The sequence below is a fragment of the Aeromonas sp. QDB03 genome (genome assembly GCF_027707985.1).
Classification (GTDB): domain Bacteria; phylum Pseudomonadota; class Gammaproteobacteria; order Enterobacterales; family Aeromonadaceae; genus Aeromonas; species Aeromonas hydrophila.
Window position 1 is genome coordinate 286979 of sequence record NZ_JAPCJG010000005.1, and the last position, 93114, is coordinate 380092.

Sequence of the window (93114 nt, forward strand, 5' to 3'; positions counted from 1 at the left end):
GAGGTGTTTTTTCAGCTCAGCGGTCACCCAGCTGAAGGCACCGCGCGGGACGCTGGTGGCGATGGTGGGAATGCGCGCCTCGTGCCAGCCGATGCCGGTATTGATGAGGGTCACCCCCACCTGCTCCAGCGCCTTGCCAAGGGCGATCACTTCCTCCAGGGAGGAGCCCTGCTCCACCAGATCCAGCATGGAGAGGCGGAAGATGATGATGAAATCCGGCCCGACCCGCTCGCGGATGGCACGGACAATCTCCACCGGGAAGCGCATGCGGTTTTCGCTGCTGCCACCCCAGCCATCGGCGCGCTTGTTGGTGCGCTCGCAGATGAACTGGTTGATGAGATAGCCTTCCGAGCCCATCACCTCGACCCCGTCGTAGCCCGCGCTCCTGGCCAGTTGTGCGGTGGCGGCGAAGTCGCGGATGGTGCCGCGGATCTGCCGCTCGCTCATGGCGCGCGGCTTGAACGGAGAGATGGGGGCCTTGAGGGCGCTCGGCGCCAGGCTGAACGGATGATAGGCGTAGCGGCCGGCATGGAGGATCTGCAGCGCTATCTTGCCCCCCTCCTGATGCACCGCACTGGTCACCTTCTTGTGCTTGGCCACCTGCCAGGGAAAACTCAGCTGGGAGCCGTGGGGCACCAGCCGGCCACGCAGGTTGGGGGCGATGCCACCGGTCACGATGAGGCCGACCCCGCCCCGGGCCCGCTCACCATAGAAGGCGGCCAGCTTGTCAAAGCCCCCCTTCTCCTCTTCGAGGCCGGTGTGCATGGATCCCATCAACACGCGGTTGCGCAGCTGGGTAAAGCCGAGATCGAGGGGGGTCAGCAGGGTCGGGTAACGGCTCATCATGAACTCCTTGTCGGGGCCGGGCTGGATGGCACCACGCCCATTCCCCGCCGCCTGGACTCAAGCCCAAGACACGACGGCAGGATGGGTGGGCGGCTCACAGGGCCTCCAGTTAATTTTTTGTTATCAAACCGAGGCTAGAGTAAAGAATCGAAAATGCTTTTTCAAACAAATGTTTGGACAATTTTTCGGCGAACAGACGTGTTCCGAACAACCGGGCTCCGATCCTGTCCAAGCGGAAATGGCATTTCACCGGCCAACTGGTTAATAATGGCGCTTCCCTCCCCATTAACAGGGCGATAACGCGACTATGTCTATTTTCAAAGGTCTGGGTTGGCTGTTTCGCAGCCTGTGGCGCCTGCTCAATTTCACCCGGTTGATGCTGGTCAATCTGCTGTTTCTCGTCGTGGTCTTGATCATCGTCTTCAGCGTCAGCCAGAAAGAGGCGCCCAGCGCCCCCATCGAAGGGGCTCTCACCCTCAATCTCTCCGGCGTGCTGGTGGAACAGCGCTCGCAGACCGATCCCACGGTGCAGCTGCTGCGCCAGGTGGACAACAGCGACGAGCTGCCCAGCGAGATCGTCCTCTCCGATCTGCTGTGGGCCATCAAAAGCGCCAAGGATGACGATCGCATCAAGGCGCTGGTGATCAAGCCGCAGGGGCTGCAGGGCACCAGCTTCTCCAAACTGCAGGAGGTGGCGAGCACCATCGATGCATTCAAGGAGAGCGGCAAGCCGGTCATCGCCATGGCCGACTTCTACACCCAGGGCCAATATCTGCTGGCCGCCCACGCCGATCACGTGCTGCTCAACCAGAGCGGCGCCGTGGTGATCGAGGGGCTCGGCGTCTACCAGACCTACTACAAGTCGGCGCTGGAGAAGCTCAACATCACCCCGCACGTGTTCAAGGTCGGCACCTACAAATCCTTCGTCGAACCCTACACCCGTGACGAGATGTCCCCCGAGAGCAAGGAGGCGAACCAGCGCTGGCTGGATCAGCTGTGGCAATCCTATGTGGCCGACGTGGCCGAGCAGCGCGAAATCGAACCGGACGCCGTGGCACCGGGCAAGGATCGCTTCCTCGAGCTGCTGCGCAAGGCCGGCGGCAACGCCGCCAACTACGCCCTCGACAACGGTCTGGTGGACCAGCTGGCGACCCGCGACGAGATGACCCAGGCGGTGATCAAGGAAGTGGGCGAGAGCGATGACCACGGCTGGAAGGGGGTGGGCCTCAAGGAGTATCTGGCCGCCATTCCGAGCCAGTATCCCCAGAGCGGCAAGGATGAGGTGGGCCTCATCGTCGCCAGCGGCGCCATCATGGATGGCGTCCAGCCAGCCGGCACCATCGGTGGCGACAGCCTCGCCGACCTGCTGGCCGATGCCCGCCGCGACGACAAGGTGAAAGCCCTGGTGCTGCGGGTCGACAGCCCGGGCGGCAGCGCCTTCGCCGCCGAGCAGATCCGCGCCGAGCTGCTGGCCCTCAAACAGGCCGGCAAGCCGGTAGTGATCTCCATGGGCAGCTACGCCGCCTCCGGTGGCTACTGGATCTCCGCCGATGCGGACAAGATCTTCGCCTCCCCCACCACCCTTACCGGCTCCATCGGGGTGTTCGGCATGTTCGCCACCATCGACAAGGCGCTCTCCCAGTACGGGGTACACACCGACGGCGTCGGCACCACCGACTATGTCGGCGTCGGCCTGACCCGGGCCCTGCCGGAACACGTCGGCCAGGCGATCCAGCTGAGCGTGGAAGACACCTACCAGCGTTTCGTCGGTCTGGTGAGCAAGGGCCGTGGCCTGAGCCCAGAAGAGACCGAGAAAGCAGCCGAAGGCCGGGTCTGGACCGGTCAGGATGCCAAGGCGCTGGGACTGGTGGACGAGTTTGGCGATCAGGAGGCGGCCATCAAGGCGGCGGCCGAGCTGGCCAACCTCAAGGAGTGGCAGGTCACCCCCATCGAGCAGGAGGAGTCGGCCAAAGACAAGTTCCTGCGCCAGCTGTTCGACAGCAGCGCCCAAGTGCTGGCTTCCCACCTGCAGAGCTGGTTGCCGGCCGGGCTTGGCAAGGCGCTGGTGGAGGTAAACCGCAGCCTGGACCCGCTGACCCGCTTCAACGATCCGCAGGGCACCTACGCCCTCTGCCCGGTCTGTACGCCCTGATCGGCAGCAAACGCAAAAAAACCGCCTTGGGGCGGTTTTTTTACATCTTCCTCAAGGGGCCCGAGTCACGCCAGCAGGCCAGATTCGTGCCAGTGGTGCAGCTCAGCCAGCACCCGGGTCTCCCGCACCGTCCACTGGGGGCAAGGGCCCGCCAGCTGGGTCTTGTTGGTCTGCAGCGCCTCGGCCAGCTCGAACCAACCAGGAGTGAAACCGAGCCTTATCTCGTAGGGCTGGGGCTGCGGTTCGCACCACGCCTCCCCCACCTGACAGAGGTAGTAGAAAGAGCGGATGCAGTAGGCGTCGTAGTCGGCCTCGCGGGCCGGGCGGTACTCCCGCGTCTCGCCGAGCAGGGCACCGACCGCCACCAGCTCGGCGCCGCACTCTTCGCGCAGCTCGCGCGCCAGGGCCGTGCGGTGACACTCCCCGTGCTCGATGCCGCCACCGGGAAACATCAGATCGCCGTTGACCCGGGAGTGCACCAGCAGCAGCTGGTCACCGCGCAGCACGACGGCCCTGACTGTGACCCGCTCCAGCTGGCGGCCATCGGTGTTGACCCGGCCGTGGGTGAGCCGGATGTCGAAGGGGTGCGGCCAGTCGCTGGCCAGAGATTCAATGTGGTTCATCAGGGTTCAGGGACGATAGGTCCCGCTTTTCAGTTGTTCGACCAGGGTGGCGGCCTGGCTGTCCAGGCTCTCCTGCTCTTGCTTGCTCAGGGAGTGATAGAGGCTGAAACGGGTGGCCGACACCTCGGCGGCATTCTGGAACGACTCGCTCACCTTGCCCCACAGATAGGCCTGCCCGTACTGCTTCTGGCCCATGTAGAGGGTACTGAGGGAGGTGAGGATCCGGCCGTTGACCTGCTCCCCTTCCCGGTAGAGAGAGAGGGCGTGCTGCATCAGGGCGATGGCCTTTTGCGGCTCGCTCTTGGCATAGATGCCGCCGAGCGCCAGTTGCAGCTCGGGCTCCTCCAGCACGGGTTGCCCCTCCAGCGCCAGAAACTGCTGGCGAGCCAGCTCGTTGGTGTTGTTGGTCCAGTGCCACAGCAGCAGGTAGGGATCGTTGGCGTTGCGGGTGGCGGCATCGAGCTGGGCCAGCTGTTCACCGGCCGCCAGCATCCCCTCCACCCGCGGGCTCTTCTGCTCGCGGGCCCGCTTGTACTCGATGTTGGTGGAACGTTCGGCGCATTTGAGATAACGCTCCAGACTGCGCATCAACTCGTACTGGCGCCGCTGCGTCCCCTCCGCCTGCAGGTAGTAGCGGGCCCGGATGATGTCGCTGCGCTCGTAACGACACCAGCCGTCGTCCACCAGATCCTGACAGAGGGCCGGGTAATTGGCGCAGATGTTGTGGATCCTGTCATCGTCACAGGCGGTGAGCAGCAGGCCGCAACAGAGGCCGAACAATAGGGAACGAGCTGGAAAAGGGGTCATGGTTCATATCTTGTTGGTAACAATTGCAGCCTGCCATGGCCACCCTTGGCTAGCAAACAGATTACATATCCATTACAATGCGCGCGCCGTATAAGGCCGCGACTGCAGAATAATATAACGAAATATACACCCCTACACTGATCTGCATTCGACGAATTTCTATTTGCCCCAACAACGTGAAATAAAGGATCTGGTTAATGACCCACGAGCACTATCTGCAGGCGTGGCAGGAGAGCCAGGAGCTCGCCGAAGCCATGCAACCCTTGATCGGTCGCCTCTACCGCCAGCAGGGGATCGAGATCACCCTCTACGGCCGCCCGCTGCAAAACGCCTCCACCATCGATATCCTCAAGGCCCACCGGGTCGTTCGCCGCCACCAGGGAGCCCCCCTCCCGATCCAACAGAGCTTTCCCCTGCTGCAAGCCATTCTGGCCCTGAACCCGACCGCTGCCGAGATCGATCTGGGCAAGCTGGCCGTGGGTTACTGGCAGGATCACCAGGATGAAGCCGGCATCGACGACTACCTGCGTGCCAAACTGGCGCCGGCCCTGGGTCGCGGTGTGCCGGCCCCCACCGACGTGGTGCTGTACGGCTTTGGCCGCATCGGCCGCCTGCTGGCCCGGCTGCTGATCGAGCGCACCGGCGCCGCCAACTCCCTGCGGCTGCGCGCCATCGTGGTACGCGGTGGTCGTGATGGGGATCTGGAGAAGCGCGCCAGCCTGCTGCGCCGTGACTCGGTACACGGCCCCTTCAACGGCTCCATCGAGGTAGATGCGGAGCGCAGCGCCATCATCGCCAATGGCACCTTCATCCAGGTGATCTATGCAAACAGCCCGGCCGACATCGACTACACCGCCTACGGCATTCACGATGCGCTGATCGTCGACAACACCGGGGTCTGGCGCGACGAGGCGGGGCTGTCTGAACACCTCAAGGCGCGCGGCGCCGCCCGGGTGCTGCTGACCGCCCCTGGCAAGGGGGAGATGAAGAACGTGGTGTTCGGGGTCAACCACGAGGTGATAGGGCAAGATGACAAGATCATCTCCGCCGCCTCCTGCACCACCAACGCCATCACTCCGGTGCTCAAGGTGATGCAGGACAAGTACGGCATCCGTCACGGCCACGTGGAGACGGTCCACTCCTACACCAACGACCAGAACCTCATCGACAACTATCACAAGGGCGAGCGCCGCGGTCGCAGCGCGGCCCTCAACATGGTGATGACCAGCACCGGCGCCGCCAAGGCGGTGGCCAAGGCGCTGCCCGAGCTCAAGGGCAAGCTGACCGGCAACGCCATCCGGGTGCCCACCCCCAACGTATCGCTGGCCATCATCAACCTGTCGCTGGAACAGACCACCGATCGGGAGAGCCTCAACGCCTATCTGCAGCAGATGGCGCTGAGCTCGGCCCTGCATCGCCAGATCGACTTCAGCGCCAGCACCGAGCTGGTCTCCTCCGACATGGTAGGCTCCCGTTTTGCGGGCATCGTCGACTCTCAGGCCACCATCGCCGAAGGGGATCACTGCGTGCTCTACGTATGGTATGACAACGAGTTCGGGTACAGTTGTCAGGTAGTGCGGGTGATGGAGCAGATGGCTGGCGCGGTTCGCCAGGATCTGCCGGCCTGATCCCGATTCGTCATGGCTCAATGTGCAAGGAGAAGGCCGGATGTCGTTTCAACAAGGTGAGTTTCTACAAGCAATCAGGCAGATGCCCGCAGAGGTGTACGAGCGCCTCAAGACGGCGGTCGAGCTCGGCAAGTGGCCCGATGGCAAGCCGCTCACCGACGAGCAGAAGGCCACTTCCCTGCAGGCCGTGATGGCCTGGCAGGCGATGCACCTCGACAACCCCGAGCACATGAATATCGGCCGTGACGGCGAGATCGTGATGAAGAGCAAGAGCGAGCTCAAGCGTCAGTATCGCGACGAGGAAGAGATAGTGCGGGTCGACCTCAACCACTGAGTCTGACCCGCCAGGCCGCCCGCGGTGGCCACAGCAGAGAGGGGAGCCATGATGGCTCCCCTCTTTTTTCCTATCTATGCAGGATGACTCATCCCCTCATCCCCTCATCCCCGGCCCTTCTCCCGCCAGGGGAGAAGGGAGCAGGCTCGCACCTGCGAACAGTAAGCGGGCCACCTGCCGGCGATCTTCATGACAAACCTCGCCACCTCGATCTATCCCCTCTCCCGCCGGGAGAGGGTTAGGGTGAGGGGGAAACCAGTCAGGGGGTCAGCTCACCGCGCAGGGACTGCTGCATCAGCTCGCGGATGCGCGGTGCCGGCAAGTCCTGGCTCAGCAGGAAGTGCAGCTTGGTCAGCGCCGCCTCGGCGGTCATGTCGAAGCCCGAGATGACTCCGGCCCTCGACAGGGCGTTACCGGTGGCATAGCCCCCCATGTTGACCTTGCCGTGCAGGCACTGGCTCAGGTTGACGATGATGACGCCGCGGGCCGACGCCTCGGAGAGCAGCGCCAGCATGGCCGGATTCTGCGGCGCATTGCCCACCCCGAACGAGAGCAGGATCAGCGCCCGCACCGGCTGCTGCAGGATGTTGGCGATCACCTCGGCCGAGATGCCCGGATAGAGGGTCACCACGCCGATGGGCTGGGGGGTTATGTCGTGCAGCACCAGCGGCCGCTCGGACGGCACGCCCAGCTCGCCCGCTTCCAGCGAGATGGCGATGCCGGCATTGAGCAGCGGCGGGTAGTTGGGCGAATCGAAGGCGTGGAAGCCGTCGGCGTGCACCTTCTTGCTGCGGTTGCCGCGATAGAGCTGGTTGTTGAAGAACAGTGTCACCTCGTGGATCGGGTAGTTGGCCGCGATGTAGAGGGCGTTGAGCAGGTTCTGCTGCCCGTCGGAGCGCAGCTCCGCCAGCGGGATCTGGGAGCCGGTGATGATCACCGGCTTGTGCAGATCTTCGAGCATGAAGGAGAGCGCCGAGGCGGTGAACGACATGGTGTCGGTGCCGTGCAGAATGACGAAACCGTCGTACTTGTCGTAGTTGCCTTTAATATCCTCGGCGATGCGCTGCCAGTCCGCCGGCGTCATGTCGGAAGAGTCGATGAGGGGCGCATATTCGTGAATATGGTAATCCGGCATCTCGGGACGATGGAACTCGGGCATCCGCGCCAGACAGTCTTCCATGAAGCCCGCCATCGGCACATAACCGTGGTCGGAACGCTGCATCCCTATGGTGCCGCCTGTGTAGGCGATGTAGATGGACTTCTTCACACCCTCTCCTCTTTGATGGGCACAACACCCGCGAATCGTGGCTAAGCCGGGGCGAAACGGCGGCATCGACTGCCCGCCGCGTTCGCCATGGGCCAAAAGCCCGCTCATGATAGCGCGCCGGGCCGCCGGCTCACATCCCACCAGTGCCGTCCGGCGGGCCTAAAACCGCCGAATTATAGGGACTGGCTCCCCAAATAACAGCCAAACAATGGCCTGCGGCCGGTATTAAACGGCGACTAACCCAATAGTGTTAAATGTCACAAGATACATCAAGAGTGACCATTTATCTGACAAATGTGGATATAAGTGGTGCTTTTTGCTACTATCCGCTCGATTTTTCATAAATCTCATCTGGAAGCCTGATCCGTTCAGGCCCGCACTGGTCCCATTTTTACGTGGGGCGGGGGCATGTCGCCCCTTCTTTGTTGGCACCTGAGCCACACTGTTTTTATCCCGGCTGAATCTGTGAGTCTGCATCAACGAAAGACACAGCCAATCAACATGGGAGTACTGAATGCTACAACTTGATTCCTACGCCACCCTGGTCGCAGCCACCCTGGTGTTGCTGCTCGGTCGTTTGCTGGTGACCCGAGTCGGGCTGCTGCGAACCTTCAACATCCCCAAGCCGGTTGCCGGCGGCCTGGTGGTCGCCCTGGTGCTGCTGCTGCTGCGCTCCACCCTGCAGATGGAGCTGCAGTTCGATACCAGCCTGCAAACCCCGCTGATGCTGGCGTTCTTCGCCTCCATCGGTCTCTCCGCCGATCTCGCCAGCCTCAAGCGCGGCGGCAAGGCGGTGCTCACCTTCCTGCTGGTGGTCACCGGTCTGCTGCTGGTGCAGAACAGCCTGGGCGTGGGTTTGGCGACCCTGCTCGGCCTGGATCCCCACATGGGGCTGCTGGCCGGCTCCATCACCCTCTCCGGCGGCCACGGCACCGGGGCGGCCTGGGGCGCCACCTTCACCGAGAAGTACGGGGTGCAATCCGCTGCCGAACTGGCCATCGCCTGTGCCACCTTCGGCCTGGTGCTGGGCGGCCTCATCGGCGGTCCGGTCGCCCGCTATCTGGTGAAAAAGGTGAAAGTACCCGGCGAGGAGCACAACCGGGATGACGCGCCGCAAGGCTTCGAGATGCCGGATATGGAGCGCCCGCTCACCACCTTCAGCCTGATCGAGACCCTGGCGCTGATCGCCATCAGCCTGAAGGGGGGCGAGATGCTCTCCGCCTACCTCAAGGGCGGCGCTTTCGAGCTGCCGGTGTTCGTCTGCGTGCTGTTCGTCGGCGTGCTGCTGCGCAACGTGCTGACCCTGCTGAACTGGCACGAGGTGAGCGACCGCGAAGTCTCCCTGCTCGGCAACGTCAGCCTGTCGCTGTTCCTGGCGATGGCGCTGATGAGCCTGCGACTGTGGGATCTGGCCAACCTGGCGCTGCCCATCTTCGTGCTGCTGGCGGCCCAGACCGTGGCCATGGCGCTCTACGCCATCTTCGTCACCTTCCGGGTGATGGGCAGCAACTACGATGCAGCCGTGCTGGCGGCAGGCCACTGTGGTTTCGGTCTGGGGGCCACCCCCACCGCCATTGCCAACATGCAGGCCATCACCCAGCGCTTCGGCCCCTCCCACCTGGCGTTTCTGGTGGTGCCCATGGTGGGCGCCTTCTTCATCGACATCATCAACGCCATGGTGATCAAGCTGTTCCTGGCACTGCCCTTCCTGTAATTCCTTTTCCGTCAGACGTCTATGAACAGAGCCCACCCCTTGGTGGGCTCTGCCATTGCTGCTCGCCAGCGGCGCCCCCACCCTTCATGGCAGCCCGCTGCGAGACGCATAAACAAAAAGCCCCGCACTCGGCAGAGGGCGGGGCTTTGTCATGGCGGCCGTGCTCGCCGCGTTTCAGAACTTACAGGATAAAGGTCGAGACCTGCTGGTTCAGGTCGGTAGCCCGGCCCTTGAGGCTCTCGGCCTGATCCAGATCGCGCATGGCGGCGGCGGTGATCTCGTCGCTCACATCCTTGATGGCGGTGGTGTTCTGGGTGATCTCGCCGGTCACCTGGGTCTGCTCCTCGGCGGCGGTGGCGATCTGACCCGCCATGTCGGAGATGAGCGACACCGCCTGGGTGATCTCTTCGAGCGCAGCGGCAGCGGCATCGGCGTCTTTCACGCTGTTGTCAGCCAGCCCCTGGCTGGTCTGCATCAGGCTCACCGCACGGGCCGTGGTCTGCTGCAGGGTCTCGATGGTGGACTGGATCTCCTGGGTGGAGTCCTGGGTACGGCGCGACAGCACCCGCACCTCGTCCGCCACCACCGCGAAACCGCGACCCTGTTCACCAGCGCGGGCCGCTTCGATGGCGGCGTTCAGCGCCAGCAGGTTGGTCTGCTCGGCGATGCCCTGAATGGTGGAGAGGATGCCGGAGATGGCCTGGGCGTGGCGGCTCAGCTCGCCGATCACCTCGGTCGCCTGCCCCACTTCCTCGGCCAGACCGTTGATGGACTGACGGGTCTGGTTCACCAGCATCTTGCCCTGCTCACTGCTCTGGGCGGACTGCTGGGCGGCGGCGGCGGTGTTCTCGGCGTTGCCGGCGATCTCCATGGTGGCGCTCGCCATCTCGGTGACGGCGGTAGCGACCATGGTCACTTCCTGCTGCTGGCGCTGCAGCTCGTCCACGGCGGCCTGGTTGGTCACCAGACTGCGCTCGGCATCGGCGTTCAGCTCGTTGGCCAGCTTGCGGATATTGCCGATCAGCTGATGCTGGCTACCGACGAAGCGGTTGAAGCTGTTGGCCAGCTGACCCACTTCGTCGTTGGTGTCGATCTTGATGCGCTGGGTCAGATCGCCGTTACCGTCGGCGATGCGCGCCAGGGCCTGGGAGACCTTGCTGAGCGGGCCGAGCAGCATGCTGACCAGCCAGGAGATGGCGAGGATGCTGCCCACCAGCACCAGCAGGGCCAGGCCGAGCTGGGTCATCAGCAGGGAAGAGAGCGGCGCCTCCAGGGTCTCCTTGTCCAGCACCAGCACCAGCTCCCAGTCGGTATCGGGGATGTCTACCGCCCACAGCAGCTTGTCGCGCCCTTCGTTGTCGAAGTAGGCCGGCACCAGGCTGTTGCTGGTCTTGCTCTGCTCGATCAGGGCATTGGTCAGATCGTTGTCGATCTCGGTGGCCGGCTTCATCGCCTTGGCGGCGTCCTTGTAGGCGATGACGGTGCCATCCTTGTGCATCATGATGGCGAAACCATCTGCCGGCAGCTTCATCTTGGTGACGTCTTCCACCAGCGAGGCGATGGAGAGGTCGCCACCGACCACGCCGCCCTGAGCCGGCTGGGCCAGGGTCACTACCATGATGTTGTAGGCCACATCCAGATAGGGTTTGGTCACGATCAGGCCGCCCTTGCTCATGGCTTCCTGATACCAGCCACGGGAGCGGGGATCGTAACCGTCACGGTTGATGGAGGGGTCGGAGTCGTTCATCTTGCCGCTGCTCTCGCCAAAATAGGTGAGCTGGAAGCGACCGGAGACTTGCGCCTGTTGCAGGGCGTTGAGGGGTTCGGCACCGGCCTTGTTGCCGAGCGCCTGGATCACGTCGCGACGGGCCGCGAGCCAGTCACTGACACTGGCGGCCTGCTGGCTGCCGAGGCGTTGTACCTGTTCCTGACTGCCTTGCAGCAACAGGGACTTCTGGCTGGTATAGCTCTGCCAGGAGAGCAGCAGGATCACCAGCGACAGGGCGATCACCACCGACAACAGTATCTTCTGCTTGAGTGATAGGTTTTTCATCATGCGTTCTTCTTATGAGGTCAGGAACAGGATTTCCCAAAAAGTGCACAGCACTGCGTAGTTATTAACGACCCGTCGGCACAAAACTGAACCGGAAAATGGGCCGGCGGGCGATATTTTCCACCGAGTTGGGGAAAACTGCACCAGAAATTGACTACGAGGCACGCACAAGGACAGCCGACCCTGTTTATTCCTTCCACAATTGGCTAGAATATCCCGTTTTTAAATCACATCGACCCCGAGAGTTTTCACGATGTTTGAAGTCAATCCTGTATTAAACAAGCTTAAGGAGCTGTCTGAGAGGACCGAGCTGCTTAGGGGGTACCTTTGACTATGACGCCAAGAAAGAGCGTCTAGAAGAGGTCAACGCCGAGCTGGAACAGCCGGACGTCTGGAATGAACCCGAGCGCGCACAGGCGCTGGGCAAGGAGCGCGTGGCGCTGGAAAACGTGGTCGGCACCATCGATACCCTGACCCAGGGCGCCGACGACGTGGCCATGCTGGTCGAGCTGGCCGTGGAAGGTGAAGACGAAGACACCTTCAACGAAGCCGTGGCCGAAGCCGACGTGCTGGAAACCAAGCTGGTGGATCTCGAGTTCCGCCGCATGTTCTCCGGTCAGCACGATCCCTCCGACTGCTACATCGACATCCAGTCCGGCTCCGGTGGTACCGAAGCGCAAGATTGGGCCAACATGGTCCTGCGCATGTACCTGCGCTGGGGCGATGCCCACGGCTACAAGCCCGAGCTCATCGAATGCTCCGAAGGCGACGTGGCCGGCATCAAGTCCGCCACCATCAAGTTCACCGGTGAGTATGCGTTCGGCTGGCTGCGTACCGAGACCGGCGTGCACCGCCTGGTGCGCAAATCCCCGTTCGATTCCGGTGGCCGTCGCCACACCTCGTTCTGCTCGGTGTTCGTCTACCCCGAGATCGACGATGACATCGACATCGAGATCAACCCGGCCGACCTGCGTATCGACGTCTACCGTGCCTCCGGCGCCGGTGGTCAGCACGTCAACCGGACCGAATCCGCGGTACGTATTACCCACATTCCTACTGGGGTCGTGGTACAGTGCCAGAACGATCGTTCCCAGCACAAAAACAAAGATCAGTGTATGAAGCAGCTGAAGGCCAAGCTCTACGAGCTGGAAATTCAGAAGCAGAATGCCGAGAAGCAAGCCCTCGAAGAGACCAAGTCCGATATCGGCTGGGGCAGCCAGATCCGTTCCTATGTGCTGGATGATGCGCGCATCAAGGATCTACGTACCGGCGTCGAAACCCGCAACACCCAGGCGGTACTCGACGGCGACTTGGACAAGTTTATCGAAGCTAGCCTGAAATCAGGCCTGTAAAAAAACAGAACAGCAGGAATCACCATGTCTGAACAAACCACTACTCCGGAAGTCGACCAAACTCTCGATCTGAACAACGAGATGCAGGAGCGTCGTTCCAAGCTGGCCGCCTTGCGCGCCCAGGGCAACCCCTTCCCCAACGACTTCCGTCGTGACAGCCTCTCCGGCGATCTGCACGCCGAGTTTGGTGACAAGAGCGCCGACGAACTGGCCGCACTGGGTAAACGGGTGAAGATTGCCGGTCGCATCATGACCCGCCGGATCATGGGCAAGGCATCTTTCGCCACCCTGCAGGACATGGCTGGCAAGATCCAGGTCTACGTCACCCGTGACGACCTGCCGGAAGGCTTCTACAACGAGCAGTTCAAGAAGTGGGATCTGGGCGACATCGTGGGTGTCGAAGGTACCCTGTTCCGCACCAACACAGGCGAACTCTCCGTTCATGTCTCCGACATTCGCCTGCTGACCAAGGCCCTGCGCCCGCTGCCCGAGAAGCACAAAGGTCTGACCGACCAGGAAGCCCGCTGCCGTCAGCGTTACCTGGATCTGATCGCCAACGAAGAGTCCCGCAAGACCTTCGTGACCCGTACCAAGGTCGTGGCCGGTATCCGCAAGTTCCTGAACGACAAGCGCTTCATGGAAGTGGAAACCCCCATGATGCAGGTCATCCCGGGTGGCGCCTCTGCCCGTCCGTTCATCACCCACCACAATGCGCTGGACATCGACATGTACCTGCGTATCGCTCCGGAACTCTATCTGAAGCGCCTGGTGGTCGGTGGTTTCGAGCGTGTCTACGAGATCAACCGCAACTTCCGTAACGAAGGTATCTCCGTTCGCCATAACCCCGAGTTCACCATGCTCGAGTTCTATATGGCCTACGCCGACTACATCGATCTGATGGATCTCACCGAAGAGATGCTGCGCACCCTGGCGCAAGACATCCTGGGCGACACCAAGATCCGTTACGCCAAAGAGGGCGAAGAGGGTCTGACCATCGATTTCGGTCAGCCGTTCCAGCGTCTCTCCATGGTTGACTCCATCCTGAAGTACAACCCGGATGTGACCCGTGACGATCTGGCGACCCTGGAGAAGGCCACCGCCGTCGCCAAGCGCCTGCACATCGAGCTGATGAAGAGCTGGGAACTGGGCCACGTGATCACCGCGATCTTCGAAGAGACCGTGGAGCACATGCTGCTGCAGCCGACCTTCATCACCGAGTACCCGGCCGCCGTCTCTCCGCTGGCCCGTCGCAACGACCAGAACCCGGACGTTACCGACCGCTTCGAATTCTTCATCGGCGGCCGCGAGCTGGCCAACGGCTTCTCCGAGCTGAACGATGCGGAAGATCAGGCCGAGCGCTTCCAGGCTCAGGTTGACCAGAAAGCCGCAGGCGATGACGAAGCCATGTTCTACGACGCCGACTTCGTGACTGCGCTGGAACACGGTCTGCCGCCGACTGCCGGTCAGGGCATCGGTATCGACCGTCTGGTGATGCTGTTCACCAACAGCCACACCATCCGCGACGTCATCCTGTTCCCGGCCTTGCGTCCACAAAAGTAAGAGCCGCAGAAACAGGGCCGCAGCAGCACAGCTGCCGTCCATGACAATCAAAACGCCCCGCAACTGCGGGGCGTTTTTTATGGCAGGCACAAACCGCTGACGAACCTTCAATGCCGCCAGCTTGCCGCTTATGAGGCCACTGGCAGCAACCACTCCCCCTGCCACAAGGTGACGGCCTGACCGGCCATCAGCACCCTATTCTCCTGCAGTTCTAGCCGCAGCTCACCACCCCTTGCCGAGATCTGGCGAGCCCGCAGCTGCCGTTTGCCGAGCCGCTCGGCCCAGAAGGGCACCAGGGCGCAGTGGTTGGAGCCGGTCACCGGATCCTCATCCACCCCGACCCAGGGGGCGAAGTAGCGAGAGACAAAGTCATGGTCCGAGCCGCGCGAGGGCGCCGTCACCATCAGGCCGCGACCTGGCAGCGCGCGCAGGGCCTGAAAATCTGGGCTGAGCGCACGAACCTCCTCCTCGCTGGCCAGCGCCAGCAAGAACTTGGCGCCAGCCGCCAGGGTTTGCAGCGGCCGGCAACCGACCGCAGCCGCATAGGCCGGATCCAGAACGAGCGGCACCGGAGCAATGTGCGGGAAATCGAGCCAGATCCACGCCCCTTCGCGCCGGGCCAGCAGCTCGCCGCTGCGAGTCTCGAAGTAAATGGCCTCATCCCCTGCCACCGCCCCCGTCTGCCACAGTACGTGGGCCGCCGCCAGGGTGCCGTGGCCGCAGAGATCCACTTCCAGCTCGGGGGTAAACCAGCGCAGCTGATAGCGGGCATGGCCAAGGGGCACCAGAAAGGCGGTCTCCGACAGGTTGAACTCGGCCGCCATGGCCAGCAGGGTGGCATCCGGCTGACTCGGCCCCAGCGCCACCACCGCCGGGTTGCCGCCAAAGGGATGCTGGCTGAAGGCATTGACATGAAACAGGCTGATAGTCGACATTCACGTTTCCTGTGTGGGCAATACGGGTTCATTCATCGCCCTTTATACCATGAGAGCCCTGTCGACCTGAGTCGCCTTGCGACCCTCTCCATCGCCTTTTTAATGCATTAATAGAATAAAAAAGACATTTTTATTCTTTGTTGTTATCCATCGCACCCCTTAACCTGACCAAAAATCAGACCATGGAAGACGTGTGTGATGCAATTGAAGGACTCCCTGACCAACCTGACTCCCCTCTCCGACGAGCAGCAGCGACAGCTGAGCCAGGCGCTATCGACCCTCAATACCCAGCAACTGGCCTGGGTCAGCGGTTATCTCTACGGTCTCTCCCAGGCGGGCAGCCAGCCGGCCGTGACCGGCGCAGCCGCCACTGCCCCCAGCGGCAATCTGACCATTCTCTACGGCTCCCAGACCGGCAACGCCAAGGGCGTGGCCAGCGCCATCAAGGCGCAAGCCGAGGCCCGTGGCCTGCCGGTGACCCTCACCTCCATGGCGGACTACAAACCCAAGCAGCTCAAGAAAGAGACCCACCTGCTGGTGGTAGTGAGCACTTACGGGGAGGGTGAACCGCCGGAGAGCGCAGTCGATCTGTTCGAGCAGCTCAAGAAAGGCAAGGTCGGCAAGCTGGAAGGGCTCAAGTTCGCCGTGCTGGGGCTGGGTGACAGCTCCTATGAATTCTTCTGCCAGACCGGCAAGGACTTTGACAGCCTGCTGACCAAGGCTGGCGCCGATCGGGTGCATGAGCTCGCCAGCCTGGACGTGGATTATCAGGATGCCGCCAAGGCGTGGGGTGAACAGACGCTCAATGCCATCGCCGCCACCCTCTCCGCCGGTCCTGCCGGCAGCAGCGTGGCCAGCGCGGTACAACAGGCGGTCGGCCACAGCCAGTACAGCAAGGAGAACCCCTTCCCGGCCAGACTCTCGGTCAATCAGAAGATCACCGGTCGCGACTCGACCAAGGATATCCGCCACATCGAGATCAGCCTTGAAGAGTCCGGCATCCGCTACCAGCCGGGCGATGCCCTCGGCATCTGGTTTGACAACGACCCCGCACTGGTGAACGAGGTACTGGCGCTGGCCGGTCTCTCCGGCGACGAGGCCACCGCCCGCGGCAGCCTGCGCGAAGTGCTCAGCCGCGAGCTGGAGCTGACCCGCTTGCACGGCGGCTTCATCACAGGACTCGCTGATATATCGGGCAACGCGGCACTGAAAGATCTGGCTGGTGACAAGGCCCAGGTCAATGCTCTGGTGGCCTCTGCCCAGGTGGTGGATGTACTGAAACGCTTCCCGACCGTGCTCACAGCCGAACAGCTGCTGGGCCTGCTGCGCCCGCTCACCCCGCGCCTCTACTCCATCGCCTCCAGCCAGAGCGAGGTGGAAGAGGAGGTGCACCTGACCGTCGGCGTGGTGCGCTACCCGCAGGAAGACGGCACTGTGCGCAGTGGCGCCGCCTCCTCCTACCTGGCGGACAGGCTTGCCGAAGATGCCGAGGTGCGGGTATTCGTGGAACATAACGACAACTTCCGCCTGCCGCCAAACCCCGACACCCCCGTCATCATGGTGGGCCCGGGTACCGGCATCGCCCCGTTTCGCGCCTTCCTGCAGGAGCGCGAGGCCCAGGGGGCCGAGGGCAACAACTGGCTGTTCTTCGGCAACCCGCACTTCACCCAGGATTTCCTCTATCAGGTGGAATGGCAGCGTTATGTGAAGAGCGGGCTGCTCAGCAAGATCTCGCTGGCCTTCAGCCGGGATCAGGCCGAGAAAGTCTATGTACAGCACCGCCTGCGGGAAGCGGGCCAGGAGCTCTACCAGTGGCTGGAAGCAGGCGCTCACTTCTATGTGTGCGGCGATGCCAACCAGATGGCGAAAGATGTGCAGGAAGCCCTGCTGGATGTGATTGCGGAACATGGCCACAAGAGCCGTGAGGAAGCAGAAGAGTATTTGAGCGAATTGCGTCGTGCCAAACGTTATCAAAGGGATGTCTATTGATGAGCAAGCAACTTATTCCGGGACCGGTGGAAGGACCGCTGGCCGACAACGAACGTCTGAAACGCGAGAGCGATCACCTGCGCGGCACCATAGCACAGGATCTCACAGACCCGCTCACCGGCGGCTTCAACGGCGACAACTTCCAGCTGATCCGCTTTCACGGCATGTACCAGCAGGATGACCGCGACATCCGCCCGGAGCGCACAGCCCAGAAACTGGAGCCGCTGCACAACGTCATGCTGCGCGCCCGCCTGCCCGGCGGCATCATCACCCCGGCCCAGTGGCAGGTGATCGACAAGTTCGCCGAGGATCACAGCCTGTACGGCAGCATCCGCCTGACCACCCGCCAGACCTTCCAGTTCCACGGGGTGCTCAAGCGCGACATCAAGATGATGCACCAGACCCTCAACAGCACCGGCATCGACAGCATAGCCACCGCCGGCGACGTGAACCGCAACGTGCTCTGCACCAGCAACCCGGTGGAGTCCGAGCTGCACCAGGAGGCCTACGAGTGGGCCAAGAAGATCTCCGAGCACCTGCTGCCCAAGACCCGCGCCTACGTGGAGATCTGGCTGGACGGCGAGAAGCTGGGGGGTGACGAAGAGCCGATCCTGGGTTCCAACTACCTGCCGCGCAAGTTCAAGACCACTGTGGTGATCCCGCCCCACAACGACGTGGACATCCACGCCAACGATCTCAACTTCGTGGCCATCAGTGATCACGGCAAGCTGGTGGGCTTCAACGTGCTGGTGGGCGGGGGTCTGGCCATGACCCACGGCGACACCAGCACCTACCCGCGCAAGGCGAGCGATTTCGGCTTCGTGCCGCTCTCCCATGTGCTGGACGTGGCGGCCGCCGTGGTCAGCACCCAGCGCGACTGGGGCAACCGGGTCAACCGCAAGAACGCCAAGACCAAGTACACCCTCGAGCGCGTCGGCGTCGAGGCCTTCAAGGCCGAGGTGGAGAGCCGCGCCGGCATCCAGTTCGGGCCGGTACGCCCCTATGAGTTTACCAGCCGTGGCGATCGCTTCGGTTGGGTAGAGGGGATCGACGGCAAGCACCACCTGACCCTGTTTATCGAGAACGGCCGCCTGCTGGACTTCCCGGGCAAGCCCCTCAAGACCGGCATGCTGGAGATCGCCAAGGTGCATCAGGGGGATTTTCGCCTCACTGCCAACCAGAACCTGATCATCGCGGGCGTGCCTGCCGGCGAGAAGGCCCGCATCGAAGCGCTGGCGCGTCAGTACGGCCTGCTGGATGACGGCGTCAGCGAGCAGCGCAAGCAGTCCATGGCCTGTGTGGCCCTGCCCACCTGCCCGCTGGCAATGGCCGAGGCCGAGCGCATGCTGCCGGCGTTTGTCAGCGACATCGAGGGGCTGCTGGCCAAACACGGTCTGGCCGATGACGCCATCATCTTCCGGGTCACCGGCTGCCCCAACGGCTGCGGCCGCGCCATGCTGGCGGAGGTGGGTCTGGTGGGCAAGGCGCCGGGACGCTACAACCTGCATCTGGGTGGCAATCTCGAGGGGACCCGCATCCCGCGCCTGCACCTGGAGAACATCACCGAGCCGCAGATCCTGGCCGAGCTGGATGCCCTGATCGGCCGCTGGGCCAAGGATCGCAACGCGGGCGAGTGCTTCGGCGACTTCGTCATCCGCGCCGGCATCATAGCCCCGGTCATCGACTCCGCGAGGGACTTCTATGCAGCCTGATCAGACCGATACAGCCCGGCTGGCGCGCACCGCCGACGGCCGGCTCGACCTCGACGCCCTGCTGGCCTTGAGTCGCGAGGAGCAGGTCGAGGCGCTGGCCCCCCTCAACCGGCAGCTGGATGCCATCAGCGCCCCCGAGCGGGTGCGCTGGGCTCTGGCCAACCTGCCGGGGGAGCACGTGCTGTCATCGAGCTTCGGCATTCAGGCAGCGCTGATGCTGCACCTGGTAAGCCGCGAACGTGCCGACGTGCCGGTAGTGCTGACCGATACCGGTTATCTCTTCCCCGAGACCTACCGCTTCATCGACGAGCTGACCGAGCGCCTCGCCCTCAACCTCAAAATCTACCGGGCCGAGCTCAGTCCGGCCTGGCAGGAGGCCCGCTTCGGCCTCCTGTGGGAGCAGGGGGTAGAGGGGATCACCCGCTACAACCAGCTCAACAAGGTGGAGCCGATGGACCGCGCCCTAAGCGAGCTGGGTGCCCGCACCTGGTTCTCGGGCCTGCGCCGGGAGCAGTCCGGCAGCCGGGGCAAGCTGCCGGTGCTGGCCATCCAGCGCGGCCGCTTCAAGTTCCTGCCGGTGATCGACTGGAGCAACAAGGACGTCTTCTACTACTTCAAGGAGTTCGACCTGCCCTACCACCCGCTGTGGGAGCAGGGCTACCTGTCGGTGGGCGACGTGCACACCACCACCAAGTGGGAGCCCGGCATGAGCGAGGAGCAGACCCGCTTCTTCGGCCTCAAGCGCGAGTGCGGCCTGCACGAAGAGAACGGCGAGAACGACGGCTCCGGCATCTGAGCCAGAGGGCCCGCCCGCACGGCTTTCATAAAAAAACGCCCGGCAACTGCCGGGCGTTTTTATTTGCGCAAAGAGCGAGCTACCGCCCCTCATTACTTGGCGGCGGCGCGCGCCTGGGTCAGCCAGTCGTTCACCAGCGCCTCGTGGCCCTTGAGCCAGGCGTCGGCGTGACGCTCCACGTCCGCCGGCTTGTTCTGACCCTTGTTCATCAGGCCGTTCTGGACGTTGATGTCATTAAGCGGCAGCTTGACGATGGAGAACAGCCTGGCGGCTGCCGGGTTGGCCTCGGCGAACTGCTTGTTGGCGACGATGTGCATGGTGTTGACCGGGAAGCCGTAGTTCTTGCCGTTCGGCAGCCGGGTCTTGGCCGCATCAGGGCCGTCGGCGGGCACCTCCAGCCACACCACGTCCTTGCCCGGCACCAGCTCGCTGCTGAGCCAGTAGGGAGTCCAGGTGTAGTAGAGCACCGGCTTGCCGGCCTGGTAACGGGCACGGGTATCGGCGATCAGCGCCGCGTAGTTGCCCTGCTTGTGGGTGACGGTCGGGGTCAGGCCAAACCCGGCCAGATGACGGTTGATCGCCTCTTCGCAGCCCCAGCCCGGGTTGCAGCCCACCAGATCGGCCTTGCCGTCGCCATCGCCGTCAAACAGCGCCGCCAGTTTGGGATCCTTGAGCTGACCCAGGTTGGTGATGCCGTAGCGGGTCGCGGTCTGCTTGTCGATGAGATAGCCCTGGGCGGCCCCGGCCACATAGGTGCCCTCACGGAAGAACACCTTGTCCCCCCCCGCCTGCTCATACTTGTTGTTTTGCAGCGGTATCCAGTTGAAGGCGAGGAAGGTGCCATCCCCCTGCGCCACCGAGGCGTAGGCCACGTTGTAATCCACCTCCTGGGCTGGCTGGACGTCATAGCCCAGGCGCGCCATCAGCTTGCTGACCAGCAGGGTCTGAAAGCTCTCCTCCGGCAACGAGCTCTGCAGGGGTTGGACGCGCACGCCCTCCCCCGGCAGCTCGGTGCTGGCCATGGCGAGCGGGCCGAGCAGTTGGGAGCTCAACAGCAGGGACCCCAGGGTCAGCGTCTTGGTGATGAGTCTCATGCATTTACTCCTTTGTAATCGATAGACTTGTCGCGGCCGAGCAGGCGCAGCAGCAGGGCGGCGGGGCCGCGTTGATACCAGCGGCCGGTACGGCTGCGATCCGGCTGTCCCATCGCCTGGGTCAGGCGGTCGAGCACGATGGCCAGCAGCACGATGCCGAGGCCGCCGATGGAGGCGAGCCCCATGTCGAGCCGGCCGATGCCGCGCAGCACCATCTGGCCGAGGCCCCCCACCGCGATCATGGAGGCGATCACCACCATGGAGAGTGCCAGCATCAGGGTCTGGTTGACCCCGGCCATGATGGTGGGCATGGCGAGCGGCAGCTGTACCTTGAACAGCAACTGGGAGGGGCTGGCGCCGAACGAGTGGGCCGCCTCCACCAGATCCGCAGGCACCTGACGAATGCCCAGCATGGTCAGCCGGATCATCGGCGGCAACGCGAAGATGACGGTCACCACCACCCCGGGCACGTTGCCGATGCCAAACAGCATGACGATGGGGATGAGGTAGACGAAGGCCGGGGTGGTCTGCATCGCATCCAGCAGCGGCCGGGTCCAACGTGACAGTCGCTCGCTCCTCGCCAGCAGGATGCCGACCGGCAGCCCGATCAGCACGCAGAAGAACAGCGAGGTCAGCACCAGCGACAGGGTCACCATGGCATCGGACCAGGCGCCGATCAGGCCCACTACCACTAGCGAGAACAGGGTTCCCAGCGCCATGCGACCGTTCACCAGTTGCCAGGCGATCAGGGTCAGCAGGCCGATCATCAGGGTGGAGGGCACCGTCTGCAGCAGATGGGTCATGCCGCCCAGCGCCAGCTCCACCGGCGCACGGATCAGCTGAAACACGGGTCGCAGGTTGTCCACCAGCCAGCCGATGCCGCCCTCGACCCAGCTATCCAGCGGCACCAGCGCCTGCTGGAAGGGATCCAGCCAGTCGACGGCGGCGGTAGTGTCGACCGCCTCGATCTGGTTCTGCCAGTCGGTCGCCTCAGTGTCGGTACTGCCCCAGGGATCGGCAACCTCGGTGGCAGCCGCACTGGCCCCCCAGGGGGCGACAGCAGCCTCATCGGCACGCAGGGAGGGGCTCGTCAGCAGCACCAGGGCCAGCAGCCCGCTCAGTAAAAAATGGGGATTCATCCGCTTCATGCCGGGGTACTCCTGTCCAGGGTGTTCAGCAGGTTGGCCTTGGAGATGAGGCCCAGGTAAGTGCCATCCTCCTCGACCACGGGCACCTGACAGGGGGCGGCCGCCACCTGGCTGATCAGTTCGTTGAGGGCGGTGTCCGCCAGAATGGGCTGGATGTCCGCCAGCAGCGCCTGCTCCAGGCTACCTTTAGCCCTGACCGCCTGACCGAGCGACTCCACCGAGACGACCCCGATGAAGCGACGCCGGCGATCCACCACGTAACCGAACTCCCGCTCCTGCTCCTTGAGCTGGCGCAAGGCGTTGCCCGGCCCGTCGGTGGTGTGTTTCTTGATGAGCGGCATCTGCTTGCGGCTGGCCACGTCGCGGGCGCTGAACACGTTGGCCAGATCCACCCCGCGAAAGAAGGCGCGCACATAGTCGTTGGCGGGCTGGTTGAGGATCTCGTCCGGGGTACCGACCTGCACCAGCTGGCCGTCCTGCATGATGGCGATGCGATCGCCGATGCGCATCGCCTCGTCCAGATCGTGAGAGATGAAGACGATGGTGCGCTGCTGGCTGGCCTGCAGCTTGAGCAGCTCATCCTGCATCTCGGTGCGGATCAGCGGATCCAGCGCCGAAAAAGCCTCGTCCATCAGCAGGATGTCGGGGTCGTTGGCCAGCGCGCGGGCCAGGCCGACCCGCTGTTTCATGCCGCCGGAGAGGGCATCGGGGAAGGCATCAATCCACTGACCCAAACCCACCTGATGGAGCGCCTGGCGGGCGCTCTGCTGGCGCTCCGCCAGCGGCACACCGGCCAGTTCCAGCCCGAAGGCGGTGTTTTCCAGCACGCTCAGGTGCGGCATCAGGGCGAAGGACTGGAATACCATGCTGATCTTCTTGCGCCGCACCTGACGCAGTTCGCTGTCGGAGATGGCGGCGATGTCCTCGCCATCGATCAGCACCTGGCCGCGGGTCGGCTCGATCAGCCGGTTGAAGAGACGCACCAGGGTGGATTTGCCCGAGCCGGAGAGGCCCATCACCACGAAGATCTCCCCTTCGTCGATGGCCAGATTGACATCCTGGACCCCCAGGGTCTGCCCGGTTTTTTGCAGGATGCTGGCGCGGTCATGCCCTTTCGCCAGCAATTTGAACGCTTTTTCCGGCTGATCGCCGAAGATTTTGTAGAGTGATTTAACCTCGAGTTTGACTGTCATATTGTCCTTTTTTCTTGGCCGACGACTTGCCTGGCAAACCGTCGAACGTGAGCCAATTACTTTTAACACTAAGTAATTTTCAGCCAAAACAAAAGAACCAAAAGAGTCCAAACAAAAAGATAAAATCATAATTCATTGATTTTTAAGGGTTATTTAACACCATAAAAATTCATCAAAAGATGGTAAAAGACCCTGTATCAAGCCATGAAATGCAAATGAATTCAATCTAAACACCTGAACTATTGAGAAATAAAGCCGGGAAAAGGCCAAGAATATGCGCCAAACAAGGAAGGCACCTCGCGCATCTGACAATGGCAAAAAATAATTAGATAGCTAATGATTTTTTAGGTCCACTTTAGGGAGAAAAACAGAGAGGGCGCAGGTCAATCGATACCCTGACCAACGGCTCCATTCATCCCTCGCGCGGCAGCTAAGGGCAACAAAAAGGCCCCTTGTGCAACACAAGGGGCCTTTTATCTGCCAGAGCGGTAACGTCGCCCGTCAGCGCCGCTGCCAGGTCTCGAAACAGTAGGAGTGGGGGTTCTTCTCGTCGGGCTGATGTGACTCACGCTCGATGCAGGACCAGTCGCCCTCGTCGAAGGCCGGGAAACGGGTATCCCCCTCCACCGCCAGATCGATGCGGGTCAGATAGAGTCTGTCGGCCCGTGGCAGCAACTGACCGTAGAGATGACCGCCCCCGATCACCATCAGCTCGGCCACGTCGCTGCCGGCCAGCAACGCCAGCGCCGCCTCCACCGAATCGATGACCTCCACGCCGTCGGCCCGGTAGTCGGGGTTGCGGCTGATCACCAGATTGCGGCGGCCAGGCAGCGGCCGTCCGATGGATTCAAAGGTCTTGCGCCCCATCAGCACCGGCTTGCCCAGGGTCACCCGCTTGAAGTGGGCCAGATCCGCCGGCAAGTGCCAGGGCATCTGGTTGTCCAGCCCTATCACACGATCGTGGGCCATGGCGGCAATCATGGAAATCATCATGGGGTCAACCTCTCGAACCGTCGGTCAGATAATGGGGCGGTTACGGTACACGACCAGAGAGGGGATCGCCAAACCGAAACTCAGGGCCCCCACGATAAACAGCGCCTTGAGGCCGTTTTCCACCGCGCTCTGGATAAGCTCCATGGTCACCCCGGAGATATTGAGCTCTACCACCGCGATCATCGCCTTGAACGCATAGCTGCCCGGGATCATGGGGATGATGGAGGCAACGCTGAACACCGGGCGCGGTGCCAGCAGCCGGCGCGACCAGTAGACGCAGACAAAGCCGACCGTGGTCGCCGCCGCCAGGGTGGCCCACTCGATGGGCATGCCCTGATGGATCAGCAGGGTGCGCAGGCTGTGAGCCAGCGCGCCGCCCATGGCGCAGTACTTCAACATCCGTGGCGGCACGTTGAACAGCATGGCAAACCCCACCGCCGGAATGGCCGACCAGAAGGCATCCTTGGCCAGCAGCCAGATGAAATCCATCATACCTTCCACCCCCAGATGCCGGTCACCGACATGGCGAGAATAATTCCTATCGCCGCGCTGATGGTCAGCAGGGTCGCCGTGCCCCAGCGGGCCAGCCCCATGTTGAAGTAACCCTTCACCATATCGGAAACCGCATTGATGAGCGGAAAGCCCGGTACCAGCAGCAGTACGCTGGCCGCCATGGCGAGATAGGGCTGCGCCCCCCAGTTGAAGAAGGTGGCGCTGGAGGCGAGCAGGGTGGCAATGAAACCGGTAGCGGCAAAGTTGATGAGGGGGCTGTGGTGATGGCGGGCGATCAGCTGACGCACCCGCATGGCGACCGAGGCCGAGAAGCAGGTCACCAGGAAGATGGGCCAGTCGCCGCCAAACAGCAGGCTGAAGGCGCCGCAGGAGAGCCCCACCATGGGCACCACCAGCCAGGGATGATAGTGAAACGGCACTATGGCATCGAGCCGCTGACGCACTTCCCGCGCGCCGATCAACTCCTTCTCCGCCATGATGCAGATGCGCTGGATCTCGCACACCACCTGCATGTTGATGCCATGCTCGCGCACCCGCCGGGTGGTGGTGACGCAACTGCCCTGATAGAGGCTGGTGAGCACGATGGCGCTGGAGGAGATGGCCATCTCGACGCTCTCCAGCCCGAGCGCCATGCCGAGCCGGACCGTGGTCTGCTCGATGATGCGACTCTCGGCGCCGAACTGGGCCAGCATCTGGCCCACCTTGACGATAATGCGGGTGATTTCCGTCTGCTGCTCCCGCGACAGCACCCGTCTTGGTGTGATACTTCTCATAATCCCTTCGAGTCGTAGCAAATTAAAAAAGTCTCGCCATATTAGCCTAACAATCGGCGCCATACATCTACACATATCACGCCAATAACCAAACTCAAATAAAATAAAAGGCGACACAAAAATACATCAAATGGATTACAAATCACGCCAAACTGTTCAACGTTGGTCAGCCGGCCTCACCCGGCAACTGCGCAGAATAACGGGAATATATTTCAATAATCACTCTGGAATAATATTATTTTTTCTTGCGGTAATAATCGCTGAAATAGAGGACATTGTCCTCCTTATATTCCGGCAGTGGTTCAGCGTAATCAGGACTATTGAGATGAACCATTTCACAACGCATGGAATAAAAGGAGTCGTGCATCATGGCGGCAATCCGGATGCAGCTGTCCAGGTTGTTTTTGGCCAGCTGACGCTGACAGTCGATGCGAAATTGCAGACCGCGCAGACGCATTTGCTGCTGCGGGCTGACCCGGTCGATCAGCCCCTCAATCTGCTGCTGCAGCAACTCGTCGAGCCGCTCGGGCTCCGCCACCGCCAACCGTTTCAAGGTATCAAAATCAGGCAACTCCATATGCCCTCCCGCGGCCAGCCGCTGCATGGTGATACTCAAACAACAACAATCGGTTCATATTTTCACCAATCGCATATGGAGTTATATAAGCCGAACCCCGCCGCGGTTCAATCCGCCGGGCCTGCTTTCCCCTCCTCTTGCGCCAAAAGATGACGGCGCTGTGGGACCTCCGGCAGGTTATTCGTTATGGATCAACCGATTATTCCTGAATATCGATGGCGGGTTCGTTTATACATTTTTGGCACGGCAATATGCCGATGTTATGTCTTATTGAAAGGAGGCTGCCAATATGGTTTTCCATTTGACGCTCGCCTTCGCGCCACCATCCGGCTGGTTTAACATATCTTGCTGATTATGTTATTTTATTTGCCACTTATAGCGGCAACCAAGAGCAGACCATGAGCAAGGCAAGAATCGGTATCGTCACCGTCAGCGATCGCGCCAGTGCAGGCATCTACGAAGACCTGTCCGGCAAGGCCATCATCGACACGCTGAACGCCTATTTGACCTCGGCGTGGGAACCCGTCTATCAGGTGATCCCCGATGAACAGGAGCAGATCGAAGCGACCCTGATCCGGCTGGCGGACCAGGAGCAGTGCAGCCTCATCGTCACCACCGGCGGCACCGGGCCGGCCAAGCGGGACGTCACCCCGGAGGCCACCGAGGCGGTGTGCGATCGCATGATGCCAGGCTTTGGCGAGCTGATGCGGGCCGAATCCCTCAAGTTCGTGCCGACCGCCATCCTGTCGCGCCAGACCGCCGGCCTGCGCGGCAGCTCGCTCATCGTCAACCTGCCGGGCAAACCCAAGTCGATCCGCGAGTGCCTGGATGCGGTCTTCCCCGCCATCCCCTACTGCATCGACCTGATGGAAGGCCCCTATCTCGAGTGCGACGAGACCGTCATCAAGCCGTTCCGTCCGAAGAAATAAAAGCTGGGCGGGGATTTGCCCCGCCCTTTGCTTATTTGCGGCCGTATACCTTGACCCCGGCCTTGCTCCCTTCCGAATTGCCGTACACCTCGATCCGCTTGATGCAGAGCCGGCTGCCGAGGGATTTCCACCCCGACTCCTGATCCTCTTTCAGATCCTTGTCGAAATAGAGGGTCTTGCTGCGATCGTTGCCATAAAACACCTTGACCCGCTCCAGGGTCAATTCCCGCCCTGCCTTGACCATGATGGATTTGGTCGGCCGGCAGGCGAGCATGGGAATGATGGCCGGATGATCGCCGACCCCGAGCAGAATGGTCTTGCCCAGCCGAAATTCATCATCGGCCATGGCGGGGGCGGCCAGCGCCCACAACAAGCTGGATAGCAGAACGCCCTGCAGGACACGCAGCCGCGCGGCGGCACAAGAAAAACCAGATAACAAAGACATGATGCCTCCCGAAAAAAACGGGGGGCATATTAATTCATCAAGGCTAAACCCAGCCTGTACCGACGCCCTGCCAGGCAGGGCACCGATACTCAGGACCAGCGTTTGAAGATGAGGGAGGTGTTGATGCCGCCGAAGGCGAAGTTGTTGGACATCAGGTACTCCACCGCCAGCGTGCGGCCGCTGCCCACCACGTGATCGAGCGGGGCGCAGGCCGGGTCCGGCTCGGTCAGATTGATGGTGGGGGCAAACCACCCCTCCTGCATCATCTCCAGCGCCAGCCAGGCCTCGATGGCACCGCAGGCCCCCAGGGTGTGGCCGAAGTAGCTCTTGAGGGACGAGATGGGGGTACGGTCGCCGAAGATGGCGGCGGTGGCGTGGCTCTCGGCAATGTCACCGCGCTCGGTGGCGGTGCCGTGGGCGCTGATGTAGCCGATGTCGGCGGCCGTGAGCCCGGCCTGGGCCAGCGCCATCTCCATGCAGAGCTGCATGGTCTCCTGCTGGGGCTGGGTCACATGGGCAGCATCGCAGTTGGTGGCAAAGCCCACCAGCTCGGCGAGGATGGTGGCGCCGCGCGCCTGCGCATGCTCCAGCTCCTCCAGCACCAGGGTGCCGGCCCCCTCGCCTATCACCAGCCCGTCCCGCTGCCGGTCAAACGGACGCGGCGCCAGCTCGGGATTGTCGTTCATCTGGCTGGTGGCAAACAGGGTATCGAACACCACGGCCTCCGACGGGCAGAGCTCCTCCGCCCCGCCAGCCACCATCAGGGTCTGGTAGCCGTGCTTGATCGCCTCATAGGCGTAGCCGATGCCCTGGCTGCCGGAGGTACAGGCGCTGGAGGTGGGAATGACCCGCCCGCGCAGACCGAAGAACAGCCCGGTGTTGACCGCCGCCGTGTGCGGCATCATCTGCACATAGGTGGTGGCCGTGATGCTGGCGGTGCTCTTGTCGTTGAGCATGACCCCGAAGGCGCGGATGGGGTCCGTGCTGCCGGTGGAAGAGCCGTAGGCGATGCCGGTGCGTCCGTCGGTGAGCACCGGGTTGTCCAGCAGCCCCGCCTGCGCCAGCGCCAGCTCACTGGCGACGGTTGCAAGCTGTGAAACCCGCCCCATGGCACGGGTCTTCTTGCGCGGATAATGAGCCGGCAGCGTGAAGTCCGGGATGGGGGCCGCCAGCCGGGTGTTGAGGCCGTCGTAGATGGCCCACTCCGGCATGTTCACCACGGCGTTGCGCCCCGCCTGCAGGCGAGCCCGCACACTCGGCCAATCCCGCCCGAAGGCGGTCACCCCGGCCATGCCGGTCACCACGACCCGCTTCATACCATGCCCCCGTTGATGGAGATGACCTGGCGCGTGACATAGCCGGCGATGTCGGACATCAGGTAGGAGACCAGCCCGGCCACCTCGTCGGCCTGCCCCATCCGCTTGAGCGGGATCAGCTTCAGCGCCTCCGCCTTCACCTCATCGTCCACCATGCCGGTGTCGATGAGGCCGGGGGCCACGCAGTTGACCGTGATCTTGCGCTTGGCAAGCTCGAGGGCCAGCGCCTTGGTGGCGCCCATGATACCCGCCTTGGCGGCGCTGTAGTTGACCTGGCCCCGGTTGCCCATCAGCCCGGATACCGAGGAGATGGTCACGATGCGCCCACCCCGGCGCAGGCCGAGCATCGGCATGATGCAGGGCTTGAGCAGGTTGTAGAAGCCGTCCAGGTTGGTGTGCAGCACCCCGTCCCACTCCTCGTCGGTGAGGGCGGGGAAGGCGCCGTCACGGATGATGCCGGCGTTGCAGACCACGCCGTAATAGGCGCCGTGCTCGGCCATGTCGGCCTCCAGCTGTGCGCGGCAGCCCTGCCGATCGGCGATGTCGAACTGGAGCAGGCGCCCCTGCCCACCGGCCGCCTGCAGGCTGGCCAGAGTGGCTTCGGCCCCGGCCCGATCGCTGTGGTAGTGCACCACGATGGAAAAACCGTCGGCCGCCAGCTTGAGGGCGATGGCGCGGCCTATCCCCTTGCTGGCGCCCGTGACCAATACGCTAGAGATCATGAAGCTTCCTCAGGCTAACAAATCGGACAATTCGCCGGGGCTCGGCTGGTAGGTGGAGAGTCGCGCCTGGGCGCACTCCTCCCCCGCCAGCAGGATCCGGCAATCAAAACTGGCCATGCCGCCGTCTTGCAACAGGCAGCAAGCCTCGATGGTGAGCAGGCTGCCGGCCGCAAAGGTGGGGTGCAGGCAGCGATACTTGCGACTGCCAAGCAGCATGCCGATGCGTACCGGCTCGCCGCGCAGACGCCCCTGCATGCCGGCCCAGGCGGCGATGGTCTGCGCCATCAGCTCGATGCCGACCCAGCCGGGCAGGTTGCCCTCACTATCCAGCAGCAGGGCATGGCGAGCACCGATGCGGGTCTCGCAGCGCGCCTGCTGGGCATCCGCCGCGCAGAGCCGATCCAGCAGCAGCATGGGGGCCTGGTGGGGCAGCAGGGTCTCGATGGCGGGCAGTGAACTTGGCTCATTCATGGTGGACGCTCCCAAGCAGCAGGCTGACATTGTTGCCACCGAAGGCAAAGGAGTTGGAGAGCACCCGGGGCGCCGCAAGCGGCACCTCGCCGCTCACCAGCCGGATGGGCGCCAGCGCCGGATCCGCCGTCGTCACCCGCTGGGGTGGCAGCGGCAGGGCGCGCTCCAGCAGCAGGCAGGCGAGCGCGGCCTCGATGGCTCCTGCCGCCCCTAGGGCATGACCGGTGAGCGGCTTGGTGGAGCTGCAGGGCACCTCGGCACCAAACAGCCGATGCACCGCCTGGCTCTCCATGGCGTCGTTGAGACGGGTGGCGGTGCCGTGCAGGTTGACGTAGCCCACCTGCGCCGGCGTCAGGCCCGCCTGGGCCAGCGCCATCTGCATCGCCGCCTCGGCGCCGATACCGTCTGGATGAGGCGCCGAGATGTGCCAGGCATCGGACGATTCCCCCACCCCCAGCAGCGCCAGCGGCGCAGGCGTGCGGCTCAGCAGAAACAGCGCCGCCCCCTCGCCGATGTTGATCCCCTGGCGCGCCTCATCAAACGGCTGGCAGCGCGCACAGCTGAGGGACTCCAGGCTGTCAAAGCCGTTGAGGGTGAGCCCGCACAGGCTGTCGGCGCCGCCCACCAGCACGGCGTCCACCAGCCCGGCCGCCAGCAGCCGCTGGCCGCTGATGAAGGCGCGCGCGCTGGAGGAGCAGGCGGTGGAGATAGTCCAGGCCGGCCCGGTCAGGCCGAGGTGGCGGGCCAGAAATTCCGACGGCGAGCCCAGCTCCTGCTGGCGATAGTCAAAGGCGGGCGGCACGGCCTCCCCGCGCCGGGCAGCCGCCACCGCCAGCTCGGCCTCGCCGATCCCGGCGGTGCTGGTGCCAAGCACCAGCCCCACTCGCGCAGGGCCATGCGCCGCCAACGCCTCGTCGAGAGCGGGCCGCACCTGGGCCAGCGCTGCCAGCAGCAGCTGGTTGTTGCGCGAAGCATAAGGAGCCAGCGCCGCCGGTATGGCCGGCAACTCCCCCTCCACCCGCCCCACCGGGGTCTGACGGCCATCCAGCAGCGGCGCCCGGTGGCGATCCAGCGGGCTCACGCCCGACTGCTGCCAGGCCAGCAGCGCCTCGGCGCTGGCATCGCGCCCCATCCCCAATGCCGATACGAGGCCATAGGCGGCGATATAACAACTCATTGGCTCAGGGTCTCCAGTTGCAGGCGGTAGTGGAATACATGCTGCTGCAGGCCGACCGGCTCGCGCACGCCGTCTGCGTCGCGGTAGCGGATTTCGGTCACCAAAGTGCCGTCGGGGGCCCGCAGCCGGCGCAGCGGCCCCTCGTCGCGCAGCGTCCAGCCCGGTGGCAGCTGTGGCTGCCAGCTGGCGAGCGGCCAGTAGCAGAGCATCACGTCCGCCAGCACCTGGCTCACCGGCGGCATGCCGGTGGTGAGCAACGGGCTGAGCTGGCGGGTGGAGATCCCCTGCTGGTCATAGCGCACCAGAAACAGCCGCACCCCGCTCGGGGTCAGCCCCACCAGGGTCAGCTGGCGGCCGTCGGCCTCCAGCACCGTCATCAGCTGGTGAGTGCTCTCCCCCACGCTGGCGGTCAGCAGCTGCTGGCGATAGAAGGGGGCGGCCAGCACGGGGGCCGGCAGCGTCATGACGGTCCCCTTGTCGAGATAGGCGGTGGGGGTCGGCTGGCTGCTGCAGCCTGCCAGCAAGAGAATGATAAAGGCGAACAGTGGTCTCATGGTTGCTCCTGCTCCCGGTGGCCCTGCACCGGCGGGGTACATGCCGGCTTGTCCAATCCCTGTTTATCCAGCACCAGAGGCGACAACAGGAAGGCGGTAAAGATACCGCCGCTCAGCACCAGACCAAAGCCCGCGATGGCAGAGGTGTGGCTCAGCGCCAACAAACCGAACGAGAGCTGGGTGGTCAGGTTGGCCAGCAGGATGGCGAACATGGTCGAACGCTGGCGCAGGAGATCCCCGCCGCTGTAGGCGAAGAAGAGGCTGTAGTCGATGCCGATACCGAAGATGAGGCTCATGGCCAGCACCCCGAACAGGGTGAGCGGCTGGCCGCAGGCGGCCAGCAGGGCCAGCCCGGACCCCAGCGAAAACCCGCTGATCAGCAGGATCCGCCCCCCCTTGCGCCAGCCGAAGCGGGCCCACAGCAGCCCCCCCACCAGGGCGATCGCCACCAGCAGCAGTTCGGTCAGCTTGACCCGGTAGTGGGCGAACAGCTGGCTCCACTGATTGCGCGGATCCTGCCAGAACACCCCCTCCTGCCCCGCGGCCAGGGCCGCCACGGCGGCCGCATCGGTCACGCCGTTGACCGGCAGCCAGAGCGCCACCCGGCCATCGGCCATGGTATGCCACAGCAGCCGGCTGCCCTCGCTGACCGGGCTGGCCAGCCACTGCTGCGGGGTCAGAGGATGCCAGGGGCGAGGCTCGCCCTTGACCGGCACCCCGGCCTGGTTGAGCCGCGTCACCACCTCGGGCAACAGGCCCGTGAGGGCGGCGTGATCCGCCTGCTGGCGTGCCAGCGAGGGCAACCACTGGGCCAGTGACACGAAGCCCGTCAGCTGACCCTCTGCCTTGGCTTCGGCCAGTTTGCGGCTCATGGCCTCGAGCCGCTGCAACGCCGTTTCACCGTCGGCCGCCGTCACCAGGAAGCCGGTCATGCCCCCCTGCTGGCCGGTGAGGCGCTGGATCTGCCGCTCCTGGGCCTGCAGCTCGACGGGCAGCGGTTGCAGGCGGGCGATGTCGTCATCGACGGCCAGCCGGCTCAAACCCGCGCCGATCAGGGTCAGCCAGAGCAGGGGCACGCCCCAGCGCAAGAGACGCCACTCGCGCCACCATTTGAGCCAGAGCGCCATCGGCACCAGCACGCGCGCCTCCCGCTGGGGCAACTCCCCAAGCCAGAGCGGGTACAGGCAGAGCACGGTGATGAACGACGCCGTCAGCCCCACCAGGGCGCACAGGGCCATCTGCTGCAGGCCGGGGAAAGGAGCAAGCCAGAGCAGGCCATAGCCGACCAGGGTGGCGAACAGCGCCATCGACAGGCTGGGCAACAGGCGGGCACGGGTCTGGTGCGGGCTCTCCTGCCGGCCATGCAGGCGCCGCTCGGTCAGGAAGTGGATCCCGTAATCTATGATGCCGACCAGGCTGGAGCTGATCACCAGGGTGAACATGTGCACCTCGCCAAACCACAGCAGCACCGCCAATACCCCCCAGGCGAGGCCGACGGCGATGGGCAGCAGGGAGATCCAGAGCGCCCGCAACGAGCGAAACGCCAGCCACATCAGCAGCAAGACCCCGACCGTGGAGCCAAGCCCTATGGTGGAGATGTCCTGCTGGGCCAGCTCGCTGGCATGCTGGCTGTAGAAGAGGGTGCCACGGCGCAGCAGCTCCACGCCCGGAAACTCGGCCTTGAGGCGCTGCTCCGCCTCGTTGAGCCGGCTCAGCAGCTCGCTGTTGCGGGCAAGATCGAAGGCCGACAAGTCCAGCTCGGCGCGCAGCAGGTACCACTGCCGCCCGGCCTCGTCCCGGCTGCTCAGCCAGCCGTGGTCGAGGCGCAGGGGGCTGGCCATCTGTCCCTGCACCGCAGCCCGGGTCAGCAGCAGGGGATCGGCCTGCCACTCGGTGCGGGAGACGCCGCCAAAGGGGCTGTAGATCTGACCGAGCACCCACTGGCTCCAGACCTCTGGCCCGGCGGCCAGGCGCGCCCGACTGCCCTCGTCGAGGCGCTGCCAGCCATAGTCATAGATGAAGCCTTGCCAGGCGGAGGCCAGCTCCGGCTGGGCGGCGCGTACCGCGCTGAGCTCGGGCAAGGCCTGCAGGTTGTTTGCCCACGCCTGCGCCGCAGCCTGGCCATCCTGCCCCGCCGGCAGGCTCAGCATCCAGACAAGCTGCCTGTCGACCTGGCGCAACAAGCCCTCACGCAGGGCGGGATCCAGCGCGGAGCGCTCCTCGTGGGGCAGCAGGTCCATCAGACTGGTGTTGATGCGGCTGTGGGAGAGTTGCCAGCCGAGCAGCGCCAGCGCCAGCGCGCTGAGCAGCAGCCAGAGCCAGGAGAGCCAGCGCCAGGTGGTTTCAGCTTGCAGCAAGAGGGGCTCTCCTCGTCCTGGCGGGGGCGCCGCGCTGGCGCGTCATCGTGCTAGTGGGCAGCAAAGCGGGCCTGCTCCTCAGGGGTCAATGGCAGGGCGCGATCTTGCCAGGCCGTGAAGCGGATACGGGTGCTGTCACCCTGCTTGTCGGCGATGAGCAGCTGCTCCAGCTGTCCCTGCCCGCTCAGGGTGAGGCTGGCAAACACCTTGTCGAGCGGTGCCAGGGTCGGCACCAGCACCAGCTGCCAGCCCGCCTCCGTGCTGTGAAAGTCGATGCTGAAGTAGCGACTCAGGGTCGCCTCGTCCGAGCCGAACAGCGCCAGCAGCATCTGGCTGAACTCCAGCAGCTGGGGGTTGTCGATGACGGTGGCGGGCTGGCCCGCCATCTGCTGCACCATGCGCGTCGGCGTCAGGACAAGGGTCAGCGGGAAGGGTTTCTGCTGCTGCCACCAGAGCCCCTGATCGCGCACCAGCAGCAGCTCGCCGGAGGCTTTGAGCGGCTGGCTCAACCCCGCCACCTGCTTCTCCTGCTCGAAGCGGGCCTGCTTGGCCTGACTCAGGGCGAGCAACTGCTGCACCTCGGCCCGGCTCAGGGGCGCCGCCTGCAGCGGCCATGTCAGCAGCAGGAGCAGACCGGCCAGCAGCGGCCTTGTCAGCCGGCTCATTGGCTCACCCCCAGCTTGTCCAGCAGCACCTGGGGCGAGGCCAGGCACATCTCGCCGCTCGCCTTGCTCACCGCCACCTGGATGCTGTAACCCTTGCTGGTGCGGGTGCCGCTCGCGGCGTCGCTCAGCAGGTAGTCGATCTTCAGTCGGTTCTGGTACTCGGTCAGGGTGGCGCGCACCCGCACCCGCTGGCCGAAGCGCAGCGGTGCCAGGTACTTCATCCGGGTATCGATGATGGGCCAGAGATAGCCAGAGGCCTCCATCTGCGGGTAGTTGTAGTCGATGAGATCGAGCAAGGCGCAGCGGGCCAGCTCGATGTAGCGAAAGTAGTGGCCGTGCCAGGCAACCGCCATCATGTCCACGTCGTGGAACGGGATGGTCACTTCGATCTCGGTGCTGATCTGCCAGGGTTCTTGCTGCATGGTTGTTCTCACTAGTAGTCTCCCCGCCAGCGCGACACAGCCACCCAGTCCACGTCGTGAAATGGAATGGTCACTTCGATCTCAGCACTGATCTGCCAGGGTTCATTCTGCATGGCTTGTCTCATCAATAGTGACCTTGTCTCAGTTCCGGTTCTGCCCATAAAGGGGATAGTGACGCTGGCGAATGCGGGCGATCAGCGCCCTCAGCTCGGGCTCGAGCCCCCGATCTTCCAGCAGCGGGGCAAACTCGGCCCGCACCTGTGCAACCATGGCGGCCAGCGCCGTGCCAAGCGGACGGGTGAAGGGGGTGGGCCGGGCCAGGCGCAGCTCCACACCCTGCACCGCCGCCAGCAGGCAGGCGGCCGCCACCTGTTCGGTCAGGGTCAGCACCCGCAGCGCATCGCGCGCCGCTATGGTGCCCATGCTCACCTTGTCCTGATTGTGGCACTCGGTGGAGCGGGAGAAGACGCTGGCGGGCATGGTCTGCTTGAGCGCCTCCGCAGTCCAGGCCGAGACGCCGATCTGCACCGCCTTGAAGCCGTGATTGATCATCTGCCGTTCCTCTGGCGCGCCGGAGAGGTTGCTCGGCAGGCCGCCGTTGAACTTGCTGTCCACCAGCTGGGCCAGCTGGCGATCCAGCAGGTCGGCCAGGTTGGCGACGGCCGCCTTCATGCTGTCCATCGCCATGGCGATGTGGCCGCCGTAAAAGTGGCCGCCGTGCATCACGTGCTCCCCTTCCCCGTCGATCAGCGGGTTGTCGTTGGCGCTGTTGAGCTCGTTCTCGATGAGCTGGCGCCACCAGGGCAGGCTGTCGGCCACCACGCCGATGACGTGGGGGGCGCAGCGCAACGAGTATCTGTCCTGCAGCCGGTCGCTGTGGCGCGGCAGCTCGCCGGCCACCAGATCTTCCCTCAGCCAGGCCGCGATGCCCTGCATGCCGGGGTGCGGCTTGGCGGCAAACAGCCGCTCGTCGAAGTGGAAGGCGTTGCCCCCCATGGCGACGCTCACCAGGGCGGTGATCCGGGTCGCCAGCCGCATCAGGTAGTCGGTACGGGCGTAGGCGAGGCAAGCCAGCGCCGTCATCACCGAGGTGCCGTTCATCAGCGCCAGCCCCTCTTTCGGCCGCAGGATCAGGGGGGTGACCCCCAGCTCCCGATAGACCTCGGCGGCGGGGCGCAGCACACCATCATGATGAAGCTCGCGCTCCCCCACCAGCACGGCGGCGACGTAGGAGAGCGGGGTAAGATCGCCGCTGGCGCCCACCGACCCCTCTTCGGGAATGCGCGGCACCAGATCCTGCTCCAGCAGCCAGCAGAGCCGCTCAAGCAAGGCCGGGCTGACCCCGGAGACCCCCTGCGCCAGCGAGCAGAGCCGGGTCGCCAGCACGGCGCGCGCGGCATCGAGCTCGAGATCCGCCCCCAGCCCGCAGCCGTGAAAACGGGTCAGGTGCAGCGGCAGCTCAGGCACCAGCTCGGTCGGCACCGGCCGGGTCACCGAGTCGCCGTAGCCGGTGGTCACTCCGTAGATGACCCCCTCTTCGGCCAGCAACCGGTCGAGAAAGTCGGCGCCCCGCTGGATGCGGGCCATGAAGGCGGGATCCGGATTCAGTGCGGGGGTGGCGCGCCCTTCGGCCAGAGCCACCACATCCTCTATGGTCAGCGGCTCGGCGCCGAAGGTGACCCTTCTCTTCTCACTCTTGTTCATCGGTCAGCTGCCAGAAATCAAAAAAGTTGAACCAGTCCAGCGGGGCCTGCAGGCAGTGATGCTGCAGGCGATCGGCATAGGCCTGCACGCGGGACGCAAGAATCTGTTGGCGCCCCTGCCGTGGCAGGGGTTGGCCGTCGGCAAAGGGCTCGAAATGCACCCGAAAGCGGCCCTGCTCCTTGAGGCCGAACATCAGGTAGACCGGGCAACCCAGCACGCTGCTGAGCACGAAGGGCCCGAGCGGAAAGGGCGCCGGTGCGCCGAGGAAATCGGCCCAGATCACCCGCTTCTCCCGGGTCACCGAGGTACGATCGCCGACGATCACCACCCACTCTCCCCGCTCCAGCTTCTCCTTGAGCAGGATGGCGGTATCGGCCCCCAGCTCCTGCACCTGGATCAGGTTGAGGTGCGAATCCGGGTTGATCTGCTTGAGCAGGGCGTTGAAGCGGGCCGCATGGCGGGTGAATACCAGCGCATTGATGCGCAGCCCCTGCTTGCGGCTGCCCAGGGCGCGGCACAACTCCAGATCGCCGAGGTGGGAGCCCAGCAGCAGCACCCCCTGGCCGCTGTTGATGGCCGCCTGATAGTGCTCCGCCCCCACCAGCTCCACCTCTTGCTCGGTGATGTCGCCACGCCAGCCCGCCAGCTTGTCGAGCGCCGCCTCGCCAAAGCGCAGGAAGTGGCGAAAGCTCGATCTCGGCTCAGGGGGCAGCACTACACCGCTCGCATCGGCGAAGGACTCGAGGCGGGTCAGATAGGCTTGGGATGCCTGGCGCTGGGCACGGCCGGTCAGCCAGAAGTAGCCGATGACCGGATAGAGCAGCAGGGAGAAGCCGCGCCGCCCCAGCAGGCGATAGCTGGTCAGCATGATCTGCATGCCGAGCAGGGATCCCCGCTCCGGGGTGCGCGACCAGTGGGTGTGCCGCTCGCACCACAGCTGCGCCGCCCTGGCGCAGAGGCGGCGGGGCCAGCGGCCGAGGCGCTGCAGCTGATCCCACAGCAGGCGGCACACCAGCCGGGTGTGCATCCAGGAGATGTCGCGGTTGTCGCGCCAGAGCTGGAAGTGGGAGCTGCCATCGGCGGGATAGATGACCCGGGTCGGCACGAAGCGCACCGCCACCCCGGCCCAGTAGAGGCGCACCATCACCTCGGTGTCAAAATCCATCCGCCGACCGAGCGCCACCCGTTCGAGCAGCGCGCAGGTGGCGGCCAGCGGATAGACCCGAAAGCCGCACATGCTGTCCTTGATGGCGAACGACAGCGTCTCGATCCAGACCCAGACATGGGTGATGTAGCGGCCGTAGAGGCGCCCCTTGGGCACGGAATCATCGTAGAGCGGGCGGCCGGAGACAAGCGCCGCCGGGTACTTGTCCACCTCGGCCAGCAGGGCCGGAATGTCCGCCAGATCGTGCTGGCCGTCGGCATCCACCTGCAGGGCGTGGCTGAAGCCGAGTGCATGGGCGCGGCGCAGCCCCGTCATCACGGCGCCGCCCTTGCCCTGGTTGTGGGGGTGGCGCAGCAGGGTGACCCAGGGGTAACGCGCGGCCAGCGCATCCAGCTCGGCGGCGGCGACCGGCTCGCTGCCATCGTCGATCAGCAGGCAGGGCAGTCCGTATTCGGCCAGCCGCGCCAGCACGGCGGCCAGCGGGCCGGCGTGGTTGTAACAGGGGATGAGAATGCAGGGCGTCATGGGGTGAGCCGCACCCGTCCGCTGCTCGCCGGCTCATCGCCGAGCAGATAATGAAAGAGAAGCTGCCCCTTGTCCGCCTGCCACTGCAGGTGCAGGCTGCACTCGGCCCCGGGGCGCAGGGGGCGCTGGAACTTGAGCTGGTCCACCCCGTGAAACGGCTGCGCCAGCTTGAGCAGGCTGGCGGCATAGTGCATCACCCAGTGGATCTGGGTCACCCCGGGCAGCAGGGGCGCACCGGGAAAATGGCCCGCAAACCAGGGCAAGGCGGGATCGAGCCGCAGTTGCAGGCGCACCCCGTCGGCCAGCGTCTCGCAGGCCAGCACGGCGGGCAAGGTGTTCGCTGGCAGAGAGTCAACCGAGAGGCTCATCGAACAGCTCCTTGAGTTGTGGCCAGGGGCGCTTGCCCTGGGCGTTGACGGGCATCTGTTCGACCCGGCGCACGCTGCGCGGCAGGGCGACCGGCTCGAGCCAGGGACGCAGCTGCTGGCGCAGGGCCAGCAGGAAACGCCCGGGCCCGAGCTCGGCCCAGCGGGCGGCGCCCAATTCGCTCAGCACCAGCACGGCGCCGAGGATCTGGCGCTGGCCTTGTTGCAGCGGCAGCACGGCGGCTGCCTCCACCTCCGCCAACCCCTGCAGGCGCGCCTCCACCTCGTCGAGGGAGACGCGCTTCTCCTCCAGCTTCACCACCCGATCCTGGCGGCCCAGCAGCTCGAAACCGCCCTCGTGCAAGGCGATACGATCGGCGCAGGCCAGCCACTCCGCCGTCGGCAGGAAGGGGGAGCGCAGCAGCAGCCCCTGCTCCGGGCCGACCCGAACCTCGACCCCGGGCAGCGTCGCCCAGGGGGTCTGTACCTGGTGGCGCTGGCGCCAGCCGATGCCGCCGGTCTCGCTGCTGCCGAAGATCTCCACCGGCAGCTGACCGAACAGCTGTCTGGCCTGCTGGGCATCGCCCGGTTGCAGGGGACCGCCGGAGGAGACGATCAACCGGCAGCCGGCGGCAGCAATGGCCGGGTCGAGCCGGCTTAGAAACGCTGGGGAGGCAATCAGGCACCAGGGGGCCGTTTGCAGCGCCAGCTGCTCCGGGTAGTCGATGCTGCGACGATCAAAGGGGATACCGAGACCAAGCGGCAACAGAATGCGAAACAGCAGGCCGTAGATGTGCTGGTGACTGACGCTGGCCAGCACCCGGGTGCCCGCCAGCCGCTCGCCCCACAGCGCCATCTGCACCCGCAACTCCGCCTCCAGCTGGGGCCAGGCCTTGGGGATCGCCTTGGGCTCGCCGGTGGAGCCGGAGCTGAACAGGGTGAGATCGAGGCGCTCGGGCGCGGGAAGCAGGACCGCGCCGTCTGCCTCCCGCTCCTCATCCACCGCCAGCAGCGGCAGCCTGAGCTGCGCCGCCGTGAGCGCCGCACCCGGCAGCTCGCCGTCGGTGAGCAGGCCGTCGAACTGGCTCTGCAGCGCCTGCAGACCGGCCAGCCGCTGATGGCCCGGCAGGATGGCCCGGTGCCCGCCGAGGGCGCAGGCGAGCAGCGCCTGAGTAAACAGCAGGCTGTCATCGAAACAGAGTGCCCAGCGCATGCTTGGCCGCTCGGGGCCGGCCAGACGGGCCATGGCCCGTGCCAGCTGCAGGCTGCCACGGCGCAGCTCGGCCAGGGTCACTTCGCCATCCGGGCCGAACGCCACCACGCGCTCGCCGTCCCGCTGCCAGATAGTTTGCAGCAGGGTCATGGGGCCAGCCTCTTGAGCAGGCGGCGGCGCACCAGATACTCAGCGCCCATCAGGCCGCCCATCAGGGCGTAGCTGATGAGGCCGTTGTAGAGGCTCCAGAGCGCCAGATCCCCGTGCCAGATGGTGAAGGCCGCCAGCGCGCCGTTGATGACGAAGAAGCCGCACCAGACCTGGGTCACCCGCCGGGTATAGCCGATGGCTGCCGGCGGCAAAGCGGGATCCTGCAGGCGGGCCAGCCGCTCCACCAGGCTCATGGGACGGGTCAGGCTCCAGCCGAACAGGCAGAGCAGCGCCAGGCTCACCGCCAGCGGGTAGTAGAGCAGCCAGTGCCGGGCGCTGAACAGGGCCGACAGCAGGGTCAACCCCAGCCCGATGCAGGCCAGCAGGCGGCCCAGCCAGAGCCACTCCGGCAAGGGGCCGAGCCGGACCCGCCCCTTGAGCAGGCCGGGCAAGAGTCGCAGCGAGAAGATGAGCAGCAGACCGAGCAGCAGCGGGGTCTGACCGGCGTGGGTCAGCCCCCAGTAGACCGCCAGCGGGTAGAGCAGCAGGGCACCACCGGCCAGCCAGGAGAGCCAGCGCATCATGGCAGGGCATGCACCGGCATCAGGCGTCGGCCAGCAGACGCTCGACCGCATCCACCACGTCGTTGACGCTGCGCACCGACTTGAACTCTTCCGGCTTGATCTTCTTGCCGGTCAGCTTCTGCAGGTGCACCACCAGATCGATGGCGTCGATGCTGTCGAGCTCGAGATCCTGATAGAGACGGGCCTCGGGGGTGATGGCCTCTTCGTCGACCTCGAACAGCTCGACGAGGGCGGCCTTGATCTGGGCAAAGATGTCGTCACGGGTCATGGCTCAGGCCTCCCCTTTCGACTGGGCCTGCACCAGGGCGACCAGCGCCGTGACGGAGGCGAAATGACGACGGGTGTTTTCATCCTCGGCGGAGAGCACGATGCCGTAGCGGCCCTTGATGGCAAGGCCCAGCTCCAGCGCATCGATGGAGTCCAGCCCCAGGCCGTCACCGAACAGCGGCGCCTGACTGTCGATGTCGTCAGGGGTGAGCCCCTCGAGGTTGAGGCTGTCGATGATGAGTTGTTTTATCTCTAGATGCAGGTCTTGCATAACTGTTCCACATGCTGTCATTGGGGCCCCGGTTGCAGGGCCTGGGTGAGAAACCGGGTCAACTGGCGGGCGGCCAGCGCACTGCTCTGGCCGGTGGCGACCACCTCGTCCGCCGCCACTTGCTGCAGGAATTCTATGGTGAAAATCGGCTTATTTTCCGGGATCTTGAACCATTTGTCCTGCTTGGTGAGAAATCGGGTGCTGCAGTGGATCCGCACCAGTTGCAACGGCACCTGGCTGCGCACCGCCAGCTGGGCCGCACCGCGCTGCAGCTTGATGGGTTCGCCCGGGGTGGTGCGGGTTCCCTCCGGGAACACCAGCAGCAGGCCGCCGGCCCGGATCCGCGCCTGGCACAGGGCCAGCAGATCCTCGCCTGCCACGTTGGGCAAATAGTCGGCCGCCCGTACCACGCCGCCGATGAAGGGGTTGCGCCAGAGGGACTGCTTGACGATGCAGTCGCACACCGGCATCTCGGCCGCCAGCATGACGTAATCGAGCAGGCTGGGGTGATTGGCCACCACCAGGGCGCCGCGCAAGTGGGCGGGCATGCCGCTCACGCGGTAATCGAGCACTCCCCAGCCACGCAGCACGCCGAGAAACAACCGAAAGCTGTGGCGGATGGTGAGCTGGGCCAGGGTACGACGCCGCTCGCCGCGCAGACAGAGCGCCAGCAGCGGAAACCAGAACAGGGAGAGCAGCAGGCCGCCCACCCCGAACAGGGTGAAGCCCAGAGCCGTGCCGAGCAGCCGCCAGCCCCGGTTCAGCAACGCTGCCATCTCCACTCCTGACGGTCATCAGCGAGGATCAGGGTCGGCTCCCCTCGCAACAGGGCACGCCAGCAGGCCAGACTCTGCGGCAGCGGGCGTGCAGCCGACTCGACGGTGCCACGCGCCCCCGCGCAGTGCCACTCTTCGCCCGCCGTCAGCACCAGCCCCAGCGCGTGGGGTGGCGCCTCTTCCGCCAGCCAGGGGCGGTGAAACGCGGGCACCGGCCCCTCGAAGGCCACCAGCAACACCCGACGGGCACCGGCCTGCAGGGCGCAGACCGCTTCGGTCAGGCCCGCCATCAGGCTGTTCTCCCCCGCGGCCAGCGAGGTCATGGGGATGGCGGCCTTGCCCTGAATGGAACAGAGCCCGGCGGCGGTGTTGTGCACCGACATGGAGAAATCGGTGGGCGACAACGCCTGCCCGTCCGCCAGCGCCTGCAGCAGGGTCATGGAGCGGGCCAGCTCGCCGTGGCGGCTGACGAAGACGGCACTGTCTATCTGGTGGCGGGCCAGCAGGCTCAGCCCCACCTGCACCGCCAGCCGGGCGCCCTGACTCAGGCGGCGCGCCATCATCATCGGCAGCAAGGGGGTGGCGGGAAACGGCGGGTCGACCGGCCATCGGCCCTGCTGCGCCCACGCCTGCCAGGCAGCCTCATCGGCCAGACCGGGTGACAGGGCCTGACTATCCAGCAGCGAGAAAGAGAGCATGTTTCGGGCAACCTGTCCTTACATCGATGGGTGGACGCGAAGACGATAAAAGGCACTCACCCGGCGGGCAGTGCCTGCTCCACGACATTGAATGGCGTCATCGGCTTAATACCGGCGGATAATACCATTATTCATCAAAAATAATAGCCAGCGCAGATTATCAACCGCCTTGGTGATTGAAAATAAACTATTTGTGTTGTCTCATTGCCACGCCCAAATTGATGAATATCCTTCCCAAGGAAAATATTATGAAACTCATTAATAAAATATCCCTGCTGCTGGCCTGTGCCCTGCTTGCCGCCTGCTCCACCAGCCAGCCAATTCGCAATATGGCAGCCAATCCGGTGCCCTTCAATCTGACCGAAGAACAGGTGGCCAATGCCATTATTACGGCCGGCATCAGCAAGAGCTGGGTAATGCGCCAGGAGCAGCCAGGACTAATTCGAGGCCAGGTCAATGTGCGCCAGCATCAGGCGGTGATCAATATTCCTTATAGCGCTCGCGATTATTCCATTAATTATGTGAGCAGCGTCAATCTGGACGACAAAGGCAAGGGCAGCATCCACCGCAGTTATAACCGCTGGGTACTGGGTCTGAACCAGGCCATTCAGGCGGAACTCGCCCGCACCCAGAGCCGCTGATCCGGCAGGAGCCACCCCGTGAATCACTATCAGGCGGATCCCTACAACGCGCTGGAAGCCATCAGCGAGGCCCAGAAAATCGCCTTCGGGCCCATGCTGTTTCAGGCCAGCTGGTGCCTGCGTGAAACCGGGGTGCTGGCCTATCTCGAGACCCGCGGCTCGCAGGGGGCCGCGCTGGCTGACATCGCCCAGGCGTGTCAGCTCAGCGAATACGGCGCCGGCGTGCTGCTGGACATGGGGCTCGGCGGCGGACTCTGCTATCTGAGCGAGGAGCACTATGTGCTGGGCCGGGTCGGCAAATACCTGCTGCACGACGCCATGAGCCGGGTCAATCTCGACTTCACCCAGCACGTCTGCTATCAGCCCCTCGCCCACCTGCTCGATGCCATCCGCGACGGCACCCCGGCCGGTCTGCAGGAGTTCGGCCCCTGGCAGACCCTCTATCCGCACCTGAGCGAGCTGCCCGAACCGGCCCGCCGCAGCTGGTTCGCCTTCGATCACTTCTACTCCGACTGGGCCTTCCAGCAGGCCCAGGACAAGGTGTTCGGCTACGAGCCGCGCCACCTCTACGATCTGGGCGGCAACACCGGCAAGTGGGCCATCGCCTGCGCCAGGCGGGATCCGGCGCTGCAAGTCACCATCCTGGACTTGCCCGAGCAGCTGGTGCTGGCCCGCAGCAACATCGAGGAGGCGGGGCTGGCGGCGCGGGTACATGGCCACCCGGTGGATCTGCTGCAGGCGGGCCCCCTGCCCGGCGAGGCGGACATCTGGTGGATGAGCCAGTTTCTCGACTGCTTCAGCCACGCGCAGATCGTCGCCATCCTGAACCGGATCCGGCTGGCCATGAAACCGGACGCCCGGGTCTGCATCCTGGAGCTGTTCTGGGACAGGCAATCCTTTGAAGCCGCCAGTTTCAGTCTCAACGCCACCTCCCTCTACTTCACCTGTCTGGCCAACGGCAACAGCCGCTTCTACCACTCCAAACAGCTGTACCAGTGCCTGCGCGAGGCCCACTTTCACGTGGAGGCCGAGCACGAGATCCCGGGGCCCGGCCACACCCTGCTGGTTGCCCGCCCGCTGCACACGAGGCCATAATGCCGCCATCGGCATGGAGATGATGATGAAACGAGAAGGAGCACGGCATGAGGCGTGACTGCATGACCCTGATGGCCCTCGGCCTGGTTCTGGGCAGCCTGCTCGGCGGCTGCGCCGACATCAAGGAGGCGGGCAGAACCGTGGGGCACACCACTCGCAACGTGACCCGCGAGATTGGCCACACCACCCGCGACGTGACCCGGGAGATCGGCCACGGCACCCGGGATACCGTCAAGAAGGTCGGGGATGAACTGAGCAAATGAAAACAGGGGCCGCGGCCCCTGTTTTCATGGTGCTCATGACCAGGCTCAGTTGCCCCACATGGCCATCAGCTGAGACTCCATGGCCTCTTCCTGCTCATCCGGCAGCTCGGCGAAGAAGTCCAGCCCGGTCTGCTCCTCCACCGCATCCACCGTCACTATGTAGTCTGCCAGCTTGCTGGCCGACACGTTCTGCTGCGGCAGGATGAAGGCGATCGCCTCCTTGTTGGCCACATCCATCACCACCCGGTAATAGGCGTGGGGCACGGTCACGCCGTTGCCGATGGAGGCATCGGAGTTGGTGAAAATGGGGCCGGTGATCACATAGACATCCTGATAGGCGATGGCCCACTGCCGGGTCTTCTCCTCCAGGATGCGCCAGGCTCCCTGGTTGAGCGCCGGCAGCTGCGGGGTCATGTTGGTCAGCAGGAAGCTCTGCTTCATGGTGGTGGCGGTGGAGCGCATGTCCGCCGCCGGCGCCTGATGGCCGCGGTCATAACCGGAGCCCTTGTAGTCGGCCAGGGTGGCGCGGAACTGCACCGGCACCTCCTTGTCCTCGGCAAAGGCATCCTTGCGCGGCACCTGGCCCTGGGCGCTGGCGGCCGTCATCCGGTAAGAGACCCAGTCAGAGACCTTGGTGTCGTAGTTGTAACCGGCGGCATAGCCGTCCCGGCACAGCAGTTGACTGGATTGGCTGGGCACCCCGAGCTTGACGTGATCCTTGCATTGGAAACCCGCCGCCAGGCTCGGGAAGGTGGTGAGAGTGAATCCGATAGCCAGAACTAATTTATTGATATTATTCATTATTATGCCACTCCTTGTATTAGGCGGAGTGATTTGACACCAGGTCGGATGAGTAAGGCAATCGAACAAATTGTGAGCGTGTCGGAAATGTGAAGAGGGCTGCAAATCGGTAAAATCGCCGCCGCCAGCTGGGGGATTGTCATCCCTTTGTCATTGTGTAGTGCAGTAACTTCGAGAGGCTTATCAGATAGATAGGAACAAAAAAGCGGAGCCGGTGGCTCCGCTGCAATCATCACTCCCGCTCAGCTCTTGACCTGAGGCCTGGGGGTATCGGGTTGGGAGGGCGGCAGAATAGGCAACACTATCTGCGGCTGCTCGCCGGTCAGGCTCTTGAGGTAGGCGGTCATGTCGTCCGCTTCCTGCTCGCTCAGGGTCTGGCCGAGCTGGATGTCAGCCATGATCTGCACCGCCTCCTTCAGATCCCACACCGAGCCGTCGTGGAAGTAGGGGTAGGTCAGCTCGATGTTGCGCAGGGTCGGCACCTTGAACCAGCCGATGAACTGCTTCTCGCCGGTCACCCCGCCGCGTCCCTGGGCCGGGTTGTCGGTCTTGAACGGCTTGACCAGCCCCATCTTCTGGTAGGAGTTGCCGCCGATGGCCACCCCGTTGTGGCAGGCGGTGCAGCCCTTCTCCTTGAACAGCTGATAGCCCTTCAGCTGCTGCGCGGTCAGCGCCTTGGCATCCCCCTTCAGCCAGCGATCGAACGGCGCATTGGGGGTTACCAGGGTCTCCTCGAAGGCGGCGATGGCATCGGTCACCTCGTCGATGCCGAAGTCCGCCTTGCCGTACACGGCGCTGAACCGGGCCCGGTACTCGGGCAGGGTGTGCAGGGTCTCTACCGCCAGCTTGTGGGTGAAGGCCATCTCCAGCGGATTCTCGATGGGGCCCGCCGCCTGCGCCTGCAGATCCTTGGCGCGACCATCCCAGAACTGCACGAAGTTGAGGCTGGAGTTGAGCACGGTGGGCGAGTTGATCGGCCCCTCCTTCCACTTGTGGCCGAGGGAACTAACCTGGTTGTCTACCCCGCCGGTCGCCAGGTTGTGGCAGGAGTTGCAGGAGATGGCGTTGGATTTCGAGAGCCGCGGCTCGAAGAACAGCATCTTGCCCAGCTCGACTTTTTCCGGTGCGCTCACCTTGGCCGCTTCCACCGGCTGGATCGGCTCGTTCGCCCACCCCATCCCTGGCAGGCCCAACGCCAGCAACAGACAATATTTATTCATTTTTTCTCTCTCCCTTGTGGCTGTGCATAACAGCAGCCTCAGCCTGCCCGGGAAAGTCTGTGCGTTATTTGTTCAAGATCAAATGAGACCAACAAAAACCATATTAAAAACAATTAATTAATATATTGCAGACGGACTGATGGCGGGGACTTGCGCGGCAAAAAAGAGCTGAATTTCGATGAATGAATTATGAGCAAATTCATCTGCGATAACAGCCAATTAATTAGATTGCTGTCATTGAATAAAGCGATTATTCAATATGCAGGCGTGACCGTCCATTATTTAGATTCATATTAAATGCATCATAAATATCGTCGGCGATCACCCAGCCAATAATAAAAATACCGTCTGACCTTCTGTATTCCGCAATTCAGATGATGCCTTCCGTTATTTCCTCGTCAATGCAGGAAACGGATCGCCGTGCTTTTCAATCAAGATAAGGATGCATGATGAGAAAGTCCCTGTTGGCCGCCGCCCTGTTGCTCTGCCCCACCGCCTTCGCCGCCACCCCGCATTGGGAATACAGCGGTGAGGCCGGCCCGGCGCAGTGGGCCAGACTGACCCCGGAATTTGGCCAGTGTGCAGGCAGCAACCAGTCGCCGGTCAACCTCGACGGTCTGGTCGAGGCCAAGCTGGCCCCGCTGCAGTTTCACTACCTGGCGGGGGGCCGCAGCGTCACCAACAACGGCCACACGGTGCAGGTCGACTATGCCCTGGGCAGCAGCCTTGAGCTCGACGGCATGCATTTTGAGCTCAAGCAGTTCCACTTCCACGCCCCCAGCGAAAACCTCATCAAGGGCCACTCCTATCCGCTGGAGGGGCACCTGGTGCACGCCAACGCCAAGGGTGAGCTGGCGGTGGTGGCGGTGATGTTCGAGCCGGGCCAGGCCAATGCAGCCCTGAGCCAGGCCTGGCAGGTGCTGCCAGCCAAGGCGGGAGAGAGTCACACCTTCAAGGAACCGATCTCGGCCGAACAACTGCTGCCCATCAAACGCGACTACTACCGCTTCAGCGGCTCGCTGACCACCCCGCCCTGCTCGGAAGGGGTGCGCTGGCTGGTGATGAAACAGCCGGTGCAGGTGAGCCAGGCCCAGATCGATGCCTTCAAGGCGGTGATGCACCACCCCAACAACCGCCCCGTGCAGCCGCTGCACGGTCGGCAGGTACTGCAATAACGCCCCCGGCAACTCACAGAGCCGAGATGAAAAAAGAGGGCCCGCGGGCCCTCTTTTTTGTTGCGACAGCGGATCAGAGGCTGGCGGCGATGCGCGCCCCCAGCGCGGCGTTGTTCAGTACCAGCTGAATGTTGGCCGCCAGCGAGTTGCCGCCGGTCAGCTCGCACACCCGGGCCAGCAGGAAGGGGGTGGACTCCTTGCCCTTCACTCCCTGCTCGTCCGCCTCTCGCAGTGCCTGGGCAATGGCGGCGTCGATGTCGGCCTTAGGCATGGCAAACTGGGTCGGGATCGGGTTGGCCACTACGGCCCCCCCCGCCAGCCCCAGCTCCCACTTGAGGCGCAGCGCCTCGGCGATCGCCGCCGGGCTCTCGAGGCGGTAATCCACCTTGAAGCCGCTCTCGCGGGTGTAGAAGGCGGGCAGCTCCTCGGTCTGGTAGCCGATCACCGGCACACCCTGGGTCTCCAGGTACTCCAGGGTCAGACCGATGTCGAGGATCGACTTGGCACCGGCGCAGACCACGGCCACCGGGGTCTGGGCAAATTCCTGCAGGTCAGCCGAGATGTCGAAGGTCTCCTGGGCACCGCGGTGCACGCCGCCGATGCCGCCAGTGGCGAACACCCGGATCCCGGCCATGGCGGCGATGATCATGGTGGAGGCCACCGTGGTCGCCCCCAGCCCCTTGTTGGCCAGCACGAAGGGAATGTCGCGGCGGCTGCACTTGGTGGCGGCATGACCGGCCCGGCCCAGCGCCTCCAGCGCCCCCTCATCCAGACCCACTTTGAGGCGGCCATCGATGATGGCGATGGTGGCCGGCACGGCGCCGTTGTCGCGCACCACCTGCTCGACCTGGCGCGCCGTCTCCACGTTCTGCGGATAGGGCATGCCGTGGGAGATGATGGTGGACTCCAGGGCCACCACCGGCTTGCCGGCGGCCAGCGCGGCGGCGACTTCAGGTTGGATATCGAGGTAAGCGTTCAACATGGGTACTCCTCCAGCATGCGTTCAACGGCGGCCTTGGATAGGCCAGAAAAGACGGTATCGGAACAATTGACGGTGAGGGCGGCGCAACCGAGGGCGAACCGGGTTGTCTCCATGATGCCCTGCTCCTGCAACCAGGCGTGGGCCAGCCCTGCCATGAAGGCATCACCGCCACCGGTCACGTTGACGACCGGGCTGCCAAGCACGGGCAGATGGCCCTGGCACTCCCCGTCGCTATAGAAAATTCCCTGATCGCCGAGGCTCAGGAACAGCCGCTGCACCCCGGCGCGGTGGAACCAGGCCGCCACCATGGGCCAGGTATCGGGGCCGGCGATGGTAAAGCCGCACAGCTGCTCCGCCTCGCTGCGGTTGGGTTTGAGGGTGTGGATGCGGTGCAGCCAGGGGCGGATCTTCTCCACCTTGGCCACCGAGACAGTGTCGACGAAGATGATGTGCTCCCCCTGGCGCTCGAACAGCCAGTCGAGGGTGTGGGTGGCGAGGTTGGTGTCGAGCACCCAGAGCCGGGCCGCGCCAAGAAAACCGCTCAAGGGGGTGAGCCTGGCCGGGGTGAGCTGCTCGATGATCGCCATGTCGTTGACGGCGCAGCTCATCTCGCCACTGCCATCGTGCAGGCTGAGGTAACAGGAGGTCGCCTGGCCATCCAGCATCAGCACCTGGCGTACGTCGACGCCGGCACGCTGGGTCACGTCCAGCAGGTGATGGCCGTATTGATCATTGCCCACCGCGCTCAGCAGCCGGGTGTCGGTGCCAAGCCGCGCCAGGTTCTCGGCGATGTTGCGCCCCACCCCGCCGGCCGAGGTACGTACCTTGCCGGGGTTGGAGTCACCGATGCGCAGGTTGTCGTGGCTGCAGCCGCAGATATCCATGTTGGCGCCGCCGATCACCACGGCGTAGGGCCCTTCCCGCAGCACATAACCGCGCCCCTGCACATAGCCCTGGCGCATCAGGCTGGAGATATGGCTCGCCAGCGCCGAACGGCTGATGCCGAGCCTGTCTGCCAGCTCCTGCTGGGCAATCATGGGGTCCTGGCGCAGCAGGGCGAGGATCTCTTGCTCACGTTCCGTCATAGACAAACATCCAGTTACAAACGTTTGTCCATTATTTCCGAAAAACGTTTACCCGCCATCGCCTCGTGCAAAAATTGTCGGCTTGCGCACAAAAAATCACCGGGCAAAACCCGGTGACAGGAAAACGGTTTTCAGATGGTGCCCCTCACCCCAACAACACCCAGACCTCGCCGGCACTGTGCATCACCGGCCAACAGGCGACCCGCAATGCCGGGTCGTCCAGGCAGCGGCCATCTGCCAGGGCGTAACGCTGCTTGTAGAGCGGCGAGGCCACTACCGGCTCACCGTCGCAATCCCCCACCAGGCCGCGGCCCAACACCGCCACCCCGGTCAGGGGATCCACCGCGTCCAGCGCATAGACCCGCTCACCGAGCCGGAACAGCGCCAACGCCCTGCCCCCCAGCCAGGCGCTGCGCCCCGCCTGCTCCGGCAAAGCGGCCAGCTCGCATGCCCGCAGCCATTCGCCATGCTCCGATGGCAACATATCGTCCTTGAGTCTGTTCATCTCAACCTCCTGCTCTTTATGGCTGCTGCCCAACTCACAGCTCCCGTTCATACCACCGCCTTGACAGCGATATCCGGCACCCACTGACCCCGCTCCTCTCGCCGTGGCGGCATCTGGTCCTCGGGCCGGTTGACGAAGGCCTCGAACAGTTTGAGCTTGTCCGGATCCGCCAATGTGCTCTTCCACTCGCACTGCCAGCTGCCGACGATGCCCTCCATCATGGCTTCCAGCTCGGCGCCGATGCCGAGCCGGTCCTCGATGATCACCGACTTGAGGTAGTCGAGCCCCCCCTCCATGCCCTCCATCCAGACCGAGGTGCGCTGCAGCCGATCCCCGGTGCGCACGTAGAACATCAGCAACCGGTCGATGTAGCGGATCAGGGTCACCTCGTCGAGATCGGTGGCAAAGAGGTCGGCGTGGCGCGGCCGCATGCCGCCGTTGCCGCACACATAGAGGTTCCAGCCGCGCTCGGTGGCGATGACGCCGATGTCCTTGCTCTGGGCCTCGGCGCACTCCCGGGTGCAGCCGGAGACCGCAAACTTCAGCTTGTGGGGGGCCCGCAGCCCCTTGTAGCGGTGCTCCAGAGTCTGGGTCAGGGTCATGGAGTCCTGCACCCCGTAGCGGCACCAGGTCGAGCCCACGCAGGACTTCACGGTGCGCACCGACTTGCCGTAGGCCTGGCCGGTCTCGAACCCCGCCGCCACCAGCTCGCCCCAGATGGCGGGCAACTGATCGACCCGGGCGCCGAACAGGTCGATGCGCTGGCCGCCGGTGATCTTGGTGTAGAGGCCGTACTTGCGCGCCACCTCGCCTATGGTGATGAGGCCGTCCGGGGTGATCTCCCCGCCCGGGATGCGCGGCACCACCGAGTAGGTGCCGTCCTTTTGCAGGTTGGCAAGGAAGGCGTCGTTGCTGTCTTGCAGGGCGCGGTGGGGCTGCTCAAGCACGTGCTCGTTCCAGAGCGATGCCAGGATGGAGGCGACCGTCGGCCGGCAGACGTCGCAGCCCAGCCCCTTGCCGTGCTTGTCGCGCAGCGCCTCGAAGCTCTTCAGCTCGCCGACCCTGGCCAGGTGATAGAGCTCCTGGCGACTGTGGGCGAAGTGCTCGCACAATCCCTTGTCCGCCTCGACCCCGAGATCCTCCAGGGTCTGCTCCACCACCTGCTTGAGCAGGTTGCCGCAGCCGCCGCAGCCGGTGCCCGCCTTCGTGCAACTCTTCACCGCCGCCAGCTCGTGATTGCCCGCTCTGACGGCGGCCACCACGTCCCCCTTGCTGACGTTGTGACAGGAGCAGAGGATCGCGCTGTCCGGCAGCACCAGGGGCGCCGCCGCGTCGCCCGCCTCCCCCACCAGCAGGGAGAGCGGCGGCTGGGGCAGCGCTACCCCGTTCTGGTAGTACTGCAGCAGCCGCTCATAATCGGTGCCGTCCCCCACCAGGATGGCGCCGAGCAGCCGGCTCCCCGCGCCGTCGGTCACCAGCTTCTTGTAGATACCGTTGACCCTGTCCAGCAACAGCAGCTCCTGGGCGCCGGCGGTGCTGGCGTGGGCGTCGCCGATGGAGCCCACGTCCACCCCCATCAGCTTGAGCTTGGTGGACATGTCCGCCCCCGCGAAGCGGCTCTCGCCGCCGCACAAGCTGGCCACGGCGGCCCGGGCCATCTGGTAGCCGGGGGCCACCAGCCCGAAGATGCGGCCCTGCCAGAGCGCGCATTCGCCGATGGCGAGGATGGCGGGATCCGAGCTGTGGCAGCCGTCGTCGATGCAGATACCGCCGCGCTCCCCGACCGCCAGCCCGGATTGCCGGGCCAGACCGTCGGCGGGTCGGATGCCAGCCGAGAACAGCAGCACGTCGGTCTCCAGGTGAGAGCCATCCTTGAACCTCAGCCGGTGGCGGGCCTGCTCCCCATCCTCGATGCACTCGGTGGCCTTCTCCACCAGCACCTCGACCCCGAGCGCCCGGATCTTGTCCCGCAGCACGGCGCCGCCGCTCTCGTCGAGCTGCACCGGCATCAGCCTGGGGGCGAACTCCACCACATGAGTGCTGAGCCCGAGCAGCCGCAGTGCGTTGGCCGCCTCCAACCCCAGCAGGCCACCGCCGATGACCACGCCGCTGCGCGCGCCGGCGCAGGCATCGCGAATGGCGGCGAGATCTCCCAGGGTACGGTAGACGAAGCAGCCTTCCCGCCGATGGCCGGGAATGGGGGGCACGAAGGGGACCGAGCCGGTTGCCAGCACCAGCCGGTCGTAACCGAACTGCTCGCCACAGGCCAGGGTCAGGGTGCGGGTGTCTCTGTCCAGCACCTCCACCTCGGCCCCCAGCCGCAACGCTATGCCCTGCGCCTCGTACCAGGCGGGATCCGCCATGCGCAGCGCCTCGGGGGCCTTGCCGCCGAACACCTCGGAGAGGTGCACCCTGTCGTAGGCGGGATCCGGCTCGGCACCGAACACTGTCACCTCGAAGCGCTCGAGGCCACCGGCCGCCACCAGCTGCTCGACAAAGTGATGACCCACCATGCCGTTGCCTACCACCAGCAGCCGCTGTTTCTCCATCCTCTCAGACGACTCGACGCAGTGATGGTCCATCTCATCATCCACGCCGTTGCCCACCACCTGTACTCTCTGCTTGTTGTCCATATCTCTCTTCCTTGAATAGATGGGCTCAGGCCCGGCGCTGACTGCGAACTGGCTCGGCCACCTTGAGGGGGGTCACCTTGCGCTGCTTCTCGTAGAGAAAGCGCAGCACCTGCTGGCGCAGCTTGTGATAGTGACCATCATCCACCAGGGCGACCCTGTCCCTGGGCCTCGGCAGGTCCACGGTCAGGATCTCGCCGACGGTGGCACTGGGGCCATTGGTCATCATGACGATGCGATCGGAGAGCAGCACCGCCTCGTCCACGTCGTGAGTGATCATGATGACGGTGTTACCGAGCTCGGCCTGAATGGCCATCAGCGCGTCCTGCAGGTGGGCCCGGGTCAGGGCATCGAGGGCGCCGAACGGCTCGTCCATCAGCAGCACCTTGGGGGAGAGCGACAGGGCACGGGCGATGCCGACCCGCTGCTTCATCCCTCCCGACAGCTCGTGAGGCATCTTCTGGCTGGCGTGCTCCATCTGCACCAGGGAGAGGTAATAGTCCACCCGCTCCGAAGCCGCCCGCCGGTTCGGCTCCACCTGCCCCACCGCCAGCGCCACGTTCTGCTGGACGCTGAGCCAGGGCAGCAGGGCATGGTTCTGGAACACCATGGCCCGCTCCGGGCCCGGCCCCGCCACCTCGCGCCCGTCGAGGATGATGCCCCCCGTGGTAGGCTCCAGCAGCCCGGCCACCAGATTGAGCACGGTACTCTTGCCGCAGCCGGAGTGACCGATGAGGGAGACGAACTCCCCCCGTTCGATGCGCAGGTTGACCCGGCTGAGGGCCTCGAAGCGCCCCTGCTCCGTCTCGAACGAGATGCCGACGTCGCTTAACTGCAGATAACTCTTCATTGGCTCTTCTCCCGCCTGAATATGGAATTGGTTGTTAACGCAGCACCTGGCGCTTGTCCTGAAGCAAAGCCACTGCTGCAGGGCCTGGTTGCCTGCCGGCGGCCCTAGCGCAATACCTGGCGTTTGTCCCAGGAGAGCCACTGCTGCAGGGCCAGCATGCCCCTGTCCAGGGCGCAACCGATGAGGCCTACGGTGATCACCGCCACCATGATGCGGGCCAGCGAGGCCGAGCCGCCGCTCTGGAACTCGTCCCACACGAACTTGCCGAGCCCCGGGTTCTGGGCCAGCATCTCCGCCGCGATCAGCACCATCCAGGCCACCCCCAGGGAGAGCCGCAGGCCGGTGAAGATCATGGGCAGGGCGCCGGGCAGCACGATGCGCCGCACGTGGGTCACAAAGGAGAGCCGCAGCACCCGGCTGACGTTGTGCAGATCCCGGTCCAGCCCCGCTACCCCGACTGCGGTGTTGATCAGGGTCGGCCAGAGGGAGCAGAGGGTCACCGTCAGCGCCGAGGTGAGGAAGGACTTGGCAAGCCAGGGAGTGGGGTTGGCGTAGAGCGCGCTCACCACCAGCGTGATAAGCGGCAGCCAGGCCAGCGGCGACACCGGCTTGAGCAGCTGGATCACCGGGTTGGCGGCGCGATAGAGCCCCTGATTCATGCCAAGCAGCACCCCGCACGGGATGGCGATCAGGGTCGCGAGGCCAAAGCCGCACAGCACGGTGAGCAGGCTGGTCGCTATCTGATCGAAGAAGGTGGGGCGTCCTGTGTAGGGGCGCAGCTTCACCTCTGCTGCCGGGTCCGCGGCCAGCCGCTCGGCGTTGCGCACCCGCTGGCGCTCGAGGAAGGCGCTCGCCTTCTCCCGCTCGGCCAGGTGATCCTGACCCAGCGACCAGAGCTGGCTGGCGGTGGCGAGCGGCCCCGGCAAAGTGCCCAGGCTGGTCTGCACCTGGCTCGCCCCCCACTGCCAGAGGCCGAGGAACAGCAGCACGCCCAGCAGGGGCTGCACCAGGTTTTTCCAATCCATGATTTTCCACTGATGTCGTTTCATTGCGCGATCCTCGCTCATTGCACCCGCTCATCGCCCTTGAGGCCGATGGCGAACTGCTGCAGATAGGCGTTGGGGTGGCGGCCGTCGTAGATGAGGCCGTCGATGAAGCCATCCTGAGGGCCGCGATAGCCCTGCTCGCTGGCAAAGTCAGGGAAGTCCTGCGTCTTGAGCTTGCCCTCGGCGATCAGCGCCTCGGCAGCCTGGCGATAGACCTCGGGTTGATACACCGCCCTGGCCACCTGCTCGAACCAGGCGTCCGGCTTGGCCTCGGGGATCTGGCCCCAGCGCCGCATCTGGGTCAGATACCAGATGGCGTCCGAGTAGTAGGGGTAGGTAGCGTGATGGCGAAAGAAGACGTTGAAGTCCGGCAACTGGCGCACGTCACCCTTGCCGTACTCGAAGGTACCGGTCATGGAGCTGGCGATCACCGCCTCGTCGGCCCCCACGTACTCGGGCTTTGCCAAGAGTCTGGCCGCCTCGCGCCGGTTGCCGTTTTGCTCGGCATCCAGCCACCAGGCCGCCCGCAGCAGCGCCTTCACCAGCCGGACGTGGGCGTTGGGGTGGCGCTCGGCCCACTGCCGGGTGACGCCAAACACCTTCTCCGGGTTGTTGCGCCAGATCTCCTGATCGGTGATGACCGGCACCCCGATCCCCTTGGCGAGCGCCTGCTGGTTCCAGGGCTCCCCCACGCTGTAGCCGGCGATGGTGCCCGCCTCCAGGGTGGCGGGCATCTGTGGCGGCGGGGTGACTGACAGCAGCACGTCCGCCTGGCGCTGGCCCGAGTTGTCACCGAGCTTGGGTGCGTAGAAACCGGGATTCAGACCGCCGGCCGCCAGCCAGTACCTGAGCTCGTAGTTGTGGGGGGAGACGGGGAACACCATCCCCATGTTGAACGGCTTGCCCGCCTGCCGGTATTGCTCCACTACCGGCTTGAGGGCGGCGGCGCTCACCGGCGCCGGCACCTTGCCCGCCACCGGCTTGGGCAGTTGGGCCGCCATGGCGGCCCACACCGGCTTGGCCACCGTGATGGCGTTGCCGTTGAGATCCATGGCAAACGCCGTCACCAGCTCGGCCTGGGTACCGATGCCGATGTGGGCCGCCAGGGGCTGGCCCGCCAGCATCTGGGCGCCGTCCAGCTCGCCGTCGATCACCCGATCCAGCAGCACCTTCCAGTTCGCCTGGGCCTCCAGGGTGACGTAGAGCCCTTCGTCCTCGAAATAACCGCGCTCATAGGCCACCGCCAGCGGCGCCATGTCGGTCAGCTTGATGAAGCCGAGCTTGATCTCCTCCTGCTCGGGCGCCCCCACCACGGCCAGCGCCGGCAGTGACAGCACCGCCAGCAGCATCCCCGCACATCCTTGTCGTCTGTTCATGCCATTCCCTCGCTCGGTTCCTGTTCCGGGCTCTCGCCCGCCTGCCTCGTTGCAGGATGACGACCAAAAAAAAGCCCCACCGATCCGGGATCGGTGAGGCTTCTTTGCCCTGTTGCCGGTGAAGCCTTGCGGCCTCACCACTGCGTCTTGTTCTGTCTGTTCGTTAATTCACTTTCCGTGCCAATCTGGCCGAGCCGCCGCTGGCAGGCCCTGGGCGGCCCGGAGTGCCTCCCCTGCCCGTTTCTGCGCCTCAATGAGGCGCAGTTGCACCAAAACGGTTTGCCAGTCCCTTCAGAACCGGTTCGGGATCTGTCACGAGAGGTCGTCAGCAAGGTAAAGAGCAGCGCAGGAACCGGAGTTTATAGACATAAATGAGGATTCCGAGCAGCACATGAGCCTTGATCACGGCCTCACAGTAGGAGCGTGGACCCGGTTCTCAGGCGGGCAATGCCTGCAGCAGTTGCCGTGCCAGCTCCCCCAGGCTCAGGTGGCGGCTCATGGCGGTGCTGCGCATCAGCCGGTAGGCCTGCTCCTCGTCCAGCCCCTGATGGCGCATCAGCCGCCCCTTGGCCTGCTCGATGAGCCGCCGCTCTACCAGTTGCCGGCGCAGCTCGCTCTCGGTCTGCGCCAGCGCCTGCACCATGGCCAGCTGGCTGCGGGCGAGGCGCAACCACTGCTCCACCGGCTCTTTCTCCCCGCACGGATGCGGCACCAGCAGCACCCCCTGCTGCAACAGGGCTATCTGGGGCTCGGTGCCGATCCGCTCGCAAAACAGCAGGCGCGGCACTCCGGGCCAGAGAGAGAGACCGAGCCGCGTCTCGGCGTCGAAACGGCGACTGCTGACGAGCAGGGCGTCTCCCTGCCCATCCGGGCTCAGCAGCTGGCGAGCGTCGAGGATCCTGGGCTGATGGCCATACTGGCTGACCAAGAGGGCCAGCCGGTTGGCCTGACCCGGCTCGTCGGCGTGGATCAGCAGGCGGGAAACGGGGCCAGCGGGGCCCCCTGAAGTGAGAATGGTCATGGCGCTCCTTGCCAACGGCATTCGATTGGTCTGCCACCACTGTGGTCTGTCACCACAGAGGCAACATGAGCGCCAACTGTTTGAATCTACCCCCTTTTTATTCCTCTGGAGGTAGTAGAGGTAGAGGGAGAACGGCGGCTCAGGCCACCCGATCCAGCGCCTGTCCCAGCAGACCCTGCAGCTCGGCGCGAAGGCGCACCACCTCCCCCATGATCATCAGCACCGGGCTCTGGCCGAGCAGGGCACCAGCTACCTGCGCCAGCCCGTCCAGCCGGGTCTCATGGACCTGCTGGCGGGCGCTGCAACCGGCCACCACCAGCGCCACCGGCAGATCCGGTGAGGCACCGGCCGCCAGCAGCCCCTGCCGGATCTCGGCCGCCCGCTCCAGCCCCATGTAGAACACCAGAGTGTGGCCGGCCCGGGTCAGCCCCTGCCAGCCCTGATAGTCGCCCTCGTCCATCAGGTGGCCGGTGACCAGGGTCAGGGAGCGGGCCAGCCCCCTGTGGGTCAGCGGGATCAGGCTGCTGGCGGCGCAGCCGAGCGCCGCCGTGATGCCGGGCACCAGCTCGGCGGCGATGCCGTGGCGGGCCAGGTGCAGTGCCTCCTCACCACCACGGCCGAACACCAGGGGATCGCCCCCCTTGAGCCGCACCACCCGCTTGCCGGTGCGAGCCAGCGCCAGCAGCAGGGCGTTGATCTGCGCCTGACTCGGGCTCGGCTCGCCGCAGCGCTTGCCCACATCGAAGCGGGCCGCCCCCTGGGGAATGCGGGCCAGGATCTCCTCCCCCACCAGGCGGTCATAGACCACCACCTCCGCCGCCTCGATCCGTTGCAGTGCGCGCAGGGTCAACAATTCGAGCGGGCCTGGACCGGCCCCTACCAGACTGATTTGGCTCATCACAGACTCCTTGTATCCCATCTTAAGCGGTGGCGATAAAAACATGCTTGATCAACAGCTTGTCGATCTCTGGCAGGCAGGTGCCACAGTTGCTGCCGCAGCCGAGCAGGGCCTGCAGCCCCGCCAGCTCGCTCACCCCCTGCCGCACGATGGCGTCGACGATGCGCTGCTCCGACACCCGCAGGCAGGAGCAGATCAGCCGGCTCTCCCCCAGCAGGGCCGCGTTCAGGGTCTGGCTCAGGGCCCCCGCCTGCAAGGGCGTGCCGAGCAGACTCGCCAGCAGCTCGACCTTGATGTCCGGGCGCCGCTCCCCCACCAGCAGCAGGCCATCGATGCGATCCCCGGCCAGCGCCACGGCGAGCCAGCCCGACGCCAGCGGCAGTCGCAGCCAGCGCCCCTGGGTTGCCAGCCGCTGCCACAAGGCGTCGGGCGCCTCTGACCAGGAGGCCAGCAGGGTGCAGTTGCCCTCCGGCAACGGGCGCCTGGCCCACCAGTCCAGCGGCTCGCCCCAGTCTCGTCGACCTAGCCAGAGCCCCTGCCAGCGAGTCGGCTGCGGCTCGGCCCGCACCCGGCCCTGCTTGAACATGGGCTGGCCGGAAAGGGGATCCACCACGGCGGCAATGAGGCGATTGACCGCCCCCAGACTGCACTGGCTGTCGGTCCAGTGCATGGGCAGGAAGGCCTCCCCCTCCCTGAGCCCCTCGTCCAGCCCCACCAACAGCCGCGCCTCCCCGAGCTCGTTGTGAAGGCGCACCAGCCCCCCCTCCTTGAGCCCCAGCGCCAGCAGGCTGGCGGCGCCGAGCCGCACCCTGGGCCAGGGCTCGGCCTCCTGCAGGCGCGGTACGTGGCCGGTGCGGGTCATGGTGTGCCACTGATCCCGCAGCCGACCACTATTGAGCAGCAAGGAGAGCCCCGCCGGCGGCCGTACCGCGTCTGGCGCGGCGACAGGCTCGGGGGGAAAGAACTGGGCCAGGGGCAGCAGACGGGCGCGGCCATCCGGGGTGGCGAAGCGCCCGTCCTCGAACAGCCGGGCCCGGCCCTGGGGCCAGCGGGCATTGACGGGCCAGCTCAGGGGCACCAGCGCCTCGAACTCGGTGCGGCTGAGATGCGCCAGACCGGAGATATCGAACTGGCGTTGCCCCTGATTCTCGAAGCCCGACAGGGCGGCGTGCTCACAGAAGATGTCGTGCTCGTGCTCATAGGCAAAACCCTCGCCGAAGCCAAGCCGGCGGGCCAGCCGGGTCAGCGCCCACCAATCGGGCCTGGCCTCCCCCGGCAGGGGCAGGAAGGCGCGCTGGCGGCTGATGGTGCGCTCCGAGTTGGTGACGGTGCCGCTCTTCTCGCCCCAGGCGGCGGGCAGCAGCAGGTGAGCGAGGCGCGCCGTGTCAGTGTTGGCGGTCACCTCGGAGACCACCAACAGCTCGCAGCGAGCCAGCGTCTCGCGCACCCGGTTGCCGTCGGGCAGGGAGACCGCCGGGTTGGTGCCGAGTACCCAGAGTGCGCGGATCTCCCCCCGGTGCACCGCCTCGAACAGCTCGACCGCCTTGTGGCCGGGACCGCCCACCATGGTCGGGCTCTGCCAGAAACGCTGCACCCGATCGCGCTCGGCCTCGCCAAAGCCCATATGGGCCGCCAGCTGGGTCGCGAGCCCCCCCACCTCGCGCCCGCCCATGGCGTTGGGTTGCCCCGTCATGGAGAAGGGGGCCGCCCCCGGCTTACCGATGCGCCCGCACAGCAGATGGGCGTTGATGATGGCGTTGGCCTTGTCCACCCCCTGGTTGGACTGGTTGATCCCCTGGCAGAACAGACTGACCGTTTTGGGGGTGCGGGCAAACAGCCGGTAGAAGCCGAGCAGATCCCCTGGCGCCAGGTCGCAGCGCTGGGCCACCGCCTCCAGCTGCCAGGCCGGATCGTCCAGCACCGCTGCCAGCGCCTCGAAGCCGCTCACATGGCGCGCCACGTACTCCTTGTCCCAGCCGTCGTGATCGAGCAGGTAGCGGCACAGACCGTTCCACAACGCCACGTCGCTGCCGGGCCTGAGGGCCAGGTGCAGGTCCCCCTGCTCCGCCGTCATGGTGCGGCGCGGATCCAGCACCACCAGCTTGAGCTCGGGGCGCCGTGCCCGCGCCTGCTGCAGGCGGCGAAACAGCACGGGGTGGGTCCAGGCGGTGTTGGCACCGGTGATCACCACCAGATCAGCCAGCTCCAGATCCTCGTAGCAGGCCGGCACCAGATCCTCGCCGAAGGCGCGCTGATGGGCCGCCACCGCCGACGACATGCAGAGCCGGGAGTTGGTGTCCACGTTGGCGCTGCCGAGATACCCCTTCATCAGCTTGTTGGCGACGTAGTAATCCTCGGTGGTGAGCTGGCCCGACAGGTAGATGCCGATGGCCTGTGGCCCGGATTCGGCCAGAATGGCGGCGAAACGCTCCGCCAGGGTATCCAGGGCCTGCTCCCAGTCGATGCGCTGCCCCAGCCAGCGCGGATAGAGCAGGCGATCGGGGAAATCCAGACTCTCCAGCAGGCTGGCCCCCTTGACGCACAGAGCACCCGCGTTGGCCGGATGCTGCTCATCCCCCTGCAACTGCCAGTCATCCCCCTCCCGGCTCAGCCGGATGCCGCAGCCCACTCCACAATAGGCACAGGTGGTGTTCATTCCCTTGCTCCTCGTCGTCCGGCTCCCCATCCCTGGATCGCCGCTGCCATGGCCCATAAAAAAGCGCCCGCCCCCGCAGGGGACGGACGCCTTTGTCCGGATAAGCCGCATTCACTCTGTCCAAAGATGACTGCAAACCCCGCGCCAGGATGCAAGGTGCGCCTGGACGGTGATCGGCAGCGAGCGGCTGCGCCGGGACGGTGCAAGCGCCCCCTTGTTGGGCCCGTCAGGCGGGAGTGCATACCCAGGCTGGGCAAGGAGCGGCGCGGGAGTATAATGCGGCCGCCACAGAGGAGAGCGAGATGAGAGAGTCAGATCACGAATGCCTGCCACCACAGGGGGATGAGTCAGCACCGCACGGCGACGCAGGCTATTGCTGCATCGGGCTGGTCAACCCCAAGTCACCGGAGAACGTGGGGGCCGTGATGCGGGCCGCCGGCTGCTACGGGGCGGACGAGGTCTACTACACCGGCAACCGCTTCGAGCTGGCGCGCCGCTTCGCCACCGATACCAAGCAGATGGTGGAAAAGATCCCCCTGCTCGGGGTCGACGATCTGATGGAGATGGTGCCGGCCGGCTGCACGCCGGTGCTGGTGGATCTGATCGAGGGGGCCACCTCGCTGCCGGACTATGTGCACCCGGCGCGCGCCTTCTACATCTTCGGCCCGGAGGACGGTACCCTGGATCCCGCCCGCTTCAAGGCGGTGCAGGAGGTGATCTACGTCCCGACGCACGGTTGCATGAATCTGGCAGCCTCGGTCAACGTGATCCTCTACGACCGACTGGCCAAGCAACTGCGTGTCAAGTAAGCAGCAGATGCTCTACGTAACCACACCCAAGGGCTGTATGAATCTCGCCGCTTCGGTCAACGTGATCCTCTACGACCGGCTGGCCAAGCAGCTGAGACGCTGACAAAAAAGCGCCTGAACAGGTAACCAGCCCCCGGCGCAGGGCGCTTTAGTTGCCAGGGGCTAGCCTCTGCTCCTGCTGTTTGATGAAATCGCGGTAATAGTCGTAGAGCTGGTAGCGCCGGTAGATCTCGGCCAGGGTGCCATGTCGCACCAGATTGACCATGCCTTGATCCCAGAGCTGTTGCAGGCTGCGCCCCTTCTCGGTATCGGCAAAGATGGGATAGGTCGGGACCCAGCGCAGGAAGATGCGCTGCATGTTGGCGGGAATGGAATCCGCCGAGTAGAGCACCCCGGCGGTCAGGTAGTAGCGATAGCGCTCCTTGGCCAGCAGCTGCAGCGCCATGTCGTGGCTGTCGATCTCGTGCCAGCGCATGGAGACAGGTATGTACTTGTCAAAGGCCCAGCCCCGCAACCACACCACCCCCTGCCCGCTCAGACTGTGCTCCCCTTGCCACTGGGGCCGCCACTTCTTGAGCATCAGCACCGTCAGATCATCGGCCGAAGCGGGATGGCGGGGTTGCAGCACGCCACTCACCTCATCCCGATAGACCCCCATCGCCATGTCGCCCCCTTTCTGGGCGATCACCGCCAGGGCCCGCTTGTAGGGCACGATGCGCGGCATGACTTGGTAGCCATTGGGCTGATAGATGGCCCGCACTATGTCCAGATAGACGCCCCTGCCATCCGGCTGGCAGAAACCCGGCCAGTCATCGCAATAGACATAAAGGGGATCGGCCCGACCCGGCCAGCAAATCAACAACGTCAATGAAAGCAACAAACGAATCATGTCTTACCGTTTCTCCGCAGGCGATGCCATTTACAGCCGCGCCCAAGCCATTCCCCATGATATGAAGATCTGCCGGCAACGCACCTCTTTTTCCCGGTTTTGCGAGCGAGTCGAGGGTTATTGCCCGCTGAATCGGTATTATTGACAATAAGATTCATTAGTAACCCAACATAGGGGAGCCTTCATATGCCATCCATTAAAACCCTGCTCTGTCCGGTCGATTTTTCCCAGATGTCACAGGCCGTGCTCGACTATGCCGTATTCATGGCCCAGAGCCACAAGGCCGAACTCAAACTGGTCCACGTGGTGGATCAACTGCACGGCTTCGACAGCTACAAGATCCTGCACATGACCGCCATCGAGATCACCCACGAGATGGAGCGTCAGGCCAAGAGCCAGATGAAGGAGCTGATCGCCAGTCTGCCGATTCCTGCCACCTTCGAGGTGCGCTTCGGTCGCGCCGCCGACGAGATCGTCGTGCAGGCCAAGGAAGAGAAAGCCGATCTGGTGGTGATGGGCAGCCACGGTCGCTCCGGCATCAGCCATCTGCTGGTAGGCAGCGTGGCCGAGTCCGTGGTGCGCCATGCCCCCTGCCCCGTGCTGGTGGTGCGCAAGTAGCCGCAACGCCAGACTCACTGCAAAAGGCCAGCATCGCTGGCCTTTTTACTTGGGCTCGCGGGCTGGTCTCAGCCGTGGGCGTAGATGACGCTGCCCCCCTTGATGATGTCGATGATGGCCCTGGACTGCTCCTTGGGCAGTGCGGGGCAGCCCCAGCTGCGGCCCAGCTTGTCATATTTGCGCAGATGGCGCGGGCTGGCATAGTCGGCGCCGTGCACCACGATGGCCCGCTTGCGGGCATTGCTGTTCTGGCCTGGACTCAAGCCGTCGAGGCGCAGCGAATAGCCGTGCTTGCCCTGATAGGTCTCGGCGGTGCGATAGACCCCGAGCGAGCTCTTCATGGAGTTGAACTGGTTGGAAAACTGGTTGGCGGCCAGCTCGCCCGAGTTGCGGCCATGGCTGACCCAGGTGTGGTAGAGCAGCTTGTGGCGCTTCACGTCGATGACGAACAGCCGGCGCATGGTCGAGGGTTTGCTGTAGTCGATGATGGTGAGAATGGGTTTGCGCTTGTGGCGCACGCTCTGGTAACTGTTGATGGCCTTGCGAAATACCTGTTTGTCGAGCTTGCCGGCCAGCCCCAACTGGCGGTAGAGATCCTGATCCCAGCTGGCGTGGCTGTTGCTGCTGAAGCAGAGCGCCCCCAGCAGCAGCGGCAACCCCAGCCAGAGCGCACCCCAGCGCTTCATCCAATCTGTTTGCTTCATCCTTGAATCTGCTCCCGTTTTTGTGGCTAGCGCAGCGCTCAAAATATCGCCACACCTCGCTGGATAGTTATATGCAAGCCCCTGATAGCAGGCAAGAAAAAAGCAAAAAAATGCCGACCTTAGTCGGCATTTTCACACAGGACCCAAAAGGCGTCAGGCGCGACTCAAATAGTCCGCCAATCCCACCCACTTGTAGCTGGTGAGTTCGGTCAGCCCCATGGGACCGCGGGCATGCAGCATCTGGGTCGAGACCGCCACCTCGGCCCCCAGCCCGAACTGGCCGCCGTCGGTGAAGCGGGTGGAGGCGTTGACATAGACCGCCGCCGAACCGGCCCCGTTGACGAAACGCTCGGCATTGGCCAGATCGTTGGTGAGGATGGCATCGGAGTGGCCGGCGTTGTGCTCGCGCATATGGGCCAGCGCCTCGTTCACATCCGCCACCAGCTTGACCCCCAGGGTCAGCGAGAGCCACTCGGTATCGAAGTCTTCCGGGCCGGCGGCACGCAGGCTGTCGGCGCCCGCCAGCAGCGGCAGGGCCTCGGGGGTAGCGACCAGGGCCACCTTGCGCTCGTTCATCAGACCCACCAGCTGCGGCAGCAGGGTTGCGGCGACCTTCTCATGCACCAGCAAGCTGTCGAGGGCATTGCAGGCGGAGGGGCGCTGCACCTTGGCGTTGTCGATGACCGCCAGGGAGCGCGCCAGATCGGCGCTCTCGTCCACGAAGATGTGGCTGATGCCGAAACCGCCGATGATCACCGGAATCGAGCTGTTCTCCTTGCACATCTTGTGCAGCCCGGCGCCGCCGCGGGGGATGATCATGTCCACGTAGCGGTCGAGGCGCAGCAGCTCGCCCACCAGCGCCCGATCCGGGTTGTCGATGTATTGCACCGCATCGCGCGGCAGGCCGGAGGCCGCCAGCGCACTCTGGATCACCCGCACCAGTTCCAGATTGGAGTGGAAGGTTTCGCGGCCGCCACGCAGTATGCTGGCGTTGCCGGTCTTGAGGCAGAGGCTGGCGATATCGATGGTGACATTGGGACGCGCCTCGTAGATGACGCCGATGACGCCGATGGGCACCCGGCGGCGGGAGAGGCGCAGGCCGTTCTCCAGCACCCGGCTGTCAATTTCGGCCCCGACCGGATCGTCCAGAGAGATCACCTTGCGCACATCCGCCACGATACCGGCCAGCCGGGCCGGGTTGAGCAGCAGCCGATCCAGCATGGCGTCTGACAAGCCCGCCGCACGGCCGGCGGCGATGTCTTTCTCGTTGGCGGCCAGGATCTGGTGGCTGCGTGCCTCCAGCTCGTCGGCGATGGCGGCCAGCGCCCGGTTCTTCTGCGCCGTGCTGACGGTGGCCAGCTGATAGGCGGCTTCACGGGCCGCCTGCCCCATTTTCTCCAGACTCATCTCTCTTCCCTTTGGTTCTTGCGGGGCCGCCCGATGGCGGCGTCCCCCTTATCTTGATGTGCCGCGGCCCTTGCGTGGCAGCAGCTGGCGACTCACAGCAGCACCATGTCGTCGCGGTGAATGGCCACGGCGCCATAGCCGTAACCCAGCACCTGTTCGATGTTGTCCGAATGGACGCCGCGCAGCTTGTCCAGCTCCAGGTGATTGTAACGGCAGATGCCGCGCGCCAGCTCGGCCCCCTTGGGGTCGAGAATACGCACCACGTCGCCACGCACGAAATCGCCCTTCACCGCCACTATGCCCTTGGGCAGCAGGCTGGAGCCCTTCTCCTGCATGGCGGCCACGGCGCCCTGATCCACCTGCACTTCGCCGTGGGGAGGAGGCCCTGCCAGGATCCAGCTCTTGCGCCCTTCCAGCGGCGACGCCAGCGCCGGGAACAGAGTGCCGATGCGCTCGCCCTTGGCGAGACGGCCGACCACTTCCGGCATCTGGCCGGTGGCGATCACCACGTTGACGCCGGCGCGGCGCGCCACGTCGGCGGCCTGCAGCTTGGTGGCCATGCCGCCGGTACCGAGCCCGCTGACGCTGTCACCCGCCAGCTTGCGCAGGGTGTCGTCGATGGTCTGCACCTCTTCAATGAGCTGGGCATCCGGGTTGGTACGAGGATCGGCGGTAAACAGCCCCTTCTGGTCGGTCAGCAGGATCAGCAGATCCGCATCGGCCAAAATGGCGGCACGGGCGGAGAGGTTGTCGTTGTCGCCTACCTTGATTTCGGCTGTCGCCACCGCGTCGTTCTCGTTGATGACCGGGATGATGCGGTGATCGAGCAGGGTGCGCAGGGTGTCGCGGGCATTGAGGTAACGCTCCCTGTCCTCCAGATCGGCGCGGGTCAGCAACATCTGACCGATGTGCAGCCCATAGAGGTTGAACAGATCCTGCCATACCCGGATCAGCTGGGTCTGGCCGACGGCCGCCAGCATCTGCTTGTTGGGCAGGGTTGGCGCCAATGGAGGGTGGCCCAGATGCTCACGGCCGGCCGCAATGGCCCCCGAGGTGACCACCACGACCCTGTGGCCGTGACGGTGCAAGGCTGCACACTGTCTGACCAGCTCGACCATGTGGGCACGATTGAGCTGGGAAGATCCCCCGGTGAGCACGCTGGTGCCCAGTTTGACGACTATGGTTCTGTTTTCCATGGGAGCAAAAAGGCTGAAATATAAGGAATCCCTTTATACCCACGGCCCTGTTGCCCTGCAAGGCAATTAACACCAGGGCAGCGGCGGGCACAGGCAAAGCGGAGCAAGCGGCAAAGAAACGCCCCGCCAGCCGATGGGTGGCTGGCGGGGCGGCGGGTCATCAGGCGGCGGTGACGGTCAGCTCGTTGGTGACCTGCTCGGCGGGAGCGAGCTGGCAACCAAGCTGGTGCAGCTTGTCACTGATGAGCTTGTAGAAGTGGTTGAGGGTACGTTCGACTTCAGCCTGATGCTTCTTGGGCAGCGGCTTGTTGAGCCACTCCCCTTCGGCGTTGTAGAAGCCGACCTGATAGTGATAGCTGAAGCTGTGATCCTGCTGCTCCAGCACCAGCCACCAGCCCCAGAATTCCCGTTTGTCCGGCGCCGGCTTGGCGCTGACACAGACGGAAAGGCAGTCGAAACGGTAACGCCCCTCTTCACACAGGTCCTCACGTAAATAGGGGCCAATCGCGGCAAACTGCCTCAGCAGTCGCTTGTAGGTCACTCTTTCTGACATGTTAACCTCCCTGTTGAACAAGCCACATCACCCTGGGATGACGTTATATTTTAGCGCTATATCATGTACATAGGTGCTTCTTGAGCCAGTCGACCATCTCTTTCAACGCCTCGTCGTATACCTCCAGCAAGGGTTGTTTGTCGAACACCACCGCCTTGCCGTTGCGGCTGGCGGACGCCAATGCCCGGACATCCTGCTCGGGACAAATAAAATCTTTCTTGTGTCCAATACTCAATATCGGCACGGAAGTGCGAGTCCCCAGCAATCCTTGCGTCTTGAGTGAAAATACTTGGCACTTGGTACGCAGCGACTCCCACTGGGCTGCATCGGCCCCCAGCCGGTTGGCCAGCCCGTCCCGCATCATGCGCGGGCAGCGGGCAAACATCTCTTGATTGGTAAACACCTGATTGACGCCGGCGCCGATGCAAACCACGGTCCTGAGCTTGAACGGCTCGATGAAGGCGAGCCGTGCCGCCACATTGCCCGCCAGGCGAAAACCCACCATGGCGATGCGCTGGTGATCGACCCAGGCCACTTCGGACAGATGATTCAATACCGCCTGGTGCAGCCGGCTGGTGTCCTGCACCAACGGCCAGTGCTCGGCATAGCCGATGCCCGGCATGTCGAGCGACAGCATGCCGATGCCGTTGGGCTCCAGGCACTTGAGATAGAAATTGAGGAAGTCGACCTGCAGCGAATCGATGCCGCCGCTGACGATGACCAGAGGCACCGGCTTGTCGGTGGTCGGCAGATGGAGGTAGCCCTGAATGTGCTTGCCGCGAAACGGCACCTGCAGCTCCTTGAGCGGCACCTTGAACAGGCGTCCCGCCTCGCGGTAGGCCATGTTGCCGAGCAGTTGGGCCTGATCCGCCAGCTCGTCATTCTTCAGATGGGGATAGCTGGCGATGGAGTAGTAGCGCACCGCCTTGAGCAAACTTTTCAGTGCCGCTGCTCGCTCGCCCTGTGCCACCAGCTCGCGCCCCCGGTTGAAGTAGCGACCGGCCAGCTGGCTCCACTCATAGACCCAGTTGCCGGGCACATAACCCTTGATGGTATCCAGGAAGCGCTCGTGGGTACGCTCGCCCTCTCCCATGGCGATGCAGGCCAGGGTCTGCTCCACCTCGACCGGGTCCGCCCCCTGCCAGGCCCAGGTCGGCCGGCGCAGCAGACGATACCAGCGCGATGACATGGAACCGTCGATGAAGGTCTCATCGACATTGTCATCCTGCTCCGCGACCGGGCTGGAGTTGGAGACTTCCGAGGTCTCCAGCACCTTTTTTACCCGGGTAAAGAGCTTCTCGGTCAGGTTAAGGTCGTCGTTCAAGTCCAAAGCTATTACTCATACTGTCATGCAATGGCTCCATCTTAACCACTTTTCCCGCCCGGCAGCCAGTTGCACCACAAAAAAACAGGGCTCCATATAGGAGCCCTGTGAAGCTGATTCGCTGCTTACTCTTCGTCGCAGATCGGCGTGGCAAACTCCAGCGCCATATCCCACGGCTGTTCGATCCAGGTGTCCTGCGGAATGGCGACTTCGAAGTCATCCAGCAGTTGCTCACCCATCGGCTTGGCGAAGATCGCGATGAACTTGGCCTTGGGGTAGAGCTCGCGGATCGCTTTGGCGGTGGTGCCTGTGTCCACCAGATCTTCCACCACCAGCCAGCCTTCGCCGTCACCCGCGGTGGTGGCGGCCTTCACCACCACCAGATCACGCTGGTTGTTGTGGTCATAGCTGGAGATGCAGAGGGTTTCGACGTTGCGGATGCCAAGTTCACGCGCCATCAGTGCAGCCGGTACCAGGCCGCCACGGCTGACCGCGATGATCCCTTTCCATTGGCTGACGGGCAGTTGACGACGGGCCAGACGGCGCGCTTCACGTTGCAGGTTGTCCCACGATACGTAGAATTTTTTTGGCATGCTATCGATCTCAACGAGTTATAAAAACAATCACTTACGACTTGAAAACCCGTGCTGACGCACGTGATTTCGTTAATGCTGACGGCCCTTTTTCCCAAATTCGGCTTGCACCACGACCGCCTCGGGAGAAGACCCTCGGCAGCAAAAACAGATGCAATGGAAGCAGGATGGGCAGAGCTGGCGGTCATGTCACAGAGGGGGCAGGACCGCAGACAGGCTGTTGGGCGGGCATGATACCATCGTTTGCGGATAAATTGACTGGCAAACGTATGCGAAATGCAGGAAAAAAATCGAAGCAAGTCCGGCTGACTCCCTCTTTTTCCCTCTCCCGGGCGACGCTTGCCGAGCAGCAGATAAAAAAATAGCAGGGGGAGGATGGGTTCCTCACTCGCCTGCTGTTTTCGATCTGCCTGTCAGCCCGGCCGGCAACCTGCCTTAACGGCGGCTGGCGTAGGGGTTCGGATAGTTGAAACCCTGGGTATAAAGAGACTGGGCGAACCAATAGGTTGAATTGCTGCCTGACATCATAAACTCCTGATTGCTTAACAAGTTACGTACCTTAATGCGGGTTCAGATCCTTGAACGGACACTCGGTTCCATGGAGGCGCACTTGCTTTGCTTCGGTTCCCTGGAGGCATTCATCGTCATCCTGACGGGTGGCGAACCACGGTCGTTAATTTACCAGCCGGCGCCATAAACTCAATGTTTTTGTGATGCGAGTCACAAATTTTCTTTTGTGCTGGTTCGTTTCGTCCATACCGGAGCTGTACGCTGCCATTCCCCCGCTTGCCAGCACAAGCCGCCCGCAATTTGCGCTGATCGCTCACATTTTTGTGTGATTGACTGTATTATCGTTATCCTCTTGCTCGCCCCGCTACCGGGGCCCTGTCATCTTCCGTGCTGGTAAGGAGTCCCGACGTGGCACAGCTTAGTTCTCTCTCTCCCAAACTGATTTGGCATTTCTTCGAACAGATCTGCTCTATCCCCCACCCTTCCAAGCACGAAGCCCAGCTGAGCGCCTGGATCGTCCAATGGGCCCAAGGGGAAGGTCTGGCGGTCAAGCAAGATGCCGTCGGCAACATCATCATCAAGAAACCGGCCACGCCGGGGATGGAAAACCGCAAGGCCGTGGTGCTGCAGGCGCACATCGACATGGTGCCGCAGGCCAACGCCGACACCCAGCACGACTTCACCAAGGATCCCATCGATGCCTACATCGACGGTGAATGGGTCACTGCCCGCGGCACCACCCTGGGCGCCGACAACGGCATGGGCATGGCTGGCTGCCTGGCCGTGCTGGCTGACAAGACCATCAAGCACGGTCCGCTGGAAGTGCTGCTGACCACCGACGAAGAGACCGGCATGACCGGCGCCTTCGGTCTGGAAGCGGGCTGGCTGGAGGGCGAGATCCTGCTCAACACCGACTCCGAAGAGGATGGTGAGGTCTACATGGGATGCGCCGGCGGGGTGGATGCCAATATCCGCTTCCCGCTGGAGCTGGTTGCCGCTACCGAGGGTGAAGGTTTCGAGCTGCAGGTCAAGGGCCTGCGCGGCGGTCACTCCGGGGTCGACATCCATCGCGGCCGCGGCAACGCCAACAAGCTGCTGGTGCGTCTGCTCAAGGCCGCCGAGCCGCTGGGCGTGCGTCTGGCCGAGATCCATGGCGGCACCCTGCGCAACGCCATCCCGCGCGAGGCCCGGGCCAAGCTGCTGGTGCCCGCCGCCAGCGTCAACGAATTCAAGGCCCTGGTTGACCGTTATACCGGCATCTACCAGAGCGAGCTCGCCGCCACCGAAGCCAACCTGACCGTGCTGCTCACATCCCAGGAAAAACCGGCCCAGCTGATGAGCGAGTCCCTGCAGGCCCGCCTGCTGGACTCCCTGATGGCCTGCCCGAACGGCGTCATCCGCATGAGCGATGCCATCCCGGGCGTGACCGAGACCTCCATCAACCTGGGTGTCATCAAGACCCAGGATGGCGAAGTGTATGTGCAGTGCCTGATCCGCTCCCTCATCGACTCCGGTCGCGAGAGCGTCGAACAGATGACCCGCTCCCTGTTCAATCTGGCTGGCGCCAGCTGCGAGTTTACCGGCGCCTACCCGGGCTGGGCACCGAACGTGGACTCCCCGGTAATGGCGCTGGTACGCAACAGCTACCAGACCCTGTTCGGCGAGATGCCGAATGTCATGGTGATCCACGCAGGCCTCGAGTGCGGTCTGTTCAAGAGCGCCTACCCGGAGTGGGACATGGTCTCCTTCGGCCCGACCATCCGCGGCGCCCACGCCCCAGGTGAGAAGGTGCACATCCCGGCAGTCGAGCGGTTCTGGCAACTGCTGGTTCACGTGCTGGAACAGATCCCGGCCAAATAAGCCTGCAGGTCAAGGCCGACCGGCCACACCACATACCCCGCCAGGTGCGGGGTATTTTTTTGCCTGCTCCCACCCACCCCTGGAATGTTTCCCCTCAAGACCGCCAGACTACTCTGCCGCGCCCCCATCCGCTGCTCACCCCGTCAGTCGGCCATCAAGTACACAACTTGAGAGCCTGCTGAAACCGTCTCCATAAGCAACCTTGGATTTGAAAACCCTTTCTATGATTTATGTAAATTTACAACACAAAAAGTTGATCCAGCTCACAGAAGGCCATAGGATCAAAGCGTGACCCAGGTCACAGATAACAAATCAACGACAGAGCAATGAGGTGAATATATGTTTGAGAATCTGGCAGTCCTGTTCCACCTGAAGGGTGTAACCAGCAAGAAAGGCGTCGTAGAGAAAGATACCTATGCGCCGGCAACCCGCAACTACTACTTCCGCTATGGCGCCTGATGCCGCCAGCGGGCAATTTCGTGAAAGCGTGATCGAACATTTAAGTAGTAAAATTACAAGAAACAACAATCCACACAGCAGCCATCCCCTTGCGGGGGAGCTGTCCTGCCCTGGCCAGATGTTCCACGGCCAAACCTGAACTCCAACCATGAAGATGGGGCCCGCAGGCCCCATTTTTTATTCGCTGTTTCCCGTGCCATCTTGCTGCGATGCGGGCACCGGCATCATACCGCCTTTCCCAAGGGGATGACCTCGGCCAGCGGCAACGGCGTGTGGCAGGCCACCTGATGACCGGCCCCGTCGCACGGCTGCAGACTCGGCGCCTTGGTGCGGCACAGCTCGCCGGCGTAAGGGCAGCGCTGGTGAAAGTGGCAGCCGCTCGGCGGCGAGATGGGAGACGGCACATCCCCCGTCAGCAGGATGCGCTGGCTGCGCCGGCGCGGGTCCGGCACCGGAATGGCCGAAATGAGCGCCTGGGTATAGGGATGCCGGGGTGCCAGATAGAGCGACTGGGCCTCGGCCAGTTCGACGATCCTGCCCAGATACATCACCGCAATCCGATCCGAGATGTGCTTGACCACCGACAGGTCGTGGGCGATGAAGATGATGGCGAGGTTCATCTCCCGCTGCAAGGTGAGCAGCAGGTTGACGATCTGGGACTGCACCGACACATCCAGCGCCGACACCGCCTCGTCACAGACCAGCAGCTTGGGCTTGAGGGCGATAGCCCGGGCGATGCCGATGCGCTGGCGCTGGCCGCCCGAAAACTCATGGGGATAGCGATCCACCGCGCTGCCGGGCAGCCCCACCTTCTCCAGCAACTCCTGCACCCAGACCCGCCGCTGTTCGGCGTTGCCCTTGCCGTGGATGACGAAGGGCTCCTCCAGGATCTGCCCCACCGTGTGGCGGCTGTTGAGGGATTCCGCAGGATCCTGAAACACGATCTGCATCTCCTGGCGCAAAGATCGCATCTCTTTGGGCGAGAGGTGGGTGATGTCGCGCCCCTCGAAGGTGATGGTGCCGGCGGTCGGCTCGAACAGCTTGAGCAGGGTGCGCCCCAGGGTCGACTTGCCGCAGCCGGACTCGCCCACCAGCCCCAGCGTCTCCCCCTGCTTGAGATCGAAGCTGATGCCGTCCACCGCGTAGACATGGTACTTCTTGCGCAACAAGCCGCCGCCCAGCTGGAAGTGCTGCTTCACGTCGCGCACCGATAAAAGCGTCTTCATACGGCTAGCTCCCTCCAGTGGTGGCAGGCCACCCCATGCCGCTCGGCGAGCTGCTCGGTAGCCGGAATGGCGCTCACGCAGATCTCGGTGGCATGAGGACAACGGTTGGAGAAACGGCATCCGGCCGGCATCTCGTGCAGGGCGGGCACCTGCCCCTTGATGGTCTTGAGCAGGCTCTTGGGCTCATCTTCCAGCCGCGGGATCGAGCTCATCAGACCATGAGTATAGGGATGGCGCGGGTGGTCAAACAGCTCGAACACGTCGGCCTGCTCCACCGCCCTGCCGGCATACATCACCACCACCTCGTCGCACAGCTCCGCCACCACCCCGAGATCATGGGTGATGAAGATGATGGCCATGCCGGTCTGGGCCTGCAGCGCCTTCATCAACTCCAAGATCTGGGCCTGAATGGTCACATCGAGCGCCGTGGTCGGTTCGTCGCAGATGAGCAGCGCCGGCTCACAGGCGAGCGCCATGGCGATCATCACCCGCTGGCGCATGCCGCCGGAGAGGTTGTGGGGATAGACGGCAAAGCGCTGGGCGGGCTCGGGGATCCCTACCTTCTGCAGCATGGCGATGGCTGCCTCCCTGCGCTGGGCCTTGCTGTAGTCGGGACGGTGGAGGCGAAACACCTCCATCAGCTGATCGCCGACCGTCTGCACCGGGTTGAGCGCCGTCATCGGCTCCTGAAAGATCATCGAGATGCGGTTGCCGCGCACCTTGTACATCTGATCCGGCGCAAGCGACAGCAGCTCCTCCCCCTGAAAGCGGATGGAGCCTGCCACCACCTGACCATGGGGTTTGGGCAGCAGCCCCATGATGGCGAGCGAGGTGACGCTCTTGCCACAGCCGGACTCGCCGACCACCCCCAGGGTCTGGCCGGGGGCCACCTTGAAGCTGACCCCGTCGAGCACCTTGATCTTGCCGCCATCGACGGCAAACTCCACCGCCAGATCGCGTACCTCCAGAATCGGGGCCTTGCTCTGGCCATCCCTCCCATGATCCCGGGTGCCCGGGTGAGGAGCCTGTGTGTTGGACATGACTGCAGCTCCCTTCTGTGCCATATCAATGACGTGCATAAGTCTTGTCGAGCAGGTTGATGGGCGTCAGCGCCTCCCCTGCCTCCTTGGCCTTCAGGGTCTCTTCCTTCACCTTGGGATCGAGCCAAAGCAGGCCGCCGCTGCTGTGAGGGTAGCCATCCATGGGCCAGTAGAGCAGATCCGGCGTGTTCTTGGTGGCGGGCACCTCGGGCAGCATCACGTAGCGCCAGCTGCTGGCCCGCACGTAGTTGAGCTGCACCCCGGGCACGAAGATGGCGAGATCATAGATACGCTGCTGGATCTGGCGAGAGAGCTCGGCCCGCTTGGCCATGTCGAACTCGACGTTGTAGGCGTCGATCAGCCCATCGAGCTCTTTGTCGGCCACGTTGAACAGGTTGTTGGTCTGCGGCTTGTTGGCGTTGGCCGAGTGGAACGACTCCCAATACTGCGGATAGAGACCACCGCCGGCCCAGCCCATCCAGGCCGCCTCGTGTTTCTTCTCCAGCATCGCCTTGAAGCCGGTGGCGCCGTCCACCAGGTTGAGCTCCAGATCCAGCCCCGCCTTCTTGGCCTCTTCTTTGAGCACGGTCAGTCGCTTGGAGTGCTCCTGGCTGGTGTAGGTGAGCGCGAGGGTCAGCCGCTCTCCCTTGTCGTTTTGCAGGATGCCGTCCGGCCCCGGCTTGGTATAGCCGCCCTTGGCAAAGTAGTCGCGCGCCTTGGCGATGTCATAGGCCCGCTCCGGCAGTTGCATGTCGGTGAACTCACCAAAACCCGAGCCGAAGGTGGTGGCTCTGTCGTAGTCGCCACGCAGCACGGTTTTAATCATCTTGTCGATGTTGAGGGTATGCTGGATGCCGAGCCGCACGTTGAGGTCAGCCAGCTTGGGAGTGGCGATATTGAGATGCAGCCCTTGACCGCCCTGCTTGGTGTCGGTCATGGCCATCACCTTCTGCACGTATCCCTGCTTGTATTCGGGAGTGACCGCTTTTTCATGCCACCAGTTGGGCAGGATCATCTCGAAGGTATCCAGCTCTCCTTTCAGGAAGTGACGAAAGGCGATGTTGTGATCGCGGATCACCTGCACCTTGATGGTGTCGAGGTTGAACCTGTGCTGGTTGTAGCGATCGTCCTTTGCCCACCACTCCTTCTGCTTGCTGAAGGTGATGGACTTGCCCTTCTTCACGTCGCTCATCACGTAGGGGCCGGTGGTGGGCACCACGGCCCAGTTGTACTGCTTCACCCAGTTGGGGGTCAGCTTGTAGTAGTGCTTGGGCTGCGGCCACAGCTCGGTGGTGTTGAGCAGGTCCAGCTTGGCCTTGCGGGTACCCGCCTTGACCAGAATGGTGTGGTCGTCAACCTTCTCCACTGCCACCACTTCGGTGGTGTAGTAGTTGTTGAACCAGGGCCCCTTGATGTCCTTGGAGCGCATCATCTCGTAGCCGAAGGTGTAGTCATCGGCAACCACCGGCTTGCCGTCGGACCACTTGGCGCGCGGATCCAGCTTGAAGTAGACGGTCTGGTTGTCCGGCGCGATGGCCCAGTGGGTCGCGAGCGACGGCATGGGGTTGCCGGTATTGGGGTGGAAGCTGATGAGCCTCAGCTGGTTGTCCATGATGAAGGAGCGGAACGCGCCGTTGGAGTCGGGCCCCACGGTGCGAAACGTCAGTGGAAAACTGTCCACGAACATGGTGATGCTGCCACCCGGCAGCGCCTTGGGCGAGGCGAACACGGGGTCGGTGTCATTGGTCTCCCACTTGAGATCCGCAGGCAGGCTGGCCGCCCACACCCAGGAGCCGTTCACCAGCACAAAGAGAGCACCTATCCATTTGATTTTATTTTTCATGTTTGACTTCCAGGTCATACCCCTGCACTGGGGGCTTGTCGATTCAAGGGTGAGCAACCGGGGCCACAAGCCCGCCCCAGGTCACTGATAACGGGTAAATTTACGCGGATCGAACGCCTCGCGGATCGCCTCGCCAATGAAGGAGACCATGATCAGCACCAGGCTCACCGCTGCCACCACCGAGCTCACGATCCAGATGGCATCCAGGTTGTTGATGCCCTGGGAGAGCAGCTCCCCCCAGCTCGGGGTGGGCGGGGCTAGGCCGAAGCCCAGATAGTCCAGCGCCGTCAGGGTGGAGATGTTGCCCACTACGGCAAACGGCGCCAGGGTCACGATCATCATCAGGGTGTTGGGCAGAATGTGGTGGAAGATGATCCGCCCGGTGCCGGCCCCCTGGGCCCGCGCCGCCATCACATAGTCCCGCGCCCGCTCCTTGTAGGTGAGGGTGCGCATGTACCAAGTGATGCCCATCCAGCCGAACAGCACGTTGATGGCCACGAACAGGCCGAAATTGGGCTTGGCCAGCGACACCAGGATCATGATGACGTAGAGGAACGGCACCTGGGACCAGATCTCGATAAAGCGCTGCAGCACCAGATCAAACCGCCCGCCGAGGAAACCCATCATGCAGCCGATGGTGACCCCGATGGCATAGCTGGCCACCAGCGCGATGAAGGCGAAACCGATGGCGATGCGAAAGCCGTAGACCAGCCGTGCCAGTACGTCGCGACCGCTGGTGTCGGTGCCAAGCAGGTGACGCTCGGCCAGGCTCGGCGCATAGGGAGGGTAGGCATCCTGCTTGAAATCCTGCTCATAGGGGTTCCAGGGTACCGGTGGCAACACCACCCAATCCCCCTTGCCATCGGTGGCGAATTTGGCTTTGAGCTGGCGATAATTGGTCTCGTACTCGTAATCGAGTCCGAACTGCTGACCCGGGATCACGTCGCCATAGGTGGGAAAATAGAGCTCCCCCTGATAGCTCACCATCAGTGCCCGGCTGTTGACCAAAAGCTCCGCCAGCAGGGAGAGCAGCACCAGGGTGGTGAAGATGATGAAGGAGTAGTAACCGCGCTTGATCGATTTGAAACGCTTGAGTTTTTTTAAGGTGACAGGGTTCATGCTCACTCTCCAAACCGTACTCGGGGATCGACCAGGGCCACGCAGATGTCGGAGACGATATTGCCCACCAGCATCAGCATGGAAGTGATGGCCAGAATGCCCATTACGGTGGGGTAATCCCGCTCGACGATGGCCTCGTAGCCGAGCAGACCGATGCCGTCGATGTTGAAGATGGTCTCGATGAGAAAGGAGCCGCCGAAGAAGACGGTGAGCACCGATCCCAGGTGACTGGCGATGGGGATCAGGCTGTTGCGCATGGCATGATCGGTCACCGCCTTGCGAAACGGCAGCCCCTTGGCCACGGCGGTGCGCACGTAATCCGCCGACAGGTTCTCCATCAGGCTGTTCTTCATGGTCATGGTGAGGATGGCGAAATCACCGATGGCGTAGGCGATGAGCGGCAGCAGGGCATGGGCGAAGACGGTGCGGATCTGATCCCAACTGCTCTCCATGCCGTCGAACTCGTCCCCCGGGAAGCCCCCCATGGGCAGCCACTCCAGATGAAACGCGAACACTGTGATGAGGAAGATGCCCACCACGTAGGCGGGCAGCGCATAGGCCATGTAGATGAGCATGGAGCTGAGCGAATCGAAGCGGCTGTTGTGCCTGAGCGCCTTGGCCACCCCGAGCGGGATGGAAACGGCATAACTGAGCAGAAAGGTCGCCAGCCCGAAGAAGGCGGTCACTGGCAACCTGTCCTTGATGAGGCCCCACACCGGCTCGTAATAGCGGGTCGATTCGCCAAGATCCAGCACTGCCAGCTTCTGCAGCCACTCCCAATAGGCGACCAGCATGGGCTTGTCGAGCCCGTAAAAGGCCTTGAGCTCCTCGATCTGCTCGTCAGAGAGCGCCTGCGCCCCCTTGCTGCCGCTGGAGCGGCCCGATTCGTTCTGAGAAACCTGGGCTTGCAGCAGCATGCGTTCGACCGGGCCGCCCGGCACGAAGCGGGTGATGGTGAAGACGAGCAGGGTGATACCGAGAAACGTCGGGATGATCAAAAGCATCCGACGTAAGAAATACGACAGCATGGTGGAACCTCGTCCTTGTTGTTCTTTTATGGCCAGTCACATCCGGTGACGGGCCTGTCCTTCCTGGCATTACTCACTGGATAGCCGGTTATTGACAGACTATCCGCTCGGTCACTGTAAAAGCTCTGCAACAAAAATCAAGTAGAACGAAGGGAATGACATGCCCCTTTGGCAAACCGTGGAATTTACTGTGAGTTTTTTATGAAAAAGCCAACTTCAAGATAAAAAACTGCGACATGAACAATTTAAATAACGTTTAAATTTTCAATCAAATTTACAAGAACAGCCAAACAAAAACATCTTTTTTATATAAAACAACAAGATATGATAAAACAGAATTAAATCACCCTTCTCTATATGGGCAAGCTGAAATCCGGCTCAACAATGCAATCTGAACCTCAGCCGAACACACTACCAAAACAGAAAATAATGCTAAAAAAGTCTTGGTTAACAATATAAAAACTAGCGAGACATCCCCCCTATCGATAAGTTCAAAATTAATCAATAAAATGGAAACCACTCATTTTAACATCGATTTCACATCGTAAAATATCATCAAGTCAGAATAAACCGCTGCGAAACCGGAAGTATTAAAACATAGTCAGCTTATTGCGCCCCCCTTCCCCATCCACACCGCCTCAATTGACGTCAACCGTCAAAGCTTGATAAGCCTTACGCATCGCTCCAACGAGGGCGGTATGGAAGCAAACAAAAAAACAACCAGGAAGGATATAAGCGATGCTTAGGAAAAGCAGACTCTCTGCTGCCGTAGCGTTTGCCTTGGCGAGCGCGGCAGTAGTAGCCACCCCTGTTTTGGCCGAAGAGGGTCAAAACGTCGAAAAACTCCAGAAGATCAAGGTCACCGGCTCCCGTATCTCGCGCGTCGACGTGGAAGGTGCCACCCCGGTTGTCTCTGTCACCAAAGCCAAGATCGAACAATCCGGTCAGCAGACCGTGGCAGATTACCTGAAACAGGCCTCCTACAACTCCTTCGGCGGCGTATCCCCCTCCTCCGGCAGCTCCTTCCAGTCCCAGTCTACTGTTGGTCTGCGCGGTCTTGGCTCAGAGCGTACCCTGGTGCTGCTCAACGGCAAGCGCGTCGCCGGTTCTCCTACCATGGGTGGTACCTCCATCAACCTCAACACCATCCCCATGGCGGCTGTTGAGCGGGTGGAAGTGAACCTGGATGGCGGCTCAGCCATCTATGGTTCTGACGCCATCGGTGGCGTCATCAACGTGGTGCTGAAAGAGGGTTACGAAGGTCTGACCTTCCAAGGGCGAATTGGTAGCCCAAGCGAAGACGGCGGTGACGAAAAGAGCGGTTCCATCGTAGCCGGTATTACCGGTGAAAAAGGCTCCCTGATGACTGTCTATGAGCACGACAAGAAGGACATCATCTACAGCCGTGACCGTGACTACCTAGCCAAACAAGGCAACGAATCACCCAGCGTTTACGGTCGCAACGTGGAAGGCATCACAGGCCTGGACGGCAATGGCGATCCTATCTGGACATATGGCCCGCTGGCAGGTTCCACCAATCCTGATGGCACCTGTAAAGACCCCTTTGTAAACGCTGATGGTGGCTGTAACTTCAACTACGGCCAGGTTGCTGCCAAGACTGCGTCCCGCAGCCGTGACACCCTCTATGTAAATGGCCGCTATCACATCAATGACAACGTCGATTTCGTACCCCAGATCATTGGTTCCCGGGTCGAGAGCTTTAGCCGCTTTGCACCTGCTGCAGGCGCCTTTGCCATAGATCCTGCCAACCCGAAGAATGCGCAATTTTTCACCGACAACGGCCTGGATGCCGCGGCAACCCAAGGACTGGGCGAAGCTGCTTACGCCTACTACCGTTTCAACAACGTCGGTACCCGTGACAACTTGGTCACAGACACTACTGGCAGTATGAACCTCGGCTTTGAGGGCACCATCACAACTGAAAGCGTTGGTGACATGCAGTGGAATGCCGGCTACATGTACTCCAAGACCGACAACAAGGAAAACGGCACTGGCTATGTGCTGAAGTCTGCCGCCCAAAAGGCTATCGAGGATGGCAAGTTTGTCGGTGGTGAATTTGATTCCTCCACCACGGCCTCCATGGCCGCCGACACCAGCCGCCGTTCCACCATGGACTTCTACCAGTGGTATGCCGGTGTCCAGTGGGACATGGGAGAACTGCCGGCAGGGCCGGTCAGCTGGTACGCAGGTGCCGAATACAACGACTGGGTCTATGCCGACAAATACGATGCCCAATCGGAAGCTGGCAACATCATAGGCTCCGCCGGTAACTCCTCTGGTGGTGTTCGTGACGTGACTGCTGCCTACATCGAGTCCCTGGTACCCATCACAGATCAGATTGAGCTCAACGTCGCCGGTCGCTTCGACAAATACAGCGACTTCGGCAGTGCCTTCTCACCCAAGACCAGTCTGCGCTACCAGCCGCTGGACAACCTGATGCTGCGCACTTCCTGGTCTCGTTCGTTCCGGGCTCCCAGTCTGAGTGATCTCTACTCTGCAGACTCCTTCTCGGCCGACTGGGCCAAGGACTATGTCTATTGCGAAGCAAACGGTATCTCGGCTGCTGCTTGCCCCAACAAACAGTACGATACCACGCGGACTTCAAACGAAAAGCTGAAGGAAGAGACCGCAGACACTTGGAACTTCGGCGTGGCCTACAGCCCGCTGGATGACCTGAACCTGTCACTGGACTACTACACGGTCAAAATCACCGACGTCATCCAGCTGAACTCTCTGCAGTCCATCATCTATGACGAACTGAACAACGGCAGCTCCAGCAACATCACTCGTAACAGCCAAGGCAAGATCAAGGGCGCTATCGCTCCCATGGTCAACCTGGGTGAACTGAACACCAGCGGCCTGGATTTCAAGGCTGACTACAAGTACGACCTGAACGTGGCAACCATTCGTTATGACTTCGGTGGTACCTACATCCTGGAATACAAGGAAGGTCTTTATGCCGGTGGGCCGGTTGTAGACAAGATTGGCCAGAACGGCAAGCCGCAGCTGCGCTTCAACTCCGGTGTCGGGGTCAATGTGCCGCAGTGGTGGAACATGGACACCTACCTGAGCGCCAGCTACATCGACTCCCAGAGCCAGGACTACATTGCCGATACCGGTGAGGAAGTGGGTCATATCGCCTCCCAGACCACCTGGAACCTGAACGTCGGTGTGGATGCCCCCTGGGACGGCAAGATCCAGGTCGGTGTGAAGAACATGTTCAACGTAGGTCCGTCTCTTGAGAGCGATGGTTTCACCTACGACGAAGATGTGTACAGCATCGATGGTCGTATCTACTACCTCGACTACACCCAGAAGTTCTAATCAACTCCCGTTGAGATATAAACCCAAGCCGGCCCGGTCGGGCCGGCTTTGCCCAACGTCCAAGGAAGTTACGGAGATAGGGTAATCCTATGAAAACAAGGACAATTACAATGAAGAAAGCGCTCCTCGGCAGCCTGGTTTCTGCTGCCTTGCTGACCAGCTTCAATCTGAGCGCCGCCTCTGCCAGCCAGGCAGTGGACGCTCAAGCCGCCACCGACAATGCATCCAAAGTGTCCCAGCAGAAGATCGACAACTACGCAGACTCTGCCGAATCCGCCCTCGCCCAGTACAAGGCCGCCCTGCGTCAGGTCGACAGCCTGCGTACCTACAACGAGCAGGTGGGCAAGATGGTCGACTCCCAGAGCAGCGAACTGGCCTCGATGCAGCGCCAGATCGCCCAGATCGATCAGACCAGCACCGAAGTGGTGCCGCTGATGCTCAAGATGATCGACTCCCTCGAGCAGTTCGTGGCGCTGGATCTGCCGTTCCAGAAGGTCGAGCGGGAGGATCGCGTCGCGGCCCTGACCGACCTGATGAACCGGGCCGACGTCACCATCTCCGAGAAGTACCGCAAGATCCTGGAGGCCTACCAGATCGAGGAGGGCTTCAGCCGCACCATCGAATCCTACAAGGCCAGCCTGGCCAAGGATGGCGGCGAGAAGACCTACGAGTTCCTGCGCGTCGGCCGCATCGCCCTGCTCTACCAGTCCCCGGACGGCAATGAGACCGGCATGTGGAACAAGAAGACCCGTCAGTGGGAAGAGTTGCCCCAGGAGTATCGCAGTGCAGTGGAACAGGGCCTTCGCATCGCCAAGAAGCAGGCGCCCCCCGCCCTCATCAAGCTGCCGGTTCAAACTGCGGAGAAAGCATCATGAAAGGAATCAAACTTGCCATCGCCTCGCTGATCGCGGGCGCTACCCTGATCACCCTGCCGGTGACCGCCGCCGAGAAACCGGTGGACCTGAACGCCCTGCTCAATCAGGTCAAGGCCGCCAGCACCACCGAATCCCAGCTCAACAAGGAGCGGGAAGCCCGCTTCCTGGCCGACAAGAACGAGCAGGCCGCTCTGCTGGCCAAGGCCAAGGCAGAACTGGCTGCCGAAACGGCCAAGGGTGAGCGGCTCAAGGCCACCTTCGATGCCAACGACAAGCAGCTGACCGAGCTGACCGAGACCCTGCGCCAGCGTGCCGGCAACATGGGCGAGATGTTCGGGGTGCTGCGCCAGTTCGCCGGCGAGTTCAAGGGGATCTTCAACGCCTCTGCCCGCCGGGTCGAACATCCGGAGCAGACCGCCCTGCTGACCCGCCTGGCCGAGAGCAAGGAGCTGCCCTCCAGCGATGACCTGACCGCCTTCTGGACCACCACCCTCAGCCGCATGGTCGACGGTGGCAAGGTCAGCCAGATCCCGGCCACCGTGGTCTATGGCGAGGGCAACCAGGCCGAGAAGACCGTCACCCAGATCGGCGAGTTCAACACCGTCTCCGAAGGCAAGTACCTGACCTTCGTGCCGGAGACCGGCAAGTTCGAACAGCTGCCCCGTCAGCCCGACAAGGGGGTGCTGGAGCCCATCGCCGAGTTTGAACGGGGTGGTGGCGGCGTCAAGCCGATCTTCGTCGACCCGTCCCGCGGCGTGATCCTCTCCCTGCTGGTGCAGTCGCCGACCCTGAAGGAGCGGATCGACCAGGGTGGTGAAGTGGGCTATGTCATCATGGTGCTCGGCGTGCTCGGCACCCTGCTGGCGCTGTTCTGCGGCGCTCGCCTCTCCCTCATCGGCGGATCCATGCGCAAGCAGCTGAAATCCGATCAGATCATCAAGGGCAACCCCATCGGCGAGATGCTGGGGGCCTACCAGAGCCATCGTGGCGACAACATCGAGGATCTGGAGTCCAAGCTCGACGAGATCATCCTGCGCAACGTGCCCAAGTTCGAGAAGGGCATCAGCATCATCAAGCTGATCGCCTCGGTCGCGCCGCTGCTGGGTCTGCTGGGTACCGTGGTCGGCATGATCGCCACCTTCCAGGCCATCACCCTGTTCGGTACCGGCGATCCCAAGCTGATGGCGGGCGGTATCTCCGAAGCCCTGGTCACCACCATGCAGGGTCTGGTGGTCGCCGTGCCCATGCTGTTCCTCTACACCATCGTGCAGACCCAGAGCCGTCGTCTGATCCAGGTGCTGGAAGAGCAGAGCGCCGGTTTCGTCGCCCGCTACCAGGAACGTCTGCACGCCTCCAAAGCCGCAGCGTAAGGAGTCACCCATGTGGTTCTGGTTGATTGAAGAAGTCGAGTCGGTCCGCCGGTTTCTGGGATTGGGGGGCGACGTACTGGTCGCCCTGTTCTTCCTGACCCTGATGATGTGGGCCCTGCTGCTGGAGCGCTGGTTCTACTTCATGGCGGTCTACCCCAAGCAGGTGAAGCAGACCAAGGCCGCCTGGCTGGCCCGCAGCGATCACCTCTCCTGGTCCGCCAAGCAGATCCGGCGCGAGCTGGTCTCCCGGGTGGCCATGGCGGTGGACAAGGGGATGCCGGTCATCAAGGTGCTGATCGCCCTCTGCCCGCTGATGGGGCTGCTCGGAACCGTGGTCGGCATGGTACAGGTGTTCGACACCCTGGCCATCACCGGCACCGGCTCACCGCGAGCGATGGCCTCGGGGATCTCCAAGGCGACGGTACCGACCATGGCAGGCATGATTGCCGCCCTTTCCGGCCTGTTTTTTGTCAACCAGCTCGATCACAAGGCCAAGCTGGCGGTCGAGAAGCTGGAAGACAACCTGAAACACGGTTGATGCAGGATGCACTCCCCCGCCGGGCCCGGCTCTGGCGGGGGCACAGAACAAGCAAGGAGTTTTTGCCATGAGAAAACGTCACAGCGACAGCAGTGCTGATGAGGCGGCCATCGATTTGACCCCCATGCTGGACATAGTGTTCATCATGCTGATCTTCTTCATCGTCACCACCTCGTTCGTTAAGGAGTCCGGCGTGGAGATCAACCGCCCGAGCGCCAGCACGGCCGAGACGGTGAAGAAGGGGAACATCATGGTCGCGGTCCGTGAAAACGGCCAGGTCTGGGTCGACAAGCGCATCGTCGAAGTAGGTGCCGTGCGCGCCAACATCGAGCGGCTGCGGGCCGAAAACCCGGAGAGCGCCGTGGTGATCCAGGCCGATACCGAATCCCGTTCAGGTCTGGTGGTCCAGGTCATGGATCAGATCCGCATGGCCGGTGTCCAGAACATCTCCATCGCGGCGAGCAAGAGCAGCTGATGCCGGAGCGAGCACCATGAGATACCTGATATCGTTGGCGGTCTCCTGTGTGGTGGTGTTCTTCCTGTTTCTGGGAATGAACAAGCTCATCACACCGGATCACCGGGAGTTGGTGGAGAAGGAGGACGTCAGCATGACCGACTTCATCCGCATCAAGCCTCAGGAGACCCTGCAAGAGAGACAACGCGAGCTGCCCAAGCCGCCGCCCCCGAACCGGCCCCCTCCCCCTCCCGAGATGGAAGTGGCCAGCACGGACCGGCCGCAGATGGAGAGCTCGCCGATGGACATGCCCAAACTCGACATCCCGGTCAACATCGGTGGCGGCAACGCCCTCGGTGCCTACAGCACCGGCGGTGGTGGCGGCGGCATGGGTGGCAACAACGGCGCCATTCCGCTGGCGACCTTCGAGCCCATGATGCCCCGCAAGGCGGCGCTGGCCGGCCTCGCCTCCGGCAAGGTGCTGGTGGAGTTCACCGTCACCGAGCGCGGCACCGTCAGCAACGTGCGGATCGTCAAAGAGGATCCCCGCAGCTACGACCTCGGCAAGGAGGCCCGCAAGACCATCGCCAAATGGACGTTCAAGCCGGCCATGGTCGATGGCAAGCCGCAGGCCACCCGCATGCAGCAAGAAATCGAGTTTGCGGTCAACTAAGGAAGGTGGCGATGAAAAAGTTACATACCCTGATCCTCGCCCCGGTCGCCATGGCGGTGCTGCTCAGCACCGCCGGCTGGGCCGCCGAGCAGCCTGCTCTCTCTGATCGCGCCTACCGCGCGGTCAACAAGGCGCAGGCACTGATCACCGAGAAAAAATACGGCGAGGCCAATGCCAAGCTGCAGGAGGCGCTGTCCGGCGCCGGCGAGCGGGTCTATGACAAGGGGGTCATTCTGCAGACCCTGGGCTTCGTGGCGGCGCAGCAGGAGAAGTACGGTCAGGCAACCAAGTACTTCGCCGACGCCATCGCCACCGGCGGGCTGCCCCAGCCGGTGGCCCAGCAGGTGCGCTACAACCTGGCCCAGCTCTACATGGCGGAGGGCAACTTCAAGGCCTCCATCAGCACCATGAACCAGTGGTTCGCGAGCCTGGGCAAGGACGAGAAGCCGACCCCGCATGCCTACATCACGCTGGCCAACGCCCATGTGCAGCTCAAGCAATATCGGGAAGCCATTCCGGCGGTGGACAACGCGATCAAGCTCTCCGCGGGCAAGGCGCCGGAGTCCTGGTATCTGCTCAAAATGGCGGCCCACTACGAGCTGAAACAGTACAAGCCGGCCACCGAGGTGCTGACCGCGCTGGTCGACCGCTATCCGGAGAAGAAGAAGTACTGGACCCAGCTGTCGGCCATGCACATGCAGGCAGGCAACGATGGCAAGGCGCTGGCAGCGCTGGAGGGGGCCTACAACCTCGGCATGCTGACCGAGGCGGCCGAATTGCAGCGTCTGGCCAACTACCTGGCCTTCGCCGGCATTCCCCATCGCGCCGCCCGCGTGATGGAGAAGGCGATGAAGGAAGGGACCATCGAGAGCAACGCGGCCAACTACAAGGCGCTGGCCAACTACTGGCACCAGGCCAAGGAGCTGGACCCGGCCATCGATACCCTGGCTAAGTCCTACAAGCTGGCCCCCAACGCCGAGCTGCAGCTCAAGATGGCGCGCATGATGATCCAGAGCAAGCGCTACCAGGATCTGGTGGCCTTCGCCGCCAAGCCCGCCGCCAATGCCAGCGGCGAGCAGCGGGCGGATCTGAAGTTCCTGACCGGGGTCGCCTATTTTGAGCAGCAAAAACCGAAGGAGGCGCTCAGCGCCTTCACTCAGGCTGCCCAGAACGGCAACGTCAGTGGCCGCGCGTCGCCCTGGATCAGCTTCTTGAAAGAGCAGCAGGGCGGCGCAGTCACCCAATAAGTAACCCAGGCGTGCCGGCCTGGGGGATTTTTTCCCGGCATGGCACGCAATGACACCCGGCAGGACGGGCACCCTCCCCGCCCTGCCGGTCAACAACAAGGGGGTCACCCCGCAGATTGCCTTGGTGGCAATTGGCCGCTCCCCGGAGCGGTCTTTTTTATGCCTCTGCCTTTATTATCCCGCCATAAAAAAATCCGGAGCCTGAGCTCCGGATTGGATCATTGCCTTGCGAGAGAACAGGCTAGGCAGAGTGCTGGCCTGCTCCTCAAGCGGTCATCAGTAGCTGCATACCAGTTTCCAGCTACCATCGCCCGCTCTGAGCTCGCAGCTGGTACAGCAGCCTGGACAACTCAGTAGCTGCACACCAGCTTCCAGCTGCCATCACCCGCCTTGGGCTCGCTGCTGGTCCACCAGTTGGCCTGCCACACCGCCTTGTTGTTGGTCATCCGATCACCACCGTTGGCGTGATCCCCCTGCGGCCAGGTCGGATAGGCCTTGTAGGCGGCCGGGTTGACGTTCTGGCTGCTGCAGGTGGCGCCGCCCGGGTTCTCACCGCCACCACTGCTGCCCAGCACGGCCTCCGGCAGGGTCGGGAACTCGGCCTTGAGGCCCGCAGTCTGGGTGCCGCTGATGATGCGGATACCGCTCGGCACACCGGCGGCCGGCAGATAGTAGGTCATCGCCACTTCCACGTCGCTGCCCGGCGCCCACGCCTTCCAGGTCGGCAGCGTAAAGGCCGCTTTGTGGAAGTCCTTCTCGTTGGCGATACCGTCGGAGTTCTGGTTGCCGCCGCTCTCCACCACTTTCAGCCCCATCCCGCTCTGGTCGGTGATGGTATCGGAGGTGGAGGTGGGCACCAGGAACTCGATGCGGGTACCGCCCGGAATGGTCTGGGTCGAGTTGTTGGTGAGCTTCAGAGTCGGGTTGATCGGGTAGTTGGAATCCCCCTCCTTGAAGCCGGAGAGGCTCACCGCGATGTCGAGCTGGGCGGTTGGCGCCGCCAGATCGTTCTGCTGGGTGTTGTACTTGGCTGCCTTGGCGAACTTCTCGTAGGCGAGCGTGGTCAGCGTGCTGCCCATGCCGTACTCGTTCTTGGCCGGATCGAAGGCGTAGTCACCCGCCATCTCCCAGAACATGACCCCACCCAGGCCCCGCTTGATGATGTAGTCGAGCTTGTGGCCCATGGACTCTTCATCTTCGGTGGAGAGGAACACCTTCTTCTCTTCGTTCCACAGCCAAGGCGCCTGCGCCTTGTCATCGTAGTAACGCACGTACTTGCCCTGCATCACGTGAGCCGGGTTGTTGGGATCCAGACCCCAGGCCTGGCCGTAGCTCGGCATGGTGGTGATACCCAGGCTGGCGGCGTTCTCCAGGTTCTTGGCATGCCACATGGGCACGGCGCCACCGCCGATCTCCTTGCCGTTCTTGTCGAGATCATGCCAGATGTTGTCGATGCCGACCGCCCCGTTGCCGCACGGAATGGTGCTGCCACCGGTACCCGGCTGACAATCGCTCTGGCTCGGCAGGGCTGCCTTGCCGGCAAGGCCGTGGGTGCCACCGCTGACCCCTTGCCAGCCGCGGGTGTAGTAAGGCACACCCACGTTGATCTTGCCGGCCGCCAGGGCGCCACGGAAGTAGTGGGCAGACCAGGCCGCGTTGAGGTAGCCGATGCCGCCAAACTGGCTCTGGGTATAGACGCCCCAGTGGGCAAGTTCGGCATCCGCCTTGTTGTCGAACAGGGCGGCGTTGTGACCGACGAAGTTGTTCCAGGCGCCGTGGAAGTCGTAGGTCATCAGGTTGACGTAGTCGAGGTACTGGGTGACCTGGAAGTTCTCCATGCCGCGCAGCAGGTAGGCCGAGGCCGGCGAGGCGATGGTCAGCATGTACTTGCGACCATCCTCGCTGCCGGCACTGTCGAGCTTGCTGCGCAGGGTCTGCATCAGCACCTTGTAGTTGGCAAACAGCTTGCCGCGGCACTGGTTGGAGAGCGGGAAGTCATTGGGGTTGCCCGCATCCTTCATGGAGGTGGGATATTCGTAGTCGACGTCGACCCCGTCAAAGCCGTACTGACGGATGAAGCTCACCGCCGAGATGGCAAAGGCGTTGATGCCGTCGCTGTTGACCGAGCAGTCACCCTTGGTGGTGGCGGTATAGAAGCCGCGGGTATCGGCCCAGCCTCCCACCGAGATCAGGGTCTTCACGTCCGGATACTGCTTCTTGTACTTCGACAGCAGGTTGAAGTGGCCCTTGTAGGCAAACTCCGGATCCATCTCGGCACCCGGCACGCCGTCCCAGGTCATCTTGGTCGCCGAGTCGTCCACCTTGATGGTGTGGCTCTGCTCGTCCACCGCCGCGAAGGCGTAGTTGATGTGGGTGATCTTGTCCCAAGGGATGTCGCTCACCAGATAGGAGGGCAAGCCGTTCTTGCCGGTACGCCAGGAGGTGAAGTAGCCGATGACCCGACGGGCGTGGTCATCCCCCATGCACTCGTAACCGTCCGGGCGGTAGATCTGACGGATATCGCAGGAGAGGTTGCCGCCGGTGGGCGGCAGGGCTGCCTCTTCCACCTGTACGTCGACCTGGCTCGATTCGCCGCTCAGGTTCTCCTTGTCGGTCGCCACCAGCTTGAGGCCGGCCAACCCCTTGCTCTGGGGCGTCCAGTTCACCTGCCAGGGGGCACTGGTGTCTTCGCCCACTTTCTTGCCATCGACGAACAGCTCGACCTTGGTGACATCGTTGTTGGCATCGGTGACGTTGCCGCTCACCGCCACGCTGCGACCCAGGGTCACCTTGGCGCCGCTAGCCGGGCTGCTGATGCTCACCTTGGGCGCCTCTGGCGCCACCACGGCGGCGACGTTGAAGCTCGAATCCGCCTCGCTCAGCACCTTGCCATCTTTATCCAGTGCCCGTGCCTTGAGGGCGTGGGCGCCGACACCGGCGGCACTCCAGCTGCCGTTCCAGGGCGAGGCGCTCGCCGTGGTCACCAGCTTGCCGTCGATGAGGTATTCCACCCGAACCAGCGCCGTCACCGGGCCGCTCAGGGTCACCGCCAGCGCGACGCTGGCCCCCTCGTTGAAACTGGTGCCGGCAGCCGGCGAGCTGACGGCTACGCCGAGCGCCGGAGGCGGCACGTCCCCACCATAGAGTTTCCAGGCATCGGCCCAGACCACACCCACCCCGGGGGCGTAGTGATAGGGCGAGGCCCCGCACCAACCGGAGTAGGGAAATTCTTTGCACTCATAGAGATTGCCGACGTTGCTGACGATGTCGCCGGCCTTGTAGGCGGTACCGGCCTGATAGGCGGGATAGGCGGCCTGTGCCCAGGCGGGCATGGCAGCCAAAGCCACCAGCATGGCAAGCCTGCTGGGCCTTAGGGTCTGTTGCATATTGTTATCTTCCTTGTTTTGTCTTGGCATTGGTCACCAAGGCAAAGAACAAGCGCAACCTGCGTGATGGGCGCAGACAACTGGCAATGGACCTGCCACAAACGTCACCCTCACCCTGGGAAGCCCCGCTATCTGGATCGCACGATCTGAAGACCGGAGGCATTGCGTCCCGGCATCTCGACCGGTTTGCCCTTTACCTGGGTTCCGTGAGGAACAAGCCGAGTATAGGAATCAACCAGCCGAGTCTCAATCTTCATTCTCGAGGAAAAATATGTGGATGCCAGCCAGATCACATTTTCACTGATGTGACGAAATAACTATTTTGTCATTAATTTCATACTGTTAGCCAAGTCAAAAAAACCGGCATTGCCCTCATTTGTATCCCCGTAATGTGCGTTGGCTCACTGGTATGACATGCCAGAAATGTGACAATGCGCGCCCTTGGCCAATGCGCCAAGGCTATGGAAACACTGGCAAAAAATAAAAAAGGAACAGTTATGAAAGGAACACGTACCCTGCTGTCGCTGGCCGTGGGGCTTGCGCTCGCCTCCCCGTCCGTCTATGCCGCCGGCTTCAGCTGCCCGGCCGACAGTGCCCTCACCCCGATCCCGGTCATTCAGGGCAGCGGCGACAAGAGCCCGCTCATTCCCGCCGACAAGTTCGAAAGCCCCCAGAGCGTCATGGTCAAGGCGGTGGTCTCTGGCCTTGGCGAGAGCCTCAACAAGGGGTTCTACCTGCTGGATGTGCAGGGCGACGGCAACCCCCAGACCTCGGACGGCATCTTCGTCTTCCTGAACGACAAGAACTTCGCCAGCAAGTACCCGGACATCAAGCCGGGTGCCGAAGTCTGCCTGGAGGCCAAGGTTGAGGAGTATTACAACCACACCCAGCTCAAGCCGGTGTTTGACAGCGGCACTCCGCGCCTGCAGGTCGTCGCCCAGGGCTCGGTCCCGGCCGCCATCCCGCTGCGGGTGCTGGAAAACGAGACCCTGGCCCGGGCGCTGGAGCGCCACGAAGGGATGCGGGTACGGCTCGATGCCGACAGTGCGCTCAAAATCAGCCGCAACTTCAGCTATGACTACGCCGCCCGGCGCAACAACCTGGTGCTCTCCCACCAGGCGCCGCTGATGAAACCGACCCAGCTGCACGACGCCGACAGCAAGGCCGCCAAGGCGCTGGCCAAGGCCAACGCCGGCAACCGGGTGTTCCTCGAATCGGACTTCAAGGCCGCCGACGGCAAACTGCCCTGGCTGCCGGCCTGGGAGCCTGAGCAGGGTTACCTGCGCATCGGCGACGCCCCGGTCAATCTGGACGCCATGGTGGGCTACAGCTACAACGAGTACCGGCTGATCGTGCCGCAGGAGCAGGTGATCACCGCCGGCGATCTGCTGCGCACCAGCGACAACGACCGCCAGAGCGCCCCGGCCCGTGCCGACGGCACCGATCTGCGCGTCGGCAGCTTCAACGTGCTCAACTACTTCACCAGCCACTCCAGCGTGGGCGGTGCCCTCAACGTGCTGTGCAAGGATCAGGCGGATGCGGACAGCGCCAAGGGCTGCAACCGCGGCGCCAAGAACCTGGAAGATTTCCAGAAACAGCGCGCCAAGATCGTCAACGCCATCACCGAGATGGATGCCGACCTGCTCGGCCTGATGGAGATGGAGAACAACGGCTTTGACAGCCACTCCGCCATCAGCGACCTGGTGCAAGCCCTCAACGCCCAGCAGAAAGAGGCGGGCAAGCAGTACGCCTTCGTCACCCTGCCCAAGGCGCTGCTGCAGGGCGAGCACTACTTCGGTGGCGACGCCATCATGGTGGCCATGATCTACCGGCCGGCCAAGCTGGCACCGCAAGGGGACGCCAACGTCATCACCCTGCCGGTGCAGAAATACCTGGATGCCAAAGGGGTCGAGAAACAGGCCTCCCAGCGTGACTCCCTGGTGCAGACCTTCACCGTCGAAGGCAGCAAGGATCCGCTGACTTTGGTGGTCAACCACCTGAAGTCCAAGGGTTCAGGCTGCCTGGAAAACTTGGACGGCAAGGAGCCGGCCGATCTGCAGGGCAAGTGCACCGAGTTCCGGGTCAGCGCCGCCAAGGTGTTGGGCGAGGCGGTGAGCAAGCTGCCCGGTCAGGTGCTGCTGGTGGGCGACTTCAACTCCTACGCCCGGGAAGATGCGATCCGGGTGCTGACCGACTATGTGCCGACCGACGGTCAGCGCAAGATAGTCTCCGCCTCCCAGACCTTCCTCGGCGACCAGGTCTTTGAGCAGACCGGCAGCGAAGTGGCCAAGAGCTACGGCCTGGTGGACATGAACGTCAAGTTCAACAAGGAGAAGGCCATCTCCTACAGCTACGAGGCCGAGCTCGGCACCCTGGACTATGCCCTCGCCAACCCGGCGCTGGCCGGCAAGGTGATCGCCGTGGCCGACTGGCACATCAACTCGTTCGAAAGCAACCTGTTCGAGTACGGCCGGGACTTCACCGGCGACATGATCAAGTCGGACAACCCGTTCAGCGCCTCCGACCACGACCCCATCATCGTCGACCTCAAGCTGAAAGAGGAGAGCAACGGCGGTGGTGGTGCCATGGGCGCCCTGCTGCTGGCGCTGCTGCCGCTGGCCTGGCGTCGTCGCCACGGCTGATGACCCATCGCCATCAAACCAAAAGCCCGCAGCGATGCGGGCTTTTTTATGGGCCGGCCGGCACAACCGGTGTGCCGAGCACAAAACAAAAAGGCCACCGCAGTGCGGTGGCCTTTTCTACTTTCATTACGAAATATGGTGGAGCTACGCGGGATCGAACCGCGGACCTCTTGCATGCCATGCAAGCGCTCTCCCAGCTGAGCTATAACCCCGATATATGTGAGTGACATTGAGTCACTCTGAATTTGGTGGAGCTACGCGGGATCGAACCGCGGACCTCTTGCATGCCATGCAAGCGCTCTCCCAGCTGAGCTATAACCCCAAATG

81 protein-coding genes, 2 tRNA genes, 1 pseudogene and 1 riboswitch (1 of these 85 running past the window's edge) are annotated in these 93114 nt (G+C 63.4%); of the genes and pseudogenes, 26 read left to right on the forward strand and 58 right to left on the reverse strand.

Annotated features, from left to right (window positions below):
• Positions 1 to 843 carry the 5' portion of an NADPH-dependent 2,4-dienoyl-CoA reductase gene (locus PG900_RS14805; protein ID WP_270831721.1) on the reverse strand. Its footprint begins 1173 nt before the window's first position, so only the first 843 of its 2016 coding nucleotides appear in the window; the start codon lies at positions 841 to 843; the stop codon falls past the left edge of the window.
• Between the two features lie 310 nt (positions 844 to 1153).
• On the opposite strand from PG900_RS14805, the gene sppA reads away from it, so the two are divergent.
• Positions 1154 to 2998, forward strand: a complete 1845-nt coding sequence (gene sppA, locus PG900_RS14810; RefSeq protein WP_270831723.1) for a signal peptide peptidase SppA — start codon at positions 1154 to 1156, stop codon at positions 2996 to 2998.
• Between the two features lie 65 nt (positions 2999 to 3063).
• Here the strand turns inward: sppA and PG900_RS14815 are convergent, their stop codons facing one another.
• Together PG900_RS14815 and PG900_RS14820 are read right to left on the reverse strand one after the other, a co-directional pair.
• On the reverse strand, positions 3064 to 3621 hold the full coding sequence (locus PG900_RS14815) for an NUDIX domain-containing protein (protein ID WP_016351759.1): 558 nt from the start codon (positions 3619 to 3621) through the stop codon (positions 3064 to 3066).
• Positions 3622 to 3627: 6 nt separating this feature from the next.
• Entirely contained in the window at positions 3628 to 4428 is an 801-nt protein-coding gene (locus PG900_RS14820) for a DUF2989 domain-containing protein (protein WP_041216258.1), read from the reverse strand.
• 197 nt (positions 4429 to 4625) lie between these two features.
• On the opposite strand from PG900_RS14820, the gene PG900_RS14825 reads away from it, so the two are divergent.
• Both PG900_RS14825 and PG900_RS14830 read left to right on the forward strand, forming a co-directional pair.
• Positions 4626 to 6056, forward strand: coding sequence for a glyceraldehyde-3-phosphate dehydrogenase (locus PG900_RS14825; RefSeq protein ID WP_041216259.1), 1431 nt, complete (start codon positions 4626 to 4628; stop codon positions 6054 to 6056).
• 40 nt (positions 6057 to 6096) lie between these two features.
• On the forward strand, positions 6097 to 6390 hold the full coding sequence (locus PG900_RS14830; protein WP_011707127.1) for a YeaC family protein: 294 nt from the start codon (positions 6097 to 6099) through the stop codon (positions 6388 to 6390).
• A gap of 259 nt (positions 6391 to 6649) precedes the next feature.
• On the opposite strand, the gene ansA is transcribed toward PG900_RS14830, so the two are convergent.
• On the reverse strand, positions 6650 to 7657 hold the full coding sequence (ansA, locus tag PG900_RS14835) for an asparaginase (protein ID WP_011707130.1): 1008 nt from the start codon (positions 7655 to 7657) through the stop codon (positions 6650 to 6652).
• A gap of 514 nt (positions 7658 to 8171) precedes the next feature.
• Between ansA and gltS the strand changes: the two genes are divergently transcribed.
• Complete coding sequence (gene gltS, locus PG900_RS14840; protein WP_016351764.1) at positions 8172 to 9371, forward strand: sodium/glutamate symporter; 1200 nt, start codon at positions 8172 to 8174, stop codon at positions 9369 to 9371.
• Between the two features lie 181 nt (positions 9372 to 9552).
• Here gltS and PG900_RS14845 read toward each other — a convergent pair whose 3' ends face one another.
• The gene (locus PG900_RS14845) at positions 9553 to 11424 is read right to left on the reverse strand and encodes a methyl-accepting chemotaxis protein (protein WP_016351765.1); all 1872 of its coding nucleotides are present in this window, start codon (positions 11422 to 11424) and stop codon (positions 9553 to 9555) included.
• Between the two features lie 253 nt (positions 11425 to 11677).
• On the opposite strand from PG900_RS14845, the gene prfB reads away from it, so the two are divergent.
• Positions 11678 to 12776, forward strand: a protein-coding gene (gene prfB / locus PG900_RS14850) for a peptide chain release factor 2 (protein WP_011707133.1) whose coding sequence is annotated in 2 segments (ribosomal slippage) — positions 11678 to 11752 and positions 11754 to 12776 — 1098 coding nt in all. Because the reading frame shifts where the segments join, the coding sequence is not laid out codon by codon here.
• Positions 12777 to 12800: 24 nt separating this feature from the next.
• Positions 12801 to 14336, forward strand: a complete 1536-nt coding sequence (gene lysS / locus PG900_RS14855) for a lysine--tRNA ligase (protein WP_011707134.1) — start codon at positions 12801 to 12803, stop codon at positions 14334 to 14336.
• A gap of 128 nt (positions 14337 to 14464) precedes the next feature.
• On the opposite strand, the gene PG900_RS14860 is transcribed toward lysS, so the two are convergent.
• The gene (locus tag PG900_RS14860; RefSeq protein WP_270831725.1) at positions 14465 to 15271 is read right to left on the reverse strand and encodes a PhzF family phenazine biosynthesis protein; all 807 of its coding nucleotides are present in this window, start codon (positions 15269 to 15271) and stop codon (positions 14465 to 14467) included.
• 198 nt (positions 15272 to 15469) lie between these two features.
• Between PG900_RS14860 and PG900_RS14865 the strand changes: the two genes are divergently transcribed.
• From PG900_RS14865 to PG900_RS14875, 3 genes are read left to right on the forward strand one after another with little or no spacing between them, the layout of a single operon-like run.
• Complete coding sequence (locus PG900_RS14865; protein ID WP_270831745.1) at positions 15470 to 17260, forward strand: assimilatory sulfite reductase (NADPH) flavoprotein subunit; 1791 nt, start codon at positions 15470 to 15472, stop codon at positions 17258 to 17260.
• Positions 17260 to 18972 carry an assimilatory sulfite reductase (NADPH) hemoprotein subunit gene (cysI, locus tag PG900_RS14870; protein WP_270831726.1) on the forward strand — a complete coding sequence of 571 codons (1713 nt, stop codon included), beginning with the start codon at positions 17260 to 17262 and terminating at the stop codon, positions 18970 to 18972. The genes PG900_RS14865 and cysI overlap by 1 nt, the downstream gene beginning before the upstream one ends.
• Complete coding sequence (locus tag PG900_RS14875; protein ID WP_270831727.1) at positions 18962 to 19768, forward strand: phosphoadenylyl-sulfate reductase; 807 nt, start codon at positions 18962 to 18964, stop codon at positions 19766 to 19768. Before cysI ends, PG900_RS14875 begins: the two co-directional genes overlap by 11 nt.
• Positions 19769 to 19860: 92 nt before the next feature.
• On the opposite strand, the gene proX is transcribed toward PG900_RS14875, so the two are convergent.
• From proX to PG900_RS14910, 7 genes are all read right to left on the reverse strand, one after another.
• A complete protein-coding gene (proX, locus tag PG900_RS14880; protein WP_011707139.1) occupies positions 19861 to 20862 on the reverse strand; it encodes a glycine betaine/L-proline ABC transporter substrate-binding protein ProX in 1002 nt (333 codons plus the stop codon).
• On the reverse strand, positions 20859 to 22010 hold the full coding sequence (proW, locus tag PG900_RS14885; protein WP_041216264.1) for a glycine betaine/L-proline ABC transporter permease ProW: 1152 nt from the start codon (positions 22008 to 22010) through the stop codon (positions 20859 to 20861). Before proW ends, proX begins: the two co-directional genes overlap by 4 nt.
• Positions 22007 to 23203, reverse strand: coding sequence for a glycine betaine/L-proline ABC transporter ATP-binding protein ProV (proV, locus tag PG900_RS14890; protein WP_011707141.1), 1197 nt, complete (start codon positions 23201 to 23203; stop codon positions 22007 to 22009). The genes proW and proV overlap by 4 nt, the downstream gene beginning before the upstream one ends.
• Before the next feature lie 501 nt (positions 23204 to 23704).
• The gene (gene folA, locus PG900_RS14895; protein WP_029299255.1) at positions 23705 to 24196 is read right to left on the reverse strand and encodes a type 3 dihydrofolate reductase; all 492 of its coding nucleotides are present in this window, start codon (positions 24194 to 24196) and stop codon (positions 23705 to 23707) included.
• A gap of 24 nt (positions 24197 to 24220) precedes the next feature.
• Positions 24221 to 24688: a threonine/serine exporter family protein gene (locus PG900_RS14900; RefSeq protein WP_011707143.1), complete on the reverse strand. Its 468-nt coding sequence runs from the start codon at positions 24686 to 24688 to the stop codon at positions 24221 to 24223.
• Positions 24685 to 25482 (reverse strand): threonine/serine exporter family protein, encoded by a 798-nt coding sequence (locus tag PG900_RS14905; protein WP_011707144.1) that lies wholly within the window; start codon positions 25480 to 25482, stop codon positions 24685 to 24687. The genes PG900_RS14900 and PG900_RS14905 overlap by 4 nt, the downstream gene beginning before the upstream one ends.
• Positions 25483 to 25717: 235 nt before the next feature.
• Entirely contained in the window at positions 25718 to 26059 is a 342-nt protein-coding gene (locus tag PG900_RS14910) for a DUF3135 domain-containing protein (protein WP_077095647.1), read from the reverse strand.
• A 398-nt stretch (positions 26060 to 26457) separates the two neighbouring features.
• On the opposite strand from PG900_RS14910, the gene mog reads away from it, so the two are divergent.
• Entirely contained in the window at positions 26458 to 26988 is a 531-nt protein-coding gene (gene mog / locus PG900_RS14915; protein WP_016351777.1) for a molybdopterin adenylyltransferase, read from the forward strand.
• Between the two features lie 31 nt (positions 26989 to 27019).
• Here the strand turns inward: mog and PG900_RS14920 are convergent, their stop codons facing one another.
• The 18 genes from PG900_RS14920 to PG900_RS15005 all read right to left on the reverse strand — a co-directional run bounded on the left by PG900_RS14920 (position 27020) and on the right by PG900_RS15005 (position 42835).
• On the reverse strand, positions 27020 to 27433 hold the full coding sequence (locus tag PG900_RS14920) for a DUF2541 family protein (RefSeq protein ID WP_039214738.1): 414 nt from the start codon (positions 27431 to 27433) through the stop codon (positions 27020 to 27022).
• Between the two features lie 89 nt (positions 27434 to 27522).
• Positions 27523 to 28749 (reverse strand): beta-ketoacyl-ACP synthase, encoded by a 1227-nt coding sequence (locus PG900_RS14925; protein ID WP_270797718.1) that lies wholly within the window; start codon positions 28747 to 28749, stop codon positions 27523 to 27525.
• Positions 28746 to 29471 (reverse strand): 3-ketoacyl-ACP reductase FabG2, encoded by a 726-nt coding sequence (locus PG900_RS14930; protein ID WP_270831729.1) that lies wholly within the window; start codon positions 29469 to 29471, stop codon positions 28746 to 28748. The genes PG900_RS14925 and PG900_RS14930 overlap by 4 nt, the downstream gene beginning before the upstream one ends.
• 9 nt (positions 29472 to 29480) lie before the next feature.
• Complete coding sequence (locus tag PG900_RS14935) at positions 29481 to 29942, reverse strand: hotdog family protein (RefSeq protein ID WP_270831730.1); 462 nt, start codon at positions 29940 to 29942, stop codon at positions 29481 to 29483.
• A complete protein-coding gene (locus PG900_RS14940; protein WP_270831731.1) occupies positions 29935 to 31119 on the reverse strand; it encodes a beta-ketoacyl-[acyl-carrier-protein] synthase family protein in 1185 nt (394 codons plus the stop codon). The genes PG900_RS14935 and PG900_RS14940 overlap by 8 nt, the downstream gene beginning before the upstream one ends.
• Positions 31116 to 31673 carry a DUF3261 domain-containing protein gene (locus PG900_RS14945; RefSeq protein WP_016351783.1) on the reverse strand — a complete coding sequence of 186 codons (558 nt, stop codon included), beginning with the start codon at positions 31671 to 31673 and terminating at the stop codon, positions 31116 to 31118. Before PG900_RS14945 ends, PG900_RS14940 begins: the two co-directional genes overlap by 4 nt.
• Positions 31670 to 34030, reverse strand: coding sequence for an MMPL family transporter (locus tag PG900_RS14950; RefSeq protein WP_270831732.1), 2361 nt, complete (start codon positions 34028 to 34030; stop codon positions 31670 to 31672). Before PG900_RS14950 ends, PG900_RS14945 begins: the two co-directional genes overlap by 4 nt.
• Positions 34031 to 34080: 50 nt before the next feature.
• Entirely contained in the window at positions 34081 to 34695 is a 615-nt protein-coding gene (locus tag PG900_RS14955; RefSeq protein WP_270831733.1) for an outer membrane lipoprotein carrier protein LolA, read from the reverse strand.
• Complete coding sequence (locus PG900_RS14960; RefSeq protein ID WP_024943602.1) at positions 34692 to 35117, reverse strand: acyl-CoA thioesterase; 426 nt, start codon at positions 35115 to 35117, stop codon at positions 34692 to 34694. Before PG900_RS14960 ends, PG900_RS14955 begins: the two co-directional genes overlap by 4 nt.
• Positions 35118 to 35258: 141 nt before the next feature.
• On the reverse strand, positions 35259 to 36821 hold the full coding sequence (locus PG900_RS14965) for an HAL/PAL/TAL family ammonia-lyase (RefSeq protein ID WP_270831735.1): 1563 nt from the start codon (positions 36819 to 36821) through the stop codon (positions 35259 to 35261).
• Positions 36808 to 38511 (reverse strand): glycosyltransferase family 2 protein, encoded by a 1704-nt coding sequence (locus PG900_RS14970; RefSeq protein WP_270831736.1) that lies wholly within the window; start codon positions 38509 to 38511, stop codon positions 36808 to 36810. Before PG900_RS14970 ends, PG900_RS14965 begins: the two co-directional genes overlap by 14 nt.
• On the reverse strand, positions 38508 to 38879 hold the full coding sequence (locus PG900_RS14975) for an ApeI family dehydratase (protein WP_270831737.1): 372 nt from the start codon (positions 38877 to 38879) through the stop codon (positions 38508 to 38510). Before PG900_RS14975 ends, PG900_RS14970 begins: the two co-directional genes overlap by 4 nt.
• Complete coding sequence (locus tag PG900_RS14980; protein ID WP_270831739.1) at positions 38863 to 40239, reverse strand: AMP-binding protein; 1377 nt, start codon at positions 40237 to 40239, stop codon at positions 38863 to 38865. Before PG900_RS14980 ends, PG900_RS14975 begins: the two co-directional genes overlap by 17 nt.
• On the reverse strand, positions 40236 to 40823 hold the full coding sequence (locus PG900_RS14985) for a hypothetical protein (protein WP_016351791.1): 588 nt from the start codon (positions 40821 to 40823) through the stop codon (positions 40236 to 40238). The genes PG900_RS14980 and PG900_RS14985 overlap by 4 nt, the downstream gene beginning before the upstream one ends.
• Before the next feature lie 19 nt (positions 40824 to 40842).
• Positions 40843 to 41091, reverse strand: coding sequence for an acyl carrier protein (locus PG900_RS14990; protein ID WP_011707160.1), 249 nt, complete (start codon positions 41089 to 41091; stop codon positions 40843 to 40845).
• Between the two features lie 3 nt (positions 41092 to 41094).
• Positions 41095 to 41361: a phosphopantetheine-binding protein gene (locus tag PG900_RS14995; RefSeq protein WP_029299230.1), complete on the reverse strand. Its 267-nt coding sequence runs from the start codon at positions 41359 to 41361 to the stop codon at positions 41095 to 41097.
• A 17-nt stretch (positions 41362 to 41378) separates the two neighbouring features.
• The gene (locus PG900_RS15000; RefSeq protein WP_130631786.1) at positions 41379 to 42137 is read right to left on the reverse strand and encodes a lysophospholipid acyltransferase family protein; all 759 of its coding nucleotides are present in this window, start codon (positions 42135 to 42137) and stop codon (positions 41379 to 41381) included.
• Complete coding sequence (locus PG900_RS15005; RefSeq protein ID WP_270831741.1) at positions 42122 to 42835, reverse strand: beta-ketoacyl synthase chain length factor; 714 nt, start codon at positions 42833 to 42835, stop codon at positions 42122 to 42124. The genes PG900_RS15000 and PG900_RS15005 overlap by 16 nt, the downstream gene beginning before the upstream one ends.
• A 176-nt stretch (positions 42836 to 43011) precedes the next feature.
• Between PG900_RS15005 and PG900_RS15010 the strand changes: the two genes are divergently transcribed.
• From PG900_RS15010 to PG900_RS15020, 3 genes are read left to right on the forward strand one after another with little or no spacing between them, the layout of a single operon-like run.
• The gene (locus PG900_RS15010) at positions 43012 to 43476 is read left to right on the forward strand and encodes a hypothetical protein (protein ID WP_011707164.1); all 465 of its coding nucleotides are present in this window, start codon (positions 43012 to 43014) and stop codon (positions 43474 to 43476) included.
• A gap of 18 nt (positions 43477 to 43494) precedes the next feature.
• Complete coding sequence (locus tag PG900_RS15015) at positions 43495 to 44571, forward strand: methyltransferase (RefSeq protein WP_270831742.1); 1077 nt, start codon at positions 43495 to 43497, stop codon at positions 44569 to 44571.
• A gap of 47 nt (positions 44572 to 44618) precedes the next feature.
• Positions 44619 to 44834, forward strand: coding sequence for a hypothetical protein (locus PG900_RS15020; RefSeq protein ID WP_016351797.1), 216 nt, complete (start codon positions 44619 to 44621; stop codon positions 44832 to 44834).
• Between the two features lie 45 nt (positions 44835 to 44879).
• Here PG900_RS15020 and PG900_RS15025 read toward each other — a convergent pair whose 3' ends face one another.
• Together PG900_RS15025 and PG900_RS15030 are read right to left on the reverse strand one after the other, a co-directional pair.
• Positions 44880 to 45635 carry a DNA/RNA non-specific endonuclease gene (locus tag PG900_RS15025; protein ID WP_011707167.1) on the reverse strand — a complete coding sequence of 252 codons (756 nt, stop codon included), beginning with the start codon at positions 45633 to 45635 and terminating at the stop codon, positions 44880 to 44882.
• Between the two features lie 242 nt (positions 45636 to 45877).
• The gene (locus PG900_RS15030; protein ID WP_029299222.1) at positions 45878 to 46855 is read right to left on the reverse strand and encodes a cytochrome-c peroxidase; all 978 of its coding nucleotides are present in this window, start codon (positions 46853 to 46855) and stop codon (positions 45878 to 45880) included.
• Between the two features lie 449 nt (positions 46856 to 47304).
• On the opposite strand from PG900_RS15030, the gene PG900_RS15035 reads away from it, so the two are divergent.
• Positions 47305 to 48030 carry a carbonic anhydrase gene (locus PG900_RS15035; RefSeq protein ID WP_270797688.1) on the forward strand — a complete coding sequence of 242 codons (726 nt, stop codon included), beginning with the start codon at positions 47305 to 47307 and terminating at the stop codon, positions 48028 to 48030.
• 73 nt (positions 48031 to 48103) lie between these two features.
• On the opposite strand, the gene PG900_RS15040 is transcribed toward PG900_RS15035, so the two are convergent.
• The 10 genes from PG900_RS15040 to PG900_RS15085 all read right to left on the reverse strand — a co-directional run bounded on the left by PG900_RS15040 (position 48104) and on the right by PG900_RS15085 (position 61079).
• A complete protein-coding gene (locus tag PG900_RS15040; protein WP_101149942.1) occupies positions 48104 to 49012 on the reverse strand; it encodes a pseudouridine-5'-phosphate glycosidase in 909 nt (302 codons plus the stop codon).
• Complete coding sequence (locus PG900_RS15045) at positions 49006 to 50097, reverse strand: PfkB family carbohydrate kinase (protein WP_045528402.1); 1092 nt, start codon at positions 50095 to 50097, stop codon at positions 49006 to 49008. The genes PG900_RS15040 and PG900_RS15045 overlap by 7 nt, the downstream gene beginning before the upstream one ends.
• A 145-nt stretch (positions 50098 to 50242) precedes the next feature.
• Positions 50243 to 50602 (reverse strand): nitrite reductase small subunit NirD, encoded by a 360-nt coding sequence (gene nirD / locus PG900_RS15050; protein ID WP_024943588.1) that lies wholly within the window; start codon positions 50600 to 50602, stop codon positions 50243 to 50245.
• Between the two features lie 47 nt (positions 50603 to 50649).
• Entirely contained in the window at positions 50650 to 53151 is a 2502-nt protein-coding gene (gene nirB / locus PG900_RS15055; RefSeq protein WP_408770856.1) for a nitrite reductase large subunit NirB, read from the reverse strand.
• 109 nt (positions 53152 to 53260) lie between these two features.
• The gene (locus PG900_RS15060) at positions 53261 to 54082 is read right to left on the reverse strand and encodes an ABC transporter ATP-binding protein (protein WP_270797681.1); all 822 of its coding nucleotides are present in this window, start codon (positions 54080 to 54082) and stop codon (positions 53261 to 53263) included.
• Between the two features lie 104 nt (positions 54083 to 54186).
• Positions 54187 to 55107, reverse strand: coding sequence for an ABC transporter permease (locus PG900_RS15065; protein WP_270797679.1), 921 nt, complete (start codon positions 55105 to 55107; stop codon positions 54187 to 54189).
• A gap of 38 nt (positions 55108 to 55145) precedes the next feature.
• Entirely contained in the window at positions 55146 to 56504 is a 1359-nt protein-coding gene (locus tag PG900_RS15070; protein WP_270797677.1) for a CmpA/NrtA family ABC transporter substrate-binding protein, read from the reverse strand.
• 436 nt (positions 56505 to 56940) lie between these two features.
• Positions 56941 to 57525 (reverse strand): ANTAR domain-containing response regulator, encoded by a 585-nt coding sequence (locus PG900_RS15075; RefSeq protein WP_270797675.1) that lies wholly within the window; start codon positions 57523 to 57525, stop codon positions 56941 to 56943.
• A 139-nt stretch (positions 57526 to 57664) separates the two neighbouring features.
• Entirely contained in the window at positions 57665 to 58423 is a 759-nt protein-coding gene (gene cobA / locus PG900_RS15080) for a uroporphyrinogen-III C-methyltransferase (RefSeq protein ID WP_253627225.1), read from the reverse strand.
• A gap of 22 nt (positions 58424 to 58445) precedes the next feature.
• A complete protein-coding gene (locus tag PG900_RS15085) occupies positions 58446 to 61079 on the reverse strand; it encodes a nitrate reductase (protein ID WP_270831743.1) in 2634 nt (877 codons plus the stop codon).
• 302 nt (positions 61080 to 61381) lie between these two features.
• Between PG900_RS15085 and PG900_RS15090 the strand changes: the two genes are divergently transcribed.
• Both PG900_RS15090 and PG900_RS15095 read left to right on the forward strand, forming a co-directional pair.
• The gene (locus PG900_RS15090; protein ID WP_270797668.1) at positions 61382 to 61888 is read left to right on the forward strand and encodes an RNA methyltransferase; all 507 of its coding nucleotides are present in this window, start codon (positions 61382 to 61384) and stop codon (positions 61886 to 61888) included.
• A gap of 7 nt (positions 61889 to 61895) precedes the next feature.
• Complete coding sequence (locus PG900_RS15095; RefSeq protein ID WP_270797667.1) at positions 61896 to 61991, forward strand: RNA methyltransferase; 96 nt, start codon at positions 61896 to 61898, stop codon at positions 61989 to 61991.
• Between the two features lie 45 nt (positions 61992 to 62036).
• On the opposite strand, the gene PG900_RS15100 is transcribed toward PG900_RS15095, so the two are convergent.
• Complete coding sequence (locus PG900_RS15100; RefSeq protein ID WP_077095674.1) at positions 62037 to 62777, reverse strand: hypothetical protein; 741 nt, start codon at positions 62775 to 62777, stop codon at positions 62037 to 62039.
• 186 nt (positions 62778 to 62963) lie between these two features.
• On the opposite strand from PG900_RS15100, the gene PG900_RS15105 reads away from it, so the two are divergent.
• Positions 62964 to 63395 (forward strand): universal stress protein, encoded by a 432-nt coding sequence (locus PG900_RS15105; protein WP_011707183.1) that lies wholly within the window; start codon positions 62964 to 62966, stop codon positions 63393 to 63395.
• Positions 63396 to 63463: 68 nt separating this feature from the next.
• Here the strand turns inward: PG900_RS15105 and PG900_RS15110 are convergent, their stop codons facing one another.
• From PG900_RS15110 to gpt, 6 genes and pseudogenes are all read right to left on the reverse strand, one after another.
• Positions 63464 to 64099 carry a murein L,D-transpeptidase catalytic domain family protein gene (locus tag PG900_RS15110; RefSeq protein ID WP_011707184.1) on the reverse strand — a complete coding sequence of 212 codons (636 nt, stop codon included), beginning with the start codon at positions 64097 to 64099 and terminating at the stop codon, positions 63464 to 63466.
• A gap of 153 nt (positions 64100 to 64252) precedes the next feature.
• Positions 64253 to 65518: pseudogene (locus PG900_RS15115) on the reverse strand (glutamate-5-semialdehyde dehydrogenase); the annotation flags it as partial.
• An 80-nt stretch (positions 65519 to 65598) separates the two neighbouring features.
• Positions 65599 to 66702 carry a glutamate 5-kinase gene (gene proB, locus PG900_RS15120; protein ID WP_011707186.1) on the reverse strand — a complete coding sequence of 368 codons (1104 nt, stop codon included), beginning with the start codon at positions 66700 to 66702 and terminating at the stop codon, positions 65599 to 65601.
• A 160-nt stretch (positions 66703 to 66862) separates the two neighbouring features.
• Entirely contained in the window at positions 66863 to 67255 is a 393-nt protein-coding gene (gene crl, locus PG900_RS15125) for a sigma factor-binding protein Crl (protein ID WP_011707187.1), read from the reverse strand.
• A gap of 61 nt (positions 67256 to 67316) precedes the next feature.
• Positions 67317 to 68585 carry an esterase FrsA gene (frsA, locus tag PG900_RS15130; protein WP_011707188.1) on the reverse strand — a complete coding sequence of 423 codons (1269 nt, stop codon included), beginning with the start codon at positions 68583 to 68585 and terminating at the stop codon, positions 67317 to 67319.
• 119 nt (positions 68586 to 68704) lie between these two features.
• Positions 68705 to 69172: a xanthine phosphoribosyltransferase gene (gene gpt, locus PG900_RS15135; RefSeq protein ID WP_011707189.1), complete on the reverse strand. Its 468-nt coding sequence runs from the start codon at positions 69170 to 69172 to the stop codon at positions 68705 to 68707.
• Between the two features lie 918 nt (positions 69173 to 70090).
• Between gpt and PG900_RS15140 the strand changes: the two genes are divergently transcribed.
• Positions 70091 to 71542, forward strand: coding sequence for an aminoacyl-histidine dipeptidase (locus tag PG900_RS15140; RefSeq protein WP_270797663.1), 1452 nt, complete (start codon positions 70091 to 70093; stop codon positions 71540 to 71542).
• A 683-nt stretch (positions 71543 to 72225) separates the two neighbouring features.
• Here PG900_RS15140 and PG900_RS15145 read toward each other — a convergent pair.
• From PG900_RS15145 to PG900_RS15165, 5 genes are all read right to left on the reverse strand, one after another.
• Positions 72226 to 73227, reverse strand: coding sequence for an ABC transporter ATP-binding protein (locus PG900_RS15145; protein ID WP_029299196.1), 1002 nt, complete (start codon positions 73225 to 73227; stop codon positions 72226 to 72228).
• On the reverse strand, positions 73224 to 74267 hold the full coding sequence (locus PG900_RS15150) for an ABC transporter ATP-binding protein (protein ID WP_270797660.1): 1044 nt from the start codon (positions 74265 to 74267) through the stop codon (positions 73224 to 73226). Before PG900_RS15150 ends, PG900_RS15145 begins: the two co-directional genes overlap by 4 nt.
• A 25-nt stretch (positions 74268 to 74292) precedes the next feature.
• A complete protein-coding gene (locus PG900_RS15155; RefSeq protein WP_270797657.1) occupies positions 74293 to 76110 on the reverse strand; it encodes an extracellular solute-binding protein in 1818 nt (605 codons plus the stop codon).
• 81 nt (positions 76111 to 76191) lie between these two features.
• Positions 76192 to 77235 carry an ABC transporter permease gene (locus tag PG900_RS15160; RefSeq protein WP_181014829.1) on the reverse strand — a complete coding sequence of 348 codons (1044 nt, stop codon included), beginning with the start codon at positions 77233 to 77235 and terminating at the stop codon, positions 76192 to 76194.
• Positions 77232 to 78257, reverse strand: a complete 1026-nt coding sequence (locus PG900_RS15165; RefSeq protein WP_011707197.1) for an ABC transporter permease subunit — start codon at positions 78255 to 78257, stop codon at positions 77232 to 77234. Before PG900_RS15165 ends, PG900_RS15160 begins: the two co-directional genes overlap by 4 nt.
• A 738-nt stretch (positions 78258 to 78995) precedes the next feature.
• Between PG900_RS15165 and PG900_RS15170 the strand changes: the two genes are divergently transcribed.
• The 7 genes from PG900_RS15170 to PG900_RS15200 all read left to right on the forward strand — a co-directional run bounded on the left by PG900_RS15170 (position 78996) and on the right by PG900_RS15200 (position 86759).
• Positions 78996 to 81602 (forward strand): TonB-dependent receptor plug domain-containing protein, encoded by a 2607-nt coding sequence (locus PG900_RS15170; RefSeq protein ID WP_206818731.1) that lies wholly within the window; start codon positions 78996 to 78998, stop codon positions 81600 to 81602.
• Positions 81603 to 81712: 110 nt separating this feature from the next.
• On the forward strand, positions 81713 to 82477 hold the full coding sequence (locus tag PG900_RS15175) for a DUF3450 domain-containing protein (RefSeq protein ID WP_016351821.1): 765 nt from the start codon (positions 81713 to 81715) through the stop codon (positions 82475 to 82477).
• Entirely contained in the window at positions 82474 to 83847 is a 1374-nt protein-coding gene (locus tag PG900_RS15180; protein WP_270797655.1) for a MotA/TolQ/ExbB proton channel family protein, read from the forward strand. The genes PG900_RS15175 and PG900_RS15180 overlap by 4 nt, the downstream gene beginning before the upstream one ends.
• Positions 83848 to 83857: 10 nt before the next feature.
• Complete coding sequence (locus PG900_RS15185) at positions 83858 to 84385, forward strand: MotA/TolQ/ExbB proton channel family protein (protein WP_010633019.1); 528 nt, start codon at positions 83858 to 83860, stop codon at positions 84383 to 84385.
• Between the two features lie 67 nt (positions 84386 to 84452).
• A complete protein-coding gene (locus PG900_RS15190) occupies positions 84453 to 84860 on the forward strand; it encodes an ExbD/TolR family protein (protein ID WP_010633018.1) in 408 nt (135 codons plus the stop codon).
• A 16-nt stretch (positions 84861 to 84876) separates the two neighbouring features.
• Positions 84877 to 85512: an energy transducer TonB gene (locus tag PG900_RS15195; protein WP_024943514.1), complete on the forward strand. Its 636-nt coding sequence runs from the start codon at positions 84877 to 84879 to the stop codon at positions 85510 to 85512.
• Between the two features lie 11 nt (positions 85513 to 85523).
• Positions 85524 to 86759 carry a tetratricopeptide repeat protein gene (locus PG900_RS15200; protein WP_024943513.1) on the forward strand — a complete coding sequence of 412 codons (1236 nt, stop codon included), beginning with the start codon at positions 85524 to 85526 and terminating at the stop codon, positions 86757 to 86759.
• Between the two features lie 350 nt (positions 86760 to 87109).
• On the opposite strand, the gene PG900_RS15205 is transcribed toward PG900_RS15200, so the two are convergent.
• On the reverse strand, positions 87110 to 90145 hold the full coding sequence (locus PG900_RS15205) for a glycosyl hydrolase family 18 protein (RefSeq protein ID WP_408770538.1): 3036 nt from the start codon (positions 90143 to 90145) through the stop codon (positions 87110 to 87112).
• Between the two features lie 115 nt (positions 90146 to 90260).
• Positions 90261 to 90346, reverse strand: a riboswitch (cyclic di-GMP riboswitch).
• Between the two features lie 296 nt (positions 90347 to 90642).
• Here PG900_RS15205 and PG900_RS15210 point away from each other — a divergent pair.
• Complete coding sequence (locus PG900_RS15210) at positions 90643 to 92787, forward strand: ExeM/NucH family extracellular endonuclease (RefSeq protein WP_270797653.1); 2145 nt, start codon at positions 90643 to 90645, stop codon at positions 92785 to 92787.
• A gap of 136 nt (positions 92788 to 92923) precedes the next feature.
• Here the strand turns inward: PG900_RS15210 and PG900_RS15215 are convergent.
• A tRNA-Ala gene (locus tag PG900_RS15215) sits at positions 92924 to 92999 on the reverse strand.
• 34 nt (positions 93000 to 93033) lie between these two features.
• Positions 93034 to 93109: transfer RNA gene (locus PG900_RS15220), tRNA-Ala, on the reverse strand.
• Between the last annotated feature and the right edge of the window lie 5 nt (positions 93110 to 93114).

Bases quoted from the DNA above. Each gene is read 5' to 3' on its own strand.
- proX (WP_011707139.1), bottom strand. From the start codon at position 20,862: ATGAGACTCATCACCAAGACGCTGACCCTGGGGTCCCTGCTGTTGAGC.
- nirD (WP_024943588.1), bottom strand. From the start codon at position 50,602: ATGAACAGACTCAAGGACGATATGTTGCCATCGGAGCATGGCGAATGG.
- PG900_RS15190 (WP_010633018.1), top strand. From the start codon at position 84,453: ATGAGAAAACGTCACAGCGACAGCAGTGCTGATGAGGCGGCCATCGAT.
- gpt (WP_011707189.1), bottom strand. From the start codon at position 69,172: ATGCCAAAAAAATTCTACGTATCGTGGGACAACCTGCAACGTGAAGCG.
- gltS (WP_016351764.1), top strand. From the start codon at position 8,172: ATGCTACAACTTGATTCCTACGCCACCCTGGTCGCAGCCACCCTGGTG.
- PG900_RS15005 (WP_270831741.1), bottom strand. From the start codon at position 42,835: ATGCTCTCTTTCTCGCTGCTGGATAGTCAGGCCCTGTCACCCGGTCTG.
- PG900_RS15170 (WP_206818731.1), top strand. From the start codon at position 78,996: ATGCTTAGGAAAAGCAGACTCTCTGCTGCCGTAGCGTTTGCCTTGGCG.
- PG900_RS15195 (WP_024943514.1), top strand. From the start codon at position 84,877: ATGAGATACCTGATATCGTTGGCGGTCTCCTGTGTGGTGGTGTTCTTC.
- PG900_RS14865 (WP_270831745.1), top strand. From the start codon at position 15,470: ATGCAATTGAAGGACTCCCTGACCAACCTGACTCCCCTCTCCGACGAG.
- PG900_RS14860 (WP_270831725.1), bottom strand. From the start codon at position 15,271: ATGTCGACTATCAGCCTGTTTCATGTCAATGCCTTCAGCCAGCATCCC.
- cysI (WP_270831726.1), top strand. From the start codon at position 17,260: ATGAGCAAGCAACTTATTCCGGGACCGGTGGAAGGACCGCTGGCCGAC.
- PG900_RS15175 (WP_016351821.1), top strand. From the start codon at position 81,713: ATGAAGAAAGCGCTCCTCGGCAGCCTGGTTTCTGCTGCCTTGCTGACC.
- PG900_RS15205 (WP_408770538.1), bottom strand. From the start codon at position 90,145: ATGCAACAGACCCTAAGGCCCAGCAGGCTTGCCATGCTGGTGGCTTTG.
- PG900_RS15075 (WP_270797675.1), bottom strand. From the start codon at position 57,525: ATGACCATTCTCACTTCAGGGGGCCCCGCTGGCCCCGTTTCCCGCCTG.
- PG900_RS15110 (WP_011707184.1), bottom strand. From the start codon at position 64,099: ATGAAGCAAACAGATTGGATGAAGCGCTGGGGTGCGCTCTGGCTGGGG.
- PG900_RS15200 (WP_024943513.1), top strand. From the start codon at position 85,524: ATGAAAAAGTTACATACCCTGATCCTCGCCCCGGTCGCCATGGCGGTG.
- PG900_RS15155 (WP_270797657.1), bottom strand. From the start codon at position 76,110: ATGAAAAATAAAATCAAATGGATAGGTGCTCTCTTTGTGCTGGTGAAC.
- PG900_RS14900 (WP_011707143.1), bottom strand. From the start codon at position 24,688: ATGATGGATTTCATCTGGCTGCTGGCCAAGGATGCCTTCTGGTCGGCC.
- nirB (WP_408770856.1), bottom strand. From the start codon at position 53,151: ATGGAGAAACAGCGGCTGCTGGTGGTAGGCAACGGCATGGTGGGTCAT.
- PG900_RS14980 (WP_270831739.1), bottom strand. From the start codon at position 40,239: ATGACCCTGCTGCAAACTATCTGGCAGCGGGACGGCGAGCGCGTGGTG.
- PG900_RS15180 (WP_270797655.1), top strand. From the start codon at position 82,474: ATGAAAGGAATCAAACTTGCCATCGCCTCGCTGATCGCGGGCGCTACC.
- PG900_RS14975 (WP_270831737.1), bottom strand. From the start codon at position 38,879: ATGAGCCTCTCGGTTGACTCTCTGCCAGCGAACACCTTGCCCGCCGTG.
- PG900_RS15145 (WP_029299196.1), bottom strand. From the start codon at position 73,227: ATGAAGACGCTTTTATCGGTGCGCGACGTGAAGCAGCACTTCCAGCTG.
- PG900_RS15030 (WP_029299222.1), bottom strand. From the start codon at position 46,855: ATGAATAAATATTGTCTGTTGCTGGCGTTGGGCCTGCCAGGGATGGGG.
- PG900_RS14825 (WP_041216259.1), top strand. From the start codon at position 4,626: ATGACCCACGAGCACTATCTGCAGGCGTGGCAGGAGAGCCAGGAGCTC.
- PG900_RS14830 (WP_011707127.1), top strand. From the start codon at position 6,097: ATGTCGTTTCAACAAGGTGAGTTTCTACAAGCAATCAGGCAGATGCCC.
- PG900_RS15025 (WP_011707167.1), bottom strand. From the start codon at position 45,635: ATGAATAATATCAATAAATTAGTTCTGGCTATCGGATTCACTCTCACC.
- PG900_RS14875 (WP_270831727.1), top strand. From the start codon at position 18,962: ATGCAGCCTGATCAGACCGATACAGCCCGGCTGGCGCGCACCGCCGAC.
- PG900_RS15065 (WP_270797679.1), bottom strand. From the start codon at position 55,107: ATGGATTGGAAAAACCTGGTGCAGCCCCTGCTGGGCGTGCTGCTGTTC.
- PG900_RS14955 (WP_270831733.1), bottom strand. From the start codon at position 34,695: ATGAGCCGGCTGACAAGGCCGCTGCTGGCCGGTCTGCTCCTGCTGCTG.
- PG900_RS15035 (WP_270797688.1), top strand. From the start codon at position 47,305: ATGAGAAAGTCCCTGTTGGCCGCCGCCCTGTTGCTCTGCCCCACCGCC.
- PG900_RS15165 (WP_011707197.1), bottom strand. From the start codon at position 78,257: ATGCTGTCGTATTTCTTACGTCGGATGCTTTTGATCATCCCGACGTTT.
- PG900_RS14995 (WP_029299230.1), bottom strand. From the start codon at position 41,361: ATGCAAGACCTGCATCTAGAGATAAAACAACTCATCATCGACAGCCTC.
- PG900_RS15090 (WP_270797668.1), top strand. From the start codon at position 61,382: ATGAGAGAGTCAGATCACGAATGCCTGCCACCACAGGGGGATGAGTCA.
- proW (WP_041216264.1), bottom strand. From the start codon at position 22,010: ATGAAGCGGATGAATCCCCATTTTTTACTGAGCGGGCTGCTGGCCCTG.
- mog (WP_016351777.1), top strand. From the start codon at position 26,458: ATGAGCAAGGCAAGAATCGGTATCGTCACCGTCAGCGATCGCGCCAGT.
- PG900_RS15085 (WP_270831743.1), bottom strand. From the start codon at position 61,079: ATGAACACCACCTGTGCCTATTGTGGAGTGGGCTGCGGCATCCGGCTG.
- PG900_RS15045 (WP_045528402.1), bottom strand. From the start codon at position 50,097: ATGACGGAACGTGAGCAAGAGATCCTCGCCCTGCTGCGCCAGGACCCC.
- PG900_RS14920 (WP_039214738.1), bottom strand. From the start codon at position 27,433: ATGTCTTTGTTATCTGGTTTTTCTTGTGCCGCCGCGCGGCTGCGTGTC.
- PG900_RS14945 (WP_016351783.1), bottom strand. From the start codon at position 31,673: ATGAGACCACTGTTCGCCTTTATCATTCTCTTGCTGGCAGGCTGCAGC.
- PG900_RS15100 (WP_077095674.1), bottom strand. From the start codon at position 62,777: ATGATTCGTTTGTTGCTTTCATTGACGTTGTTGATTTGCTGGCCGGGT.
- PG900_RS14940 (WP_270831731.1), bottom strand. From the start codon at position 31,119: ATGAGTTGTTATATCGCCGCCTATGGCCTCGTATCGGCATTGGGGATG.
- PG900_RS14970 (WP_270831736.1), bottom strand. From the start codon at position 38,511: ATGACGCCCTGCATTCTCATCCCCTGTTACAACCACGCCGGCCCGCTG.
- PG900_RS15000 (WP_130631786.1), bottom strand. From the start codon at position 42,137: ATGGCAGCGTTGCTGAACCGGGGCTGGCGGCTGCTCGGCACGGCTCTG.
- PG900_RS15185 (WP_010633019.1), top strand. From the start codon at position 83,858: ATGTGGTTCTGGTTGATTGAAGAAGTCGAGTCGGTCCGCCGGTTTCTG.
- PG900_RS14820 (WP_041216258.1), bottom strand. From the start codon at position 4,428: ATGACCCCTTTTCCAGCTCGTTCCCTATTGTTCGGCCTCTGTTGCGGC.
- PG900_RS14845 (WP_016351765.1), bottom strand. From the start codon at position 11,424: ATGAAAAACCTATCACTCAAGCAGAAGATACTGTTGTCGGTGGTGATC.
- proB (WP_011707186.1), bottom strand. From the start codon at position 66,702: ATGGAAAACAGAACCATAGTCGTCAAACTGGGCACCAGCGTGCTCACC.
- PG900_RS15060 (WP_270797681.1), bottom strand. From the start codon at position 54,082: ATGAAGAGTTATCTGCAGTTAAGCGACGTCGGCATCTCGTTCGAGACG.
- PG900_RS14905 (WP_011707144.1), bottom strand. From the start codon at position 25,482: ATGAGAAGTATCACACCAAGACGGGTGCTGTCGCGGGAGCAGCAGACG.
- PG900_RS14985 (WP_016351791.1), bottom strand. From the start codon at position 40,823: ATGATGCGCTGGCTCTCCTGGCTGGCCGGTGGTGCCCTGCTGCTCTAC.
- PG900_RS14935 (WP_270831730.1), bottom strand. From the start codon at position 29,942: ATGAATGAGCCAAGTTCACTGCCCGCCATCGAGACCCTGCTGCCCCAC.
- proV (WP_011707141.1), bottom strand. From the start codon at position 23,203: ATGACAGTCAAACTCGAGGTTAAATCACTCTACAAAATCTTCGGCGAT.
- PG900_RS14930 (WP_270831729.1), bottom strand. From the start codon at position 29,471: ATGATCTCTAGCGTATTGGTCACGGGCGCCAGCAAGGGGATAGGCCGC.
- cobA (WP_253627225.1), bottom strand. From the start codon at position 58,423: ATGAGCCAAATCAGTCTGGTAGGGGCCGGTCCAGGCCCGCTCGAATTG.
- PG900_RS15070 (WP_270797677.1), bottom strand. From the start codon at position 56,504: ATGAACAGACGACAAGGATGTGCGGGGATGCTGCTGGCGGTGCTGTCA.
- PG900_RS15040 (WP_101149942.1), bottom strand. From the start codon at position 49,012: ATGTTGAACGCTTACCTCGATATCCAACCTGAAGTCGCCGCCGCGCTG.
- PG900_RS14965 (WP_270831735.1), bottom strand. From the start codon at position 36,821: ATGAACAAGAGTGAGAAGAGAAGGGTCACCTTCGGCGCCGAGCCGCTG.
- PG900_RS14990 (WP_011707160.1), bottom strand. From the start codon at position 41,091: ATGACCCGTGACGACATCTTTGCCCAGATCAAGGCCGCCCTCGTCGAG.
- crl (WP_011707187.1), bottom strand. From the start codon at position 67,255: ATGTCAGAAAGAGTGACCTACAAGCGACTGCTGAGGCAGTTTGCCGCG.
- PG900_RS15095 (WP_270797667.1), top strand. From the start codon at position 61,896: ATGCTCTACGTAACCACACCCAAGGGCTGTATGAATCTCGCCGCTTCG.
- PG900_RS15105 (WP_011707183.1), top strand. From the start codon at position 62,964: ATGCCATCCATTAAAACCCTGCTCTGTCCGGTCGATTTTTCCCAGATG.
- PG900_RS14960 (WP_024943602.1), bottom strand. From the start codon at position 35,117: ATGCAGCAAGAACCCTGGCAGATCAGCACCGAGATCGAAGTGACCATC.
- PG900_RS15150 (WP_270797660.1), bottom strand. From the start codon at position 74,267: ATGTCCAACACACAGGCTCCTCACCCGGGCACCCGGGATCATGGGAGG.
- PG900_RS15020 (WP_016351797.1), top strand. From the start codon at position 44,619: ATGAGGCGTGACTGCATGACCCTGATGGCCCTCGGCCTGGTTCTGGGC.
- PG900_RS14910 (WP_077095647.1), bottom strand. From the start codon at position 26,059: ATGGAGTTGCCTGATTTTGATACCTTGAAACGGTTGGCGGTGGCGGAG.
- lysS (WP_011707134.1), top strand. From the start codon at position 12,801: ATGTCTGAACAAACCACTACTCCGGAAGTCGACCAAACTCTCGATCTG.
- folA (WP_029299255.1), bottom strand. From the start codon at position 24,196: ATGATGATTTCCATGATTGCCGCCATGGCCCACGATCGTGTGATAGGG.
- sppA (WP_270831723.1), top strand. From the start codon at position 1,154: ATGTCTATTTTCAAAGGTCTGGGTTGGCTGTTTCGCAGCCTGTGGCGC.
- PG900_RS15210 (WP_270797653.1), top strand. From the start codon at position 90,643: ATGAAAGGAACACGTACCCTGCTGTCGCTGGCCGTGGGGCTTGCGCTC.
- PG900_RS14815 (WP_016351759.1), bottom strand. From the start codon at position 3,621: ATGAACCACATTGAATCTCTGGCCAGCGACTGGCCGCACCCCTTCGAC.
- PG900_RS14925 (WP_270797718.1), bottom strand. From the start codon at position 28,749: ATGAAGCGGGTCGTGGTGACCGGCATGGCCGGGGTGACCGCCTTCGGG.